The organism is Paenibacillus sp. MBLB1832, from assembly GCF_032271945.1.
Taxonomy (GTDB): domain Bacteria; phylum Bacillota; class Bacilli; order Paenibacillales; family NBRC-103111; genus Paenibacillus_E; species Paenibacillus_E roseopurpureus.
In genome coordinates this window covers 5,114,070-5,229,412 of the sequence record NZ_CP130319.1, presented here as the reverse complement: position 1 = coordinate 5,229,412, position 115,343 = coordinate 5,114,070, and the positions used below count along the sequence as shown (strand labels likewise).

109 protein-coding genes, 2 pseudogenes and 1 riboswitch (2 of these 112 cut by a window edge) are annotated in these 115,343 nt (G+C 48.8%); of the genes and pseudogenes, 83 read left to right on the top strand and 28 right to left on the bottom strand.

The window, feature by feature from the left end:
- The 6 genes in view from MJB10_RS23615 to MJB10_RS23590 are tightly spaced (at most 48 nt apart) and all read left to right on the top strand, a layout consistent with a single transcriptional unit that may run on beyond the window.
- Positions 1-184: the end of a glycosyltransferase family 39 protein gene (locus tag MJB10_RS23615; RefSeq protein ID WP_314799246.1), read on the top strand. Its footprint begins 2,024 nt before the window's first position; the window shows 184 of its 2,208 coding nt (coding positions 2,025-2,208); its start codon lies off the left edge, out of view; the stop codon is at positions 182-184.
- Positions 174-569: a GtrA family protein gene (locus MJB10_RS23610; protein ID WP_314799243.1), complete on the top strand. Its 396-nt coding sequence runs from the start codon at positions 174-176 to the stop codon at positions 567-569. Before MJB10_RS23615 ends, MJB10_RS23610 begins: the two co-directional genes overlap by 11 nt.
- Positions 570-571: 2 nt before the next feature.
- A complete protein-coding gene (gene galU, locus MJB10_RS23605; RefSeq protein WP_314799240.1) occupies positions 572-1,480 on the top strand; it encodes a UTP--glucose-1-phosphate uridylyltransferase GalU in 909 nt (302 codons plus the stop codon).
- Between the two features lie 9 nt (positions 1,481-1,489).
- Positions 1,490-2,164 (top strand): response regulator transcription factor, encoded by a 675-nt coding sequence (locus MJB10_RS23600; protein WP_314799238.1) that lies wholly within the window; start codon positions 1,490-1,492, stop codon positions 2,162-2,164.
- Positions 2,161-3,525: a sensor histidine kinase gene (locus MJB10_RS23595; RefSeq protein ID WP_314799236.1), complete on the top strand. Its 1,365-nt coding sequence runs from the start codon at positions 2,161-2,163 to the stop codon at positions 3,523-3,525. The genes MJB10_RS23600 and MJB10_RS23595 overlap by 4 nt, the downstream gene beginning before the upstream one ends.
- Before the next feature lie 48 nt (positions 3,526-3,573).
- A complete protein-coding gene (locus MJB10_RS23590) occupies positions 3,574-4,527 on the top strand; it encodes a glycosyltransferase family 2 protein (RefSeq protein ID WP_314799234.1) in 954 nt (317 codons plus the stop codon).
- A gap of 89 nt (positions 4,528-4,616) precedes the next feature.
- On the opposite strand, the gene MJB10_RS23585 is transcribed toward MJB10_RS23590, so the two are convergent.
- Positions 4,617-5,402: an AraC family transcriptional regulator gene (locus tag MJB10_RS23585; RefSeq protein WP_314799231.1), complete on the bottom strand. Its 786-nt coding sequence runs from the start codon at positions 5,400-5,402 to the stop codon at positions 4,617-4,619.
- Between the two features lie 136 nt (positions 5,403-5,538).
- On the opposite strand from MJB10_RS23585, the gene MJB10_RS23580 reads away from it, so the two are divergent.
- A complete protein-coding gene (locus MJB10_RS23580) occupies positions 5,539-6,597 on the top strand; it encodes an amidohydrolase family protein (RefSeq protein WP_314799229.1) in 1,059 nt (352 codons plus the stop codon).
- 21 nt (positions 6,598-6,618) lie between these two features.
- Positions 6,619-6,975, top strand: a complete 357-nt coding sequence (locus MJB10_RS23575) for a Rieske (2Fe-2S) protein (RefSeq protein WP_314799227.1) — start codon at positions 6,619-6,621, stop codon at positions 6,973-6,975.
- Positions 6,976-7,010: 35 nt separating this feature from the next.
- Here the strand turns inward: MJB10_RS23575 and MJB10_RS23570 are convergent, their stop codons facing one another.
- Positions 7,011-7,781 (bottom strand): helix-turn-helix domain-containing protein, encoded by a 771-nt coding sequence (locus MJB10_RS23570; RefSeq protein WP_314799225.1) that lies wholly within the window; start codon positions 7,779-7,781, stop codon positions 7,011-7,013.
- Positions 7,782-7,935: 154 nt separating this feature from the next.
- Here MJB10_RS23570 and MJB10_RS23565 point away from each other — a divergent pair, with 154 nt between their 5' ends.
- From MJB10_RS23565 to MJB10_RS23515, 11 genes are all read left to right on the top strand, one after another.
- Positions 7,936-8,709 carry a phytanoyl-CoA dioxygenase family protein gene (locus tag MJB10_RS23565; protein WP_314799223.1) on the top strand — a complete coding sequence of 258 codons (774 nt, stop codon included), beginning with the start codon at positions 7,936-7,938 and terminating at the stop codon, positions 8,707-8,709.
- A gap of 206 nt (positions 8,710-8,915) precedes the next feature.
- Positions 8,916-9,677 (top strand): TSUP family transporter, encoded by a 762-nt coding sequence (locus MJB10_RS23560; protein ID WP_314799221.1) that lies wholly within the window; start codon positions 8,916-8,918, stop codon positions 9,675-9,677.
- Between the two features lie 68 nt (positions 9,678-9,745).
- Complete coding sequence (locus tag MJB10_RS23555) at positions 9,746-9,889, top strand: hypothetical protein (protein ID WP_314799219.1); 144 nt, start codon at positions 9,746-9,748, stop codon at positions 9,887-9,889.
- Between the two features lie 110 nt (positions 9,890-9,999).
- Complete coding sequence (abc-f, locus tag MJB10_RS23550) at positions 10,000-11,934, top strand: ribosomal protection-like ABC-F family protein (RefSeq protein WP_314799217.1); 1,935 nt, start codon at positions 10,000-10,002, stop codon at positions 11,932-11,934.
- Between the two features lie 144 nt (positions 11,935-12,078).
- Positions 12,079-12,777, top strand: coding sequence for a pirin family protein (locus MJB10_RS23545; protein WP_314799215.1), 699 nt, complete (start codon positions 12,079-12,081; stop codon positions 12,775-12,777).
- 17 nt (positions 12,778-12,794) lie between these two features.
- Positions 12,795-13,124, top strand: a complete 330-nt coding sequence (locus MJB10_RS23540; RefSeq protein ID WP_314799214.1) for a hypothetical protein — start codon at positions 12,795-12,797, stop codon at positions 13,122-13,124.
- A gap of 14 nt (positions 13,125-13,138) precedes the next feature.
- Positions 13,139-14,227 carry a nitric oxide synthase oxygenase gene (locus MJB10_RS23535; protein ID WP_314799213.1) on the top strand — a complete coding sequence of 363 codons (1,089 nt, stop codon included), beginning with the start codon at positions 13,139-13,141 and terminating at the stop codon, positions 14,225-14,227.
- A 188-nt stretch (positions 14,228-14,415) separates the two neighbouring features.
- Complete coding sequence (locus MJB10_RS23530) at positions 14,416-14,691, top strand: hypothetical protein (RefSeq protein ID WP_314799211.1); 276 nt, start codon at positions 14,416-14,418, stop codon at positions 14,689-14,691.
- 149 nt (positions 14,692-14,840) lie between these two features.
- Positions 14,841-15,734 (top strand): EamA family transporter RarD, encoded by an 894-nt coding sequence (gene rarD, locus MJB10_RS23525; RefSeq protein ID WP_314799209.1) that lies wholly within the window; start codon positions 14,841-14,843, stop codon positions 15,732-15,734.
- On the top strand, positions 15,731-17,089 hold the full coding sequence (locus MJB10_RS23520) for a Na+/H+ antiporter NhaC family protein (protein ID WP_314799207.1): 1,359 nt from the start codon (positions 15,731-15,733) through the stop codon (positions 17,087-17,089). Before rarD ends, MJB10_RS23520 begins: the two co-directional genes overlap by 4 nt.
- 256 nt (positions 17,090-17,345) lie before the next feature.
- Positions 17,346-17,792, top strand: coding sequence for an SRPBCC family protein (locus MJB10_RS23515; protein ID WP_314799205.1), 447 nt, complete (start codon positions 17,346-17,348; stop codon positions 17,790-17,792).
- A gap of 74 nt (positions 17,793-17,866) precedes the next feature.
- Here MJB10_RS23515 and MJB10_RS23510 read toward each other — a convergent pair whose 3' ends face one another.
- Positions 17,867-18,451, bottom strand: a complete 585-nt coding sequence (locus MJB10_RS23510) for a hypothetical protein (protein ID WP_314799204.1) — start codon at positions 18,449-18,451, stop codon at positions 17,867-17,869.
- Positions 18,452-18,677: 226 nt separating this feature from the next.
- Here MJB10_RS23510 and MJB10_RS23505 point away from each other — a divergent pair, with 226 nt between their 5' ends.
- Both MJB10_RS23505 and MJB10_RS23500 read left to right on the top strand, forming a co-directional pair.
- The gene (locus MJB10_RS23505) at positions 18,678-20,840 is read left to right on the top strand and encodes a GAF domain-containing sensor histidine kinase (protein ID WP_314799202.1); all 2,163 of its coding nucleotides are present in this window, start codon (positions 18,678-18,680) and stop codon (positions 20,838-20,840) included.
- Positions 20,841-20,875: 35 nt separating this feature from the next.
- The gene (locus MJB10_RS23500) at positions 20,876-21,520 is read left to right on the top strand and encodes a response regulator transcription factor (RefSeq protein WP_314799200.1); all 645 of its coding nucleotides are present in this window, start codon (positions 20,876-20,878) and stop codon (positions 21,518-21,520) included.
- A gap of 287 nt (positions 21,521-21,807) precedes the next feature.
- On the opposite strand, the gene MJB10_RS23495 is transcribed toward MJB10_RS23500, so the two are convergent.
- On the bottom strand, positions 21,808-23,505 hold the full coding sequence (locus tag MJB10_RS23495) for an MORN repeat-containing protein (protein ID WP_314799199.1): 1,698 nt from the start codon (positions 23,503-23,505) through the stop codon (positions 21,808-21,810).
- A 27-nt stretch (positions 23,506-23,532) separates the two neighbouring features.
- The gene (locus tag MJB10_RS23490; protein WP_314799197.1) at positions 23,533-23,919 is read right to left on the bottom strand and encodes a DUF4280 domain-containing protein; all 387 of its coding nucleotides are present in this window, start codon (positions 23,917-23,919) and stop codon (positions 23,533-23,535) included.
- Between the two features lie 252 nt (positions 23,920-24,171).
- On the opposite strand from MJB10_RS23490, the gene MJB10_RS23485 reads away from it, so the two are divergent.
- From MJB10_RS23485 to MJB10_RS23445, 9 genes are all read left to right on the top strand, one after another.
- Entirely contained in the window at positions 24,172-27,603 is a 3,432-nt protein-coding gene (locus MJB10_RS23485) for a copper amine oxidase N-terminal domain-containing protein (RefSeq protein ID WP_314799194.1), read from the top strand.
- A 14-nt stretch (positions 27,604-27,617) separates the two neighbouring features.
- Positions 27,618-30,386 (top strand): adenylate/guanylate cyclase domain-containing protein, encoded by a 2,769-nt coding sequence (locus MJB10_RS23480; protein ID WP_314799191.1) that lies wholly within the window; start codon positions 27,618-27,620, stop codon positions 30,384-30,386.
- Positions 30,364-30,909: a GNAT family N-acetyltransferase gene (locus MJB10_RS23475; RefSeq protein ID WP_314799189.1), complete on the top strand. Its 546-nt coding sequence runs from the start codon at positions 30,364-30,366 to the stop codon at positions 30,907-30,909. The genes MJB10_RS23480 and MJB10_RS23475 overlap by 23 nt, the downstream gene beginning before the upstream one ends.
- A 38-nt stretch (positions 30,910-30,947) precedes the next feature.
- Positions 30,948-34,004 (top strand): HEAT repeat domain-containing protein, encoded by a 3,057-nt coding sequence (locus MJB10_RS23470; protein ID WP_314799187.1) that lies wholly within the window; start codon positions 30,948-30,950, stop codon positions 34,002-34,004.
- 53 nt (positions 34,005-34,057) lie between these two features.
- Positions 34,058-34,492: an ATP-binding protein gene (locus MJB10_RS23465; RefSeq protein ID WP_314799185.1), complete on the top strand. Its 435-nt coding sequence runs from the start codon at positions 34,058-34,060 to the stop codon at positions 34,490-34,492.
- Complete coding sequence (locus tag MJB10_RS23460) at positions 34,489-34,824, top strand: STAS domain-containing protein (protein WP_314799183.1); 336 nt, start codon at positions 34,489-34,491, stop codon at positions 34,822-34,824. The genes MJB10_RS23465 and MJB10_RS23460 overlap by 4 nt, the downstream gene beginning before the upstream one ends.
- A gap of 32 nt (positions 34,825-34,856) precedes the next feature.
- Positions 34,857-36,275 (top strand): PP2C family protein-serine/threonine phosphatase, encoded by a 1,419-nt coding sequence (locus MJB10_RS23455; RefSeq protein ID WP_314799181.1) that lies wholly within the window; start codon positions 34,857-34,859, stop codon positions 36,273-36,275.
- A gap of 129 nt (positions 36,276-36,404) precedes the next feature.
- Entirely contained in the window at positions 36,405-37,286 is an 882-nt protein-coding gene (locus MJB10_RS23450; protein ID WP_314799179.1) for an eCIS core domain-containing protein, read from the top strand.
- Positions 37,287-37,322: 36 nt separating this feature from the next.
- Entirely contained in the window at positions 37,323-37,844 is a 522-nt protein-coding gene (locus MJB10_RS23445) for a YbjN domain-containing protein (RefSeq protein ID WP_314799177.1), read from the top strand.
- Between the two features lie 68 nt (positions 37,845-37,912).
- Here the strand turns inward: MJB10_RS23445 and MJB10_RS23440 are convergent, their stop codons facing one another.
- Positions 37,913-38,605 (bottom strand): hypothetical protein, encoded by a 693-nt coding sequence (locus MJB10_RS23440; RefSeq protein ID WP_314799175.1) that lies wholly within the window; start codon positions 38,603-38,605, stop codon positions 37,913-37,915.
- A gap of 143 nt (positions 38,606-38,748) precedes the next feature.
- On the opposite strand from MJB10_RS23440, the gene MJB10_RS23435 reads away from it, so the two are divergent.
- Genes MJB10_RS23435 through MJB10_RS23425 form a run of 3 tightly spaced genes read left to right on the top strand, consistent with a single transcriptional unit; the run spans position 38,749 to position 40,239 of the window.
- Positions 38,749-39,216, top strand: coding sequence for a GNAT family N-acetyltransferase (locus MJB10_RS23435; protein WP_314799173.1), 468 nt, complete (start codon positions 38,749-38,751; stop codon positions 39,214-39,216).
- A 32-nt stretch (positions 39,217-39,248) separates the two neighbouring features.
- A complete protein-coding gene (locus MJB10_RS23430) occupies positions 39,249-39,674 on the top strand; it encodes a GTP pyrophosphokinase (RefSeq protein WP_314799171.1) in 426 nt (141 codons plus the stop codon).
- Positions 39,675-39,684: 10 nt separating this feature from the next.
- Positions 39,685-40,239 carry a GNAT family N-acetyltransferase gene (locus MJB10_RS23425; RefSeq protein WP_314799169.1) on the top strand — a complete coding sequence of 185 codons (555 nt, stop codon included), beginning with the start codon at positions 39,685-39,687 and terminating at the stop codon, positions 40,237-40,239.
- Positions 40,240-40,287: 48 nt separating this feature from the next.
- On the opposite strand, the gene MJB10_RS23420 is transcribed toward MJB10_RS23425, so the two are convergent.
- From MJB10_RS23420 to hflK, 3 genes are all read right to left on the bottom strand, one after another.
- The gene (locus MJB10_RS23420; protein WP_314799168.1) at positions 40,288-41,271 is read right to left on the bottom strand and encodes a bile acid:sodium symporter family protein; all 984 of its coding nucleotides are present in this window, start codon (positions 41,269-41,271) and stop codon (positions 40,288-40,290) included.
- Positions 41,272-41,394: 123 nt separating this feature from the next.
- Positions 41,395-42,267, bottom strand: a complete 873-nt coding sequence (gene hflC, locus MJB10_RS23415; protein ID WP_314799164.1) for a protease modulator HflC — start codon at positions 42,265-42,267, stop codon at positions 41,395-41,397.
- The gene (gene hflK / locus MJB10_RS23410; protein WP_314799160.1) at positions 42,264-43,274 is read right to left on the bottom strand and encodes an FtsH protease activity modulator HflK; all 1,011 of its coding nucleotides are present in this window, start codon (positions 43,272-43,274) and stop codon (positions 42,264-42,266) included. The genes hflC and hflK overlap by 4 nt, the downstream gene beginning before the upstream one ends.
- Positions 43,275-43,428: 154 nt before the next feature.
- Positions 43,429-43,527, top strand: a riboswitch (TPP riboswitch).
- Positions 43,528-43,638: 111 nt separating this feature from the next.
- On the opposite strand from hflK, the gene MJB10_RS23405 reads away from it, so the two are divergent.
- The 9 genes from MJB10_RS23405 (at position 43,639) to MJB10_RS23365 (ending at position 50,518) form a co-directional block, all read left to right on the top strand.
- A complete protein-coding gene (locus tag MJB10_RS23405; protein WP_314799159.1) occupies positions 43,639-44,265 on the top strand; it encodes a thiamine phosphate synthase in 627 nt (208 codons plus the stop codon).
- On the top strand, positions 44,262-45,452 hold the full coding sequence (thiO, locus tag MJB10_RS23400; RefSeq protein ID WP_314799156.1) for a glycine oxidase ThiO: 1,191 nt from the start codon (positions 44,262-44,264) through the stop codon (positions 45,450-45,452). Before MJB10_RS23405 ends, thiO begins: the two co-directional genes overlap by 4 nt.
- A complete protein-coding gene (locus MJB10_RS23395) occupies positions 45,439-45,585 on the top strand; it encodes a hypothetical protein (RefSeq protein ID WP_314799154.1) in 147 nt (48 codons plus the stop codon). The genes thiO and MJB10_RS23395 overlap by 14 nt, the downstream gene beginning before the upstream one ends.
- Before the next feature lie 60 nt (positions 45,586-45,645).
- The gene (gene thiS / locus MJB10_RS23390) at positions 45,646-45,849 is read left to right on the top strand and encodes a sulfur carrier protein ThiS (protein WP_314799152.1); all 204 of its coding nucleotides are present in this window, start codon (positions 45,646-45,648) and stop codon (positions 45,847-45,849) included.
- Between the two features lie 3 nt (positions 45,850-45,852).
- Positions 45,853-46,620 carry a thiazole synthase gene (locus tag MJB10_RS23385; protein ID WP_314799149.1) on the top strand — a complete coding sequence of 256 codons (768 nt, stop codon included), beginning with the start codon at positions 45,853-45,855 and terminating at the stop codon, positions 46,618-46,620.
- Between the two features lie 319 nt (positions 46,621-46,939).
- Positions 46,940-47,797: a bifunctional hydroxymethylpyrimidine kinase/phosphomethylpyrimidine kinase gene (thiD, locus tag MJB10_RS23380; RefSeq protein WP_314799145.1), complete on the top strand. Its 858-nt coding sequence runs from the start codon at positions 46,940-46,942 to the stop codon at positions 47,795-47,797.
- A complete protein-coding gene (gene thiE, locus MJB10_RS23375) occupies positions 47,794-48,456 on the top strand; it encodes a thiamine phosphate synthase (protein ID WP_314799142.1) in 663 nt (220 codons plus the stop codon). The genes thiD and thiE overlap by 4 nt, the downstream gene beginning before the upstream one ends.
- A gap of 316 nt (positions 48,457-48,772) precedes the next feature.
- Positions 48,773-49,399 carry an ArsR/SmtB family transcription factor gene (locus MJB10_RS23370; RefSeq protein ID WP_314799140.1) on the top strand — a complete coding sequence of 209 codons (627 nt, stop codon included), beginning with the start codon at positions 48,773-48,775 and terminating at the stop codon, positions 49,397-49,399.
- Between the two features lie 3 nt (positions 49,400-49,402).
- Positions 49,403-50,518: an aminopeptidase gene (locus tag MJB10_RS23365; RefSeq protein ID WP_314799137.1), complete on the top strand. Its 1,116-nt coding sequence runs from the start codon at positions 49,403-49,405 to the stop codon at positions 50,516-50,518.
- Positions 50,519-50,593: 75 nt separating this feature from the next.
- On the opposite strand, the gene MJB10_RS23360 is transcribed toward MJB10_RS23365, so the two are convergent.
- Both MJB10_RS23360 and MJB10_RS23355 read right to left on the bottom strand, forming a co-directional pair.
- Entirely contained in the window at positions 50,594-50,977 is a 384-nt protein-coding gene (locus MJB10_RS23360; protein ID WP_314799135.1) for an MmcQ/YjbR family DNA-binding protein, read from the bottom strand.
- 36 nt (positions 50,978-51,013) lie between these two features.
- Entirely contained in the window at positions 51,014-51,865 is an 852-nt protein-coding gene (locus MJB10_RS23355) for an AraC family transcriptional regulator (RefSeq protein ID WP_314799133.1), read from the bottom strand.
- A 145-nt stretch (positions 51,866-52,010) separates the two neighbouring features.
- Between MJB10_RS23355 and MJB10_RS23350 the strand changes: the two genes are divergently transcribed.
- Positions 52,011-52,862 (top strand): sugar phosphate isomerase/epimerase family protein, encoded by an 852-nt coding sequence (locus tag MJB10_RS23350; RefSeq protein ID WP_314799130.1) that lies wholly within the window; start codon positions 52,011-52,013, stop codon positions 52,860-52,862.
- Positions 52,863-52,925: 63 nt separating this feature from the next.
- Here the strand turns inward: MJB10_RS23350 and MJB10_RS23345 are convergent, their stop codons facing one another.
- From MJB10_RS23345 to MJB10_RS23335, 3 genes are read right to left on the bottom strand one after another with little or no spacing between them, the layout of a single operon-like run.
- Complete coding sequence (locus tag MJB10_RS23345) at positions 52,926-53,156, bottom strand: hypothetical protein (protein WP_314799127.1); 231 nt, start codon at positions 53,154-53,156, stop codon at positions 52,926-52,928.
- 16 nt (positions 53,157-53,172) lie between these two features.
- The gene (locus tag MJB10_RS23340; protein WP_314799125.1) at positions 53,173-53,718 is read right to left on the bottom strand and encodes an MFS transporter; all 546 of its coding nucleotides are present in this window, start codon (positions 53,716-53,718) and stop codon (positions 53,173-53,175) included.
- Positions 53,719-53,729: 11 nt separating this feature from the next.
- Positions 53,730-55,190 (bottom strand): FAD-binding oxidoreductase, encoded by a 1,461-nt coding sequence (locus tag MJB10_RS23335; RefSeq protein WP_314799124.1) that lies wholly within the window; start codon positions 55,188-55,190, stop codon positions 53,730-53,732.
- 245 nt (positions 55,191-55,435) lie between these two features.
- Here MJB10_RS23335 and MJB10_RS23330 point away from each other — a divergent pair, with 245 nt between their 5' ends.
- The 3 genes from MJB10_RS23330 (at position 55,436) to MJB10_RS23320 (ending at position 58,044) form a co-directional block, all read left to right on the top strand.
- On the top strand, positions 55,436-56,101 hold the full coding sequence (locus MJB10_RS23330; RefSeq protein ID WP_314799123.1) for a TVP38/TMEM64 family protein: 666 nt from the start codon (positions 55,436-55,438) through the stop codon (positions 56,099-56,101).
- 56 nt (positions 56,102-56,157) lie between these two features.
- Positions 56,158-56,865 (top strand): phosphatase PAP2 family protein, encoded by a 708-nt coding sequence (locus MJB10_RS23325; RefSeq protein WP_314799122.1) that lies wholly within the window; start codon positions 56,158-56,160, stop codon positions 56,863-56,865.
- A 147-nt stretch (positions 56,866-57,012) separates the two neighbouring features.
- On the top strand, positions 57,013-58,044 hold the full coding sequence (locus MJB10_RS23320; protein ID WP_314805838.1) for an LLM class flavin-dependent oxidoreductase: 1,032 nt from the start codon (positions 57,013-57,015) through the stop codon (positions 58,042-58,044).
- A 20-nt stretch (positions 58,045-58,064) separates the two neighbouring features.
- Here MJB10_RS23320 and MJB10_RS23315 read toward each other — a convergent pair whose 3' ends face one another.
- Positions 58,065-58,373 (bottom strand): hypothetical protein, encoded by a 309-nt coding sequence (locus MJB10_RS23315; protein ID WP_314799120.1) that lies wholly within the window; start codon positions 58,371-58,373, stop codon positions 58,065-58,067.
- Positions 58,374-58,489: 116 nt separating this feature from the next.
- On the opposite strand from MJB10_RS23315, the gene infC reads away from it, so the two are divergent.
- A complete protein-coding gene (gene infC / locus MJB10_RS23310; protein WP_314799119.1) occupies positions 58,490-58,975 on the top strand; it encodes a translation initiation factor IF-3 in 486 nt (161 codons plus the stop codon).
- Between the two features lie 47 nt (positions 58,976-59,022).
- On the opposite strand, the gene MJB10_RS23305 is transcribed toward infC, so the two are convergent.
- The gene (locus MJB10_RS23305; protein ID WP_314799118.1) at positions 59,023-60,495 is read right to left on the bottom strand and encodes a glycosyltransferase family 39 protein; all 1,473 of its coding nucleotides are present in this window, start codon (positions 60,493-60,495) and stop codon (positions 59,023-59,025) included.
- Between the two features lie 92 nt (positions 60,496-60,587).
- Positions 60,588-61,448, bottom strand: coding sequence for a C39 family peptidase (locus MJB10_RS23300; protein WP_314799116.1), 861 nt, complete (start codon positions 61,446-61,448; stop codon positions 60,588-60,590).
- A 124-nt stretch (positions 61,449-61,572) separates the two neighbouring features.
- Here MJB10_RS23300 and MJB10_RS23295 point away from each other — a divergent pair, with 124 nt between their 5' ends.
- Complete coding sequence (locus tag MJB10_RS23295) at positions 61,573-62,823, top strand: M48 family metallopeptidase (protein WP_314799113.1); 1,251 nt, start codon at positions 61,573-61,575, stop codon at positions 62,821-62,823.
- 9 nt (positions 62,824-62,832) lie between these two features.
- On the opposite strand, the gene MJB10_RS23290 is transcribed toward MJB10_RS23295, so the two are convergent.
- The 4 genes from MJB10_RS23290 to MJB10_RS23275 all read right to left on the bottom strand — a co-directional run bounded on the left by MJB10_RS23290 (position 62,833) and on the right by MJB10_RS23275 (position 67,648).
- Positions 62,833-63,975, bottom strand: coding sequence for a conserved virulence factor C family protein (locus MJB10_RS23290; protein WP_314799111.1), 1,143 nt, complete (start codon positions 63,973-63,975; stop codon positions 62,833-62,835).
- Between the two features lie 234 nt (positions 63,976-64,209).
- On the bottom strand, positions 64,210-64,797 hold the full coding sequence (locus tag MJB10_RS23285) for a guanylate kinase (RefSeq protein WP_314799109.1): 588 nt from the start codon (positions 64,795-64,797) through the stop codon (positions 64,210-64,212).
- 153 nt (positions 64,798-64,950) lie between these two features.
- Positions 64,951-66,804: a DEAD/DEAH box helicase gene (locus MJB10_RS23280; protein ID WP_314799107.1), complete on the bottom strand. Its 1,854-nt coding sequence runs from the start codon at positions 66,802-66,804 to the stop codon at positions 64,951-64,953.
- A gap of 139 nt (positions 66,805-66,943) precedes the next feature.
- Positions 66,944-67,648 carry a hypothetical protein gene (locus tag MJB10_RS23275; protein WP_314799104.1) on the bottom strand — a complete coding sequence of 235 codons (705 nt, stop codon included), beginning with the start codon at positions 67,646-67,648 and terminating at the stop codon, positions 66,944-66,946.
- Positions 67,649-67,927: 279 nt separating this feature from the next.
- Here MJB10_RS23275 and coxB point away from each other — a divergent pair, with 279 nt between their 5' ends.
- The 8 genes and pseudogenes from coxB (at position 67,928) to MJB10_RS23235 (ending at position 75,498) form a co-directional block, all read left to right on the top strand.
- Complete coding sequence (gene coxB / locus MJB10_RS23270) at positions 67,928-68,944, top strand: cytochrome c oxidase subunit II (protein ID WP_314799101.1); 1,017 nt, start codon at positions 67,928-67,930, stop codon at positions 68,942-68,944.
- Positions 68,945-69,010: 66 nt separating this feature from the next.
- Positions 69,011-70,845: pseudogene (gene ctaD, locus MJB10_RS23265) on the top strand (cytochrome c oxidase subunit I).
- Positions 70,842-71,456, top strand: a complete 615-nt coding sequence (locus MJB10_RS23260) for a cytochrome (ubi)quinol oxidase subunit III (protein WP_314799099.1) — start codon at positions 70,842-70,844, stop codon at positions 71,454-71,456. The pseudogene ctaD and the gene MJB10_RS23260 overlap by 4 nt, the downstream one beginning before the upstream one ends.
- Positions 71,457-71,774, top strand: a complete 318-nt coding sequence (locus MJB10_RS23255; RefSeq protein WP_314799096.1) for a cytochrome C oxidase subunit IV family protein — start codon at positions 71,457-71,459, stop codon at positions 71,772-71,774. It begins immediately after the preceding gene.
- 94 nt (positions 71,775-71,868) lie between these two features.
- On the top strand, positions 71,869-72,720 hold the full coding sequence (locus MJB10_RS23250) for a cytochrome c oxidase assembly protein (RefSeq protein ID WP_314799093.1): 852 nt from the start codon (positions 71,869-71,871) through the stop codon (positions 72,718-72,720).
- 16 nt (positions 72,721-72,736) lie between these two features.
- Positions 72,737-73,192 (top strand): DUF420 domain-containing protein, encoded by a 456-nt coding sequence (locus tag MJB10_RS23245; RefSeq protein WP_314799090.1) that lies wholly within the window; start codon positions 72,737-72,739, stop codon positions 73,190-73,192.
- 127 nt (positions 73,193-73,319) lie between these two features.
- Positions 73,320-74,225: an ABC transporter ATP-binding protein gene (locus tag MJB10_RS23240; protein WP_314799088.1), complete on the top strand. Its 906-nt coding sequence runs from the start codon at positions 73,320-73,322 to the stop codon at positions 74,223-74,225.
- Positions 74,218-75,498: an ABC transporter permease gene (locus MJB10_RS23235; RefSeq protein ID WP_314799084.1), complete on the top strand. Its 1,281-nt coding sequence runs from the start codon at positions 74,218-74,220 to the stop codon at positions 75,496-75,498. Before MJB10_RS23240 ends, MJB10_RS23235 begins: the two co-directional genes overlap by 8 nt.
- 178 nt (positions 75,499-75,676) lie before the next feature.
- On the opposite strand, the gene MJB10_RS23230 is transcribed toward MJB10_RS23235, so the two are convergent.
- Complete coding sequence (locus MJB10_RS23230) at positions 75,677-76,477, bottom strand: AraC family transcriptional regulator (protein ID WP_314799081.1); 801 nt, start codon at positions 76,475-76,477, stop codon at positions 75,677-75,679.
- Between the two features lie 160 nt (positions 76,478-76,637).
- Here MJB10_RS23230 and MJB10_RS23225 point away from each other — a divergent pair, with 160 nt between their 5' ends.
- The 10 genes from MJB10_RS23225 (at position 76,638) to MJB10_RS23180 (ending at position 90,995) form a co-directional block, all read left to right on the top strand.
- Complete coding sequence (locus MJB10_RS23225; protein WP_314799080.1) at positions 76,638-78,944, top strand: helix-turn-helix transcriptional regulator; 2,307 nt, start codon at positions 76,638-76,640, stop codon at positions 78,942-78,944.
- Between the two features lie 186 nt (positions 78,945-79,130).
- Complete coding sequence (locus MJB10_RS23220) at positions 79,131-80,045, top strand: ABC transporter permease (protein WP_314799078.1); 915 nt, start codon at positions 79,131-79,133, stop codon at positions 80,043-80,045.
- Between the two features lie 13 nt (positions 80,046-80,058).
- Positions 80,059-80,949, top strand: coding sequence for a carbohydrate ABC transporter permease (locus MJB10_RS23215; RefSeq protein WP_314799076.1), 891 nt, complete (start codon positions 80,059-80,061; stop codon positions 80,947-80,949).
- Positions 80,950-81,039: 90 nt separating this feature from the next.
- The gene (locus tag MJB10_RS23210; RefSeq protein WP_314799073.1) at positions 81,040-82,569 is read left to right on the top strand and encodes an ABC transporter substrate-binding protein; all 1,530 of its coding nucleotides are present in this window, start codon (positions 81,040-81,042) and stop codon (positions 82,567-82,569) included.
- Between the two features lie 196 nt (positions 82,570-82,765).
- On the top strand, positions 82,766-85,018 hold the full coding sequence (locus MJB10_RS23205) for a right-handed parallel beta-helix repeat-containing protein (protein ID WP_314799071.1): 2,253 nt from the start codon (positions 82,766-82,768) through the stop codon (positions 85,016-85,018).
- A gap of 1 nt (position 85,019) precedes the next feature.
- Positions 85,020-86,162 carry a hypothetical protein gene (locus tag MJB10_RS23200; protein ID WP_314799068.1) on the top strand — a complete coding sequence of 381 codons (1,143 nt, stop codon included), beginning with the start codon at positions 85,020-85,022 and terminating at the stop codon, positions 86,160-86,162.
- Between the two features lie 153 nt (positions 86,163-86,315).
- The gene (locus MJB10_RS23195) at positions 86,316-87,488 is read left to right on the top strand and encodes a GDSL-type esterase/lipase family protein (RefSeq protein ID WP_314799066.1); all 1,173 of its coding nucleotides are present in this window, start codon (positions 86,316-86,318) and stop codon (positions 87,486-87,488) included.
- Positions 87,489-87,521: 33 nt separating this feature from the next.
- The gene (locus tag MJB10_RS23190) at positions 87,522-88,712 is read left to right on the top strand and encodes a cellulase-like family protein (RefSeq protein ID WP_314799063.1); all 1,191 of its coding nucleotides are present in this window, start codon (positions 87,522-87,524) and stop codon (positions 88,710-88,712) included.
- A 47-nt stretch (positions 88,713-88,759) separates the two neighbouring features.
- Positions 88,760-90,625 carry a heparinase II/III family protein gene (locus tag MJB10_RS23185; RefSeq protein WP_314799060.1) on the top strand — a complete coding sequence of 622 codons (1,866 nt, stop codon included), beginning with the start codon at positions 88,760-88,762 and terminating at the stop codon, positions 90,623-90,625.
- Positions 90,626-90,827: 202 nt separating this feature from the next.
- On the top strand, positions 90,828-90,995 hold the full coding sequence (locus MJB10_RS23180; protein ID WP_314799058.1) for a hypothetical protein: 168 nt from the start codon (positions 90,828-90,830) through the stop codon (positions 90,993-90,995).
- A 272-nt stretch (positions 90,996-91,267) separates the two neighbouring features.
- On the opposite strand, the gene MJB10_RS23175 is transcribed toward MJB10_RS23180, so the two are convergent.
- The 4 genes and pseudogenes from MJB10_RS23175 to MJB10_RS23160 form a co-directional block, all read right to left on the bottom strand.
- Complete coding sequence (locus tag MJB10_RS23175) at positions 91,268-91,891, bottom strand: acyltransferase family protein (protein ID WP_314805836.1); 624 nt, start codon at positions 91,889-91,891, stop codon at positions 91,268-91,270.
- A 354-nt stretch (positions 91,892-92,245) separates the two neighbouring features.
- Positions 92,246-92,929 (bottom strand): TIGR00266 family protein, encoded by a 684-nt coding sequence (locus MJB10_RS23170; protein WP_314799055.1) that lies wholly within the window; start codon positions 92,927-92,929, stop codon positions 92,246-92,248.
- Between the two features lie 42 nt (positions 92,930-92,971).
- Positions 92,972-94,171: an MFS transporter gene (locus MJB10_RS23165; protein ID WP_314799054.1), complete on the bottom strand. Its 1,200-nt coding sequence runs from the start codon at positions 94,169-94,171 to the stop codon at positions 92,972-92,974.
- 89 nt (positions 94,172-94,260) lie between these two features.
- Positions 94,261-94,599 (bottom strand): annotated as a pseudogene (locus MJB10_RS23160) (helix-turn-helix transcriptional regulator); the annotation flags it as partial.
- Here MJB10_RS23160 and MJB10_RS23155 point away from each other — a divergent pair.
- The gene (locus tag MJB10_RS23155) at positions 94,586-95,668 is read left to right on the top strand and encodes an MATE family efflux transporter (RefSeq protein WP_314805834.1); all 1,083 of its coding nucleotides are present in this window, start codon (positions 94,586-94,588) and stop codon (positions 95,666-95,668) included. The pseudogene MJB10_RS23160 and the gene MJB10_RS23155 sit on opposite strands and share 14 nt — an antisense overlap.
- Before the next feature lie 11 nt (positions 95,669-95,679).
- Here the strand turns inward: MJB10_RS23155 and MJB10_RS23150 are convergent, their stop codons facing one another.
- Positions 95,680-96,585 carry an ArsR/SmtB family transcription factor gene (locus MJB10_RS23150; protein WP_314799052.1) on the bottom strand — a complete coding sequence of 302 codons (906 nt, stop codon included), beginning with the start codon at positions 96,583-96,585 and terminating at the stop codon, positions 95,680-95,682.
- Between the two features lie 177 nt (positions 96,586-96,762).
- Between MJB10_RS23150 and arfA the strand changes: the two genes are divergently transcribed.
- A complete protein-coding gene (gene arfA / locus MJB10_RS23145) occupies positions 96,763-98,274 on the top strand; it encodes an arabinosylfuranosidase ArfA (protein ID WP_314799050.1) in 1,512 nt (503 codons plus the stop codon).
- A gap of 2 nt (positions 98,275-98,276) precedes the next feature.
- Here the strand turns inward: arfA and MJB10_RS23140 are convergent, their stop codons facing one another.
- On the bottom strand, positions 98,277-98,477 hold the full coding sequence (locus MJB10_RS23140) for a hypothetical protein (protein WP_314799048.1): 201 nt from the start codon (positions 98,475-98,477) through the stop codon (positions 98,277-98,279).
- Between MJB10_RS23140 and MJB10_RS23135 the strand changes: the two genes are divergently transcribed.
- From MJB10_RS23135 to MJB10_RS23065, 15 genes are all read left to right on the top strand, one after another.
- On the top strand, positions 98,461-98,775 hold the full coding sequence (locus MJB10_RS23135; RefSeq protein WP_314799046.1) for a c-type cytochrome: 315 nt from the start codon (positions 98,461-98,463) through the stop codon (positions 98,773-98,775). The genes MJB10_RS23140 and MJB10_RS23135 overlap by 17 nt on opposite strands.
- Positions 98,776-98,873: 98 nt before the next feature.
- A complete protein-coding gene (locus MJB10_RS23130; protein WP_314799043.1) occupies positions 98,874-100,874 on the top strand; it encodes an LTA synthase family protein in 2,001 nt (666 codons plus the stop codon).
- Between the two features lie 348 nt (positions 100,875-101,222).
- Positions 101,223-101,999, top strand: a complete 777-nt coding sequence (locus MJB10_RS23125; RefSeq protein ID WP_314799041.1) for an ABC transporter permease — start codon at positions 101,223-101,225, stop codon at positions 101,997-101,999.
- Positions 101,996-102,787, top strand: a complete 792-nt coding sequence (locus tag MJB10_RS23120; protein WP_314799039.1) for an ABC transporter permease — start codon at positions 101,996-101,998, stop codon at positions 102,785-102,787. The genes MJB10_RS23125 and MJB10_RS23120 overlap by 4 nt, the downstream gene beginning before the upstream one ends.
- Positions 102,788-102,824: 37 nt before the next feature.
- Complete coding sequence (locus tag MJB10_RS23115) at positions 102,825-103,796, top strand: ABC transporter ATP-binding protein (RefSeq protein ID WP_314799037.1); 972 nt, start codon at positions 102,825-102,827, stop codon at positions 103,794-103,796.
- Between the two features lie 25 nt (positions 103,797-103,821).
- On the top strand, positions 103,822-106,143 hold the full coding sequence (gene helD, locus MJB10_RS23110) for an RNA polymerase recycling motor HelD (protein WP_314799034.1): 2,322 nt from the start codon (positions 103,822-103,824) through the stop codon (positions 106,141-106,143).
- A 308-nt stretch (positions 106,144-106,451) separates the two neighbouring features.
- A complete protein-coding gene (locus tag MJB10_RS23105) occupies positions 106,452-107,543 on the top strand; it encodes a GerAB/ArcD/ProY family transporter (protein WP_314799031.1) in 1,092 nt (363 codons plus the stop codon).
- Positions 107,544-108,995 (top strand): spore germination protein, encoded by a 1,452-nt coding sequence (locus MJB10_RS23100; protein ID WP_314799028.1) that lies wholly within the window; start codon positions 107,544-107,546, stop codon positions 108,993-108,995. It abuts the gene before it with no gap.
- A complete protein-coding gene (locus MJB10_RS23095; protein WP_314799025.1) occupies positions 108,995-110,152 on the top strand; it encodes a Ger(x)C family spore germination protein in 1,158 nt (385 codons plus the stop codon). Before MJB10_RS23100 ends, MJB10_RS23095 begins: the two co-directional genes overlap by 1 nt.
- A gap of 217 nt (positions 110,153-110,369) precedes the next feature.
- On the top strand, positions 110,370-111,311 hold the full coding sequence (locus tag MJB10_RS23090; protein WP_314799022.1) for a hypothetical protein: 942 nt from the start codon (positions 110,370-110,372) through the stop codon (positions 111,309-111,311).
- Positions 111,308-112,045, top strand: a complete 738-nt coding sequence (locus MJB10_RS23085) for an ABC transporter ATP-binding protein (protein ID WP_314799020.1) — start codon at positions 111,308-111,310, stop codon at positions 112,043-112,045. Before MJB10_RS23090 ends, MJB10_RS23085 begins: the two co-directional genes overlap by 4 nt.
- Entirely contained in the window at positions 112,038-112,799 is a 762-nt protein-coding gene (locus tag MJB10_RS23080; RefSeq protein WP_314799016.1) for an ABC transporter permease, read from the top strand. Before MJB10_RS23085 ends, MJB10_RS23080 begins: the two co-directional genes overlap by 8 nt.
- 4 nt (positions 112,800-112,803) lie before the next feature.
- On the top strand, positions 112,804-114,279 hold the full coding sequence (locus tag MJB10_RS23075; protein ID WP_314799013.1) for a sensor histidine kinase: 1,476 nt from the start codon (positions 112,804-112,806) through the stop codon (positions 114,277-114,279).
- On the top strand, positions 114,276-114,965 hold the full coding sequence (locus MJB10_RS23070; protein WP_314799011.1) for a response regulator transcription factor: 690 nt from the start codon (positions 114,276-114,278) through the stop codon (positions 114,963-114,965). Before MJB10_RS23075 ends, MJB10_RS23070 begins: the two co-directional genes overlap by 4 nt.
- A 165-nt stretch (positions 114,966-115,130) precedes the next feature.
- Positions 115,131-115,343: the 5' portion of an MgtC/SapB family protein gene (locus MJB10_RS23065; protein ID WP_314799008.1), read on the top strand. The gene runs 474 nt beyond the window's last position; only the first 213 of its 687 coding nucleotides appear in the window; it begins with the start codon at positions 115,131-115,133; its stop codon lies off the right edge, out of view.

The following is a 115,343-nucleotide window of genomic DNA, read 5'->3' as shown; positions in this document are numbered from 1 at the left end:
TCGCTTCTTCTTAGTCTCAAGGATGGGATTTGGTGATAATCAAGATATCACGAATTGGATAGTTGAGAATTGCGAGGAAGTACCTGCTTCCGAATGGCAATCCGATGTGAATTGGTCATCAAGCATAGGACTACCCATGACGATGAGCGGCATGAATAAGTTATATGTTTACAATGGAAAATAAGGGGATGTGGTTTCAAGCCGCTAGATTCGCAGTGGTAGGAGTCGCCAACACGGCCATTGACTTCTTGGTATTCTTCCTTCTGACATACGCAAGGCACACTTCGGTTGCAGCTCAGATCATTTCCTATGCTGCTGGCACCTTCAACAGCTTTTTATGCAATCGGAAATGGACTTTTCGCGTAACGAAACGTGCTACAGGTAAGGAAATCATTTCATTCCTCTCTGTAAATGGTCTCTCGCTGCTCGTGTCCATTATATTGCTTGAAGGGATGCAGCAAATCTCTGTGTTTCCTTTAATCATATGCAAGGCAGTAGCAACCGCGGGGAGCTTAATTGTAAATTATCTGGGAACACGCAAATGGGTTTTCCAGACAAGGAGTGAATAAAGATGAGAATAAGAAAAGCGGTTATCCCTGCAGCAGGACTAGGCACAAGGTTTCTTCCCGCCACGAAAGCCCAGCCCAAAGAGATGCTTCCCATTGTCGACAAGCCTGCGATTCAATATATTGTAGAAGAAGCGGTTCAAGCCGGAATTGAGAGTATAATTGTCATTACAGGACGCAATAAGCGGGCGATTGAGGATCACTTTGATAAATCTGTAGAGCTGGAGGACTCTCTTTACGAGAGTGGCAAGGAAGACATGCTTAGAATCATCCAAGATATCTCTCAACTGGCTAACATCCATTATATAAGGCAGAAAGAGCCGCTTGGCCTTGGTCATGCCGTTCTGTGCGCACAACAATTCATTGGAGATGAGCCTTTCGCAGTTCTTCTCGGTGACGATATTATGGTTTCCCCGAAACCGGCGCTCCGACACATGATCGATGTTTTCGAACAAACCAATAAAGAAGTGATTGGCGTACAGCCAGTCGCTCCTGCCGACACGGGGAAATACGGCATCGTGTGTCCTCATATCAGACAATCTAGCCTTCCAAAGGAACCATTCCTCATCAGTGATTTGGTTGAAAAGCCTTCTTCAGACGAAGCTCCTTCTAACCTAGCTATAATGGGGCGATATATACTCAAGCCAACTGTATTTAAAGTGCTTGAGGGGATCAATCCAGGCAAAGGAGGCGAGATTCAATTGACGGATGCCCTCAGCAAACTTTGTAAATCGAATTCTATGATAGCTATGCCACTATTAGGCAGGCGTTATGATGTAGGGAATAAATTTGGATATATCCAAGCCACAATTGAGCTTGCGCTTGACCGTCCCGAGCTAAGGGCCGAACTATGGCCGTATCTAGTTCATCTCGTAGGGGCGAAGGAGAACGTTACCTGGGCAAGTAATGGGTAGGAGGATTCCATGACCAGAATATTAATTGCGGACGATGATCCGAACATCCGCGAACTTGTTCGCGTGTTCCTGAGCAAAGAAGGCTTCGACACGATAGAAGCTGTAGATGGCGTTCATGCCCTAGAACAAATGGAAAACACCAAAATCGACCTAGCCATCGTAGATGTCATGATGCCAAGAATGGATGGCTTCCAATTGTGTGAAGAGCTTCGGGAGAGTTATGACATGCCCATCATTCTCTTGACAGCGAAAGGGGAAACAGCTCATAAAGTTAAGGGCTTTGGACAAGGTGCCGACGATTATATTGTTAAACCGTTTGTAGCGGTAGAACTCATGTTGCGAGTGAAGGCATTGCTGAAGCGTTACCGAATTACCACCTCTCAAACTGTACAGATTGGAGAACTCATCTTGGACAGAAGCACTTACGAGGTTACTTGGAGGGAAGAACGAGTCACGCTGCCTATGAAAGAGTTCGAACTCTTGTTTCGGTTGGGAAGCTATGCTGGCAAATCTTTTACCAGGGGAGCGCTCATCGAGGCGATATGGGGAATGCAATATGAAGGCGATGACAGAACGGTAGACGTGCATATTAAAAGAATTCGCGAAAGGTACCCCGAGCATGAGGTGGGCTTCCGAATTGTGGCGATTCGGGGACTTGGCTATCGCTTGGAAGAAATTAAATGATCAAAACCTTATATGTAAGAATTGTCATGACCTTTACACTAGTCGTAGTAATTAGTCTACTCGTATCCACTTTACTAGCTTCCAAATGGTTTAGTGAAGGAGCCCGTAAAAATGTGTCTGAGGATTTATTTAGAAAAAGTCAGCAAATTCAACAAATCGTGACAGATGCAGGTCCGGTTGGAACGATCCAATTCCTTGATAAACTGGCCATACTTCGGGACTATAAGTTATTTTTATTTGAAAAAGATGGGGGAGCCGTACTTCTCGCGGATCATGCTGATTATACCGATTTTGAGCCTTTTGTTACTCGCGTCTTACATGGAGAAACGGTAAAGGTCTTTCATCCATCTCATGCACCTGGTATCGGAGAGATATCCTTGGGAGTGCCGATTCAGCTGAACGGGGAAGCTTACGCTATGTTCATTCAACCAGATTTGCTGCCCCAGCTTAAAAGTTTTCAAAGCACCACGGCCGTTATTTTACTTAGCGTACTTACCTTTGGCAGCTTGCTCATACTTGTAGCTGCTCGATATCTAGTCAAGCCTATCCAGAGAATGACGGTTGCAACTCGAGGAATTGCCAAAGGAAATTTTGAAGTTGATTTGAAAATTAAAAGCAAAGACGAGCTTGGAGAGCTGGCGCAAAGCATTCAGCATATGGCTAGGGAGCTAGGACAATTGGAGCGGATGAGGCAGGATTTCGTATCCAACGTCTCTCATGAGATGCAGTCTCCCTTGACTTCCATTAGTGGCTTTGCTCAGGTTCTTAGCAGTGAGGTCGTTAGCGAGGAAGATAGGCTCCATTATGCCCATATCATTCACATGGAAAGCCAACGATTATCCCGTCTCAGCGAGAATTTATTAAAACTGACATCACTGGAATCGGAGAACCATCCTTTTCATTCCGTTACTTACCGACTGGATCGGCAGCTTCAAGAAATCGTCCTGGCCGCTGAACCTCTGTGGGTAGGGAAACATATTGATATTGGGCTCGATGTGGTAGAAGCTTCAATTAAAGCTGATAAAGACCAACTCACGCAAGTCTGGAACAACCTGTTATATAACGCCATTAAATTCACACCTGAAGGCGGTCAGATCAACATGGTGCTCTCAAAAGTAGAGAATGCAATCGTTGTGGAGATTAGTGATTCGGGTGTTGGAATCTCAGAAGGGGATATGAAGCGGATATTCGAACGATTCTATAAGGCAGACCCGTCAAGACAATGGAAGGTGGAAGGCAACGGACTGGGACTAGCTATCGTGAAAAAGATTATCGATATTCATCAAGGCATTATCGAGGTGGAGTCCAAGCTGGGTAAGGGAACCACTTTTCGGATTAAGCTGCCTTACGGTTCATTATGAGTTCATCGAAGGGTGGTCATGTAGTTTTATTGAAAGGGGAGATCCTATATGGAAGCTAGAATCGTATATTCCGTCGTCGTGCCTGTATATAATGAGGAAGAGGTTATTCAAAAGAGCTATCGTCGTCTCACCGATGTAATGGAGATGTTAGGAGAGTGCTATGAGCTGATTTTCGTTAATGACGGAAGTCAGGACAAAACATTACAATTGCTTCAAGAAGTGGCTTCATTAGATGCTAATGTGCGAATCTTGGATTTCTCCCGCAACTTCGGGCACCAAATCGCAATTACCGCGGGCATGGATGCCTCCTTAGGGGAAGCTGTCGTCGTCATCGACGCCGATTTGCAGGATCCTCCAGAGCTGATTCCTGTCATGATTGAGAAGTGGAAGCAAGGGTATGAGGTGGTCTATGCCAAGCGCAGGAAGCGTAAAGGGGAAAGCTGGTTTAAACGGGTAACGGCTTTAGCTTTTTATCGTATCTTAAGGGCCATGACAAACGTAGACATCCCCGTGGATACGGGGGATTTTCGGCTTATCGACCGAGTTGTATGCCAAACAATGAGTTCGATCAAGGAAAAAAATAGATTCGTCCGTGGGCTTGTAAGCTGGGTCGGCTTCAAACAGATAGCTGTAGAGTACGATCGGGACGAGCGGGCAGCCGGTGAGACGAAATACCCCTTACGCAAAATGTTAAAGCTATCTGTGGATGCTATGACATCCTTCTCTGAGAAACCGCTTAAGCTAGCCAGCTATGCTGGATTCGCCGTGTCAGCCATCAGTTTCATTGGTTTCATCGTAACAATTTGTATGAAACTATTTACGGATAGCACAGTAGCGGGCTGGGCTTCACTCCTCTGCACAGTCCTATTCATGAACGGAATTCTCTTAATTATCCTTGGAATCATTGGTGAATATATTGGACGAATCTATGATGAATCGAAAGACCGTCCGCTTTACATCGTAAGTAAGAGAATAGGTTATGAGCACAATTCTAGTGTTTAAGGAATAAGCCTTTTTGCACCATTCGTATCCCATCAGAGCGAATGGTGTTTTATTTTTTGTAGGCTCTGGCGGAGCAAGTAGGTTTTACGTTACAGCGGGGTACTCTTCCGTTCTTTTAGGATGGCAGAGGGCGGTGAACCAACGAATTTACGGTACATACGATTAAAATAGGATTGATCACAATAACCGAGATCTTCGGCAATTTGACTTATGCTTTTATGCGAATGGAGCAGCATTTCACGCGCCGCAGATATACGAATTTGGTGAAGATAATCAATTGGCGGTGTTCCCATAATTTCACGAAAGGTGCTTATCACATAATTGGGGGTGCGGTCAACTAAGGAAGCCAGTTCCTCAATTCTTATTTGTTCTGTGTAGTGATCCATAATGTATTGTCGTATGGTAGTAACGAGAGCAAGCTTCTTGTAAGGGTATTTAAATTCATCAAATTCTCTACAAGCGCCAGCAAGTAATTCTTGTAACATACTGTAGCACATTGGCAAATAATAGGGCAGTTTCCCCATCCATTGCTGGGCAAGTAATTGAAAACGCTGCTTGACGTACTCGAATTGCCGTGTTTGCGCAATTGAAACTTGGTTCAGTGGCCGGAAATGCGTCAGACCTAATTCGGTAGGAGTGAAGTGCGCCGAATATTTCTGATGTGAACATCCTTCACGGGGATAAGCCGTCCTCATTACACCTGCAGGAATATAAACGATATCTCCTTTTTTTAACACTAGTTTGTGATTATTAAGTTCATAGGTGACTTCACCTTGCGTGATTAACATCAGGATGTCATACTCGGTCGGTGAGAGTGGCTTCGTCCATGCACGATCAGGTAAGTCATCATAATAGATGGAATGTAAAGAGAGCATACATATTCTCCCTTTCCGTTTTTAATAATTATATCGTAGAATCATACAAAAACAAATAGAATTGTTAATCGCTTTCAACTAGGAGAAGAGCTATTCTTATAATAGAAATAGCGACAAGTAAAAGGGGATGAGATCGATGAATAGTAAAATGAAAATTATTGATTGTGACGTTCATAATGGCTTCGCTAGTCATATGGATTTAGTGCCCTATTTGAAAGAACCATGGAAAAAGATTGTGACTGAATTTGGGTTTCGTCTACCTTTTATGTATAGTTCACCGATAGGAGTCCTGCGTAAGGACGCGTCACCGCCGAATGGAGGACCGCCCGGGTCTGATTCTGCGTATATGTTAGAACATTTAGTCAAGCCGCTGAACATGGAGCATGTGCTTCTAACGGGGGATACGTTCATTCACTTATCCAACTTGCCCGACGCTGACTACGCCGCAGCGCTTGCTTCTGCTTATAATGATTACTTGATTGAAGAATGGTTGAGCAAAAGTCCAGTCTTCCTAGGTGCAATGGTTATTGCTTCACAGGATCCTGCACAAGCAGCTAGAGAAATTGACCGAATTGGTTCACATCCGGATATTAAAGCCGTTGTTATTTGCGGAGCATCACGTATTCCCTATGGGCAAAAACATTATCATCCTATTTATGAAGCTGCTGAGCGAAATGGTTTGACCATGATGATTCATCCAGGATCAGAAGGTTCAGGGATATCAGGTCCGCCAACAGGAGCGGGCTATCTCAGTACTTATTTGCAGTGGCATACGTCGCTGTCATCCGTTTACATGGCTCAGCTTATCAGTATTGTTTGTGAGGGTGTATTCGAAAAGTTTCCTAACCTCAAATTTATTTTCTGCGAGGGCGGGGTAACGTGGCTGCCGCATCTAATGTGGCGTCTGGACAAAAACTTTAAAGGACTGCGATGGACAGCGCCATGGTTAAAGAAAATGCCCAGCCAATACATTCGCGAGCATTGCTTCTTAACCACACAGCCGATTGAAGAGCCTGAGGATTTCAAGCATTTGCAGCAGATCTTCGACATGATCGATGCAGAAAATATGCTTCTCTTCTCGAGTGATTATCCACATTGGGACTTTGATGATCCAACAGCCATCCTAAAAAGATTGCCACAAGAGGCGAAGCACAAAATATTTTACCAAAATGCAAAGAGTCTGTTTCAGCTATAAACGATAGGAGTGAGGAAGATCATGGCACATTATTATGTGGCGGAGGCGTCGTCTATTCCAGAAGGAGATCATCGAATCATAGAAATAGAAGGACGTTCGATCGGCATTTATAATATCAAAGGCGAATATCACGCATTGGCTAATTATTGTCCTCATGAAGGCGCTGAGCTATGTAAAGGACCTGTGTGTGGAACTACAATGCCTTCTAAAGTGAACGAATACATTTATGGACGGGATCAAGAGATCGTACGTTGTCCTTGGCATGGTTGGGAGTTCGATATTAAAACAGGGAAATCTTTGTTTAGCGAGAAAGTGCGGACACGTAAATATGCCTTAGAAATTAAAGATGGCCAAATTCACGTTATCATTGGGGCATAACAACGTGGTAAACAAAGTTTAATTTTATCACAGGATTATACGCGGAAAGTCCTTCGATATGCCGAAGGGCTTATTTGCATGTGTTGGGAAAAGACCCGACTGAAATAAAAAGCATTCTGAAAACCACACTGTTCAGCAATGTCTTCCAGGGTATCGGAGGTTTCAGCAAGCAGTGACCTAGCCTTCGTCAATCGGATTTTCGTTGCATAGCGAATAGGAGATAATCCATAAGCTGCCTGGAATCGCCGCGTAAGTTGGGAAGAGCTAATACCAAGCAGATCGGCGATGTACTGTAGCGACAAGTTGTCTCCGAAAGCTTGTACTTCAATGTTAGCAGCAGCCTGATTCATCAGTGGATCTAGGGATCCTGCACCATGCTTCGGGTTTATATGCTGCTCCCGGTTGGTCATGAATAACAAGTCCTCTAGTAAATGCGCCGCATCCTCATTCTTACGAATATCCAGATCCTCCTCCTGCCATTCTTGCAAATAACGTAAGGTGGAACTGAGCCTCCCGATATCCTTGATGCGAATAAGTTCAGGGAAGCTGGTACCATCGTTTACCGTGAATTCTGCAAAATGAAAAGAAATAGGCTCCACAGCTTGTCTTTTCAGGAGCACACCTGGCGGGCAAAAAACGAGTTCACCGAATGAAGCCATTCGTTCTTCTTGTGAGTCTCCACCCAAACTAAACGTGAATCTGCCTGAATTTGCAGCTAATAAACACCATCCTTGGTACGTATCCTCCGGAAGTGTAAATTGATTTCTTTGTTTGGAAAAGTAGTAGCGTTTAAAGTCAATATTCATCCTGTTTAGTCTCCTATTTAGATGTGCAAAAAAGTATATGAATTAGTATAACCTAGTGCATGGAAAAAGGGAATGAAAGGCATTATGATTGAGGCATAAGGGAGTGAACCACATCAAGTGATAGGCAAAAAAACAAATGAGAGGTGTGTTTTCTATGAGAAAGAAAGCTTTAAACATTCTAACGCATGAGCAGATTAAAACGTATAACGATCAGGGATACTTAGTACTGCGTAATGTATTCTCCGAGAAGGAAGCGAAAGTCATTCAGTCAGAATGCGATCAATTGTTAACATTAGGCGAATATACAGACCCATTTAATATTCGAGCGGGGCACAAGAATTACGCGGATGGAAGTGTAGCCATTGAACGTCTGGATCCTGTACATGACATTTCTGCCGTGTTCGCAGATCTAGTTAAGGACGAGCGCATTTTGTCGCCGCTTAGAGATATTTATTTGGATGAGCCTACACTTTTTAAGGACAAATTGATTTTCAAACTTCCTGGTGCCAATGGGTATTCCATGCATCAAGATGCAGCCTGGTGGCAAGGATTTCCTATTGAGGGTTTGATTTCAGTCATGGTAGCGATTGATGGGGCATCGAAGGTGAATGGCGGTCTTGAATTGTTTCCGGGATATCATGAAAGACTGCGTTCCACGCCGGGTGAGCTTCGTAATATGAATGCGGCAGAAATAGAAGAGATTGATCCGAGTACGGGTGTGATTGTAGAAACGAATCCTGGCGATATGATCATATTTCACTCCTTTACCCCGCATCAAAGTGGAGCAAACCGCTCAGAGGTTAGCCGAAAACAGCTATATTTGACCTATTCCCCAAGTAAAAACGGTGACTTATACAAGGCTCATTACCAGCATTACCAACGTTATAATCTCCTTGGCAAAGATACATCAAGCTACTATTTTCTATAAAATTAAGGGGGCTGCCAGATCGACAGACTCCTAATAGTTGAGTTTGCTAAATGACAAAGATCAGCACAGGAAGATTGGGCTGTTCTTTTTTTGTTATCCTCACTTATTTTTCCACTGGTTAATTGTTGCTTGTCAGGACACATCGTGCGAAAATAGGTTTGGCACAACTAGCAGCAGTCATCAGCATAAAAGGGAGTCTTGGCATCGTGATACATATCAGTTGGGAAATGATGATGTTCGTCATCATCGGCGGCTTTATGGCTGCATTTGTTGATTCGGTTGTCGGCGGCGGCGGGTTGATTTCCGTGCCGGTTCTGCTGGCGACGGGCATGCCTCCAGCGGTAGCGCTGGGGACGAATAAATTGGCGAGCTCCATGGGGTCGCTGACAAGTACGATTTCTTTCTTGCGATCAGGGAATATCGATCTGAAAGCCGTGCGAGGCTTATTCCTTTTATCTTTGTTTGGCGCGGTTTGCGGCACACTGGTACTGAGGCAGATTCCTTCGGACTTCCTGCGGCCGCTTGTCGTTGTGATGCTCATTCTGATCACGATCTACACCATTTTTCGTAAAAATTGGGGCTCCAGCAACACCTTCACGCAATTCTCGCCGAAGACGGCTGCGATTATGGGGCTGGTGGCGTTTGGTTTAGGTTTTTATGACGGATTTTTCGGGCCGGGCACGGGTTCGTTCTTGATTTTCGCTTTTCTGATGCTTGGCTTTGATTTCGTCAAAGCAGCGGGCAATGCCAAAATGCTGAATTTCGGCAGTAATATCGCCAGTTTAGCCACATTCATCGCAGTCGGTTCTGTGCATTATAAAGTCGGCATTCCGATGGGACTCGCCATGGCTTGCGGTTCCTTTTTCGGTTCCCGCATGGCGATTCGCAAGGGTTCGACGTATGTGAGGCCGCTTTTTATCACGGTGTGTGTGCTGTTGGTGGGCAAGCAGATTTGGAGTTTGTTGTAGTATTGCGAATTGACCAAAGGTTATGGTACTATTTTACATGAAAGAAATGAGAAGGAGGTGAAGGTAGGATGAATCGAGAGTTCGTTAACAACCGTGTGAGCCAGTTACCCATCGCGATGGCTGGCATCGTTCATGCAGAAATTAAAGACGGGAGAAGTCTGTCCATTTATGCACATACGGTTTACCAACTCACGAAAAGACGCCTACCTTAACCCTCTACGGAAGCATCCGAAAAGGTCGTGGGAATTTTTTCCTGCGGCCTTTTTGTGTTAGTTACGTTCAGGTCAGGGTCTGTCTTTATAACCAAGGAGGATCCTTTATTATGTTAATTGTTAATGGTCAAAATATAAAAAAATACCACGGTGCCCAGCTGGTGCTCGAGAATGTTACGTTTGAAATTCATCAAGGGGAACGTGTCGGACTTGTGGGTCGTAATGGCAGCGGGAAGTCAACGCTGCTGCGTCTTATTTCTAAAATGGAGAAGCCCGATGAGGGGCAGTTAACGGTGCGAAAAGATACAGGGATCGGGTATTTGGCTCAAATCCCAACAACCTGGGAGAGCTTCACGGTTTATGATGTGCTCGCTGCGAGCTTCCAGAAGCTGCTGGCTTGCCGTTCGACGATGCGCGAGCTTGAAGGAGAAATGGCGAGCCCAGCGGTATTGAACGATGAGAAGCAAATGGATCAGCTGCTGAAGCGGTACGCTCAGCTGCAGGAGCGATTCGAGCGGGAAGGGGGCTATGAGCTGGATGCGCGCATCGATCAAGTCGCGAATGGACTTCGGATCGCGAAGGGAATGTATGAGCGAGACTTTGCCTCGTTGTCTGGGGGAGAGAAGACAAAGATCACGTTAGCGTCCCAGCTAATCGGTAAGCCTGACTTGTTACTGCTCGATGAGCCGACGAATCATTTGGATTTGGCAGGCGTAGAGTGGCTGGAGGAGTACCTCAAGCATTATGACGGCGCCTGTATCATCGTCTCCCATGATCGTTACTTTCTAGACCTTGTCGTCACGAAAATCGTGGAATTGGAAGATGGGGAATCGACAACGTATCACAGCTCTTACTCGGGCTATGTGAAGGAGAAGGAAGTACGTCTTCTTCAGCAGTTTGCGGAGTACCAAGAGCAGCAGAAGGTTATCAAAAAGATGAAAGAGACGATCAAGCAACTGATCGAATGGGGGCGTATTGGCGGGAATGAGAAGTTTTTCCGCCGGGCATTTTCCATGCAGAAAGCGCTGGATCGGATGGAGAAGCTCAAGCGTCCTGTGCTGGATCCGAAAGCCGCTGATTTCGATTTGAAGCCGGAGGACCGCTCTGGTCGAAGAGTGCTGCACTTCGAGAATGTGACGAAGCAGTACGGCGATAAGCTGCTGCTGGGGCAGGCGAACGGTTCGATCGAGTACGGCGAGAAGGTCATGATCGTTGGGCATAACGGCTCAGGGAAAACGACCCTGCTGAAAATGCTGCTCGGCGACGTGCAGCCGGACGGCGGCGAACTCGAGCTAGGTGCTCGCGTCGACATCGGCTATCTGGCGCAGCAGGCGTATCCAGCGGATGATAAGAAATCCGTGCTGGCGTATTTCTGCGAGGAAGCGAAGCTGGAGGAGGGGGAAGCGCGGGGGCGTCTTGCGGCGTATTTATTTTATGGCGCAGATGTGTTCAAATCGGTGAGTTCCCTCTCTGGCGGAGAGTGGACGCGATTGCGGTTAGCGCTGCTCGTCCTGCGCAAGCCGAATTTGCTCATCCTCGATGAGCCGACAAATCACATGGACATCGCTTCACGCGAAGCGTTGGAAGATGCGCTCGAGGAGTTCCCCGGCACGGTGCTGGCGGTGACGCATGATCGGTATTTTATGAATCGGCTCGCACGCAAAATATGGGAGTTAGACAAAGGGAAGATTACCGTGTATTTGGGTAATTTTGATGCTTATAAGGAAAAGAGCGGAGAGCTTCGTGCCAGAGAAGAACTCGAAGCGGAGGAACGCCAGTACGTCGCGGATAAGGCGAAAACGAAAGTGAAACAGCCCGTGGATTCGGGGGCTAAGAGGGGGAAGCCAGCGGCGGCGTCTGGGAAAGTAGCTATGGAGCAGCAAATTGCGAACGCAGAAGCGGCGTTGGCGGAGCTGGATCACCAGCTGCAGCAGGAGGGCGAAACGTTGACGCCAGCGGAGCTCGCGGCGCTTTGGGAGAAGCGGGAAATCGTGCGGAAGCATTTGGATGAGCGATATGAAATGTGGCTTTTGCTTGAGGAATAATTGTGTCTGTCTTGGGCATATTTAGCATTTCGGCACGGTTCCGACATGGAGTCCATCCCCCTGTTGTGATAAGCTAGGATTAATTAAGAAACGAAATGCTTACGAAGCCATTTTTCTATCCAAAACTTTGAGGAGGCGATCACGGTGATCCAAGTTTACCCAGCCAACACCCGCAACTCTACCGATGTGGGGTGGCTCAAGAGCCACAAAAGCTTCTCGTTCGGCGATTATTTTGATGAAAATAATGTGAGCTTTGGCGTTATGCGTGTCTGTAATGACGATGATATCGCGGCAGGTCGGGGGTTCGGACCACATCCCCATAGTGATATGGAGATCGTCAGTATCGTGCTTAGCGGAGCGATCAAGCATGAAGATAGTCTGGGGCATGTCGCTGTAACAGGGTCAAATGGTGTACAGCGGATGTCAGCAGGCAGCGGTGTCATTCATGCCGAGTATAATGCATCAGAGACGGAGCCGCTCAGTCTGTTTCAACTGTGGTTTATGCCTGCGAAGCGGGGAATGGAGCCGTCTTTTGAAAATGTGACCTATGAGCCAGCGGCCATGGTAAACCATCTGCTGCCTGTCGTCACACCAGAGGGGGGGCCGCATATCGCGCAAATTCACCAGGATATGCGCATCTACCTCAGCAAGCTGGATAGCGGCAAAGAGCTTGTTTTCAAGCAAGGCGAGAATCGCCGCATTTTTCTCATGCTCGTCAGCGGGAAATGTTCGGCCAATGATGTTGTACTGGCTTCGAAGGATAGTGCTCGTATGCAAGGAGAGTCGACGTTGACGATTCGAGCATTGGAAGATACGCACCTGATGTTGATTGACTTACCATAAGAGGGGAGGTTGCCGCAATGAAAGAAACGTTTCTAGTCAAGCATGCGGTTGGCGGTCGAGCTTTTATTGATACAGGGAAAGTGCCTGTACCCTATACCTATGAGCAACAGGGGGACGGGTGGTTGTTCCGTGTGAGGATCGACCAGCCAGAGCGGATTAAGGAGCTAATGAAGTGGAAGGATGAGCTGAATGTTTTCGTCTTTCAAGAGTTTGAAACGGAGCCGACTCGGAAATTATGGTTTTATGTCGGTGACGATAGCGTTCAGTTCAATGAAGCCACGGGTGAGTTGACCATTGTCGCAACCTCCCATATCTCGTATATTCCCGAGCAGTTTAGTGTGAAATGATTGGAGCTTACCCCATGAAAGTGCAGGACCCACAACTAGATCAAGCGATCCCTTTTATCCAAGAATGCTACACCGAATTGGGCAAAAGTCAGTCCCAAATCGACGCGCGCATTGTTGAGATTGGGCACGCGATACGCCATCATGGCGAGTATGTGCACACGTTAGAAGAGCTGGAGCATGGTGCGAAAATGGCTTGGCGCAACAGCAACCGCTGTATCGGCCGCCTGTTCTGGGAGTCGCTTCGTATCCACGATGCGCGGCATGTCGAAACCGAAGACGAGATGGCCGAGGCGCTGCTGCGGCATATCGAAGTCGCGACGAACGGGGGCAAAATTCGACCCGTCATCACGGTCTTCCCGCCTGCGCGCGAGGGTAAGCCCCGCGTTCAGATCAAGAACGAGCAGCTGATTCGCTATGCAGGCTATGAGACGGAAGATGGGATCATCGGCGATCCCATCTCGTTGGCGTTCACGCGAGAATGCCAGGCGATGGGCTGGCAAGGTGCCGGCACGCCTTTCGATGTGCTGCCCCTCCTGATTCAGGTGGGGGAGCGTGCGCCGAAGCTATACGAGATTCCGAAGGAGCTCGTTCTGGAAGTGCCGATCAGGCATCCGGAGCTGCCTGCTTTTGAGCAATTGGGGCTGCAATGGTATGCAGTGCCCATGGTCGCGAACATGTACCTCAACATCGGAGGCGTGATCTATCCAGCGGCTCCGTTCAACGGGTGGTACATGGGTACCGAGATCGGCGCGCGGAATTTCGCCGACGAGGCGAGATACAACATGCTGCCGCAGGTCGCGGCCATCATGGGGCTCGACACCTCGCGCGAGTCCACACTGTGGCGGGACAAGGCGCTGGTTGAGCTGAATGTCGCGGTGCTGTCGTCGTTCCAGCAGCATGGCGTCACCATTGTCGATCATCACACCGCGGCGAAGCAGTTCAAGCGGTTTGAGGACAAGGAAGCGAAGAGTGGACGCGACGTGACAGGCGATTGGACGTGGCTGATTCCGCCGATGTCGCCAGCTGCGACGCATATTTTTCACTCGCATTATACGAATGAAGTGAAGCTGCCGAACTTCTTTTATCGGAATAAGAAGCGGTAGGAATCAACACGTAAATGACGCGAATAGAGCCTATTTCCGTCCCCAGTTGTGGTGGCGGGAGGGGCTTTTTTGTTTTACCCTCCCCAATAGTTTAATAGCCAAACTAACTGCTATGTAGGATGATGTGGCATAAACGACAAATGGCCTAACACGAATAGCACGCACCTAAGAGAATGGAGGAACTCCGCTTGTGGCAGAAGGTAGTGAATTGGAATACGTTGCGGAATCAAATGCTGGCGGGATTCATCGCGGTGATGATCAACGTCTTGATTTGTGCGGGTGTGATCACGTTTAACTCCGTGTCGACCCTGCTCAATACGAAGGCCGAAGCGCAGATGAAGCAGATCGCCAGTCAAGCCAACGGCAGGCTAGAGGCGCTCATTACACAAATCGATACATCAAACCTGCAAGCGGTTAATGATGTGTATCTGCAGCAATTATTTCTTTCCTCCGAAGCCGGTTAGGCCCACCTACGGCCCTAACTGCGCTCTTGCTTGCCGTTCGCGGCATAGCGCCCCAAATGGCCTCGACTATGGTATAATGGTTTACGTTATTAACCATAGGTTAAATAATATCACTGTCTGATCCAGAGTTGAAATGAGGATATTTTACAATGAAACAAGGTTTAGGTTATGCCATCATTGCGTATATCGCTTGGGGCTTACTGCCCATTTATTGGAGGCTGTTCGGAACGCTGAAAGCAGGCGAAATCCTGGCTCACCGTGTGATCTGGTCATTCGTGTTTATGCTGCTGCTGATCTTTCTCAGCAAAGGCAAGGGCAAACAGCTTTGGAGCATGCTCACCAATCGGCGAACGATGCTCGTCGTGGGGACAAGTTCCCTGCTAATAAGCGCGAACTGGTTGATTTTCATTTGGGCCGTGAATCATGGCCATGTGATTGAATCCAGCCTGGGTTATTACATTAACCCTTTATTTAATATCATGCTCGCCGTTATCTTCCTGCGAGAGAAACCAACCGGCGCCCAATGGCTTGCGGTTGCGCTGGCGGGTGTTGGTGTTTTGATTGCCACCATCGATTACGGCCGTATTCCATGGGTTTCACTGTCCTTGGCCGCGTCCTTCGGCTTGTACAGCCTCGTGAAGAAAAAAGTCTCCTACGACGCCTCCACGGGACTCGCTGGAGAAACCGCGGTCGTGTTCCCGTTGGCGATCGCGTACATTGTCTATCTCTACGCGTCGCATCAATCGACGGTGGACACGCTGTCCACGCTGCACTTCGTGATGCTGCTGCTCGCCGGCGCTGCGACTGCGATGCCGCTGCTCTGGTTCGCCAAAGCAGCATCACGCTTGCCGCTGTCCATGCTGGGCTTCATCCAGTACATTGGACCTTCGATTCAGCTGATGCTCAGCATCTTTGTCTTTAAAGAACCATTCTCGCCGATGCTGCTTATCAGCTTCGGATTCATCTGGAGCGCGCTCGTCGTGTACGCGTTGGCGTCCATCCGCGTCGCGCGTGTGGTGAAAACGAACAGTGTGACGACATGAGCTTTTCTCCCTTTCATCTGAGCCTCACGATACTTACAACCGTTCTAGGCCTGAGCGCAGCGTATCTGCTACGTGTTCCGCTGGCGATCGGATTTGCAGGGGGGCTAGGCGTATTAGTTGTCATTACATTGCGGCAAGGCGTGCCTGTAAGGATACTTGTTCAAAGCATGGTAACGGGGATGCTGCATACCAAGGAAGTCATGTATATTTTGCTGCTCGTTGGACTGTTAATCCCTGCTTGGACGGCAAGCGGGACGATACCGTTTCTAATTGACACAGGCCTCAAGTTGCTAAATCCTGCGTATTTTGTGAGCTTTTCATTTGTATTCGCAGCGGGCATATCTATGATTTTGGGCACGTCTACAGGTACGCTCAGCGCAGTAGGAATTCCGCTTGTTGGGATGGGCGCACTGCTGCATATTCCACTCCCGCTCGTTGCTGGCGCACTGGTGTCGGGCGCTTTTGTTGGAGACCGAACATCGCCATTTTCCAGTGCAAATCAGCTTGTCGCTGCATCCACGGGGATGACGGTCCCAAGTCAATTTCGCTTTTTGCTGCCGACGACGCTCCTAGCTTTCGCCACCGCACTCACCTTCTTCGTTGTAGCGGATGTGAATGGAAATTGGAAGAACGCTGCATCGCTTGGCCATGCGTCGAACGACTCGCTGCTCCCGGTGGAGTATGCGTCTCAGTTTCATTACAGCCTGTGGCTTTGGTTGCCAGTTGCCGTGCTCTTCGGAACGATCCTGCTGCGATTCAAAACCCGCTATGGGTTTCTTCTGTCCATTGGGATCAGTATCGTGTTGGGCACGCTTATACAAGGTGTTGATGCACACCAATGGCTGCATGGGTTGTGGTATGGATATGCTTCGGAGCAGCTGCCGTCCTTGCACAGCAAGGGGGTGTCCAGCATGATTGGGTTAATTATTTTGATCGCACTTGCGGGGGCTTATAACGGCATATTGGAAGAAACTAGTGCAATGCAACCTTATATGAGTAGACTGTTTGGCAACACAAGCTCTCAAAGATCAGCTACCGTTCGTACCAGTTTATTCGGATTGGCTCTGGCACTTCTGGCTTGTACGCAGACACTGCCGATCATGATGACGGGACGCAATTTGCTGCCGCTCTGGGAGCAAAAGTTCCCGAGAGGTCATCTTTCGCGTGTCGTGGCGGATGCTCCGCTCATTTTCTCAGCGATGGTGCCTTGGAACTTGTTAGCAATTCTGTGTGGGACGATTCTAGGTGTCCCTGTTGAGCGTTATGCTGTCTTTGCGGTATTCCTATGGACGCTTCCGCTATATACATGGATCGTTTCCTATGTCGTGGATATAAACGCGGCAGAAACGATATAACTGTGAGACACAAGAAAGAGGCATTCTTCGTGGAGAAGAGTGCCTCTTTCTTGTCATTCGTCAAATGGACTTCCTGAGGCTGCAGGCCAAAAGGTGAGAAAAACAGTCCGATGAGGATGTAAAAGTGGTATCGCTTCCTAACGGTAAACGAGTATGAATGTCATAAAGAATTCTGGGATATTTACACAACTAAATATTGGAGTTCGATGGTATGATGAAGTGAGTTGAGAAGCTTTCAGTAAAGGCGGGAGAATATATGAAAAGGCTCACATTCCACAACAGCATAACCATTCTGGCGTCTGCCGCAGAAGTGTACGCCTACCTGATCAATCCGATGCATCTGCCCGACCTGCACCCGCTCATTATTGGCGTCAATCCGCTCCCAAGTGAACGTCCTGGGAGTAAACGAGTCGAGATTCAAGACAAGATTATGTTATTTGGACGGCTCCCCTTTTATAAAAAGTACGAAGCTTCGTTCACTCCTGTTGAAGAGAATCGGAAGTTGATCCTGGAGACGTTTACTTCACCTGGCATTCACATTACCAATACGATAGTCCTCGAGGAATTAGGCAATGAGACCTTGGTAGAAGAGCGAGTGAGTATTGAAGTTTCGGCGCTCCTTGCGAAATTCGTGATGAAACAAATCGAATTTTCACACGTTGAAATGCTGCATGCGCTTAAGAAAAAACTGGAATTAGCGTAAATGTTACTGTTGATGAATGAAATAGAACGCCCTTCTCCGATTGGAGAGAGCGGTCTGTTTGCTTTACCCTGACATCAATTCATCCCGATGAGAGATGAGTTGTGATGAACTGACGCAGTGTTTACCAGCTTTTTAGCCCAGACGCAGTAGCCCATGCCTACATACGACAATCCCCAGAAGAAAGCAAAATATTTGTTATCGGCGATAGGCAGGAACATCGAAAGAATCATGATCAACATGAGTGCAGGTACCCAACGAGGGAAAACTTTTGCCAGGAAAGTCAGGATCATGAAAACTAAAGTGCCCCCAAGAAAACCAATCATACCGAACATCCGGGTAATGTTAACGAGCAACCCCTCTGGTTGAACCGCATCAGCGCCGCCGGCGGCAAATTGGGACCACAGCATCGCTGTTGTTAAAACATTTCCGATGATGATAGCAAGTATGGTGATGAAGCCAGTGACTCCTGTTTCTCGGGACTGTACCTGGTAGAAAACGATCGAGCCTACAGACATGAGAATGCATGCAATCAAGCCTGCCGTCAATTCTTGCGTACTATCCGTTCCCCAAATCAATGATGTCGGCGTCATGCCCATTCTTGCAATTCCCGCTAATATACAGATCATGCCAAGCCATTTGATTACTTTTTGTTCCGTCATTGTAATCATCCTCCAATTGTATAAGTGTGTTGCTGATGTATTTAGATTACTGGAAGGGAAATCACACTGAACAGAGCAGAGCGTTCCTGGATTTCGGGAAATTGCAGGTATAGTTCGGGAAATGACGGGATTCGGCGGGAAATTACGATCCATCCATATTCAGCTGTCGGGCCGGCAAGCTATAATAAGAAGAAAGCTTTTACACAAATAGAACGGAAGTGTTTGGATGAATGTGGAAGTTAACAAAGCAAGCAGTTTGGATGCTGTAAACGAGCGGCTCGTGCCTTGGTCCATGCGGATTGCACAGCTTGTTGTGCTCAGCTTCTGCTTATTAACAGCTGTGCTATACATAAGCGCAATCCCAGCGTATTACAAGGTACTTGTGGAATCATGCATCACGCAGGGCTGCAGTAATCTCTTTCCTGCGATGCCACTGCCAGCTAATGGGCTAAGCTTGGAGCAGTTTGCGTTGATTTTCGTCCTTATCGATGTTTCGTTTACCTTCTTTTTTTATATCACTTCAGCGATTGTGCTTTGGAAAGGATTCCGAGAACCAATGGGATTGGTGGCTGCCGTTGCGATGGTATCTTTCGGCTCATCGTTTCCGTCTTTAGTCATGGCGGCATCCGAAGGAACGGTATTTACCCATCAGTGGTTCATGATTGTTTCCACGTTAAGTTGGGTCTCCATGTCCTTGTTTCTTTTGCTATTCCCAAATGGCAAGTTTGTGCCAAAATGGACGCGCTACGTATTTGCGCTCACTGTTATCGTGAACGTGATGTCACTCGTGTATAGCGGGCAGATGTGGGAGGCGTTTCACATTCCGGAGATATTCAAGTTCCTTTGGTATGTCTCATCTACCCTAATTCTAATTTATTCACAAGTGTACCGATTCCGAAATGTGGCTTCTGCTGCTGAACGGCAGCAAACGAAATGGGTCGTATATGGAGCAACCATCGGCATCGCGGGGTTCGTTGGGATGAGTGCGCTTTTTGTTTCTAGCATGAATGATGGGACCGTACTGACGTTTGTCTATCTAAATGCATTAATTAATGCCTCTCTAACAGCCATTCCCATTACATTGATGTTTGCCGTACTGCGGCAAAGACTGTGGAATATTGATCCGTTAGTGAATCGCACGCTGGTCTATGGTTCGTTGTCGGTTTGCATTGTTCTCATCTACACCGTCATCGTTTTCTATTTAAGCCGGGTGTTTCAAACGCGGGATCATTATGTCGTTTCTTTATTGGCGACAGCCGTTGTTGCGGTAGTGTTTGCACCTCTCAAAGAGTGGCTTCAGCGGCAAATCAACCGGCTCATGAAAGGCCGCCACGATGATCCTTACGCCGTTTTGCTGGAATTAGGGAACCAATTGATTCAACCGCAAGCGCCTGATGCGATGTTGAACGCCGTTGTAAGAACGGTGAAGGAGGCGCTGCGGCTTCCGTATACGGCGATATACGCTGGCGTTGGCGGTCAGCAAACTTTGGTGGCTTCTGCTGGCAGCCAACTTCACGAGCAGCATGTTATGCCGATCATTCATCGCGGGGTAGAGCTGGGAACGTTGCACATTGCCAGTCGATCGGCGGGGGAAGTTTTTACGGCGGATGATAATAAATTTCTGGATGTGCTCCTTCGGCAAGCTGGACCGATTGTGGAGAATTGGCATATGACACAAGGGATGAAGCTGCTGGCACAGGATTTGCAGGAGTCGAGGGAGAAGCTGGTATTAGCGCGGGAAGAAGAGCGGCTGCAAATTCGTAAAAATTTGCACGATGATTTGGCGCCGAAATTGGCGGCGCTTGCGCTGAATGCGGCGACGGCCCAGATTTACGTCGAGAAACAGCCGGATGTCGCGATTGAAATGCTGGCTGATCTGCGAAAAGTCATCCGTTCAACGGTAGATGAAATTCGCACGCTGGTTCATGATCTGCGCCCCCCTACGCTGGATGAACTTGGATTGCTTGGTGCCATACAGGAACGGATTGCCCTCCTATCCAAACCAGCGGCCATGCTTGCCGGGGAAAAAGGTGCTGAAGCGCTGGACATTCGGATGCACGCGCCTCAGCCGCTGCCTTCGCTGCCAGCCGCCGTTGAAGTAGCTGTGTATCGGATTGTCACGGAATCTTTAGTTAATGTCGTGAAACACGCGAAAGCGACTACTTGCACAGTAAGGCTGGAAATGAACGAAGCCCGCCAGCTTCAAGTAGAAATTAGAGACAATGGAGCACAGTTTGCCCCATTGTCAATCAATCAAGCTGCCGGGAGTAAAAGTGGGATTGGGCTGGTTTCGATGCGGGAAAGAGCTGCCGAATTGGGAGGTCACTGTCACATTGACCGGCCTGCTGGCGGAGGAACCCGGGTTTTGGCGGTAATCCCCTTGCCTTGAGCGAAAAAACACGGTGTAGAGGAGAATGACAGACGATGAAAATAATGATTGCCGATGACCATCCGATATTTCGAAGTGGTGTCCGAAATTTGCTTCAGACGACGGAAGACTTGAGAGTTGTTGGCGAAGCGGCATCTGGCGATGAAGTGCTGGGGCTTGTGGAACAGTGTCAGCCTGATTTGATTCTAATGGACATACGCATGCCTGGATTGAATGGAATTGAAGCGACGCGACTGGTCAAAGAAAAATACCCACACATTCATGTGCTCATTCTCACCATGTTTCGTGACGACCAATCGGTCTTTACCGCGATGCGCGTTGGCGCCAAAGGCTATCTGCTCAAAGACGCCGACGAAATTGAACTGCTGCAGTCGGTCCGCATAGCTGGCAATGGTGGAGCTGTATTCAGCTCCGATATCGCGGCACGCATGATGCACTTCTTTTCGGAACCAAGAACGGTGAATCTCTCCGAGCATCCAGCACTTTCCGAGCTGTCCAAACGTGAATTGGAGATTTTGGAGCGGATTGCTGAAGGCTATACCAATGCGCAAATCGGCGCACGACTAAATATCAGCGCCAAAACCGTTGCCAACTACGTCTCTATGATTTTGAATAAACTGCAGGTCGTGGACCGCAATGAAGCGAGCAGAATCCTGCAAGAGTTTCGCGAGGGGGGATAGGCGGCGCGGGAGATCCGCGAGTGGGGGAAATGTACGCGGAAGGTGCGGAACTGACGTTGAACGGAACGTAGATACGCTAATCTGGCTAAAATAGATAAAATAGATATCAGGCGGAACGTCAGTGCCTTATTTCCCTGAAAATAGCCGAAAATCGTGAAAATCGGGCAAATAACGTATCCACGTTCCGCTTGGGGCTACATGACGCCTGATTTCGGGGAAATAGCGCATCTAGGTTCCCTCTGACGCGCCCATCTAGTAAGAAAATAAATAGAGGGGCCGCGGCCCCTCTATTTCGTCGAGCTCACCTGCAATAGGTGAGCTTCTTTCACGTTATTGAAATGGGTGAAGGTGAAGAGGAAATCACCCTTATAGTAGCTGTTCGTGTAGGCGCCAGCACCGGCGCCTACTTCCAGTTCCAAGACGCTGTAGCCAGCCTCGTTCGGCTCGCTGCGCTTTTTGAACGTCTCGATGCCTGGCTGCAGCAGCGCCAAAGGCTTCGAGCCCCAAATGCTAAGGGACGTGACCACCGCTTCCTTCGGGTTGGTCTTCGACGGCTCCACCAGCAGCGACAGCTGGTAGGCTGGGTAGCTCAGCAGCAGCTTCACGCCGACCGGCGCTGCTGCACCAGCACCTGCGGCTGCTCCGCCAGCAGCCGTTCCCGCACCGCCAGCAGCGCCAGCGTCAGCGGCTGGAGCGGCTCTGCCGGAGGCGTCCACCGCCGCCTCCTGGCCCGCGAGCATGACGCTGTCATCCTGCAGCGTCACTTCCGCCGGTTTGCCCAGCAAGTCTTCGACTTTCTTGCTGGACAAACCGATAAACCCCTGCAGGCTGACCTGCCCGCCTGCCCAGAAACTCCGCAGCAGCGGCGCGCCGTCTGCGTCAAACATCGTGCCAAGGCCTTCATAAACGCCGGCCTTAAAATCGCCTTTGTAGACGAGTTTGCCCAACTCGTCATACGCTTCGCCGGCGCCAGTCAGGGCGCCGTTCTGGAACGAGCCCTTGAGGCGCGGCACGCCTTGCTCATCAAAGGAGGTACCCTCGCCGTTATACAAGCCGACAAGGAACTGCCCTTTGTATTTCATCATGCCGCTTGCATAAAACGCGGTGCCCTCGCCCGAAAAGCTGCCATTCTTGAAGCCGCCTTCGTACAGCAGCAGCCCTTTGGCATCATACAGCTTCCCAGCGCCGTTATATAGACTAGCGGAGAACTCGCCCTCATATTGTGTGATGCCGCCGGAGAAGAAAAGCTTCCCAGCCCCGTTATACATGCCGCCATTGAAAGCTCCTTCATAAAGCAAATCGCCGTTCGGTGCAAACAATTTGCCTGCGCCGCCGAAGAGCCCATTTTGAAACTCGCCGATGTAAACGATTTTCTTTTTCTCATTGTAGAGCGTCCCTGCGCCATTATACGCATCCGCAGTGAAGGCTCCTTTATACAAGAGATTCCCTTGCTCGTCATAGAGAGAGCCGTTGCCTGACTTCTGGCCTTTTTCAAAGTCGCCCTCATACGCAAGAATTCCGTTATCGTAGTAAAGCTTACCTTTGCCCGCGTACAAGCCATCAACCAGATCGCCGACATAGCGAGCATCTTTCTTGGCCTTGGGATCGGCGACGACTTTGCCGCTGCCAGAAAAGGTAGTCAGTTTCGTAGAATTTTCCTGCAGGACAGGCACACGGTTGAACCATTTGTTGACGATCTTGGGTGGACGGATGAAGATGAAGAAGACGAGCACTAAGATGAGTAAAAGGATGAAAACAAGCAGCCTCTTGGAGATGTAGTAGGAGCCGATCAACACGTAATTCTTCAGGGAAGACTCGCGTGTTTGGAGGAAGGTGCGCAGAAGCTGCTGCAGTTTGGTAATCGCTAACTTTGGCAATTTGCCCGCAGTAGCGATGGCCTTCATGACTTGTCCTATAAAAGGAGCCACGACAGGCTTCAAAAATTTCTCAATGGCTTTAACCGGCTGGAGCTCCAATGCATTCACTCCCTAATCGTAATTAGTGATCATTTGTTACGGCACCTGAATCGTCATTTGACCAGGCTGCTGAACGGAGATAACGCCGCCCCAATTGCACATGCATTTGGAGCTATTATTTAATGCGGGCATATTCGCAACAAGTACAGTAGGAGAACCTGGTGCCCAAGGGGCAGCCGTAACAGGGATACAGGGCATCGGTGTCAACACGCCAAACGCCGCAGCCGTAGCCGCAGCTACCATCGGATTGGCCATCGAATTGCACATCCCGAACGGTAAAATATTCACCATTGGCTTATTGTCCATAATATTCGCGATCGGCATGGCGGTCATGACCATATTCGCAGGAAGCACCATCAACGAGCCAGGCGCAGCACCGAAGGTGCACTGCAGCATTGCGCCGCCGCATACGAGATTTCCCATTGTGGAAGCGCTCCTTTCCCGATTTCGGCATACTTCGACCATTCTATCACTTTTATACTACTAGAAAAGGTTAATTGCTTCAATCCTATCCTTTATTCGATGTCTTTTGCTAATTTTCTCCAAAGAATGGATGCGAGAGTGGGAGAGATATTGTACTATGGAGGGAGAGGTTTGTGAGCGGAGGGGATCATCCTGATCGGGTTCAAAATAGGGAAAGCCAGCTTAGCGCTTGTCGTTGCGACATCCACATTCATGACGCTGGGATATTCGGCGGAAGCCGCGACAGTCAAGGCTTTGACGATGAAAGAAGCCGTGAGTCTGGGCTTAAAGAAAAGTACACAACTGAGAGATGCTAGAACGAATCTGCTGAAGAAACGCATCGAGCTCGGACAAGCGCAGCATACCGTCAATAATGAGGAAGCGAAGGCGTCGGGTCCTTTTGCCAAGCCCCACAATATTAGTCAGGATATTAACACCCGCCTGAAGGTGCCGGATGCGCGTTCGCAGCTGTATCTCGCCCAAGAAACGTTAAGACAGATGGCGACTTCCGAGCGATACGTGATTGAGAAAGCTTATTTAACGGCGTATCAAGACGCGGTAGCGGAGGAGCGGTCTCGCCAGAAGAATGAGGAAGCCAAGACGGCCCTCGATACGGTGAAAAAGAAACGGAAATACGGTCTCGCGGATAGCGCGGAACAAGAAAAGGCAGACAAGGCGCTCGAGAAAACGGCCTCCTTGTATAAACAAGCGCAATTAACGGCGAAATCCAGCCGATTAGCGTTGGGTAAGCTTTTATCCTTAGATATGGAAAATAAAGTCCAGCTTTCCTTCCAGCCTGATTATGCGAATCTCAATCAACGCATGCTTCCTACCTATCTAGCAATGGGGCAGAAGACGACGATTTCACTATTAAGAGATACGGAAACCCGCCGTCTGGCGGATGAAAAATTGAATACTACCCGCAATTTGCTAAGCAGCAAATTCGGTCCAGCCCGCATGAAAGTGATGGATGGGCTATATAAAGATGCGGATATTGATATGGAGCTTTTTCAATCCAGCTATGAAGAAACGTTGCAGCACGTGAAAGAGGATTGGCAGGGAGTGTTCATGCTCTTCGGGTTTATTCCGATTCCGAAATCCTTGCTGCAAGGTGAGTTTGATGGTTTGCGCTACTTGGATGATCTGACGAACGTGCTGCCGCTGGCGACAATGGAGCAGAACAAGGCTGCGCTGCAGGAAAAAGAAAGCCGTACTACCGTGATTGCGGATGTGCGACAGTCCTTTTTGGAAGCAAAGGGCGCGGAAGAAGGGTATGCACAGGCGCTGCGGGATAAGGATAATGCCGTTGCAAATCTCGCCAAGGCGAATCAGAAGCTGAAGCTGAGCTTGATGAAAGCGGATGAGCTCCAAGCCTATAAGGATGCGGTGGATCAAGCGGATGCGGGGATCACAGCGGCACAGATTGGCTACAAGCTAGCCATTGGCAAGCTTGATCAAGCCACGGGGGGAGCGGTGAATCGGACGCTGCGTTCCGGGATTTTGCCTTACCGTGATCTGGATGACGGGTTGTCGCCCGTTAAGCCGCAGAAGCCGAAAGCGCCGCTGGGCACTTGGAAGTTAAAGCCCGCGGTTGGTCAATTGCTGTCTGACTTTAGCGTGCGGGTGAGCAAGAAGCTAGGGGCAACCGATTACGCGGTTTATACGAAGGACGGTAAACGAATCGGCAAACGTACTAAAATCAATAAATCGATTCGGAACTTATCGCTGAAATTTAGCCAAATCGACCAATTGAAGGTCGTGTTATATAAGAGGGGCAAAGTGATTGGCGTTCTCCCTTTAGACGGCAAAGGCAGTACGGGGCAGCTTGTCGACCCAAGTGCGAGCAGCTCGAATGCGAGCGGAGCGGCAGGCGGGGCTACTGGTGACGCAGGGGGCGCGGGAAGTGTAGGAGATCCAGGTGGCAGCGGAGCTGGAAATGCTGAAAGTGCCACAAGTAAAGAAGGCTCTGCCGATGGTTCAGTTGATGGCGGCTCCCAGGACAGTAGCTCCACGGAGGACGGCAGTTCCACAGAAGAGGGCAGCTCCGACGGAGCCTTAAATGTAGCCGACTTAGAAGCAGAAGCGGAATCTACTTCCGATAAGGAAGAAGGCATGGGAACGGTCTTAATCGGTTCCTATCAAATCAACTTAGATGCGCTAACACCAGAGGCTTTCAATGCGGCTTCGGCAACGATAGCGGAATCGGGTCAAGGGATGCTGTTCAAATCCGATGCACCAGACGCATCTTGGATCGGTTTGGATAATGCGATGGATCCTAGTGCACTAACGGATCCTGCAAGTTCGGCGAAGCTCTCCAAAGAACAGGCAGCCGCACTCAAAGTTACCGTGGCGATCATGGAGCCTGGTAAGATTGCTTCAACAGAAACGCCTGCTCAATTGCAGAAGAAAATCGACACGCTCAAGACAGATATCACAAAACTTGAAGCGGACAAAGAAGCGGCCGTTGCCGCTATGAAGCTGAATGACATTGCCGACCTTGCGGTTCAAATCAAGGATGCACAGGCCCAGCTTGGCATGCTGGAAGCGCTGCTCAAGGGAGACAGCCAAGCAGCGCTCAAGCAGATGGCGCTGGTGAACAACCCCGACGCGCTGATCGCCGCGCTCGCCGAAGAGGCATCGCCAGCTGAGCCCGGCGATGGCACGGGTGAAGGCGGCGACGGGAATCCCGCCGCCACGAACATGGCCAGCGAGGACCAGCTGGCCGAACAAGCCGAGCTCCAGCAAGCGAAGCTGGAGCAAGCCCTCGCCGCCGGCGAGCCGGAAGCCGCTGCAGCCGCGCTGCAGCAGCTTCTCGCGACGCAGGCGCAGCTCGCGGATGCGCAAACGGGCGCATCCGAAGGGCAGGCTTCGCTGAACGCAGCGAAGCAGAAGCTCCAGGCTGCGCTGAGCGCAGCGCAGGCGCAGAAGGACACGGAGCGGGTGGCGACGCTGACCCGCTCGCTCGAGGCCGTCGCCGCCGCGAAGCTGGCGATGGCGAAGGACGCGCTGTTCGCGAAGCTGGAAGCCGCCCAACTGCTGCTGGCGGAGCTGCCGCCAGATTCGGTCGTTGGGGCGCAGCTTGAACAGCAAGTGACGAATCTGCTGAGTGAACTTCAGCAGCAGGAGAAGGCCAAGTACGCGCCAGAGGAGCTGCAAGCACTGGCGAGCATCGCGGAATCACTTGCGAATGTGACCTCAATTCCAGGACCTTCGACAAACTCAAGCGGCTCCAACGCTGCCTCTGAATCTAGCACGGCTAGCAGCGGGACCGAAGTCCCAGTAACGATTCAACCTCTTTCGGCAGAAAACGTGCTTTCTTCTACCATGTCTATTAAATTTGACGCGCCGCCTGTTATAATAAATGGAGGAGCCTATCTACCGATTCGATCCGTTTCTGAGTCTTTCGGAGCGGCGGTAGATTGGGATCAAGAGAGTCTCACGGTCACAGTGAGTACGGAATATACAACGATTACAAGCACGATCAACCAAACTACCGCTTATGTGGACGGCCTGCCTACACCGATCGATGGACCCTCACTTCTATTAGAAGGCAGGACGTATGTGCCGTTAAGATTCATTTCCGAATCTTTGGGCTTCGGCGTCGAATGGAACGCTGCTTTGCAAATGATTCAAATTGATAAATGAGGAGAATTCAAGCGATGAAGAAATCGATTGCGGCATTGCTGCTCGTCCTGCTGCTACTAGGCGTTGCGGGGACTTACCTTGGTGAAAATCAGGAGCGCATCGAGCTGTGGCCTTGGAAGAAAAGCATGCCTTTCGATGGATTATCGAAGGCGATCTCGGATGCACAGAACAACCTATTCGTAATCGATAATGCCAAGAAAACGATCCATAAGCTGAACCCAGAGGGGGTTCTACAGTTCTCGATCACGAGCGATACTGGCAAGAATGGGGAAGTGTATCGCTTTAATGATATGGCCGTGGATACGCAGGGTTATTTATACACGATCCGTACGCTGCTCGACCCATACGGCATTGTCGTGAAGTCGGAACAAATTGTTCGCTACAAGCCAGATGGCAAGTTCGATCGCAGCCTCTTCACACAAGAATACAGCGATTCTCAGTCCAAGCGATATCGCATTGGCTCCTTACGTAATATTCAAATTCATGAGGGCATGGTTTACTTTTTCAATGATGAAGTGAGTAAGCTATCCCTATACCAAACACCTGCGGGTGAGGGCTCTACGCAGGAGCCGACCCTGACGAACACCATCATGCTTCCTAGCAACAAATATGTTGCGGAAGCAGATGGTTACAAGCTAGGCGCGATTTACTATTCCACGCGAAGCGGAGAGATTTATCACGCTATGGCCGATGGGCGATCAGAGCAAGTGTATCCGTTGCCTGGCATCGATCGTACGCGCCGCAATTTCCCTGAAAGCATGCATTTGGATGAGCAGGGACGCTTGATTTTTATTGATTTCAACGCTCGCATGATTGCTAGACTGGATCCGAAGCAGCCTTACGTACTAGAGGCACTTGTGGATGATGAGAAGGCGAAAGCCAACCATGTCGAGCTTGCCTTTGATACAACAACGAGCAGTGTTGGATCGGATGGCAGCTTGATTATCGTCGAGTCCGCCCAGATTAATCGCCGTCTTCCTGACGGTACGATTACAGAACCCCTGGTGGAAGCCAAATTTAGTTCAGCAGAACGTAAGGGTACCCTATTCGTTTGGTTCATTGCGGTTGCCAGCTTGCTGCTCGTACTTCTTGCATTTAAATTGATTTACTTCGACCTGCTCAAGCGGCGATTGCCTCTGATGGTGAAGCAAATTTTCATCCTAATCCCTGTCATTGCCTTGTCGATGATTCTTTTGTCTACCGTGATTTACAACAGCTTCTCGCAGAAAATGGAAGAAGAGACGTTCAGTGAGCTGATTTTACTAGCCAAAAACGGTCAAAATCTCGTCGATGGCGATAAATTGGAAGCGATGAGCTCGCCGCTCGACTATAGAGGCAGCGCGTATCAATCGTTCCGCAAGCGAATTCAGGCTGTTTTTGAGAACAATGTGCGCGATGATAATCAGGGCTTCTATAAAGCGGTGTATAAATATGAGGACGGCGTCATCTACCGTATTTTGGAAGATGATGATGGCATGCATATGTTTAATCCGTTCCAGCAAACGCCCGAGAATCAGCAGGTTGTGCTAGAAGGCAAGACGGCCACGGGACAGTGGGAGGATTTCTCGGGTGAGTGGCGGTATGCGATTGCTCCGATTTATAATTCAGGGGGCAAAATTGTCGGTGTCTTCGAGACGAGTAAAAATCTAGACGGACTATTGAAGCATCGCCAAGCGGTCTTGCATTCCATTATTCGGAACATTGCCTACATCTCAGTCGGATTACTGCTTGTCCTTGTCGTGATGACGTACGTCCTTCTATCGTCGATTCGTAAACTTCGCAACAGCGTGGGTGAGATTGCTAAGGGCAACTGGGATACGGTTGTGACCATTCATACGAGGGACGAGGTTTCGGACCTCGGCGATAGTGTTAATCTAATGGCCTCACGGATCCGAGAGTACATCACCAAGGTAGAGAACTTCAGTCAATCCTACTATCGATTCGTTCCGCAGCAGTTCCTGCGCTTCTTGAACAAGGAAACCATTCTGGATGTCGAACTTGGCGATCAAGTGGAACAGCGGATGTCTATTCTCATTTTCAATATTCGGGCATTTTTCCAAATGTCGAAGGGGCTTACGCCGGAAGAAAATTTTAACTTCGTGAATTCATTCTTGAAACGATTTGGACCGTATGTCCGCAAGCATGAAGGATTAATGAATAAGTACCTAGGTGCTGGTTTCATGGCACTATTTCCGAATCAAACCGACGAAGCGCTGATGGCGTGTGTCGAGATGCGCAGGGAGCTGGAGATTTATAACGGACACCGCGCGAATGTTGGTTATAAACCGGTGGACTTCGGAATTGGCTTGCATAAAGGGCCTATGCGTTTAGGCATCATTGGCGAGGAGCAACGTTTGGAAGGTACCGTGATTTCGGATGGTGTGAACTTAGCGACGATGCTGGAAAAAATGACAGAACCGTTAGGGGCATCTATTTTGATTACAGATGCGGTTGTGCAGTCGCTCGAACGTCCTGCCGATTTCCTCTATAGGGATCTTGGGTTGATTCAAATAGATGGCGTGAAGGAGCCTCTGCATTTGTTCGATGTGTATCAAGGAGATCCAGAGACGATTCGTGTCTTGAAAGAAAAGACCAAAGCGCTATTCGAACAAGCGGTAACGTTCTATCAGGTTGGGCGTTTCTACGATGCTCGTGAAGCGTTCCTGATGGTCATTAAGCAGAATCGTCAAGATAAAGCAGCACAATTGTATTTCTATATGTGCGATGAATATTTTGGGCAAGGCACAACAGGGGAATGGAATGGCACTTTATCAGTTTCTTAACGGGAGAGGCGAACGTGACATGCAGGCAAATCAGTTGAAGGTCCATGAATTGACAACCGAAAAGGACGCGTTACGGATCACCGATTTTTATTTGTCGCCAGTGTCCTTCGATGATCAGCGTCATACGCCAGGGGAGTTGGATCACTTCCGCAATGCGCCTATGCTCAGCTTATCGCAGCGCAATCATCGCCATTGGTATATCGAGAACGAGGCGGGCGATATTGTCGCGGTAACTAGCTGCAAGGAGAATGAGCATCAGTCCGGCGGATTTCTATGGGATTACTTAGCTGTTCACCGCGAATATCGGCGACATGGCTTTGCCAAGATCTTATTTCATGAGCTGGAGACGTTTGCCCGTCAGGCGCAGGGGCGTTACATTTTAACGTATACGTGTGATTTGCCCGAATATCAGCCAATTCAGCGGATGTTCCGAGCGAACGGTTTTGAACTGATCGGTACATACCCGAATTATTATTACGAAGGTGAAGCAAGGCTTGCTTTTTACAAAAATATAAGTCTTTAGTTTCATCACAAATGAACTCATAGATTGGACCTGATGAGATGCAAGGAACCTTTAAAAGGTGGATAGGGCTGCGCGCAGAAGACAGTCGTAAGCTATGGATGATGCTGCCGATCTTTTACTTTGGCGGAATTGCAGAATCTTTGAATTACACAGCGTTCATGGCGCTGTTCAATCAGCGCTTTGGCGTGCAATATTTGCCTTATATCTATATGGTGGAAGCAGCGATCATGCCGCTGGAAGGCTGGCTGCTCGCGAAGCTCGCCAATCGTCTGCCGAAGGCGAAGATGATGACGACGCTTTTTATCATGATGATGGGGCTGCTCTTCCTAAACGGGGCTGTGCTGCTCGGTTTCAAGCTTGGCGGCATCGATTATCGTTACTATTATCCGATTCTGTTCCTGACTTCGAATTTCGTCGTGAGACAGCTAACGTTACTCCTGTGGAGTACGGCTTTCGACTTGTGTCCCACCCAGCAAGCGAAACGGCTCATGCCGATGTTCATCGCTTCCACAACGACAGGCGGTATTACCGCAGGGTTGCTCGCACATCAACTGGGTAAGCTGCTGGGGACCGAAGCTGTGTATGCGTTAGCGCCCGTGGGGATGGTGTTCGGCTTTGTATTCTTCCGCAGAGCAATTCTTCGCTACTTAGTGCCGTTAACTTTGAAGGAAGATAAGCGTTTAAGCATGCAAGCTGCGACAGTGGGCGGGGAGGAAAAGGAAGAGACAGCTGGTTACTATGTGAAGCAAATGTTTCGTAATCCGTTTCTCTTATGTGCCGTCGCACTCATGACACTCATGCCTGCTGTGTACTTCATGATGGAGTATCAATATTTCACGGCGGCAGAGATGCGGTTCCCGCAGGAAGGGGAATTAACGTCGTTCTATGGATTAATTACGGCCATACAATTTACTGTCTGTTTGCTATTACAAACCGTATCGACCCGACTCATGAATTGGTTAGGGGCCAGCAACATGCTGTTAGGCATCACGATTCTTTTCTTCGGCGGGTTCGGTCTGACCGCGTTATTTATGAATCAATCGCTGGGCTTGGGAATGGTTTCGGGCTCGTATGCGATTTTTTATATCTTGCTGTATTACATTGCGGAACCGTGTTACCAGCTTTTCTTCAAAATGATGCCGATTTCCAAACGAGACGGCTACCGCTATTTCGCGCAAGGTGTAGCCGCTTCCGGCGGTATTCTAATCGGTTCGTTACTTTCCATGCTGCATTCTTTCGGTCTCCTTCAATTGTCACCGCTTGCATGGGTGGGCGTCATCGTCGCAGGCATACTCGTTGTTGTGGCATGGTTCGGACGGCATCTGTACATTCGTGAACTGGTCAAAAGCGTGCAATCGCTGCATGGCGATTTGTCCGAGATCGCGGGCTCCTTTATTGGGGGCATTCGCAGCTCGAAAGCGCTGTCGGCCATGCTGGGGTACTTGAAGCATCCGAACGATTATGTGCGGGAGCTGGCGCTGGAGATTATCGGTAAAGCCAAGGATTCGGCCTTCCTGCCGCATTTGATCTCCATGATTGGCGAAGAAAGCTCGCGCATTCGAATTGCGGTCCTCCGGGCGATGAATCTACAGGGGGCAGGTATTCAGGAACTTGTGCAGGTCGCGTCTTTCTTGGAAGATGAGGACCCTGAGGTCCGTGCGGAATGCGTGAAGCTGATATCCAAAGCGTCTCATCTGAAAAGCCAGTCGCACTTCTTCATTCGCGTCAAGCTGCTCGACAATCACCCTAAGGTTGTGCACGAGGGGGTCAAAGCCTTGTATGCGTTGGAAAGCGAAGAGAGCTACCCTGCCTGTGATGAGGCGATTATTAAAATGCTGGATACCGGCGGCGAATGGGCCGTGTATGGCTGCCATACGGTCGCTGATCTGAAGCTCAGCTCGTATGCGGATTGGGTCGTTTCGCTGCTCGATGAGCAGCGGCCAGCGGTGAAGGTCGCTGCTGCGCATTGTTTAGGCAAGCTGCGTCATGTTGCGGCCATCCCAATGATGCTTTGCATGGTGCCGATGGCCGACCAAGAGCTCCGGAAGGCGATTCTTCAAGCCTTGGTTGATATGGGGCAAACGGCGCTGCCGACGTTGATGGAGCATCGCGAGGTGCCCAATCCCTTCATCTGGAATGCGGTCGTCAGCACGTTGGCGGAGCTGCTGGAGGACAGCCAGCTGCGCGCCATGCTGGTAGAGCTGTGCATACAGCGGCTGCAAGCATCGACGCAAGAGCGTGCACTTCCAGCTGCGCTAGAGAAGCTCGGGCAGTCGGGACTTGCGGAGCTGGCGAGGGAGCGCTGCAAAGAGCTGCATCGCGCGCTCATTGACGGGGCTTGGTCCATTATGGCGAAGCTTGTGGACGAGCGCATCGTCATGACATTGCGGGAAGTCATCCAAGATGAGAATGAAGAGATACGCGAGAACGGCTTAGAAGTACTGGCGGAAGGGTTGGGCGACCGCCGATTGGCGTATGCCTTGCTCGATCAATTAAAGCAAAAAGACGCGGACGGGTTAACCGACCAACAAGGGCCGCTTGAACTGCTTCAAGAGGCTGCAACATGGGCCGATAGCTGGTTGAAGGAGATCGCCATTTACGCACTAAGCGCATTGGAGCGTGGGGATATGAAAGAAGATCGTAAATTTTTAACGATGTTAGATAAAGTTATCTTTTTAAAACAAGTGAGCTTATTCGCCGATTTATCGGTGGATGAATTAGGCTTGATTGCTGGCATCGCGACCGAAGAAGTTCATGAGGATTTGACGTACCTGTTACGTCGGGGCGAAGCCAACTCTGCGATGTATCTGATCATCGAAGGCCATGTCGAGCTAAGTAATGAAACAGGCGTAGGCGAGACAGCAACGATCGGAGTGCTAGGGGCGAAGCAAGCTGTTGGGGAAACGACAGCCTTAACGGGATCCCCATCCGCCATTACAGCGCAAGTGATTTTCGATGAAGTTCGCGTGCTGACGCTGCAAGGTGAGAGCTTATCGCGATTGGTGAGATTGTATCCAGAGATCGGGATCGGCATGCTGCACGCTTCCAGTGCCCGTGTACGATTGCTTGAGAATATGCTGCTGAAAATGTCATAGAGCTGATGCGTACGAAGCTAGTTTTCTGAAGAAAACTTTGAGGAGTGATCCCCGTGGAATCGGATTCGATCATATTGCGCAACGATTTGCAAGAGCTGGAACGGCTGCATGCTTTCTTCCACGGACTGGCTCCATCGCTAGGTCTCACGGAAAAAGCCTTGTTTCAGATTAATCTGGTCTGCGACGAACTCGTCACGAACATCATTCTCTATGGCTACCCGCAGGAAGAAGTAGGATTGCATGCGATTCATCTTGATATTGGTCTTGTTTCTGGAGGCTGGGAGCTGCGATTAACAGATCGCGGCAAGCCGTTTAACCCGTTGCTGCGCGCTACGCCTCAGACGGATTTGTCTATCGAGGAACGCGGGATCGGCGGTCTTGGCATACATCTCGTCAAGCAAGTGATGGATGAGCTTCACTATGAGCGTTTCAACGAGGAGAATATTCTTATGATGAGAAAGAACCGTACGGAGGAGGAAGTATCATGACGATTACCGAGCAATTGCAAGATGGTATTGTGCTGCTAAGCTTGGAAGGCCGATTGGATGGGAATTCATCCGCTGGTTTGGAGTCTGCGTTTGCCAAGCTCGTAGAGCAGGGGCACGGCAAGTTTGTCTTCAATCTCCAAGGTCTGGATTATGTGAGCAGCGCAGGGCTTAGAAGCTTGTTATCCGCAGCCAAAATGGTCAAGGTGATTCAAGGCAAGCTCGCGCTAGCACGCATGAATGAGCATGTGAAGGAAGTTTTCGATATGTCGGGTTTCAGCGCTATTTTCAAGCTGTATGAGACGGAAGAGGAAGCGGTCCAAGCGATTAAATAAGATTTATTGATACGAGGAAGGAGCTGATCTGGATGAATGTGCTCGTAGGTGTGCTCGTTGTTGTGTGTCTTATGGCTGTCATCCAGTGGCAGCGAAGTCAACGAAAGCGCCTAGATGCAGAGCTTGAGCTACAGCGCACGATGCAGCTTTTTGATGTGAGCTTGGAAGTGAATTCGACGATTAAGAAGCAGGATTTGCTGATCAAAATCATGGAAACCTCCTCCCGCATTATGAACGCGGAGGCTTCGTCCGTCATCTTGGTCGACGAGGACAAGGGAGAGCTTTTCTTCGATCTTGCACTGGGCGAAAAAGGGGATGAGGTGCGAGAAATCCGCCTCCGAATCGGCGAAGGTATCGCAGGCTGGGTCGCGCAGACAGGGAAGTCGGTGAAGATCGACGACGCTGCGCAGGATGAGCGCTGGTCGTCCAAAGTAGCAAAGCGCGTGGAGTATCCGACGCGCAACATGCTCTGTGTCCCTTTGGTCAGCAAAGGGAAAATCATCGGCGTGCTGCAAGTGTTGAATAAACGCGGCGATGCGCCGTTTACAGACCGCGATTTGCAGCTGTTGGAGTCGATCGCGTCTCCGACGGCGGCCGCTCTGGAAAATGCGATGCTCTACGACGCTTTGGAGAAGTCGATTCACGCCTTGAAAATCACGACGGCAGCCAAAGAGCGCATGGAAAGCGAGCTGCGCATCGCGACGGACATTCAGATGGGCTTCCTGCCGAGGAAGAGCTTATGCCTCCGTAGCGCAGACAGCGTGGAAGCGAAGGAAGGTTTGGAGCCAGCACAAGCGGATGCGCATGCGATCATTCGCCCAGCGCGTGAGGTCGGTGGCGATTTCTATGATTATTTTTGCATCGATGCCAATCGCTTGTTCTTCGTACTTGGTGATGTGTCGGATAAAGGGATTCCAGCGGCGCTCTTTATGGCTGTGACCATGACGCTGCTCAAAGGGAAAATGACGGCTGTGATGACGCCAGGTGAGCTGCTAACTGCTGTTAATCAAGAGCTGTACAAAGATGATTCCACGATGTTTGCGACCATATTCTGCGGGGTGTTGGATGTCGCATCTGGGCAGCTTCAGTATAGTGATGGCGGTCATTGCCCGCCGTATGTCGTACGAAATGATGGCAGCGTAGAGCTGTTGAAAGGGAAGAAGGGACTTCCCCTTGGCGTCATGGATGATACATATTATTTGAATAATGAGGCTATGCTGGGAATTGGCGACAGGCTCATTCTGTATACGGATGGAATCACGGAGGCCGAGGATCAACAGCTAGAGCAGTATGGCTTTGAGCGGCTCAAGCAAGTGCTGAATAGGGAGCAAACCAGTGATGCGGAACAGTTGCTAGCGCATATGGTAAAGGATGTGGACGGATTCGCGAATGGTGCCGTGCAGTCTGATGATATTGCCGTCCTCCTTATTGATCGAAATCGGTTGAAATAATCGCTTATCCAACAAATCGTTGTGATATAGTTAACATATAGACGACATACATCACGCACTTAGGGACGGTCATTGAGGAGTGCAATCAGTTCAGCTACGCTAATAAAAGTTCGCTAGGAGGGCTATGCCATGCAAAAATCGCATATTAACCGGCAACCAGATTCTTCTCTGCACACGAATAAAGTGAATAAAATGAACGCACAAGGGACAACTTCAGAGTTGATGAATATTCAACGCGCTATCGGGAATCGCGCTGTGGGCAATATGTTGAATATCCAGACCAAAATGACCGTAGGACCGGCAGGTGACGCCTACGAACAAGAAGCGGATCAGATGGGAAGAGCAGCAGCTGATCATATTGCAGCAGCTTCCCAAGCGGATGTTCAGCGTTCAGAGGGCGGCGAGATCGAGGAAGAAGAGCTGCAGATGAAGGCATCGACGGAGTCGATTCAGCGCTCAGAAGGCGGCGAGATCGAGGAAGAAGAGCTGCAGATGAAGGCATCGACGGAGTCGATTCAGCGCTCAGAAGGCGGCGAGATCGAGGAAGAAGAGCTGCAGATGAAGGCATCGACGGAGTCGATTCAGCGCTCAGAGGGCGGCGAGATCGAGGAAGAAGAGCTGCAAATGAAGCCATCGACAGAGTCGATTCAGCGCTCGGAGGGCGACGAGATCGAAGAAGAGCAATTGCAGATGAAGGCATCGTCGGAAGGCGGATTTGAAGCGGGCGCAGAGGTCGAGTCACAGATCAAAGCGAAGCAGGGCAGCGGCAGCTCCATGGATGCGGGTATTCAAGCGAAGATGGAGTCGGCATTTCATGCGGATTTCAGCAATGTTCGCATTCACAATGATTCGGAGTCATCCCAGATTAATCGCTCAATTGGCGCTGAGGCATTCGCAACGGGCAATGATGTGTTCTTTAGAGAAGGTCGTTACAATCCGGATTCACGTGAGGGGCAGGAATTGCTCGGTCATGAATTGACACATGTGATTCAACAGCGAGGCGGGAAGTAGACGTAGTCGCAAAAGAGAATAGGTGGGTAGATCAAGATGCTAACAGAGCTTGCGCATGGGCGCCATTTGGCGCAATTAGGGCAATTGAAAGAGATTTTGGACGAGGCAGAGCTTGCCACGAATTTATTGGAGAAATCCGAGGCGATTCCGCTTCATGTGCTGATGGCGGCTTTTCAAGAGGATCAGAAGGGGCGGGATCGGTTCCTGCACTTTAGCTTTTTACCGCTGAATGATGAGGATATTACGGCGATTCAATTGCTGCAAATTTATAGCACATTGCCGTTTCACTTAGGGACAGGAGCACGTGCGGAAGTATCCTCGCTTCTCTTGGAGATTAACACGCGCTTACCGATCGGCCACTTCGGCATTAATGAGGACGGCGAGATTCATTATCGCTATGTGTACACGCTATCGGCTTCACGCTCGTTTGAGAGTGATGAGACTTTGGAAATTATCACCTTATTCGTGTATATGTGCGACATGTTTGCACCGTACATCGAGCAGGTTGCCGCTGGTGAGCTACAGGCGGAGCAGGTTATTCAAGCTTTACGAGGATAAAATAAAACGGACGCCCCACGTTAGGAGGCGTCCGTTTTATTTCATTATTACCTAGGAAATAATTCGACTTATTTCAACTTCGTTTGCAGAAGTTCTACGAATGCTTCCGCAATATTGCCCATCTGACCGCCTGCTGGTCGGTTGCCATTGAAACCTCCGCCGCCATTTCCACCGCCATTTTGACGGTTTCCTCCGCCTTGCTGGGCGTTGCCAGCATTCGCGTTAGGCGAAGCAGAAGCTCCAGGAGCCTGTCCTTGACCCTGCCCTTGCCCTTGTCCAGCCGCACCGCCGCCGTTTCCTCTGCCTTGGCCCTCGCCGTTTCGGCCTTGCCCATTCGGGCCTCCACTTCCGTTTCCTCCTGGACCACCGTTGCCACGATTGCTCATCCGCGTTTCAGCATCGGTGATGAACGTTTTCTGAGCATCTGTCAGCGTAGCGAGCAGCTTGGTTTTGTTCTCGTCACTCAACTCTTTCTTCGTGACGACATCCTGCGCGATCGGGAGCATCGCTTGAGCTTGCTCTTTGGTTATCGTTAAGCCATCAGCTCGATCCAACATCATTAACGTTTGAAACGTACTGAAAAGCTTCATTTGTGCAGGATCCATCGCGGGGCGATTCTGCCCCTGTCCATTTGCGGGTTTCGCTGTTTGTTGAGGCTGAGACGTGCCTGCAGCAGCCGTTTGGGTATCTGCTTTACTGCCGCATCCGGTTAGTAAAATCGGGATCAGAAGGCAAACGCCAGCTAATTTTTTCATTTTCATATGTGTATGTATCACTCCTATATTGATATCTTCTATAGACTCATTGTACGATGAAATTATGAAAGAATCGAGAAAACAAGCTGAACCCTACATAAAAGTTAGCTTAAAATTAGCTGAAGATACGACGCGAGGTGAGGCGAACAATGGAATTTCGTGCAATAGATGTCGTGAAAGATCGGGAAACAATCATTGCTTTTCGCAAAGATTCCTATGTGGTGAGCTTTGGGAGCGAGGAGGGCTTCGGGGATGCAGATGTGTATGTGACGCGTTTGGCGAACCGGGCGAAACGATTCCCAGACGGGCTCATGCTGATTGAGGAGAACGGTCAACCTATTGGTCAAATTGAGCTGCAAATTGTCTCCTACGAGGGGACTGACATCGGCTATGTGAATCTGTTTTACCTCATCCCGTCCTATCGAGGGAAGGGGCTTGGGCGGGAACTCGTGGCGTATGCCGAACATTTTTTCGAGCGATATGGGGTAAAATCATACCAGTTGCGCGTGGCACCGACGAATGGACCAGCGCTTCGATTATATGAAAAGATAGGCTTGCGCCTGTTGGCCAAGGAAAATCAACCTTATGCGGTTTGGCTCATGATGAAAGATCTCTAATGACAAAATCCGAATCAGAGGGGGAGCAGAGATTGAGCTCATTGACAAAGGCTATTTTAATCGCGGCCAAAGCGCACGATGGTCAGGTAGACAAAGGCGGACATCCCTACATTTTACATCCGATTCGATTAGCAAGTAAGGCCCAAACCATGGAGCAATCCATCGTTGCTGTGCTGCATGATGTGGTGGAGGACTCGGATATCACCCTATTTGATTTAAAAAGCGCAGGATTTAGCCAATCGATCATTGAAGCGCTGGATTGCCTAACGCGGAGGACGGACGAGTCCTATGAGGCTTTTATTCATCGCATAAAATTAAATTCCTTAGCTGCCGCAGTGAAGTTATTGGATCTGGAGGATAACTGTGATCTTAGAAGAATCGAGCATCCGACACGTCAAGATTGGGAACGGGTAGATCGGTATAAGAAAGCGATAGCCGAAATCAAATTTGCTGAATAGGAGGTTCCCCATGATCATTTCCATCGATTCAGATCTGATTCTCAGACCACTTCAATCCAGGGATGCCGAAGAATTATATCAATTAACGGACAGCTGCCGGGCGTACTTGAGAGAATGGTTACCTTGGGTGGATGGCACCCAGAGCGTGGAACATTCCAGTGGATTTATCCAGCATTGTCTGAATCAGCAGGCGTCTAATAATGGCTTCAATGCGGGCATTTGGTTCAAAGGTGAGCTCGCAGGCTGCATCGGCTTTCACCCGATTAATTGGGCTAATCATTATGCCAGCATTGGGTATTGGCTTGGGGAAGGCTTTCAGGGTCAAGGGATTATGAAGCGTGCCTGCCGTGAGCTTGTTAGCTACTCATTCAACGAACTCGGCCTGAACCGTGTGGAAATCCGCTGCGGGGTTGAGAATTTCAAAAGCAGAGCGATTCCTGAGAAGCTAGGTTTTACGCAGGAAGGCCAGATTCGTGATGCCGCTTGGCTGTATGATCATTACATCGATTTAATTGTGTATGGCATGCTGAAGCGGGAGTGGCGGTATCGGGGTGAAGAGGAATAAAGGTACGGGTTAGCATAATACAGATTCTATCCGAAGTAAAAGTTAACGCTAGGAGTGTTTAACCCCATTAACTTGTAGTCTCGGTTTCTTATCTTTTAACGCATATTTACGGTTCAGCAGAAAGCCGAACAGGGATGCAAGAGACTGCTGAAACAGCATGCCAAGCACGACAGGAATAGCAACAGGTGGCGGGAAATACGCGACAGCGAGTACCGCCCCCGCACTAATATTGCGCATACCGCTGTTAAAAGTAAGGGCAACCACGACATCCTGCTCCCAGCGCAGGAGCCTGGCGACAAGCCAACCGAGCATGTAGCCCAGCGAGGCAAGGACGAGCACAAACCCCGCTAAACCAACGAGCTTCGCGTTGAAATCCCGCAGATAGGGAGCGATCACGGAGGAGTTAATCGCGACCACGATGCCCATGAATATTTTAGAAAAAGGACCGAAACGACCACTCCACTGTTCCTTAATCGCCCCGCGCGTCCACTGATTCAGCCCCATCCCGATGAGGGAAGGGACGACGATCATGAAGAAGAGGCCTTTCATCATAGCAAACGTATCGAGCTGAACCTTGGTGCCAACCAAGAGTGACAGCGTATATGGCACGACAAAAGGTGAGAGGATCGTATCCATCAGGATGATCGAGAGTGTCAGCACATTATTGCCCCGATAAATTGCAACCCAGACGAAGCTCGTAATGCCCGTCGGTATGGCAGCAGCTAAAATAAGACCCGTAATCGTTAACGGTTCATGCCCGTATACCACATGTCCAAGACCGAGCGCGATGAACGGCATCCCGACATGCAGAATTAATAACGTCGTTATAAGCGGAAGCGGCTGCACCACGACCTTGACGAATTCTTTGAAGCTGGAAGAAATGCTTCCTGCAAACGTCATGAAGGCGAACAGCCACGGAGATAGAAACGTAAATCCAGACAAATGGCTCCCAAGCAGCACGCCGATGAGCACGCTGAGGGGAGTAATGAGCGGCATGATTTTTTCTAGGCGACGATTCAGTAGAGAGAGCATCTAGGTGAACATCCTTTCGTGGCTAGTATGTGAAACTACGTATGATGTCAGATATGTATGTCCTAATTGTAGCATACACGCGCATGAAAAAAGCATGCCATCAACGATGACATGTCCATTAACCTATTTTCCAAGTAAAATTTTCGTATACGGTGAATCGATCGGCAGCATGATGACAGGCTCGCCTTTGAATGTGACTAAGTAGCTTTCGAGTGTGCGGTAGAAGTTGTAGAAAACAGGGTCCTTGCCGTACGCGGAGTTATAAATTTGAGCAGCTTCTTGTTCGCCGGCGGCAACGATTTTCTTCGCATCGGCTTGCGCTTGAGCAATCAACTCGCTTGCCTGACGATCCGCTTTGGAGGTAATTTTCTTCGATTCCTCATCCCCCTCGGACAAATACTTCGCTGCTATGGACTGGCGGTCCGAAATCATCCGTTTATACACGCTTTGCTTGTTGGAGTCAGGGAGGTCGGTGCGCTTGATGCGTACATCGACGATTTGAATCCCGTAGTTATCGCGCTCCATCAGCTCAGCAACCTCTTTCGTGATCTCATCGTTCAGATTCCCGCGTTGTGTGTTTTCGCTAATAATATCACTGTAATTGATCTCCGATAATTTCCGTCGGACCGTATTATAGACAGCAGCATCGATGCGCTCTTCCCCGCCTGTCACCGATTGAATCGTACGCAAGAACTGCTGGGCGTCGTCAATCCGCCAAACCGTGTAATTGTCGACTTCGATCGGCTTTTTATCTTTGGTCAGAATGGAAGTGGGCTTACTGTCATAAACCATCTGATATTTAGGAAGCGTACGTACGGATTCGATGAATGGAATTTTAAAATGAATACCTGGATGGGATTGAATCCGCACGGCTTCTCCGAATTTGAGCACGACACGGTACTCTCCCTCTTTAACGATGAAGATGGAAAGCAGGAAGAAAAAGACGAGAACGACGCCTAGTACGGATCTTAGAATCCATTTGCCCTGGATGGTCATTTCGCAGCTCCTCCTTGTGCTTGGCCCGTTGTAGCAGCAGGTGTACGCAGCAGTTCATTGATCGGTAAATATTTGACCGTTTCACCGGTGCTGTCACTGACGAAGATTTTGGCATTCGGCAAAATTTTCTCTAACGTCTCGAGCACGAGACGGCTCTCCGTAACGGATTTATTATTCACATACTCCGCATAGACGGCATTAAACTTCGCAACATCCCCCTGTGCATTCAAAATCCGGGATTTCTTCTGCGCCTCCGCATTCTCCAGCAGCGCTTGCGCGTTGCCTCGTTCACGAGGGAGGATATCATTTTCATATTTCTGAGCCACGTTAATTTTCGTATTTTTCTCTTCGCGCGCGTTCGTGACATCTTTAAAAGCATTCTGCACATCGCCAGCTGGCGGCTCAATATCTTGGAACTTCAAGTCGACGATATGGATGCCAGTTTCATACTTCGTTTGCATCTCGATCAGTCGTTCTTTTACTTTGCCTTGCACTTCGGTTTTCCCTTCTGTAATGGCGAAATCCAGCGCAGTAGAGCCGATAACGGAGCGAATGGCCGCACTTGCAGAGTTACGAAGGAACTGTTCAGCGTTATCAATATTATAGAGATAGTCACGCATATCACTGATATTCCATTCTACGACCGCATCAGCGGATAAAATATTTTCATCCCCCGTAATCATCATCGCTTCTTCCTCAACGGGGGTAATTTTACCATTGGCTTCACGGAAGCCAATTTGGATGCGCTGTGTCTTTTTAGCAGGAAGCACAATCGCTTGTTGAAGCGGATAAGGCAGCTTGAAGTGCAGCCCAGCCTCTTTTTCACCCGTAAATTTGCCTAGTGTAAGAATGGCTGCTTTCTCATGTTCCTGCACGGTATAGAAGGTGGACCACCCAAAAATGAGGACGAGGAGGCCAATCACGCCCGCGATGATTTTGCGGGTTATGCCTGGCGGAACGGAGGATGGTTGTCTGCGATCAGGTTCTTGCAGCACAAAAGGTTCCAAGGAAGAACACTCCTTCTAAGATAAGTTATTGTTGTAATGGTATACGGGAGAGTTTGGAAATGGTTTCAAGGGCAGATGGGCAAGGAGGTTAGGAAATTTCTTATTTCCAAGAGTTGGATGCCGTGCTATGATAATATTTATCAATTGTATAAGAATGAATCCCTAGGGGCGCCGTGAGGCTGAGACAGTGGAAACTGAACCCTTTGAACCTGATCTGGTTTATGCCAGCGGAGGAAAGTGGAATGAGCGTATGACTGGGCGCATTGAACGGTGTATACAGCGGCATATTTCAACCACTTTCCTTGGGAAAGTGGTTTTTGGCGTTCGTCACAGGGGGCTACAGTACGGGAGGAGTCGACCTTTCATGCCAGAGAAAGAACTGCACGTCATATCGAATGGAAAGCTGTCTTGGCCTTCGTTGGCTGCGATCGCTGCGGAGATTCATCCCTATGTGACGTCGATTCATATTCGTGAGAAAACCAAGTCGCCTGATGAGGTATTCCTCGGTGTGCAGCATGTGATTGAGCAAGGGATTCCCCTTGAGAAGATAGTGATAAACAGTTTTCCAGAAGTGGCTGCGGCCCTGCAGACGGGCGGTGTGCAGCTTACAGGAGCAAGCAATTTCAGGGCTTTGCAGCGAGAGCATCGGGATAAGGGACATTCACGAGTAGGCGCTTCGGTACATCACACAGATGAGGCAAAATGGCGCGAGGAAGAGGGCGTTGACTACCTTATTTTCGGTCATGTGTTTGAGACGAATTCGAAGCAGGGTGTGTCGCCTAGAGGTTTGGATGTGCTGCGCGAGGTGGTTAACCATGTTAACATTCCCGTTATTGCGATCGGAGGGATGACACCTGCGAGGGTGAAATCTGTTGTGGAGGCAGGCGCCGCAGGCATCGCAGTGATGAGCGGGATTTGGGATGCAGCTGATCCGTTGGGAGCTGTCAGAGCCTATCAACAGGAGCTTCAACGTATGGAGGTGAGCGGATGAATAAATCAGAAACAGCCGTCATTATCGTAGGCGGAGGGGTCATTGGGGCGTCGATTGCCTACTATTTGGCGAAAAGAGGACAGTCCGTCACCCTGCTGGAACGCGGCCAGCTCGGGATGGAAGCCTCGGCTGCGGCGGCAGGCATGCTTGGCGCGCAGTCCGAGATGGAAGACACGGGCGCCCTGTTCCAGTGGGCGCGCCTGAGTAGATCGATGTTCCCCGAGCTTAGCGGGGAACTGCGAGAACTCACGGGCATCGACATCGGTCTCGTCCGTGAGGGGCTGCTTAACGTCGCGCTCAGCGACGTTCAAGAGGAGGAGCTGCGCGCGCGGGAGACGCTTCAGCGCGCCGCGGGCGAGCGAGCCCAGTGGCTCAGCGCAGCTGAAGCCACTGGGCTGGAGCCCGCGCTTAGCGGTGCGACGCGCGGTGCCCTCTACCTGCCCGAGGATGGGCAGGTAGAGGCGCCACAGCTTGCGGCGGCTTTCGCGCAAGCTGCGCAGGTGCTCGGGGCGAAGGTGCAGCCTTACGCCCAGGTGCAAGGGCTGCTGACCGAGCGGAGCCGCGTCATCGGCGTGATGACCGCCGCCGGGCCGCGCTACAGCGACCACGTTGTCGTCGCCGCCGGGACGTGGAGCGGTCAGCTGCTGGCGGGCATCGGCGTGGAGCTGCCGATGTTTCCTGTGAAGGGCGAGTGCTTCTCCGTCAGGACGCCGAAGCCGTTATTAAAGCGCACACTGTTTACGCCAGGGTGCTATATCGTGCCGAAAGCCGGCGGACGGCTGGTGGTCGGCGCGACGGTGGTGCCGCACAGCTACGACCGCAAGGTGTCGCTGGCGGGGCTCGCTGAGCTGATGGATCGCGCGCGGGGCATGATGCTTTCACTCGGCGATGCCGAGTGGGAGAAGGCTTGGTCGGGGCTGCGCCCGCAGACCGCCGACGGGCTGCCCTACATCGGCAAGGTGACGGCGATGGAGGGGTTGTATACCGCTTGCGGGCATTACCGCAACGGGATTCTATTAAGCCCCATCACCGGCAAGGTGATGGCGGATTGGCTGCTCGGCGCGGACGGCGACGAGCTGGCGTCTTTGGCTCCTTGGCTGGATGCATTCAGCCCAGACGTGTCGGAGACGACCCTGAGGGGGAGTCGGGGGGACTCTGCTTTGACGCTGGCACATGTGCGCCAGTAAGGACCGTGAATGGCCTAACAGTGCCGCGCATCCTGCTGAGGCTAGCGGTACCGGAGGATTAGCGCCCTTCTGGGGCGTTAAAGCAACGAACCTGACGCCCGTGCACGTCAATAAGGCCCGAGAAGAGCCTTAAAGTGCTACCCGCGGCGCCGTGCGGTATCTGGAAGTATTTTAAGAAAGGAGCGGATCGTCATTGAACTTGCACATTAATGGTCAACGCGTCGAAGTACCTGATGCTATTCGCACAATTGATGAGCTGCTGGCCCACTTCGATTTAAGCGACAAAATGCTAGTCGTGGAGCACAACGCCACCATTTTACATAGGGAAGATCACGCTGGGGCGCAAGTCGCCGAAGGGCATCAAATCGAAATCGTTCATTTTGTAGGAGGAGGATAACACATGTTAAAAATCGGTCCATATGAATTTCGTTCACGTTTACTGCTAGGCACGGGGAAATTTCCTGATTTTCATATTCAAAAGCAAGCCGTAGAGGTCTCGGAGTCACAAATTTTGACGTTCGCGGTGCGGCGGATGAATATTTTCGAGGCAAGTCAGCCGAATTTCTTATCGATGCTGGATACGGCCAACTTCACGCTGCTTCCGAATACTGCAGGCGCCAAAACGGCCGAAGAAGCCGTGCGCATTGCCAGATTGGCGAAGGCTTCGGGCTTGTGCGATATGATCAAAGTCGAGGTTATCGGCGATGAAATGACGCTGCTGCCAGATCCCGTAGAGACGCTCAAAGCATCCGAAATGCTGCTCGAGGAAGGCTTCATCGTGCTTCCATACACGTCGGACGATGTGCTGCTTGCCAAACGTCTGCAAGCGCTCGGCGTTCATGCGATCATGCCAGGCGCTTCGCCAATCGGCACAGGACAGGGGATCATCAACCCGTTGAACTTGAGCTTCATCATTGAGCAAGCATCGGTTCCTGTTATCGTAGATGCAGGTATTGGTGCACCTTCTGATGCGGCACTGGCTATGGAAATGGGCGCGGACGGCGTCCTGCTCAATACAGCGGTATCGGGTGCGAAGGACCCTGTAAAAATGGCCTACGCCATGAAACTGGCAATCGAGGCAGGACGTGCAGGTTTCGAAGCGGGACGCATTCCGAAGAAGCGCTACGCTTCGGCGAGCAGCCCGATGGAGGGCTTGAGCAGGGTGTGAGGCGGAGTGTGGGGAGTTGGCGGGCGAGGCTGACTAGTAAATCCTGCGAAAATGCAGTATTTTTCTACTCTTTTTACTGTTTCGGAGCAAATTGCTGCAAAAGTACAGAAATTTGGTCCGAAATCTCTTAAAACAAGCTAAAGCAGCCAAATTTCCTGCAGATTTGCAGCAAATTGAGATATTTGTGTGCGTGATGAGTTAATTGCTGCACATTTGCAGGAACGGTTGCTTAGCAGGCAGGTAGCTTGGTTATTAGTTAAAGTGATGAATTAAAAGGTGCATTCGTATAGATATAGACAAATTAGAGAGGAGGAGCATCGTGGCGATATACAAAGCTTTGACGATTGCAGGCTCGGATAGCGGCGGTGGCGCGGGTATTCAGGCGGATCTGAAGACGTTTCAGGAGCTTGGCGTGTACGGGATGTCGGTGATTACGGCTGTGACGGCGCAGAATACGCTGGGTGTACAGGGTGTCTATCCGATGAGCGCGGAGGCGATTGAACGCCAGTTGGCATCGATTGGGGAGGACTTGCAACCGGATGCCTTAAAAACAGGCATGCTATTCAGCGGCGACATTATTCGTGTGGTGGCTGCGGCCATTCAGCAGTACGGATGGAATCACATCGTCGTCGATCCCGTGATGATTGCCAAAGGGGGCGCATCGCTCCTGCAGCAGGAGGCTATTGAGGCGATGATCAGGCACCTGCTGCCGCTGGCAGACGTGGTCACCCCGAACATCCCAGAGGCGGAGGCGCTGAGCGGGATGGTCATTACGGATCACGAGTCTCGACAGTTAGCAGCTAAACGGATCCATCAGTACGGCTGCAAGAACGTCATGATCAAAGGCGGACACGAACCGAACACGGAGCAAGCAACGGATCTTCTCTATGATGGAACGTCGTTTACGGAGTTTACATCGAACCGTCTCATTACGCCGCATACACATGGAACAGGCTGTACGTTTGCTGCGGCGTTGACGTCAGGGCTCGCGCAGGGCTTGGCGACGAAGGAGTCGCTGGGACTGGCAAAACGCTTCATACACGCGGCGATTGGCGAGCCATTGCACATTGGCGGCGGGCACGGCCCGACGAATCATTGGGCGTACCAGCGCGGTGTTCGCGCAACCGTGGCCGCGGCTGCTCAAGCTGTGACGACGGAGCGAGGTGCGCTCGGATGATCCGCAAGTGGGATGAGGCGCAGCTGCGTGAAGCGCTGCGGTTGTATTTGGTCATGGGCAGCCCCAATTGTAACGGGGCGGACCCGTATGCAGTGCTTGAAGCCGCCATCTATGGCGGCGTTACGATGTTTCAGCTGCGCGAGAAGGGCCCCGGCGCCCTGCAGGGGCCAGAACGGCTCGCGCTAGGTTCGCGGCTGCGCCGCCTGTGCGCGCAGCGCGGGATCCCGTTCATCGTCAACGATGATGAACGGCTGGCTCTAGAGCTTGAGGCCGATGGCATTCACATCGGCCAAGAGGACGAGGCAGCCGCCGCGGTGCGGAAGCGGCTGCCGCAGATGATCGTGGGCGTATCGGCCCACGATCTGGGCGAAGCCCAATCGGCGCTGTCGGATGGCGCCGACTATCTTGGCGTAGGCCCCCAGTACGCTACGCGCACGAAGCTCGATGCGCGTGAGGTCCAGGGGCCTGCCGGTATTGCGCTGCTGCGCGCGGGCGGCATCGCGCTGCCGCTTGTTGGCATCGGCGGGATCGATGCCAGCAACGCTAGTCACGTCATCCGCGCGGGAGCAGATGGTGTGGCGGTGGTGAGCGCCATCGCCGCGGCGAGCTCGCCGCGCGAGGCAGCGGCAGAGCTGCGCGAAAGGATTGTGAATTTATAACGTCTTGAATCGACTACAGCAAAAATCCCCAACCTACATTCTCCCATTCTATTTTTTCATCTACTTTTGCGACGTTTCTACCTTTATTGGTGACAGAAACGTCCCTTTTTGCTACCATAGGAGAAAGCTTAAATTCGGTAACTCGTTAAAGCGGTGAAATGCCGCATGGACAAAGGTCGCGTGCCATGTGACAAGTTGGCTAAAACCGCAATTGACATAGATTCTTTTTGGCATTATGATACGGTTAAAAAGATTTGACCGTTGTTTAATTAATCTATTTAAGAGATTAAAAAGAGAGAGAAAGGTCGGATCTAGGATGAAGAAGCTGCAGCCTGTTTATATCATTGAAGAACTTGAACAACTGAAAACCATCAGTGATCCGCTCCGCGCACGTGTATTGCTTTTATTAATTGAGAAAGCGTATACGGGTCAACAGTTGGCTAAACTATTGGGAATGGCGCGCGCCAAGGTTCATTATCATTTGAATGAGCTGGAGCGTCATGACTTGATTTTTGTTGTTCGTACAGAGCTCAAGAATGGTATTGTGCAAAAGTTTTATCGTGCCGTCGCGCGCGGATTTGTGCCTGGCGAGAATTTGCTCCCGTATGTGGCGGAAGTTGAAAATTACTATCGCGAACGTACGTTGAGCGTACTTGGACATGCTAGAAACAGAGCCATCAATGCACCTGAAGAGGCGTTTCAAATCCCATCACCTGATCGATCTCAATGGCCAATCATCATGACACAAGTCGAAGTGAAAATGAGCCGAGCGAAATATACCGAATGGTTGAGGAAATTTCGTGCCCTGATTTATGAGCTCGATGCCGAGCAAGAAGAGAACGGGGAATGGTTCTATTTGACGACAGTAGGCTTTCAAACGCACGAACGAGGCTTCGACCCCGTCGAGCCCGCTCAAGAAGAGGCCCAAGAAGAGGAGAGTTAATTCATGTTGGATCCTAGACTAACGAAGCTTGCAGATGTATTAGTGAATTACTCCGTAAAGGCGAAGCCAGGCGAAAATATTCTCATCGAAGCGTACGGCATTGATGCCGCGCTAGTGAAAGAGATTGTGAAGAAAGTTCATGCGGCAGGCGCACATCCTTTCGTGAACTTGCGTGATCACGCGGTGATCCGGCAGTTGGTCATGAACGGTACAGAAGCTCAAATGCAAACATGGGCGGATACAGACGCATTCCAAATGAAACAAATGCAAGGCTACATAGGTGTGCGCGGCGGTGCTAACATTTACGAATTGTCCGATATTCCGGCCGATCGTATGAAGTTGTACAACTCCGTGTACTATCAACAGGTTCATTTCGATGTCCGCGTGAAGGATACGAGATGGGTCGTTCTGCGTTACCCGACGTCTTCAATGGCGCAGCTCGCGAGCATGAGCACTGAGGCGTTCGAAGATTTCTACTTCAACGTATGTACGATGGACTACGGCAAAATGTCCAAAGCGATGGACGCGCTGAAAGAGCTTATGGATCGTACTGACAAGGTGCGCTTAGTCGGCCCTGGCACGGATTTGACGTTCTCGATTAAAGGGATCGGCGGCGTGAAATGCGATGGCGAGTTGAACATTCCAGATGGCGAAGTATACTCCGCACCGGTTCGTGATTCGGTTAACGGTGTGATTTCCTATAACACGCCTTCACCGCATGACGGCTTTATTTTCGAGAATGTCGTGCTCCATTTTGAAAATGGTAAAATCGTGAAAGCGACTGCGAATGATACGGATCGCATTAATGAGATCTTTGATATGGATGAGGGCGCGCGTTATGTCGGCGAATTCGCGATCGGCGTAAATCCGTACATTAAGCACCCGATGAAGGATATTCTGTTCGATGAGAAAATCGACGGAAGCTTCCACTTTACACCTGGCAATTGCTATGATGATGCCTACAACGGCAATAAATCCTCGCTGCACTGGGATATGGTGAACATCCAACGTCCAGAGTATGGCGGCGGCGAAATTTGGTTTGATGATGTGTTGATTCGGAAGGACGGCATTTTCGTTCTGCCTGAGCTTCTACAATTGAACCCAGAGAATCTGAAATAGATTAATGGGGTTAATGAAAAAGGTTGTCCAACGTCATGATTTGACGTGGGCAACCTTTTTTGATTTGAGCGGGGCTTATAACCCCTTCAACTGCTGCACAAGCTTCTTCGGCGCCGTGCGCGCATAACCTTCCACGACGAGATCTTGAATCTCGGTCCAAGGCACGAGCTCGACGTTCGACAAGCTGACCCAGCCATGCTGGCCGATGTAGGGCGTTTTGTGAAAAGGCGTGTCGTCCTGCCCTAAGAGAAACTCTTGTGTAGTCAGGTTGGTTTTCAGGGATGTGGAGACTTCACCAGCGGTTTCGCCTAGGAAAATGAAAGGCTTATCTTTGACACGAAAGGTGATGTGGCCAAAGCCGTCTATTTTTTCCACGACTTCCGGCAAGGTCGAGCAAATTTCACGGAATCTGGCAACGAGTGCCAGTCCATGAGCGGAAGTAATTTGACTGTGGGACACAGGTTCAACTCCTCAGATTAGGTTGGTTTCCAGCATTTACACCCGTCGCTGCTGCGACTGGTATTGTCGCGGCGGCAGGCCGACGGCTTTTTTGAACGTGCGAATAAAGTTCGAGTAATCGTTGAAACCTGCCAGCTGGCACGTATCTGTGACGGAGGAACCTTCCCGCAATAGGTGCTTCGCCTTGGCAATCCGTTTGAATAAAATATGCTCATGGATGGTGCTGCCTGTGTGCTTTTTAAATAGTCGGCATAAATAGGAGCGATTCATGAACACGACCTGCTCGAGGACCTCGAGCGATAGGTCTTGATCGAGATTTTCGTCAATGAAGGTGAATAGCGATGAGAGCTTGTCCGGCATCATTATCTGCTCTTCTTGCTTTCCTAGATTAAGGAAAATCCGATTGATGAACACAAGCAGCTCTATAAAGGTGGAGAGGAAAAGGATTTCTGAGCCTGGCTGCGCCTGCGGGCGGCGATGCATCTCCATCCGCTCATAGAGCTTCATGATGTCGTCGATTTGCGGCGGCGTCAGTCTCATCCGATTTTGCTCACCGAAAACACGATTGTTAAAGCAGTTCAGCAAATCAAATTGGGAAGAGTTGAGATGCTGCAGGAGTGCGGGATTGAAATGAATCACAACGTTCTCATAGCGCTGTTTCTTCGCCTGGAAATTAGGGCGGTGCAGCTCGTTGCTGTGCATGATGAGCAGGTCGCCATATTGCAAAGGATACACTTGCTTTTCAATAAAATAATGAACATCGCCGGTTAGGAAGAAGTAGATTTCGTATTGGTCTTGATGCTGGTGGAAATCGAGTGGAACGGGATTATGGGTGACGGCATGGCGAAAATTGATCATCTGGTCAAGATTCGTATATATGTCCTGCATAGGAGGATCTCCTCTAGGTTTATTGGAGTCAATTTAAGCAAACTTTTGCCCAATTAATGCAATGAATACGTTTTTATTATACTGCAAAATAGAGAGGAGTTAAACACTCCACATATCGTGCTTCACATTCCAAGGAGGCTTATATATGAAACTGTCTGTATTTACGGTCGCAACACCAGATTTAACACCTGAAGAGCTTGCGAAAGCGGCTTCTGCTGCTGGTATTAACGGCATCGAATGGCGCTTTAAAGATATTCCTGCGGATGCAGCAGGGGAGAAACCATCTTTTTGGAGAAACAATTTGTGCTCCATTGATCCTGCGGCTACGGATGCTGAGTTGGAACGTTTCCGCCTTGCGGCTGTGAGTGAGAATCTTGTGAACTTGAGCATCACGCCTTACCTGAATAGCTGCGATGTAGCAGAAACAGAGAACGTGTTCAAAGCTGCGCAAAAAGTGGGCGTTCCGTTCATTCGCGTCGGCGTACCTGGCTATGATCGCACGCAAAACTACAATGATCTGTTCGCGAAAGCGGTGGATTACCTTCACCATTGCCAAGAGCTTTCCCAGCAATACGGCGTGAAGGGCTTGGTTGAGATTCATCACAACACGATTACAACCAGTGCGAGCCTTGCACATCGTCTAGTTTCTGGCTTCAAACCAGAGCATATCGGCGTTCTGCATGATGCGGGCAATATGGTTCACGAAGGCTATGAGAACTACCGTATGGGTCTCGAGTTGCTCGGACCTTACCTCGCTCACGTTCATGTGAAGAATGCAGGATGGAAACAAACAGGTGAAACCGAAGATGGGATGAAGCTTTGGAGCAGCAATTGGACACCGATCGACGAGGGCATCGTGAACTGGAAACAGCTCTTCAGCGATTTGAAATCCGTGGGCTACGACGGTTACCTCGGTATTGAAGATTTCAGCGGCCAATACGGCTCGCAGGAAATGCTAACGAACTTCGCTACGAAAGTGAAGCAATGGTTGGCGTAACGTTATAAATGGGAGCACCTTTCTCCGCGTGATGCGGGGGAGGGTGCTTTTTGATAAGTCAGGTTACCCTTCGCAACCATTGGTGGCGAAGGGTTTTTTGTGTACGGAATTGAGGTGGGCGAAGTGTGAATCCACGGAGAACGCTGAGCCCGAATTCCCCTCGACACTCTCGTCCCCCGAAGTGAAGAAAACAACGATCCAGTAGCCAATTTCATCGCCAGAGCCGCTGAAATGATGAAAAATCACGTTCCAGCCGGGTGCCATCCGCCAAAAGCGCAACCATGCTTCTGCCACGAAGGGCGGCACAGCTTCACTCGCTGCGCCCTTCCCCGCGCATTCGCAGCGTCAACCACGCACTCGCGCCATAGATGACCGCGCTCACATAGAACAGCACGTCAATCGTCAGCCAATCGATGATATAGCCGCCGATGAGGATGGCGAAGCCGGAGGAGACGGACGTCCAGAAGTGATAATTGCCCAGCGTGCCGCCGCGCCCTCCAGGTTCGGTGCGATCCGCGAGCAAGCCGCGCTCGCTCATCTTCTGCATGGCGTTGCATACGCCCATGAAAGCTTGCAAAAGCAGCACGAAGCCGAACGAGGGAACCCATGGGAAGATGAGCATCGCGGCCATCATGCCCAGCGAGCTTCCCGCCATCATGGTCACGGAGGAGCGGTCCACGTGCTTCTGCAGCCAGAAGGACGAAGCGGCGGAGCTGACCGTGAAGATCGCAAACGCCAACCCGTAGGCGGAGTAGGTGCTGCCGAGATTTTTTAAGAAAAGCAGGTAGTAGGGATAGATCATGCCAGCGGCTAAGGTTGCTAAGCTTTGGGATCTGATGAGCCATCTTACGGTCATATTATTGCCCCCTATAAGTTTTCGTCAGAAAACTGACTTCGTAAGCGATTGCTATAATCATCGTAAAAATAGTTCATAAACACATGCTGTGGATCCCATTTCTCTTTCGCTCGAAAAAAATCATCCGCTTTCGGATAGATCGCGCGGAACTGTTCCACCGAAGGGAAAGGGGCATAAGGCAAATAATAGGAGCCTTGAACGCGTTCCACTTGATCAATGATGCGGCGGATGCCTTCGGTCATCTTGGCCTGCCCAGCTGCATGGATCGGCGTGTTAAACAAACACACGAGTGCGAACATATCGCTTTTGGCATAGGAAAGCGTTGCTTCCTCGTCGTGATTCACGTAGCGAACCGTAATGTTTAAGAGATTCAGATCTTCTTCCTGAAGAATCGGACGGATGCTCTGAACCAACTCTGCAAAATGCTCGACAGGCACGAAATACTCTTGAAGAAGATCATTTTTGGCATCGGAGCTGTAATCCATGAAATCGGACTCCGAGCGCATTGCGTTGTTGCGCGTCAGGATGGAGCTGTGACCGATGAGAAATTTTCGCTGTAACGCCCATAGCGCATCCTTTCCCCAATCGAAGGAGCGATTAAGTCCGAACAGAAATTTTAACGGAAGCACATAGCTGTCATTTAATTTAAGTTTGTTGTAATCTGCGACGTGAAGCTCGGGCCGCACCCTGTAATTCGTAGCATACATCTCCGTCAGGAACGTACCCGGCGCGACAGAAATGCGAGCAAGGTGCATGTGGATGTCTGGATTTCGCTTAACCTGGTTAATGAAAAAGTCGGTGTAAGCTTCCACAGTGGTGGCTTCACTCTGCATCTCATACACGACATCGTCGGTGAGCGACAGCGTCACCTCCAGAATGACACCGAACAACCCGTATCCGCCAAGTGCAAGCTGGAAAAGCTCCGCATTGTCAGAGCGGCTGACATTACGGATCGTACCATCCGCGCACAGCAGTCGGAAGGAGTCCACCGAGCTAATGAGCGAACCGTTGCGAATGTCGCGACCATGCGCGTTAACGGAGATTGAGCCGCCTATGGTGAAAATATTTTGTGATTGCATCGTCTTCACCGCAAGCCCATAGGGGTTAATAGCCCTCTGCACATCGGCCCAAGTGGCGCCAGACTGCACGATGACAGTTTTGGCCTGTGCATCGATGGCTAGAACCTTGTTGAACGACGTCATGTCCAGCACGATGCTGTCCTTGTAATAGGTATGTCCGCCTTGGCTATGTCGCTGTCCCGCGATAGAGAGGGTGAGCCCTTTTGCTTGGGCTTCCTGGACAATCGCTTGCAGCTGACTGACCTCCTTGCTGGGAATGACGCGCTCGACTTTCACAGGGCGCAGCTTGCTGTAGTCCGATCGCAGGAACGGATCCTCGCCCGCATCCAACGTCCGCACATACTGCCAGAGGCATAATGCAATTAGTATAAGAAGAACCACAATCTTCTTCATGTGCGCATCTCCCAACTTGTTGGATGTAACAACGTTTGCGTGGAAACCCTCCAGTGGCAGTAAGATAGGCAGAGCATGAAAAATGGATAGGTTTGGAGAGAAGATGCGAGCAGTTTATCATATCTCTCTGTCATCATCAATGATTTCCTGAAGTTGATATAGAGTATTAAATTTGTGTAATATGGAGGGTAGAAAAGACCCGTTATCAGAATGAGAAGGAATCGCAGGTGTGAAGGAGGCGAGCCATGGCGCGTTCGAAGCCGCTTTGGTTGCTAGTCAGTTGGTTTGTCGTTGCCGTTCTCGGTATTCTTATTCTCAAATGGACTGGTGTATGGAAACACGTCGATGTGAACTGGATCACGAGATGGCTGCGTGATTTGGGCTTTGTAGGCGGCTTTCTGTACATTTTGGCATATACACTCAGGCCGTTGGTCTTGTTTCCCGCCACGCCATTAACCTTATACGGGGGGTATGTGTTCGGTGCGTTTTGGGGGACGATCTATGATATTATCGGGGCTGGAGCAGGGGCTTTGCTTTCCTTCTACATTACGCGCAAATGGGGCCGTAACAGCTTCCAACGCATTCTAAGAAGTCCTAAGCTGCAAATGTTCGATCAAAAATCAGCAGAAAAAGGCTTCATGGTTGTGCTCTATATGCGCCTGATGCCGTTCTTTCCTTTCGATGGCATCTCCTATGGGGCTGGCTTATCGAAGATCCGGTTCTGGGATTACACCTGGGCAACGATGATCGGGATTATCCCGGGGGCTATCGTCTATAATGTGTTTGGCGCTTCGCTGAATGACATTTGGTCATGGAAATTTCTCGGGGCTGTCGCCATGTATGCCGTGTTTGCGATCGTTCCGCTGATGATTAGGAAGCGACAGTCACGTAAGCAAAAGCAGCTCGCTTAGCGGTGACAAACACAAAGACAAACACAAAGGTACATACTAGCGGGGGGATAAACAGGATGAAGGGCAAGGGACTTGTTAAGGATATGATGTGGAGTATAGGGGCGGCTGGCACGCTGCTCCTCGCATTTATCGTGTTGTCACGGAGTTTAACGGCGAGTTGGCTCGATCAGTTTGATCAACATGTAGGCGTTTTCATTCGAGATCAACGAGCGGATGCATGGACTTCCGTGGCTAAAGTGTTTACCTTTCTAGGAAGCGGATCGACGGAGTTTATTTTATTCTTTCTTGTCGGGGGCATACTCATCTTCAAATTTAAACATAAGTGGGAAACGCTCGTGCTATTCGTGGGTGTGCTTGGTGCTTGGTTGATGAATACTGCACTCAAAGGGATTTTTGAACGTGATCGTCCCGCAGCGGACGGATGGTTAATTGAAGAGGATGGCTTCAGCTTTCCCAGCGGGCATTCGATGGTTTCGATTCTGTTCTATGGACTGCTGGCCTACCTGTTATGGGTCAATATGCGCCGTATTTGGAAAGCCGCATGGTTGGTTCCTGTGATTGGCATAGTCATCATCGTCTGCATTGGACTCAGTCGCATTTACCTGGGGGTGCACTACCCGAGTGATGTGGTTGCTGGGTATTTGGCTGGCGGTATTGGGCTCATCGGATGCACGCACGCGGTTCGCCGCATCCGGCATCGACAAGCAGGGCGCATAGATACAGGACGAGACTATATGGAAAAGGGTCATAAATTTTCCCAGTAATCATACACTGGAGTAAGCAAACGGAACGCGCTATGGGTGAAAAGAAAGAAGGACAACGCCACTTCGGTTTGTCCTTTTTTCATTTGGCCTCATACCGTTGTATAATGAGTAACATCATCGTCAGATGACAGGAAAGAAGGGATGACATTGCTGAAGCTTAGTATTCTTGATCAGTCACCGGTCTCATCCGGCTTTACACATAGCGAAGCGTTGCAACAAACGATAGGGCTCGCGCAACTTGCAGACCGGCTTGGCTACACTCGATTCTGGGTGTCGGAACATCATAACTCCCAAGGGTTGGCGGGCTCCTCGCCTGAGGTGCTGCTGTCCACGCTGGCTGCGCGCACAAGCCGCATCCGGCTTGGCTCCGGCGGCGTACTGCTGCCGCATTACAGCGCCTACAAGGTCGCTGAGAACTTCCGCATGCTCGAGGCGCTCTATCCAGGCCGCATCGATCTGGGCATTGGGCGTGCGCCTGGCGGCACGCCGCATACGGCCAAGGCGCTGCGCGGTGTCAGCGCCGATCTGTTCGAAGGACTAGAGCGGTTCCCAGCGCAAGTCCTAGATCTGCTGCGGTTCCTCACCGATTCGGTGGAACCGGGGCATGTGTTCGAGGGCATCCGCGCCACCCCGTTGGTGAGCTCGATGCCCCAGGTATGGCTGCTCGGCTCCACGGGGCAGAGCGGGGTGTACGCGTCGCAGGCAGGCGCAGCGTTCTGCTTCGCGCACTTCATCAACGGAGCGGGGGGACAGCATGCGGTGCGCAGCTACCGCAGCTCGTTCCAGCCGTCCGCGCTCAATGTCGTGCCGCAGGCGACGGTCTGCATCTATGTGCTGTGCGCCGAGACGACAACCGAGGCGGAGGAGCAAGCAAGCTCCATCGATTTGCGCATTCTGCAAATGGAAAAAGGCGAGTTCACCGGAGTGAAATCGCCGAGGGAAGCTGCGGAATATCCGTATTCCGATTGGGATCAGACGCGTGTGCGCGATAATCGCTCGCGCATGATTGTGGGCAATCCGAACCAAGTCAGGGAGCAGATTCGGGCATTGGCCGCAAGTTATAACGTCGATGAGGTCATGATCGTTGCAGGCGGTTATACCCTGGAAACGCGGTTGCGGACAGTGGAACTGTTGGCGGAAGCTTTTGAGTTAAACCACTCGCATAGTTTTATGATTTAGGGTGAGGACACTTAACCCCATTAACGACTGTGTTTAGGCCGTTTCTCGATTTCTTGCGTCACGACGAACGCCAGCTCCTCGTTGCCGAACAGTGAAAGCACGCCTAGCAACGTATCATCTGGGACCTCGCCTGCTTCATCTTTGGGCACCGTTAAATCCAGCGCTTTCTGTAACGCTTCATTATTTGGCTGGTCAGGATAGGCACTGTGATAGAGCGCAGCGGGATCCAAATCGTGGTTGATGCACCACTGGGCAAACACTAAAATCATCATATGCTCTTCACGCTTATAATTCTCGATCATTTGCTCTTCTAATTGTTTATTATTCATGATGGAACAAACATCTCCTTAATATGGGGCTTCATGGCCACGTATACCGTTCAACCAAGGGCTGCCCTTATACCTGTGGTTGGGTTCATTATAGCGAAAGATCAGGTGGATTCACAATGATTAAGAATGAGAAAATTAAAGCATCTGAAGTTCACGTCACGGGCCTGCAAGGTGAGGACTTGGGCGTGATGGCAACGAAAGAAGCTCTAGCTCTAGCGAAAAAGCTGAAAGTTGACCTCGTCTGCACCTCGCTCATGAGCAGCCCGCCGCCTTGCAAGCTAATTGGTGCTGGCACTGCGAAGCAGGAAATCTTGCATGAGAAGCAGCAAGCGCGGAAACAAGCGCAAGGGCCTAAAGTGAAAGAGCTTCGCTTAACGGCGAATATCGAAGATCATGATTTGGACACGAAGCGCTCGCAAGCGGAGCGCATGCTGAAGAGCGGCGACGCAGTGCTGCTCGTCGTGAAAATCACCGGCAAAGAGGGCGCGCGAGCGAAGGAATTGCTTGAGGGGTTAGTGAAGGAGCTCAGCGCCTTCGGCAAGAAGCACACGGGCATTCAATTGAGCGGCAAACAAGCGGCGGTTCAATTGGACCCGCTTTAATGAGTAAGCATGGACAACCCTTGGAGGGGCAGTTCATGCTTTTTTAATTACAAGGAGCGTGTTCGCGCAAATGGCTTCTTACTTTTCATTTTTACAATGCTCACAATGCGATTGATCTCGTAAAGCCGTAGCTCATGAATCGCATAACCAGACATGATGATGATAAAGGGGTAGACGATAAAGCGGTAGGACGAAAAGGCTTCAATCAACAGATAGACTAGATTATATCCGATGAAAAAAATAACGTAGACATCCATGTCATGCTTTTGTTTCCATAATCGAAATCCTATTAAAGCTAATAGGATGCAGAGCATGTATTGGAACCAGCTGATCATATACAATGCTTTCACTGGATACTGATAGTAGTAATCGGGATCATGATTAAACGTATGCTCAAATTGATAGTCAAACAATCCCCAATACCTGCACATTTTATTGATGACGAAGATGACGGTGCTCACCGGTTGCTCGGTAATCAGACTATTTAGCTGCTCCTTCTGAATCTGATTAAACGTCTCGTAGTCATAGCTGAGCTTAGCCAGTTTGTCAAAGCCCTGATCTCCCCCCAACCCTTTTACATATTTAAAATAGGGCATTTTAGGTTGGCTGACAGGAGCATCCGCATAGTCGATTTTCACGAAAAGCTTATCGAAACCGCTTACTGCTATGAAGAACGTAAGTGCGAGGAGAGCGGAGTGCAGGATCCATTTTTTGAATGCACGATCGCGGAAAAATACGTACAGCCAATAACAAAGTATTGTTAATACGACAACGATGGCGACAGGTCTCAAAATGTTTAAAACAGCCAATAACAGACCCGTCAAGGCGGAAAAGGCAAACTTGTTTTTTTCAATCCAATGAAAGGCAACCAGTAGCAAGAGAAGCGTAAGATGCTGATTTGAAAATTGCGGTACGCTCAGTAAGTAAGGGAGATAGAAAATCGTGATCATATAGGTGATGCAGGCAGCCTCTCGGCCTGTCTTCTTCTTAGCAATCCGATAAATCCCCCAAGAAATGAGATTTAGTATAATAATATTGAGTATTTTGAGCACCCAAAAATGTGAACCGAATATCCGAATGATGATAGATTCAAAAGCAGCGATACCGACCTGCCAATTGTAGTAGTAGAAATAATTTGAAGGATCGTGACCGCCCGTAAATGTGCCTGCTGCCATCTCATTTGCTCCGGTCCAAATATCTTTGTAGTCACTTACGGGGAGGGTGTTGTAGGAGAGATTGAGGATAAGATAACAAATCGTAGCCGCCGTGACAGCGAAAATGACAAGGTGCAACTCACTTTTCCTTTGAAAAAATTTTCCTAGCTGGATGCACAAATAGAATAGAAGGATGGCAGGAAGCACCCAGATCCATTCTAACCATGAAACGATGTTGCTATAGGATTTCATATAGGTCGTGATGGTAACTAGGAAGCCTAATAGTGTAAAAAAGAAGATGGCTAGCACAAAAGTAATCATGACCTTGTCGCTTAGGTTCTTCAAGACAGCAAACGCTTTACTCATCGAAACCGCTCCTCATGACAAATTGTTCTTTATATAGAACAATCGTAATGGAATTGTGCGGTGTAGTCAAGATCGTTGCAATCTCCGAGTTGCTAGCTAATAATCGTAATCGCTTGAGACCCCATCAACTCCCAGACTTTATGGAAGTCTTCCAACGGATAAGCCTCCTGCTCGCCGGTCATAGGGTCGTTCATATAGGCGTAGTCATCGTCCCAACCTGTCAGAAGGAGCGCGTGCTCAGGCTGATACCACTCCACAAGTTCGCCATCCTCGTCTTCCCACTCCAAGTCCCAATATGGCGTGTCCATATGCTCGGTAGCCCAGACCATGGCTGGACTGCCATGTGCCAGGACATCTAGCAAATCCTCGAATGAGGTGCCCGTGAGGTCACGAATATGACCAGGCAGCCATTGATTCATCAGCTTGGCCATAGGTGTATGGTAAATGCCATAACCAGCCTCATACGGATCGCCGACAAAGACATCTTTGGGATTGCTTCCGACGAAGGCGCCGAATTCGTTCTCGTAGGGCATGTCCCCTTTTGGCAGGGCATCCGCAACTTCCTCTTTGGTGATCGGCAGTCCTGCCCAGTTAAGCAGCATAGTCGCAGCGACCGCTTCGCATCCGTTAGGCAGCTCGGGGAGCTGAGAGAGGGCAGGAATGCCCGCGATCTGGACATGATGCTGAGTGGGAGCGGCTGCTGTGGCTGGCGTTTCCGAAGGCGCCGCAGTTGGAGTTGCAGGTACGGTTGCAGTCGCAGCAGATCTAGAAGCAGGTACGCTGGAGGTCGGTTTCTTCGTCCAGCTGGCTGTCGGAGCAGGACTTGTTGCTGCAACTTTCGAAGAATGAAGAGATGTCTCGTGCTTGTCCGCAAGAAACAAGTTCGTTCTAGCTATTACAATAAGCGTGAGACTGGACAGTGCCAGTCCAGCCCAAATGATGACTTTTTTCATATCGCACGTCCGTTCTTAGGTATGTTTTTATTACATCATGAGAGGACTGATAATGCAACTAACCTGCGCATAGATTAAGTATACAAGCCTTGCCAACTCGTACTGAGAAACACGGAGGAATAAGATGAAACGATTTTATTTGTGGTGTTTAGCCGCTTTTGCCTGTTATGCCATTTTCATCGTGGTGTATGTGTTTCAGGGGGATGGGTTCCGCATCCCTGCTGCGATGATTGGCACCGCGGCAGATCCGAACACATTCATGACACATGCCGAAATTGCCAAAGCCGACACGCTGTCTCGCATTCATTCGTTAACCTTTTTTCTAAGCACGCCGTTGCAAATGGGAGTGACCGTTCTACTATTCGGCGTTGCGATCTCCTTCCGCCAACTTGCGGAGAAGCTGTGTCGGGCTTCTTTTCTGCAAGTGATGCTGTTCGTGTTCCTGTTTACGCTCGTATTGGACGTATTCTTCCTGCCGATTGATGTGTTCCTGTTCAAAATCGACCAAGCTTACGGCTTATCCACTGAAACGCCCGCCATGTTCTTAGGGGATCATGGCAAATCGTTTCTTATCGACTGTATCGGCACGATGGTGATGGTCGGACTGTTCAGATGGATCTCGTCAAAGAGTCCAACGAAGTGGTGGGTATGGCTCTGGCTCATTTCGATCCCCTTGATCTTATTCGTTACGTTCATTCAACCCGTCGTACTCGATCCGCTGTATAACGATTTCAAACCTCTCCAGAATCAAGAACTCAAAGCACAAATCCTCGATCTGGCAGCTCGCGCCAATATCCCGACGGATCAGGTTTACGAGGTTAATATGTCGGAGAGGACCAAGGCGATTAACGCCTATGTGAACGGAATTGGAGGGAACGCGCGGATTGTGCTGTGGGATACGATTCTGAACAAGCTGCAGCCAAATGAAATTATGACGGTGATGGCGCATGAAATGGGGCACTATGTGGAGCGGCACATCTATTGGGGGATCGCTTACGGTGTTGCGCTCAGCTTTGTGGGCTTTTGGCTGGCCTTTCACGCTTATCGTTATTTCCTGAAGCGCTGGGGGGCGGTTTGGGGTTTCAGTGGGGAGCGGGATCTTGCGGCTTTGCCGATTTTATTGCTGCTGATCGCGTTGATGAGCTTTCTTTCCGCGCCGGCGCAGAACGCCTTCTCGCGTGTGATTGAACACCGGGCCGATGTGTATGCGATGAAAATGACAGGAGATGGCGATGCCGCTATTCGCGCTTTTCAGCATATCGCGCAAGAAAACCTCAGTCCCGTTACTCAGCCGAAGCTGGTGCAATGGTTCCGAGGTTCTCATCCAACGATTCTAGAAAGAATTCAGTATTTTGAGCAGTTTGCGAAAAAATAACTGAGCGAGCTAGTCATTCCTGCGGGTCATTTGCTGCCAGACCGAACCTTCTGCGGCATGGCCGCCTTCGATCCGCTCAAGCGCGATCTTCACCTGCATGCGCACCTCGAATTCGGGATCATCCGCTGCTTGTCGCAGCGCCTCTAACACCGAGCGGTCCCCGACTTCGTAGAGGAACCGCGCCGCCCGCCAACGGACCAGCTTGTTGCGGTCCGTCAATGCCTTCGCCATCGCCGGCATCGCGGCGGGGTCGCCGAGATCGGACAGCGTATCTCCCGCTGTCCGGCGCACGGAAGGTGAATCGTCCTCGAGGGCACGATACAGATAGGGCAGTACCTCGGGCTCCTTGATGTCCCCGAGGTACACCGTGGCAAGTCGCCGTAGCGACGTGTTCTCGTCCTGCAGGGCATGGACGAGCAGCGGCAGCGTCGTAAGCGACGGCTGGATCTTCTGAAGCGCGGCGTAGCGCAGCTTCCAGTCGCTGTGGCGCAGCTGCTCCGCGGCTGCGCTCATGTCTCCTGTGGCGGCGGAATCCGCCACAGGGAGGTCTTGGGTCTCCCGCATCGCGAGGGAGACCAGCTCTTCGACGCGGGCATCGTCGTAAGAGGCGTCCAGTTCCTGGACGACCTCGCCCGCGATGTCCCCCAGCTCGCCGTAGCGGACGCCGAGCTCCTCGAGCTTCCGCTCTTTGATTAGGTTCGGCGAAGCCGTACCTGCGCGGACGGCGGCTTCCGTGAAGCGCGTTGGCATGCCGACGCGCACTTCTTCTGCGCCTGCGCGCACCCTCACCTGGAGCGGAATACCGCGAAACATCTGCACGAGCACCTGTGCTTCGCCGAAGGCAGCATCTGCCTGGGGCGCGGGAGATGGAGCGCCTTGATCTGCGCTTGGCTGTGCTTCACCGAAGATCGCGCGCGCTTGCGCCAAAATCAACTGCCAATCGCCTTTGGAGCTGCGATCGACCGCAATGAAATCAGCCGCGTGAAATACGCTGATCACACCCGCGACCCCAAGCAATTGCTGTACAGCTGCAGGTGCATCGGCAAGATTGTTTTTCGTATACGTTTCCCGTACACCAGCAGGTAACGACTCATCCATATTGAGCTTCATGGAATTCGGGCTTGGTGTCGGTTCGATTGAAAGGATTTTCATTTGTTTAACTCCTTAAATTATCATCAAAATTAACGATTGCGCCGTCTTTTTATCATTTTCAGCGAGTGGGCACAGCAAGCGCTTGAGTTAGTCGATTATTTGGACTAACTCACCGGTCATGAAGCCCGCTGAGCTTGAGTTAGGTTAGCCTTAAACTTTTACTTTTTTAAATATTGAAAAGACCCAGACGGGGGACCGTCCAGGCCTTTTATCGGCAGCTAGTGCCCTTCGCTCCTAGTCTAAGTCAACGAGGTTACGATTTAAGTATTTATCTAAGGTTTTCGTGAGGTCGAACACCGTATGCGCGAGATCGACATTTTCAAAAACGTGGTCACATTGATCGCGATACGCTAATTCAGCCTCGTAATCGGACAAATATTTAGAGGCGATTTCTTCTGAATCTCCGCTTTCTTTCATCCGCTCTTCGAGTGTATCTCGCTGGGCATAGATGAAGATTTGGACCACATGATCGCCGTACAGCTTCTTGAGTGTTTCGGCGCCAAAACGATTGAGAATCAAGTAGATGCTCCCGCTAAGCTGAAACATGCGCTCGATATCTGCACTTTTGATGCCATAGAGATGGTCGTTCACGGTACTAACTTCGATGAATTCACCGTTAGCTTGTGCTTGAACAAATTGTGCGGGAGAAATGAAGTGATAATCCTGACCATCTTCCTCAGTGGCTTTCGGAGGTCGCGTGGTGTAGGAAATCACTTGCTTCATACCAAGTGTTGAGCCGGACATTTCGGCAACGGTTTTACGGCCTGCCCCGTGTGGGCCTGTGAATACAAAAATCATTTCCTTATCCTTTAATGCGTACATGGAACATACCTCCTTCGATTGGATGGGGGGTAAATCCTACGTGCGAGCACGGGTTGAAACGATTTTTGAAATGTAGGATCCTAAGAAACCATACCTCTAGTGTACAACGTCAGAGCAGCATCGGTAAAGTATTGCGTGAAAACGCTTCGCTTTCTAGCGCTTTCCACGGGTGCCGCGAGGTGCTCCGCTACGTACTCCGCCTTGACCGCCACGAGGCCCGCCAGATCTTTCTCCGCCGCGCGCGCCGCCCTGGCCGCCACGCGCCCCAAAGCTATCGCCGCGCGCGCCGCCTTGGCCGCCGCGAGCGCCGCCAAAACCGCCGCCGCGCTCCGCGCTGTCGCCACGGCCCTTGCCGCCGCGGATTGTGCGCGACGCGCTAGCCGCGTCTTCACGCCCTGCGCCAGCATACTTATTATATGGCGAGTAAGACTTATCGCCATGTGGTGCTGAGCGCTTGCGCTCAGTACCCTCACCGCCGCGTGACGCGCTAGTTACGCGAGCTTTGGCTGCGCCAAAGTTCCCACCACGTGCAGGGGCTGCGTTCGTCGCCTCTGGCTCGCGTACTTCTGCGCGTCCCCATGTGTTGGGATTGCGCTCGGTATTGACTTTCGCTGGGCGTCCCGCTGGACGTGCAACACCAGTTGCCGCGCCGCCGCGAACGCCGAACTTCTCGTTTTTGGCTCCGAAGCCGCCATTGCGCTCGCCATACTGTACGTTCGAACGATCTCCGCGAGCTTCACGTGAACCCGCTCTGCCACCACGGCCTCCGCGTTGCTCTTGCGCGTTGCCGCGATCATTGCGTCTGCCGCCGCGCGCAGCGCTAGCACTGCCTTTTCGACCAGACCCTCTGCCTTCTGTTGCTGCGAATTCTTCAGAGTTTGAACGAACACGTCGCTGCTGTTGGTCAGGACTGCGCAAAGACATCTTAATGCCTCTCTCGATGAGCTCAATCGCCTGCATATCTCTAGGTGTGACGAACGTCACAGCTACACCTGATTCACCCGCACGACCCGTCCGGCCTATACGGTGAATGTAGCTCTCTGCGTCTTGAGGTACATCATAATTGAAAATATGCGTTACCCCTTCAACATCTAGACCGCGAGCAGCGATGTCAGTTGCGACGAGAAGCTCGATGCGGCCTTCTCTGAAGCGTTTCATGACTTGCTCGCGTTTAGCCTGCGACAAATCGCCGTGCAATTCATCCGCCATGAGGCCGTTTTCCTGCAAATATTCATTGACCGCCATAGCCTTTGCTTTCGTCCGGCAAAAAATCATCGCCAGATAAGGACGATACTGCTTAATCGCTGCCAGTAATGCGTCTGGTTTCTCACGATCAGTTGTAGAGACAAGGACTTGTTGAATTTCGGATAACGTCACTTGTTTACTTTGAATTTTAATTTCTTTGGCTTCTTTCATATAAGCCTTGGACAGGTTAATGACCTGCTCAGGCATTGTAGCGGAGAAAAGCAGTGTTTGTCGGTAAGGTGACGTCTGAGCAATGATATCCTTTACTTCGTGCAGAAAGCCCATGTGCAGCATTTGATCCGCTTCATCTAATACGAGGATTTTCAATTTGTAGAAATTGATGGACCCGCGACGCAGATGATCAAGCAGTCTTCCAGGTGTTCCTACTACTATATGTATGTTACCTTGAAGCTTTCTAAGCTGTTTTTCTACATCTTGCCCGCCATAAGCAGCGAGAACCTTGGCACCCGTCACAGGGACTAGCGTTTTGAGTTCGTTACTGATCTGAATCGCTAACTCACGGGTTGGTGTAAGAATAAGAGCTTGAACATCAGGGCTTTCTACATCAATGCTTTCTAATATAGGAAGTACGAAGGCAAGGGTTTTACCTGTACCTGTTTGCGCTTGTGCAATAACGTCCGACCCTTTTAATAGAACAGGAATGGCTTCACGTTGAATTGGCGTCGGTTCTACGACACCTTGATTTTGCAAAACTTGAACGATCGATTCTTTAATTCCTAATGAGGCAAATCCATTTGACATGGGTAATTGGCCAGCTCCCTTTTTCCTTCTTAGTAAAGACGATTCCCTCATTGTACAGGAATGCCCGACAAATGAAAACAGGAGCCGACCCCGAAGCAGAAATAAACATCTTTATTAATAGAAGATATCCGTCTTGGATCTAATTCTGTGGCAATGCCTGCGCCGTTCCGAAAATGCGCGTTACCGTCTGATTAAAATCAGTTAATAACGGCATGAGGGAGTGGCCTTTCCAACTTTCCTGCGCATAGTTGTTCATTTTATTCAAAAAGTCACGATTAGCTGAGATGTAAACATCCATGAGATCGGGTTGAAGCACGCGAATCTTCTCAGCGATGGCTTGTTTGAAGCGATGCGATAATAAATCGTGATGCACAGCTGTTTCATAACTATTGTAACCTTTATTCAAATCGTTAGACGGCAATGAATCATCGTAGGGATTGTGATCGTTATAAAACCCTTTTTGTGTCCCTTGATTATTAGTTTCTTGGGTTGTGCTCTTTGTCCCGACTGCGCTGCTGTCCATCATCAAAGCTACATAAGCATTTTGATTTGTTATCATAACCAGGGCAGTATTCACACCATCCATATTGTTCACTTGATCAGATAGGTATTGACTATATTCGATTTTTGTATTGTTGTGAGTGACTGGACCTGAAAGTTGCTGGACTTGATAGGCACGATCTTTTTCCTGACCTTTTTCGACAGGATCCCTGAAATTCATCGTGGTGGTATTATGCTTATCGCCTCTATACTCCTTCCCACCATTACCACCATAACCACAAGCAGATAAAATAAGCAGAAGGAATATCATTCCACAAATCGGAAAACCTAACTTCCTGAACATATCGAACAGACCTCCTAATGCGTTGTAATGTCTATAGGATGGGATGTTTCGGGTGAATTATACGTGTTCACAAATAAAGGCTTTTATGCATAAAGAGGTGGGTGTATGGAAATAACCATGGAGGGAAATATATCGCTACAGAGCGCTGTTTAAGAACAATTTGTGAACTCTCCTACAGCGATTGACAAAAAGTTTTCACGAATTTATAGTTATTAAAGTGAATTGACATGGGCATGGCCTTCGTGGTAAAAATATTGTTTTAAAAGTGGGGTTGATACAATGAGTCAAGTAAAAAAGTTCTGGCGTCTGCTACCCCTTTTAGCGGTGATGACGCTCATGCTAACCGGGTGTGGAGACCCAACCTTATCCGCTTTAGTGCCTAAAGGTCCAGTGGCATCAGAGCAGCTTTTTTTAATGAAGTTAAGTCTCTTTATCATGATTTTTGTCGTAATTGTCGTATTTGCGATTTATGTGTATGTTCTTGTACGTTTTCGCAAGCGTAAAGGCGACGAAAGCATTCCGAAACAAGTCGAAGGCAGTCATGTTTTGGAGATTATCTGGACAGTTATTCCGATTCTCTTGCTGTTAGTACTTGCGGTGCCAACAGTATCCTACACGTTCAAGCATTCCGAGAATTACAACAAAAACAAAGACGCTATCCATGTGAAAGTCACTGCTCATCAGTTCTGGTGGCAGTTTGAATATCCTGATCTTGGTATCGCAACAGCGCAACAGCTTGTGATTCCGAAGGACAAAATCATTGCCTTTGATGTCGTCTCTGCTGACGTATCGCATGCGTTCTGGGTACCTTCCCTCGGCGGTAAAGTCGATACGAACCCAGGAATTCGCAATACGCTTTATTTGCAAGCAGATGAAATCGCAACGTTCCAAGGTAGATGTACTGAGCTTTGCGGAGCTTCCCATGCTTTGATGAACTTCACGGTAGCGGCGAAGTCAGATGCTGACTTTAATGCTTGGGTTGCGAAAATGAAAGCACCTTCTGTCGTGCCTGCGAATGCACAAAAAGGTGAAGAATTGTTCAAAGAAAACTGTATGTCTTGTCATGCTGTGAATGCAGCTGGCCCAGGGGTTGCACCTAACCTAAAAGGCTTTGCAGATCGCGATACACTTGCAGGTATCTTGGAACATACTCCTGAGAACATCGCTTCGTGGATACATAATCCGCAAGAGCTTAAACCAGGTAACAAAATGCCAGCATTCGGTAAAGAAGCAGGCGGTAAGTTAGACGATGCTCAAATTAAAGAAATTGTTACGTACTTACAAACATTGAAATAAACTCTTGATGTAAAGGAGGTTCATACGTTGGCTCACTCTCATCCAGTAAAAAAACACACCGGCCTTATGGATTGGCTTACAACCGTCGATCATAAGAAAATCGGTATCTTGTATTTACTAGCGGGTGGCTTCTTCTTCCTTGTCGGAGGACTTGAAGCGATCTTGATCCGGATTCAACTTGCTTATCCAGATCAACACATTTTTGTTGGCGATTCCTTTAACCAATTAACAACGATGCATGGAACAACGATGATTTTCTTTGCGGCCATGCCGGTTATCTTCGCTTTCATGAATGCAATCGTTCCGTTACAAATTGGGGCAAGGGACGTTGCATTCCCTTTCGTGAACTCACTCGGTTTCTGGTTATTCTTTGCCGGCGGCGTGCTGATGAACACAAGTTGGTTCTTAGGCGGCGCACCTGATGCAGGTTGGACGGGATATGCACCACTTTCCTCGATTACCGATTCAGGTTGGGGCGAAACTCTGCAAAACAATTTGCAAGGTACCGACTTCTATGTACTCGGCTTGCAAATTGCAGGTATTGGTACACTTATCGGGGGATTAACTTCCTCGTAACGATTATTAACATGCGTGCTCCTGGTCTTACATACATGCGTTTGCCCATGTTTACGTGGTCTGCTTTTGTAACTTCAGGTTTGATTGTTCTTGCTTTCCCTGCAATCACGGTTGCATTGGTGGAGCTTATGTTTGACCGTGTCTTCGGTGGTGCGTTCTTCGATGCAGCCCGTGGCGGTAACAACGTACTGTGGGAGCATCTATTCTGGATTTTCGGGCACCCCGAAGTTTACATTTTGATCCTTCCAGCATTCGGTATTATCTCTGAAATTGTTTCTACTTTCTCGAAAAAACGCTTGTTCGGATACAGCTCCATGGTATTCGCGACAGTTCTGATTGGTTTTCTAGGCTTCATGGTTTGGGTCCACCATATGTTCACATCAGGTCTTGGCCCAGTAGCTAACTCGATCTTCTCGATTGCAACGATGGCGATTGCTGTTCCAACGGGTGTGAAAATCTTTAACTGGTTGTTCACACTATGGGGTGGTCAAATCCGTTTCACAACTGCGAATGTTTTCGCAACAGCGTTCATTCCAACGTTCGTTATGGGTGGAACAACAGGGGTTATGCTTGCGATTCCAGCGGCTGACTTCCAATATCACGATACGTATTTCGTAGTCGCGCATTTCCACTACGTCATCGTTGGTGGTCTTGTACTTGGTTTGTTCGCAGGTCTTTACTATTGGTGGCCGAAAATGTTCGGTCGCATGTTAAGCGAAGGCTTAGGAAAATTACATTTCTGGTTGTTCTTCATTGGTTTCCATTTAACATTCTTCCCGCAGCATTTCTTGGGTCTAATGGGGATGCCACGACGCGTCTTTACGTATCAACCAGGGTATGATCTTGAAGTTGGTAACTTTGTTTCAACGGTTGGTGCGTTCTTGATGGGTATCGGTACGTTGGTGTTTCTTATCAACATCATCGTTACAGCAAGAAAACCGGTTACAGCTCCTGCAGATCCATGGGATGGTCGCTCCTTGGAGTGGACAATTTCGTCACCTGCACCTGAGTATAACTTCAAACAAACTCCGCTTGTTCGCGGATTAGATGCTTTCTGGAAAGAAAAAATGGCAGGTAATAAACAAATGACGCCGGCTGAGCCGATCGGTTCGATCCATATGCCGTCCGCATCGATTTTGCCTCTCATGATGTCAGTTGGTTTGTTTATTGCAGGTTTCGGCTTCATGTACAAAAACTACTATGTAGCTGCAGCAGGCATTGTTGTTACTCTAATTTGCATGTTCTTACGTTCCGTTTATGACGACCACGGTTGGCATATTGAGCCAGAAGAACTTGAAGATGATCATAAGGGGGTAAAGGCATGAGTAGTCATCACACGGGCGCACTGCCTGCTAATCCGGAAACGGCTACCCTCGAAGGGAAAAATAAAGTTCTTGGCTTTTGGCTTTTCCTTGGCGCAGAGGTTGTTTTGTTCGGTTGCTTATTCGCAACTTACATTGCCCTTCGGAACTCTGTTCCGGACGGCCCTACAGCTGATGAGCTATTCAAACTCAAAACAGTTGGTTGGTCAACATTCATTCTCTTGACAAGTAGTTTAACAAGCGTATTCGCCATTATTGCGATGCACCGTCAAAAACTCGGTCAACTCTTAGGCTGGTTAGCGATCACTGTATTGTTTGGTCTTACGTTCTTAGGTCTTGAAATTTACGAATTTACTGAATACGTTCACGAAGGTCATAAATTCGTAACAAGTGCATTCTCCACTTCGTTCTATACGCTAGTTGGATTCCACGGAGCTCACGTTGCATTCGGGGTTTGCTGGATTACGCTGTTGATTATCCAAGGGCTTAAGAAAGGTCTTACAGTGGTTACTGCACCTAAGTTCTACGTAGCTTCCCTGTACTGGCACTTTATTGACTTAGTCTGGGTGTTTATCTTCACAGTTGTTTATCTAATGGGGAAGGTGGGTCACTAAATGGGTAGCAATTCTCATGATACACACGCACCTAGTAAACGAGTGAAACACGAATCACCTTTGAATCACTACTTGACTTACATTATCTCGATTCTTCTCACGATGTTGGCATTCGCTGTCGTACTTTACGGAGATTTGGATCGTTCATTTATCTTGATTTTCATCGTGTCCTTAGGGATTGTGCAAGCGATCGTACAGTTATTCTTCTGGATGCATGCGAAAGAGAGAGGTCATTTATTCCCTCTTATCTTTCTCGGTGGAGGCGCGCTTGTTGCTCTCACTGGTGTAATCACAGCTGTATATTGGGTTTGGTGGTAAAAAAGCAAGAAGAGGCAACTTTGTCTAGACAAAGTGCCTCCTCTTTTTTTAGTTGAAGCCTATGAAAGAAGCTGAAAGGAGAAAAGATGCAGGTATGAGTCAAATTGGTGGATTTTTCGATTTGTGGAATCCTGTTTTATTGTTGATCGTCATCGTGATCGGATATTGTTATGGTCGATTTGTCGTGAATGGGAGCGCCGCCAAATCGGAGCCAGTTTCGATCTCAGGGCAGCTGCTTTTCTACACAGGGCTCGTCTTATTTTATATTGGGCAAGGCAGTCCGATTAATTATATCGGTCATCACTATTTGTTCAGTATGCACATGTTGTCGCAGACGATTCTGTACTTGATTGTTCCGATACTAATCTGGCTAGGAACGCCAGCCTGGATCCTCCGTGCATGCATGAAAAACATCGTGTTCCGCGGCATGTTTTCCTTTTTCACACGGCCGTTAATTGCACTATTTATGTTTAACATGCTATTCTCTATCTACCATATGCCTTATATTATGGATAACTTAATGAAGAATGATGTATGGCTTCTGCTCTATCATACCGTGCTGTTGGTAACGGCTTTCATGATGTGGTTCCCTGTATTCTGTCCACTTCCTGAGCTAAATCGTTTGACGGATTTGAAAAAAATGGCGTATATCTTCGGGAACGGCATATTACTGACACCCGCTTGTGCGCTCATCATTTTTGCGGATTCGATCATTTATGATATGTATGCCAACGTCACTGTTCCTTTTACGCATCTGTCACCGATCGATGATCAGCAGTTGGGTGGTGTCATTATGAAAATCCTGCAGGAGATCATTTATGGCGCTACGCTAGCTTTTATTTTCTTCCGTTGGTATCGCAGAGAGCGTAAAGAGGAAGATGAGTTGGATCCGATTGAATCCCAAGAGGGTACGAATAATCAAGGCGGGAATTGGAACCGCGCTTAGAGAGAGGATTAGAAAGATGCACATTTTGCCTACGATTTCAACGATGTTTATCGTGATTAGTGCTATATTTGTAGGGTTTGGCTGGTACCATATCGTCAAGGGGAACCGAGAAACTCATGAAAAGCTGATGGTGCTTGGAGCGATTTTTGCGCTCGCTTTTTTCCTTATTTATATGTCCCGTACGTTATTCGAAGGGAACACAGCTTTTGGGGGACCGGAAAGCTTGAAGCTGCCGTACCACCTGTTCCTATTTTTCCATATTGCATTGGCAACGCTTGGAGGCGTACTTGGGCTGATCACCTTATGGTTCGCTTACAAAAAGAAATTCTTGAAACATAAGAAAATCGGCAGGGTTGCCGCGATTATCTGGCTGTTAACAGCGCCGACTGGCGTGATCGTCTATGTATTGCTATACGTGTTATATCCAGGTGGAACGACGAAGCCTGTGATTGATGCCATTTTCGGATTGTAATTAAAGGCGCTGATCTTGTGGTAAGCACAGGAGACAGCGTTTTTTTGTGCAAAGAAATTCATTTATTTTCCAAATTCATGTAATATAGGTTGGTAAGCATCTTCGCAAAGGAAGGCAGGCTTCATTCATGACATATCCCTTAGTAGTAGAAAATGTGTCCAAGCAATACGGCGACAAGACAGCTGTGAATAGCATCCGTCTGCAAGTGAAGCAGGGCGAGATCTACGGATTATTAGGCGCCAATGGGGCAGGTAAAACAACGACGATGCGCATGGTACTCGGTCTTATTTATCCCGATCAAGGTACGATAACGTGGAAGGGGCAGGGGTATCGGGACGAGTTACGCAGTCTGATGGGGTATTTGCCAGAGGAGCGAGGCTTGTATCCGAAGGTGAAAATATCGGAGCAGATTACGTATTTAGCCGAGCTTAGGGGGATGAAGCGCAGCGCGGCAGATCGCAGCTTAAAGGAATGGTTGGAGCGGTTCGAGGTTTCGGACTACTACAATCGCAAAGTAGAAGAGTTGTCGAAAGGGAATCAGCAGAAGATTCAATTCATTGCGGCGGTCATACATAATCCTGAGATTCTGATTCTGGATGAAGCGTTTAGCGGGCTGGATCCTGTGAATGTAGAATTGCTGAAGAAAACGGTAAAAAGCCTGCGAGATGCAGGGAAAACGATTTTATTTTCCAGCCATCGGATGGATCATGTGGAAGAGCTGTGTGAGAATATTTGCATACTGCATCGCTCGAATACGATTCTGCAAGGCAGCTTGAAGGAAATTAAAGCGAGCTTTCCAAGGGAGCGTATTGTTCTGGAGACGGAAACCCGCGTGCATGGCTTGGAACAAATTCCTGGCGTTAGCTCTGTAAATGAGGGCCTTAACGGGTACGAGATCCGAATCGAGCGTTCGGAAGCTGCGCAGTCCGTTTTGCAAGTGGCCATAGAGCAATCGGTGATTACGCGGTTTCAAGTGATGGAGCCAACGTTGAACGAGATTTTTATCCAGAAGGTGGGTGGCCAGCATGAATAGCATCCTGACGGTCATTAAATTTACGTTTTTAACTCGGATTCGGACGAAATCTTTTCGCGTGATGAGCCTGATTCTCATCATTCTGATGTCAGCCTTGATACATCTGCCTGCCATTATTAATTATTTCTCTTCGGATTCACCGACGAAAATTGGCGTATTTGGTTCACAACAAGCGGCTGTGACGAATAAGCTAGCGGCCTTTTACAATAGTCAGCCAAAACCGGAGATACAGATTATAACGATGCCCGACGCTGGAAGCGTGGAAGCGAACGAAGCGTACGGGAAGCAACAAATTGCAGATGGCAAGATTAAGGGGTATTTGGAGTTTGAGAATGCGAAGCAGGGCGTTTTTCCGAAAATGGTCTATAAATCCACGGGGACGATGGAGTTTTCGTTGAAAAGCAAGCTCCAGACGACGCTTCAGTTAATTAAAACGGACATGGTCCTTCAAGGATCAGGATTACCAGATAACTTGAAAACGGACATCCAAAGGCCAGTGTCCTTAGAGACCGTGCAAATATCCACATCCGATGAAGCGGCAACAGGCAAAACAGAGTCTCAAATGGTATTGTCGTATGCACTGGTGTATGTGATGTTGTTCATGCTTTACATGGGTGCGATTGGGTTCGGGAACGTTGTTGCAACGGAGATCACCTCGGAGAAAAGCTCGCGCGTCATGGAATTGCTTATTACTAGCGTTTCGCCGCTCAAGCAAATGTTCGGTAAAATTATTGGGATTTGCTTGCTAGCGGTATCACAAATTGCGGTATTACTAGTCGTATCGTTTCTAAATATTCGATTCAGCGATGCATCGGTTCTTAAAGAAATGAACCTCAATTGGAGTGATTTAGAGCTCTCGCTTATCGCATATTTCTTGATTTTTTACTTGCTGGGCTTCTTCATCTATGCAACGATCTTCGCTGCAGTAGGCTCGTTAGTCAGCCGAACTGAAGATGTGGGCCCAGCGATTATGCCAGTTACTTACGTCATCGTGGCAGCCTTCATGATTGCGGTTTTCGGCTTGAATCATCCGAATGCATCGTTCGTGGTCACGATGTCGTTCGTGCCATTCTTCTCGCCGTTGATTATGTTCCTGCGTATCGGCATGAGCTCTCCGCCATTTTGGCAGATCGCTGTTTCGATCGTCATCCAGCTCATTTCGATCGGGGCTATGGCATGGCTCGCGGCTAAAATCTACCGCACTGGCGTACTCATGTACGGCAAGCGGCCGTCTTTGAAAGAGCTGCGGAAGGCGATGCGGGCGTATCGGTAGGGGTTTAGAAGGAAGCATTATGTGTAATGGTTATAGTTGAGACTGATTTGGTCGATAAACGAGACAAATATGGGTACATGTTTGAGACTAAATAATGAAGATAGATGAATCAATCCGTTGATTTATCTATCTTTTTTCTTATTTAATCAGAAGGGACTGGAAATTATATCTATCCAACTTAGACATGCCGCTCCCAAGATAACTGACGGATTTCCGAAGCAGTTTTGCCTTTATATTGCTTGATCAACCTGGCAAAATGAGCAGGTGTCTTAAATCCACAGCATTCAGAAATCTCAGAAATTGTCAATCCTGTACTCATGAGCAGTTCTATCGCTCGTGTAACTCGATATTTCCATAAATACTGTATAGGAGTCGTGCCTTCGTGTTGTTTAAACAAACGGATCAAATGTTCAGGTGACACGTTTGTTTGAATGACAATATCGTTTAGAGAGATGTCTTCCGCGAAATGCACATTCATCCATGATAGAGCGGAGAGGATAGCTGGATGTTTCTCGCTCTGTTGTTGTAGTCTTTTCAATTCGGTGGGGTATAAATGAAGCGCGGCAAGTCCAAGATTGAGAACTGCAGTATCACTTCTAGACAAATATCGCTGAAAGTTAAGCATAAGTTCTGTTAGTGCATTCATTTCATCCGAGAGAGGAAGAATTTCAGGAAGCTGATCAAGAATATGGATAATCTCTTCCGATAACGGGGAGACACGCACACTGATCCAACAGTGCCAGGTTTCTTCGGTCTTGGAGAAAGTAAACATTTCTTTGTGTCTCGGTTTTAAAAGCACCATTTGACCAGGAAGTACATGAAGATTTCGGCCATCAATGGTGATATCCATCTCTCCAGTGTACAACATAACGAGTTGGATATCTTTTTGAATTCTAGGTCCATAATGGCTGCCTGGTGGATACACAATCGTACCTGCAGAGGCAAATTGTACATTTTCAAAAGGAATATTCAATGTCATGCTTTCTCACCCTATTACATTCTAATATGTATTACCTTAAATATCAAAAAAATATCAATATCAGATAAGTGAATATAAATCACAGATATTGTTGTAACTTAGGAGACCAAGTATGTTATAAATATAGAATAAGTAGACAACTTAGAAAAGGTGGACTTCGATGAATATTATTCGTTTGTACAAATCAAGAAAATATTTGTTAAAGCTGCTGCTCTCCATAACGGTTCTTATGGTTGTGTTTTTATCTGTCAGCACGACACTTCTGTATTACAACTCCGATAAAACGATGCTTCAAATGCAGCAACAAGCGGAATTAAAGGTGATGTCACAAATCAAATACAATATTGACTACATGCACGAAACATTAAAAAACATTACGCTTTCCACGTCTTTTGACAATGATGTCGTTTATTTATCGAATATCGATGTGATGGATGGAGGTGAGCTCGCACAAAAATTAAACAGATTAGAGAAAACGGTTTCAAAATCATCTTTTTTGCAAAGTATAACGATTTACAACGCCAAAACAGGCTGCTATTACTCAACCTTGAGCAGTTTGAATTGTAAGGATGATGGATTGAACGGTGTCATTGATCAGTATATCCAATCACAAAAAAGTATACCTATGCTAACCTTTGTTCCTCTACCTTCTGATAAAATGCTCTCTCCAGCATTAGCGATGTTCTTGTACGACAACATGTCCGGGAGTAAGCTGATCGTCACGATCAAGCCGAGCTGGCTGTTTGATAACTTAACGAATATGAATAAGATGACAGATGAATCGAGAAGCTCTATTTTTATTACAGATAAATCAGGCATCCCGCTCATGGCACAACAGCAGGGCAAGGATACTTTAACGGACACAATTCAATCCATCATCCGTGAGAAAGTGAGCTCCGGTGTAAACCAGGATTATCTCGTGCATGGATCAGGTGAGAACAAGTCGATTCTGAGCTTTATGTCGTCCAACAAAAGCGGCTGGATCATTGCAAGCGTTCAGCCCTATGAGGTTGTGTGGGGAAAACTAAGCAAGATGCGGATTATTTCCTTCTTCATTATTATTGGTTTTTTATTCCTTTCCATTGCGAGCTCGCTGTTGATTGCCTACCGCCTGTATCGTCCGATTGAAAATTTGTTAAATCAAGTGACGTCAAACCGTCGTAAAGGCGTAGACGACAAGACTGATGTGGATGAATTGAACTTCATTTCCACAGCGTATCAAGATGCTATACATCAATTAGTCAAGCATGAGTCAGACGAGCATTCAAAACGTGATGCACTGAAAACATTCGCTTTGCGGAGACTGATATCTGATGCGAGCCTGCCTACTCCAGAAGAAATTGAACAAGTCGATTGGGATATTAATTTTAATCAAGAACTCCAGGTGTGTGTGCTGTTGATCGATGATTTTGCTGAATTTGAATCGAACACGAGTGATGTCGAGAAGAGAATGTATAAGTTTGCGATCACCAATATTGCCAAGGAACTTGTGTCAAAATACGTTAATTGCGAAGTGGTTCCTATGCTTAATGATCACTTTGTCTTACTCGTTGGTGATGCGAAAGAGGCTCAAGGCGATCATATGAGCTCGCTGACGCACGCTTTGAAAGAGCTTCAGCAAACTCTTCTTCAGTATTACCGTCTCTCGATAACCGTTTCGACTGGGGAGAGGGTTGACCGATACCAACAAGTATCGCAGCAATACGGTCTTGCTATTGAAAATGCGTCCTATCGGATTATTTTCGGTAAAGGAAGTATCATTACACCAGATCTCGTTAGGCATAATAATGAAAATATTACGTTCCAATTTTCCACGGATACAGAAAAGAAAATGACGGAAGCCATAAAGTCCGGGCAAGAGAAGGATTTTCAGGAGCAATTGGTGCAATTGTTCCAACAAATGAAAGTCATGCATTATAATAATATCCTGTACGCTATTCTTCACTTGCTTGCGTTAGTAGAAAATATCGTGCGTGAAATGAATAGCCGAACCGTCAGACAAGTTAGCTTGGACTTTAAGCGGCAGGTGCAGCTCGTGATGAAGCAAGAAACGTTAGAACCTATTTATGATTTGATATTGGGCATTTACCAAGACATTCAGAAGCAGCGAACGCAGGATGTCAAAGATCAGTCGAATCAGATCTTAACGGATACCGTGAAAGAAATGATTGAAGAGCAGTATTGGGATTTAAATTTAAGCCTGCAAAGCATAGCGGCTGCAATGAAACTATCTTCGGCCCATGTGAGCAAGCAATTTAGACTGCATGAATCGATGTCCATTAGCGAGTATATCAATGATGTTCGCTTGCGAAAGGCACTGGAGTTGCTTGAAACCAAAGATTACAGCATCAATCGCATCATGGAGTTGGTTGGTTATAACAATGAAGGCTATTTTTTCAAGCTTTTCAAGAAGAAATTCGGTATCACGCCGAAAGAATATCGCTTCAAGATAGTCGTTCAAGAGTAAGCTTTTTGGGTACGATCGTGCCCGAAAAGCTTTTCTTTTTTCAAAAATAGCTAAAAATAGAGTGTATTTGAGATTGTGTGGGAGAAAAGTGTAGTGTTTTTTATTTATTGTAGTAGTTATTTGTGCAGATTTCCCCCAATAATAAGTGCATACAACGACGGTTACACACCGCAGGGAGGGAAACAAATGCTACAACGGGAGTGGAAGCACTTCAAACGTAATCGGGAATTGTTCGTTATGTCATTGCCAGCAATCCTGTATAAATTGATTTTCAACTATTTGCCCTTGATCGGTCTTGTCCTTGCATTTAAACAATACCGATTCGATTTGGGGATTTGGGGAAGCAAATGGATCGGATTAAAAAATTTTGAATTCTTTTTTAAATCAGACAAAGCTTTCACTGTAACACGCAACACGATTCTATATAATCTTACTTTTATTATCTTAACCTTAGTGCTTGCGCTTACATTAGCCATTCTGCTAAATGAGATTTCTCGAAGATGGATTAAAGTGCATCAGACGATCTTGTTTTTACCTTATTTCTTATCATGGGTGGTTGTCGGATATGTCGTCTTCGGGTTTATGGATCATAAAAACGGGTTCATGAATGTCATGCTGCAAGCGTTCGGCGAACAGCCGATCAGATGGTATGAACAAGCCCAATTCTGGCCGTTTATAATCGTACTTACACAGTTATGGAAAGGCGTAGGCTTCTCAACGCTCATCTATTACGCGGGTATTCTTTCCATCGATTCGAGCTACTATGAAGCCGCCAAGATTGATGGCGCATCCAAATGGCAAATGATCCGCAAGATTACAATACCGTTACTGACACCACTTATCGTCATCTTGTTGATTGTCGCTATCGGCGGTATTTTTCGTGCTGATTTCGGATTATTCTACTTCATTCCTAATGATACGAGCTTCTTGTATAACGCGACTGATGTTATCGATACGTACGTATATAGGTCATTGCGAATCGTTGGAGATTTCGGGATGTCAACCGCGATTGGACTCTATCAGTCTGTCGTTGGATTCATTCTGGTGCTGCTGTCCAACTGGGTTGTCAAAAAAATTAACGAAGATAATTCGCTTTGGTAGGAGGGATATATGTATGCAAACGGAAAGCAACAGAATGAACTGGACAGGCAAAATGATTAACCTGTTCTTCTGTATACTGTCATTGGCGCTGTTAGTGCCTCTTGTTCTCGTCATATCAATTTCGTTGACGGATGAGAAATCATTATTGACACATGGCTATCATCTGATTCCTTTGCAATTCAGTACGAAAGCTTACGATATCATTTTGGATGCTCCCAAGGCGCTGTTTCGTGCATACGGGGTTACCATATTCGTTACACTCGTTGGGACATTTTTCGGTTTACTCTTTACGAGTTTGACGGCTTATACGATCTCAAGACGCGATTATCGTTACCGCAAAATGATGACGTTATACGTTTTCTTTACAAGCTTGTTCAGTGGAGGACTTGTTCCGTTTTACATTCTGATATCGCAGTATTTGCATTTGAAAGATACGATTTGGGCGCTTATCGTTCCGTATTTACTAAGTCCTTTCTTTATTCTCATCATGAAGGGCTTTATGGATAAACTTCCATTTGAAATCATCGAGTCGACGAAAATTGACGGCGCGAATGAGTGGCGCATTTTTTTCACAATGGTGATTCCCTTATCAGTACCTGCGCTTGTCACAATCGGGCTGTTCATTTCCTTCCAATATTGGAATGATTGGTGGCTAGGATTATTGTTTATCAATAACCAGAAGCTAATTCCGCTTCAACTGCTGCTTTACCGCATCATGAGCACCATTGAATTTTTATCGAACAACATCTCAACGGTGAATGTCCAATTTAATCTCGCCGACTTCCCAAGCTTATCGGCTAGAATGGCTATGGCTGTACTTGCAGCGGGACCGATGATGGTTATTTTTCCGATGTTCCAAAGGTTTTTCATCAGCGGTCTTACCGTTGGCGCCATCAAAGGTTAACCGGACTTTCGTTATCGAACTGCAGCTTATCATGTAGCTGCAGTTGATATATAAGTAATTAAAAACTAAATTCTCGCAGGGGGTAATTGCATGAAAAAGCAAATGTTTAAAGTTGTAACGGGAGCAGTGAGTCTCGCTGTCTTATTGTCGGCATGCGGAAGTAAAGGATCTGAAAGCACTTCCACAGCTAGTCCAGCAGCTAGCGCGGCGGCTACCGCCAAGGTTGAGCAACTGGCGCCCGTAGAATTGATCTGGAACTTCCCGCTAGCCGCGATTCCGGCAGATATCGCAACTGTTCAGGAAGCTATTAACAAAATCACAAAAGCTAAAATTAATGCGACAGTTAAATTGCAACCGCAAGCATTCGCTGACTACACACAAAAGATGAACACAACAGTTGCAGCTGGCGAAAATTACGACATCGCATGGACGTCTAACTGGAACTTTGACTATGTAACTAACCAGTCAAAGGGAGCATTCCTTCCACTGGACGATTTGATTACGAAGTATGCGCCATCAGTGACGAAGTCCATGCCTGGATTTGTGTGGGATGCAACTAAAATTAGTGGCAAAATTTACGGTGTTCCGAACTATCAAACGGTAACGAACAAAGAAGGCTTCATTATCCAAAAGAAATATGCTGACAAATACAATCTGGACGTTAACTCTATCAAAAAGGTTGCAGATATCGAGCCGTTCTTGGCAAAAGTAAAAGCAGGAGAATCCAAAGATGTAGTTCCGTTCTTGGTGGATCGCAATGGAAGATTCAATAGTATGTTGCGCTCTAACGGATTGGAATCAATTGTAAACGCTGGTGGTGCGAATGTTATTGGTGTAGATCTTTCAAATCCGGACAAAGTCATCAATTTTGTTGATACTCCACAGTTTGGAAAATATTTGGATTTAATCAAAAGCTGGCATGATAAAGGCTTAATCAACGATAACGCGGCTACATTGAAAAACAAAGCGGACATTGAGAAAACAGGCAACGCAGTTGTTCAATTCCACAACGTATTGAATCCAGCCGGTCCCGCTTCGTATAAGACTGCAAATGGCGGTAATGATGTGATTGTTGTACCGATTACAGAAACATGGGCAGGTACAGGCTCCATCATTACAACGATGCAAGCCATTAGCAAAACGTCCAAAAACCCTGAGCGAGCAATGATGTTCATTAACTTGCTGAACACGGACAAAGAGCTGTATAACACAATCAGCTATGGTGTTGAAGGTAAGCATTACACGAAAGTATCCGATAATGTAGTCAAAATTAACAAGGATGCTGGTTATGTACCTAACGCAAGCTGGGTATTCGGTAACACATTCAACGCTTTCCTGGTTGAAGGTACAGATCCAAATGTAGTAGCTGATACGAAGAAAGAAAACGAAACGGCTAAACCGTCTCCGCTTATGGGCTTTAAGTTTGTGCCGGCGCCAGTTGTCGCGGAAATTGCAAACATTGGGACTGTTGTTGATCAATATAACCCAGGTCTTGTAACAGGTACAGTAGCTGCAAGTGAGAAACTGAAAGAATTCCAAGAGAAGTTGAAGCAAGCTGGCATTGATAAAGTCATTGCAGAAGTTCAAAAGCAACTTGACGAGTGGAAAAAAACGAAGTAATGTAAGCTCCTCTCAGTGAACAAAGCAATGGCAGTCATCAGGTGGGAATCCTTCCAAATAGGATTCCCACAATGTTTAAATGCAGGGGTCGTAAGCCAGTTTCAGTAAACTAGAAAAGGAGGGGATTTATAATACTGAATGCGGCATAAACGCATGACAAGTTTTATCGTCTTTTCGAAGGAGTTCATTCTTGTAGATGATAGTAAAAGTAAAGGGAGTGAGTAATGTGACTACGTATTCCGATAAGTTGAAAAGCAATTTAAGCAAGTTATTGATTGCATCGCTGTTGATCGTACCCTTTGCTGTTGCAGCACCTTTTGAAACAAGTGTGAAAGCGGCTGGAACTACCTATTACGTAGATCTAAATGGAAGCGATTCCAATGACGGAACTTCCCTTTCTACACCATTCCAGACGATTCAGAAAGCTGCATCCGTAGCCTCAGCAGGCGACACTGTAAATATTCGTGGAGGTACATACCGTGAAACGGTCACTCCTGCTAATTCAGGAACCTCGGGCAATCCGATCACGTATCAGAACTATAATGGTGAGACGGCTATAGTTAGCGGTGCTGATCTTGTTACCGGTTGGACGTTGGATTCCGGAAGTATTTATAAAGCACCGATGAACTGGACTTTGGGAGCTGGAAATCAGGTGTTTGTGAATGGCACGATGATCGATGAAGCAAGGTGGCCGAATCAAACGGGTACGCTGCTGAATCCGACGGTCTCGATAGCGGATTCAGGCACGAATTCTAGCCAGGTTATCGACACAGCCCTTCCTGGAGGGGATGGATACTGGAATGGCGCAACGATGTGGATTGAATCTGGATGGGACTGGATTGTACAGACGCCTACGGTAACAGCTTACGATTCTGTTAATAAAAAGCTCACGATCACAGGTTTAAGAGCGACCGGCGGTTACAGTCCAGAGTCAGGAGACAAGTTTTATTTAACCGGAATCAAAGCAGCCTTAGACACAGCGAATGAATGGTGGTACGATTCCACCAATTCGGAGTTGTACGTTTGGGTACCTGGCGGCGGCGATCCTTCCGCCCAAACGGTAGACGTTAAGCGACGGGATGCCTCATTTGATCTATCCGGCAAGGCTTATATAACGTTAAACGGGATTCAAACGACTGCCTCTAGGGTTGTGACAAACAGTTCGTCAAACCACCTTACGTTTCAAGGAATCGTGGCGAAATATTTGTCCCATAACAAGTTGAATACGTTGGCCCAGGAGCAGACCAACACTGGTTTACTGCTGAACGGCAGCTATAACGTGCTCAGGGACAGCGAATTTGCATACAGCTCCGGCAGTCTGGTTACGGTCGGCGGTTCGTATAATAACGTAATCAACTCCTACATTCACGACGGGGGATATGTCCCTGATTGGGAAGGTCTTCTGAACCTAAAGGGCGCTAACAGCTTGATCAGCCATAATACGGTGGCGGATGCGGGGCGAGTAACTGTTTATTTCACCAGCCCGATGAGAGCAAACGAGATACAGTATAACGATATCTACAACGCCGGATGGCTTACAGATGATTTGGGTATGTTGTACGGACCGAATGTCGATGGACAGAACACGGAAATTCATCACAACTATGTCCATGATAATAAAGCACCTGCCACGAAGCCGGGCATCTACTTGGATTCATACACGAATAATTTCATCATTCATCATAACGTGACGTGGAATAACGCTGGTCTTCAGCTTAATATTCCTTCAAATTATAACCTGGCCTACAACAACACGGCTTGGACGAATGCGTGGGCCATTCAATCAGCAGCTTCTAATGCGTTTACAACGGATATGTATGGAACTCGAATATTCAACAACATCATCACAGGATATGATGCGGAGTCAAATGCCTATACTGTGCATGGCAGCCAAGTAACGAGTTCACCTGGATTCGTTAATGAAGCCAGTCGGAACTATCAATTACTGTCTACCTCGCCAGCAAAAGACACAGGAATTGTGATTCCAGGTATTACGGACGGCTATGTTGGAAGTGCACCTGATATTGGGGCATTTGAATACGGAAGCACAGGCTGGACTGCCGGTCACAACTTTGCAAGCCCTCCTAATCCAACATATACAACACCGTCGACACCTAATATGAACTTAGCCGTTAATGGCGGATTCGAAAATGGGGACTTGTCGAACTGGAATACAACGGATGCGGGCAATGCTGTTGTTGTCAGTGACAATCACTGGGGCAAAGCAGCTAATGCAGGAATGTCCAGATCACATCTCTATGGGACGAAGCTAAGTGGAGGTGTTGATGGAATTGCACAGGTAATTTCAGGGCTGCAGCCAAATACGAATTATGTCGCTGGAGGTTGGCTAAGAAACGCCAGCAGGGGAAACTGCTGCACTTGGTGTAAAGGACTTTGGCGGCACAGAAAAATCAGTTTCTTCATCCAGCTCTACATGGACGTTTGTTAAGGTGTCCTTTAAGACTGGGTCGACAAATACTAGCGCTACGATCTATTTTAAGAAAACGTCCGCAACGGGAGAAGCCTATTGTGATGATGCAGGGCTCGTATTAGATTCGACAGTGTACCAGTCTATATATACATCAGACGGCTTTGATTCCGGGCTTAGCAACTGGGCGACGGCTGCTGGAACGCCATCGCTGAGCTCCGCCCAAACGCATTCTGGCTCCAATAGCTACCTAATCGATCAAGACCAGGATGCGATACTGCAAAGTTTTGACACTTCATACAATAAAATCGTTTCGATCTGGTTCTACGACACAGCTACCGCAACGAATATGCAGAATGGTGCTGTGGTAGACGACAGTGTTAATACAAGAGGTATCTTTGTCAATACACCGACGTCAACAACCAAATATTCATATCGTGTCGGGGGTACCTATGCAGCCTCCAATGTAACCCGCACTACCGGCTGGCATGAATTCAAATTTGATTACTCGTCAGGCACAAAGCTCGATATGTATATTGACGGCGTGCTAATTGCTTCACCTACGGGGGTCACGAACTTTAATCGTATTCAGATTGGCGATCTATGGGCGGGCAGTACGAATACGGCTTATTTTGATGATATCACGATTTCAGATCCGCCGATATTCGACGGATTTGAGAGTGGATTAGCTAACTGGACTACGACGAACGGTACAGCGTCAACGAGCACAGCACAAGCCCATTCCGGCAGCAATAGCTACTTAGTTAATGAAGATTTTGATTCGATTCAGCGAATCTTCGGGACGTCGTACAACAAAATAGCTACTGTGTGGTTCTATGATAACGCCTCATCAACAAATATGGTAACGGCAGCCTTTGTAGATGATGGAATCAGCACCCGAGGAATTGAAGTCTACACAGGTATTTCTACAACGAAATATGCTTACCGTGTCGGAGGAACCCACACGGCAACGAATATTACCCGAACGACTGGCTGGCATGAGTTCAAGTGGGATTATACGTCTGGTACGAAAGTAGATATGTATATCGACGGGGTCCTCATCGCGTCGCCAACAGGATTAACGAATTTCAACAAGATTGAATTGGGGGATAAATGGGTTGGAAATACCAACACCGTGTATTTCGATGATATTAATATTCAATAATGACATTACAGACAATCAAATAATTCAGTAGAAGAAGATTTTAGAATTTTATAAGAAGAGTGCAGCAATAGCTGTACTCTTCAATTTTGAGAAAGAGTATAATGCTTCATTTTTGGCATTGGATTTTTAATGACAATGTTGGGGGCGCTTAGTTTGATATCAAAGCGGAAAACTGAAATTAATTTTGCCGAATTGTATTTGGATCATATTGGTTTTACACGTGATGGCCTAAAGCATATTGCCAATAAATTAACAAACGACAATAAAGCGACTGTCGCTTTCATAGGTGGATCGGTTACAGAGGGAGAAGGTGCTTCTGATTCAGAAGCCACAAGCTACCGAGCGCTGACATATCGGTATTTAGAACGTCGCTTTCCTGAAACGGCGTTCAAGTTCATCAACGCAGCCATTGGAGGAACGAATTCTACTTACGGGGCGTTTCGGTTAGAAGAGCATGTGTTTGATCAGGGAGATGTCGATCTCCTTTTTGTCGAGTTTGCTGTTAATGATGCTGGAAATCTCACCGAGTCCATTCGGGCTATGGAAGGCATCGTTCGTCATGCCAAGCGAAGTAACCCGCAAATAGACATTTGTTTTATTTATACGGCACGCCGATCGGGCTCCGAAAGCTATTCGGCGAATCGCAGGCTGCAGGACAATATTTACAACCACGAAGAAGTCGCTGAATATTATCGGATTCCTTCCGTAAACATTGCCAGTGTCATTTATAACAAGGTCATCTCGGGGGAGCTAAAATGGGAAGATATTAGCGGTGATGATGTGCATCCGAATGATTTCGGTTATGCTTTGTATGCAAGCGTACTGGAAGTTTTCTTGGAAAATGAGTTAATCGTATCCAATGAGAAGTCCGAAGATCCTCTTGCACTCCCTTCGCCAATTGATTCGGTCTGTTATGAGAATGGGAGGCAACTGTCACCTTTATTAGCAGAGACGAGTTTCAATTGGCGAATGATTGAGGGCTGGACAACCGAGCAGTTCTTCAACTGGGCTCCGCCTGCCGACATCTACTTGGGGGAGTCGCCCGGGGCTGAATTCCAATTCAGCTTTACCGGAACGGCAGTCGGCATCTCCTTGCTGGCTGGAAAGGATACCGGAAACATTGAGGTTTCCATTGATGGAGGAGCTTTTCGAACCATACCGCTTTTTGATCGATACTGCTCAATGTTTTATCGACCAATCATTGTCATGTTTTCCGACCATCTTGAGCGTCGCTCACATACCGTAAATATTCGCATATCCAGCGAAAAGCACGAAATGAGCAGAGGACACGAGGTTCATATTTTGAAACTGTTAGTAAATGAATAGAGCACACTATCATCTGAAAAGGACGTGAGAAATTTGATTTCATATTTTACAAAAGGCGAACCGTTGACGATATCCATGTGGGACTTTTCTTGGCTGAAGGGAAACCATCCTGGCGGAGCTTATGAGGATTTGGCCAGACGAGTAGAAGAAGCCAAAATTCGTGGTTATAACACTTTACGGGTTGATTGCTTTCCAAACCTAATTCTGCAGGATACTGTTAACTTTAAGAAGAACTGGGATCCGAAGACGGAACTGCCACAATGGGGTCAGACGGAGATCGACTTTTCGTGCAACGTACTAGAGCGGCTTTCAACACTTGCGGAATTATGCCGTAAAAATGGCATCTGGTTAGGTTTGGATGCATGGGATAAAGCGAGCATGATCGGTCATTACAATATTATTGAACCGCAGGATGAAGAGAGAACATTTGTGAGTTATTCCGAAACCTGGGTAAAGGCCCTGCGCCTAATGAGGGAAGAAGGCATATTGGAACGGGCCGTATGGGTCGCCCCGATGAACGAAGTACCTCATTATTGCTGTGGAAAAGTTAGATCCATTATGGATTTGGAGCAGCGAATTAGAACGGAAGGCGAGGTTATTCTTGAAATCAATGCAGATTTGGATCAAGCATACCAGCGTGTCAACCATTGGATGGGTGAAGCAATCAAGAATGAAATTGGGCGCGACGGTATTTCTTTGTGCTACTCCTCATTAGGGGCCGAGCCGTATGCCAACAGATTAACGGATATTTACGACGTAGCGGATGTTCATTATATGCCGTCTGTGGTTATGGACGATAGCGATGTGGAAGCCTTCGAACAGACCGGAAAGGGAGCCTCCCGTTTCTCCAATTTCCTACAATTAATCACATATGACTTGAAAAGATATTCGGAAGTTTGGGATACAGCTTGTCAAAAGAATTATGGTAAAATGCTGGAAGGCGTGCGTACGTATCATGAAAATGCGTTGAAGCACTTGACTCTTGCTTCTGGCAAACAATTATGCCCGATCATTACAGAATCATTTGGCCCATGTTATTTCCCAGATCATCCGGATGTTAACTGGGACTGGTATAAAAGGTATAACGCAGATGCGGCAAAGTTAATTGCGAAGCTTCCTTTTGCGGGGACTAGCCTTTCCAATTTCGCTGAACCGCAGTACCGTTTATGGAAAGACGAGGAATGGCATAGGACGACTAACCTCTTTCTCCAAAACTCGTATTAAGCCTGCCGATATGATCCGCACACTCAAAAAAGCAAAGGATTGATGATATGCTCAGCACATTAACGCTCCGCGAGTTGAAGTATGCACTGGAGCAAGCACACCCGGAAGAGCACCAGCTGTTCCCAGAAGCTGCATCCACCGAACGGTGGATGCAAATTAGAAAGGATGAACGCTATTCGGCGTTTTGGGAAGAGCTTGAGGAACAGGCAGTACGCATTCAGGAAAATCCAGCTCATCTACCTCAATTTTCCGATTATATCGTATTCGGTGAGACAGGTGACAACATTAATTTTGAGAATATACGTACTCAGCTATATGCGGGGCTGCATACGTTCAGCTTGCTAGCTATGACGGACGACGGTTCCGAATGGAAGACAGGGCTTGAGAACGCGATTTGGTCCGTTTGCAATGAATATTCCTGGGTACCGCCCGTACATGCTGGGCTGTATGTGAATGAATATCCGAAGGGCATTTGGGATCAACCGATCCCGCCCCGTGAAACAATCGATCTACAGGCAGCTGCTATCGGATTTACACTGGCTGAAATCATCTACCATCTCGGTCACAGACTGCATCCTTGGGTAGTCTTCCGCGCCAAAGAGGAGATTGAGCGCCGCATCTTTCAGGTTTACTTCTATGATCCTGTTCCGCAAAACTGGGAGTTGAAAACGAATAACTGGCCGGCGGTTTGCTCAAGCAACATCGGCGCTGCAGCGATTTATTTAACGCAAGACAGCGAACGGTTGGCGGGTATGTTATGGCGGGTAATCGGCGCTTTGCGCCAATATGTATCAGGTTTTGATGAGGAGGGAGCGACACCTGAAGGTCCGGTATACTGGCAGTACGGTTTTTCGAACCTTGTATTCTTTGCCGAATTACTGAAGGAGCGTACGGGCGGACGCATCAACCTACTTGCTGAACCGAAGATTGAGAAAATTGCGAAATTCCCGCATTACTGCATGCTGTCGAACGGCAAGGTAGTCAATTTCTCCGACGCTGCGGAAGAACTTCGTTTTCATACCGGTCTTTTCCATCGTTTGCGCCAAACATTCCCTTCCCTTTCTTTACCGCCGGAAGGATACCAATCGAACCAAGCCAGCAAACCTTCTGTTCTTTGGATCGAAGCGATAAGACTAATGCTTTGGACGTCGGATCAACCGGCTGCTGAAGCAACTGGCACTTCCGATACGCAAGAAGGGGTAGAAGAGCGGATTTTCGCTGGAAATCAGTGGGTGATCTCGAAGGTTCGGCAGCCGGATGACAGCGTGGCCGCATTTGCCGCGAAGGGCGGCCATAACCAAGAACCGCACAATCATAACGATTTGGGGCATTTCATCCTGCATGCAGGCGGAGTTAACGTACTCGCTGATATTGGAATTGGCGTGTATACCAGGCAGTATTTTCAGCCTGAACATCGGTATGAAATGATTCAACCAGGTTCACATGGACATTCTGTGCCGATTATTAACGGTTGCAGACAAGGCTTTGGCCACATGTACCGGGCAGAAATCGTGAATCAAGACATAACCGAAGACGAGCTGTTATTTGAGCTGGATTTATCGAAAGCGTACGAGTGCCCCTCGTTACAGCGATTTACTCGCCAGTTCCTATGGCGTCGCCCGGTGAATGAGAACTCGCAGCTTATTCTGACCGATCAAGTGACGATGCATGAACCAGGTTCCTCTTTCCAGGAAGTATTCATATGCGGTGTTGAGCCGCAGCAGAAGGGGCCGGGACAAGTCGCGATTGGCGCAGTTCTGATGACGTTTGAAGCAAACCAGTGGCAGGTTGAAGTGGAAACACAATTGACGGTTGCGCATCCTGCCATCGAAAGAACGTTTTATCGTCTGCTGCTAACGCGTAAAGAAATGAGCGAATCCTTTACGAGTCAGTTCCGTTTTGAGATTACTTGAAAATGTGCCTAAAACGCCAGTTAAAAGAAGCTGGATTAAGATGTAGCTTCTTTTTTTTGAATATGAAATAGAACACACGAAATCAGTGAATTGGATACAACTGTTAATCATATAGAATGAGTTACCCCCATTTGAGACACACTACTTCGTATGCCTAGGCGATGAGCCTGGTACTAACTACGAATACGAAGAGGTGTATCCAGTGGCGGGAAGAAACAATAAGCCCGATAATGACGGGCCTGCAGGGAAACCAGGCAGACTTGATCAGTATGGCGACAAGCTAGGTTCGAGCAATGAGGAAGAGTTCGCGGCGGCAGCCAATCAGGCGTGTGAAGTGTCCTCCGCGGACGATTCCAATGATCAAATGTGAATAGTTAAATGAGGAAAGAGTGTTCCACGAATGGCCGAATGTAGGGCTCGTGGAAGCACTCTTTTTTCTTGATTTGGCTGCAAAAAATCGACAAATTATCTGTGTTGGCCGCTGCGGCATGGCGCAAACGAAGACCATACGGTTCACACGTTCATTGCACTATTTGCCGAACAAAAAAACAGCTGCCTAGAATCCTTAATTAGGTTAAATATCACCCGTGTGGAGTAAAGGAAAAGCGATCAAGGACAGTCCTTGACCGCTTTTTCTAAGCTTTATGGAGTCGGATTTGATATCTTCTGCGTGTATAAAACTGATTTTAGAATTTTTTTATAATTACCAAAACGCAAAAGTTTCCGTAATGGCTCCTCATAGAATGCGTACACCAGCGAACTAAGCAGCAGTGATACGAGGAAGCAGACAATTGTGTGAATAGTATTATTTAAATGTAAATAAGTGAAATATCGAATGACTAACAGATGTGTCATATAAAATGAAAAGCTAATTTCTCCTAGGTAAACAAATGACTTGTGAGATAGGATTTTCGATACTTTTCCAGCCTGATACGCAAATGTATAAATCAATAAGCACCAAATCGGTACATAATACATGCTTCTAACGATCGCAGCATGCAAGTGTACGGAAAAGCCTACAGCCAAGATAAAAGCAACTAGACCGATGACTTCTAAACTTGTTAACCAAGTGCTGTTCACGGTGTGATGCTTTGATTTTTCGATGAAAATTAAGCCTACAAACATACCTGTCGTGAACTCCAACAATCTGGCGACTCGCAAGATATGCAGCATCCAAATGTAAAATGAGCCATCGGCACCTAATCTAGCATTGAGAACAGCGAGAGTACCGAAGACAGCTAGGAATAGTAATGTAAATTTAAATATGTTCTTATGTGAATTGAAGGACCGATTTAACCGTTAACGTTATTAATTTGTTATGGTAATTGAAGGCTAGGATAAAGCCTGATAATACGAAAAAGAACTGCACCCCTGCCGAACCTAATTCATATTGATTTAGGAAGCCGATATGAAATATGAAAACTAAAAATGCTGCAAAAAACCTAAACGAGGTTAACGATTTTAACACAGATAGGCCATCTCCCTTTTCCCTTTTTAAAAGTATATCAATATTCTCAATAAAGAACAAACGAATATTCGCAATGTGTCATTCGTTCTTTTTGGTGAACTTTTTAACGAAAAAAAACAGGCAAGGACACCATCGTCCCTGCCTGTTTTAAATTAGCCCCTGCCAGGCAGGAGCTGACGAATCCAACCGCCGAAACTTTTCGGGTTTCGCGTTTGTACGAGCACGACGCCTTCGCCGCGGAAACGGCAAACGACGCCCTCGCCGCTCGTCAGACTGGAAATCCAGCCGCGAGAAGCGGCTCTTTCGATTGTATACGGCGTATAGTCCGGCCAAGCGACCAGATGCCCGTTGTCAATCAGCACTTCTTGACCTGGGGCCAAGTTGATCGCATGAATCGCACCGTAGGAGGAGAGGAAAACAGTGCCGCGTCCGCTAATTTCCACAATGAAAAAGCCTTCGCCAGACATGAAACCGGCTGCTAGATTTTGCATTTTGGTATCGACCTGAATGCCTGATGTGCCGGCAAGGAAGCCGTCCTTTTGGACATATAGCTTGTACGAGCCATCCAGCTCTACAGCTTCAATATCACCGATAACCGCTGGTGCAAGCAGCACTTCGCCCGTACCACGGGAGGAGGTCAGCTCCTGGAAGAAAAATTTTTCCCCGCTCAGCATCCGTCCGAGCCCCTTCATAATTCCGCCATCCATCGTGCCTTTCAGTTCGATATTGGGGGACATCGAGACCATTGCGCCAGATTCGGCTTTGATGTTTTCGCCTGGATCGAGTTGAACGCGGAGCATCGGGAATGCGCCTTTATATAAGATTTCGTGTTTCATCGTCATCCTCCATTTTTCATTAGTAAGTCTACCCTAGTACTACTACGCAGCTTTGGGCTTATACGTTGCATCCAAACCGCGATTGATATATACGAATCCCGCACAAATCAGCAGAATGCTCATCGTCACATAGAAGACAGAGGTAAATCCGTAAGCGGCGGCCAAATGACTGCCAAGTAAAGGGCCGATCAGATTGCCCAGGAACAGTGACGAGGTGTTAAAACCATAAGCGGTGCCCTGGATTTCCGTAGGTGCAAGCTTCATTACGAGTGCATTTAACGATGGAATCATGCCGCCGATGAAGAGTCCGAGCATGAATCTGCCGACGAGCAGCATCCCGATATGGTTGGCAAAAGCCTGCGGCACAAACGCAACGGCCGCCAACGTAAGGGCGATAGCCAAAGTCAATCGCTGCCCGATGCGGTCGCCTAGCCGACCTAACGTCGGAGCTCCGATGAGATTGGCGATGCCCGTAATCGCCACGATTAATCCAGCGAAGAAGGCTAAGTGTTTGCCGAGGTATAAGGTTTTGGCATACACGGTCACGATCGGCTCGATACTCATCATCCCGATCTGGGTGATTAGCGAAGCGGCGAAAACAGGCAGCAACGGGCGGAATAAGCGCCATTGCGTTTTTTGTCGTGTTTTTTTGGCGGCGGCAGGCTTGCGTTCCTCTCGGATGAACACCATGACGATGATGCTAGCGCAGAGCATGAGCCCGCCTGTGAAGAAAAACACATGATGATACCCGAGCAAGCTGGCCAGCACCCCGCCGACTAACGGCCCGATCAATGTGCCTGCGATGGCTCCTGTTTGTAAGGTGCCCAGCGACTTGCCTGAGTGTTCGCGAGGGGTAAGCGAAGCCTGCAGGGAAACGGCCATCGAGATGAAGCCAGAGAAGAAACCGTTTAACAGCCGCAGCGATAGGAGCTGCCAAGGAGAGGTGACGATGCCCATGAGGGCAGTTACGATAGCCATGCCGAAGCCTGCGCGAAGCAGCATGATTTTGCGTCCGCGTCGATCCGCGATAGCGCCCCAAAGCGGCTGCGTTAGGAACGACGTGATGAATTGAGCGGCAACAATCCAGCCTGTCCACCGCACGACATCCGCCAACTCGTGGACCCCGAGCTCTCCGATGTACAAAGGCAAGAAGGGCAGCACCAAATTCATGCCGCACGTGATGGAGAAGTTCGCACCCCACAGTATCCATAGTGACTTTTTCCAATGTAAGGGGGTTGCCATGTGCAGATCTCCTTCTCTTTTTTTCTCAGTATAGCATAAAAGGGGAGATCCCCAAGAATGCTGCAAGGGGCCCCTTCCCGTCAACGGGATTAAGTTCGTCGAGAAAACTGCTGGCGGTAGGAACGTGGGGATATGCCTTCGAGCTTGGTAAAGCTGGAGGCGAAATAGGCCGCTTGCTCGAAACCAACCTCTTGAGCGATGTACGCAATCGCAAGCTCGGTTTGCATGAGCAGCAGCTTCGCGTGCCCAATTCTGACTTTGAGCAGATAGGTCATAGGCGAGCAGCCGTACTCCTTCTGCATGCAGCGTGCGATGTAGACGGGGTGGAAGTTCAGCACTTCGCCGAGCTGTTTGGCCGTAACGGCTTCGCGATAATGTTGACGTAAATAGGAGGCTGCTTTCTCTGCGCAAGCTCTGGAGCATGCAGAGGCCGTCCTCTTAGCAAGGCTCTTTCAACTGGAGGAGCGGTTAATACCGCTTGCCCATACGTATATTTCGATCGTCGGCAGCGGCATGGTGTTGACAGCTTTGGTCGCTACCCTCAGCACGACGATTCGCAATACGGGAAACACCAAGGGGCCGATGATTACGGCCATTGGCATGAATGTGATCCACGTTGTGCTGAACTACGGTTGGATCAATGGGGCGTTCGGTTTTCCGCAGCTGGGCTTGACGGGGGTTGCGATTTCAACCTTAGTGAGCCGCGTGCTAGGCACGTGCTTGCTGCTATACATGTTCGTCTCGGCTTTCGAGCGGAAAATCGGCTGGCGGGATCTCACCATTTTTAACCGTAAACTGTTCAAAGAAATCATTCGTATTGGCTGGCCGCTAGGCGTCAACATGTCGTCGTGGGTGCTGTCTCAGCTAGCGATTTACAGCTTTCTAGCAACGATGGGGGCGACCGCATTAGCAGCTAGAACCTACTTGAACACCCTAGAATCCATCTGTTTCATGCTGGGTTACTCGATTGCGTTATCGGCTCAAATTCAGATTGCCCATTTGTTCGGTTCGGGGCAGACGAAAGAAGCTTACAAAGCGGGGTATCGGGGGACGTGGATTGGTCTTGGCTTAGTGGGGTGCAATAGCATCATTCTTTTTCTCATCGGACAAAGATTTCTCGGACTCTTCACCTCGGACACGGCGATTATTCAGCTTGCCCTCTCTTGTTTAGTGCTTACCGCGGTGCTTCAGCCTGGCCGGATGATTAATATGGGTTTCGGCAATGCGCTCAGTGCGATTGGGGATACCCGTTTCAATATGGTGATTTCCTTGTTCTCAATGTGGGGCGTTGCTGCAGGGCTTTCGTATGTGCTGGGCCTGCATCTTGGTTGGGGGTTGGCAGGCATTTATATCGCGATGATGAGCGATGAGTACTTGAGGGGCATCCTCGTAGTCATCCGCTGGCGCAAGCAGAAAGATTTGCGCCTCGCGGAAGCGAAGAGACCAGTGAGCAGTGTCAGCGTTATGACTACGCACAACGAAGTGCATAGCGCCTAACCCAACGCCATCTATCTACGATAAGTACGAAAACGGATGTCCTGATTATAGTTGCCGAACCCTTCGCCATATAGCGTTAAACCGCCGACATGCTCGGCTTGTTCAGGCACTTCAAGACGCAAGGTCCACTCGTTGCGGGACATGGGAATATCACGGATGGTCGTAGCTGAGAGCTGCTGACCATCTAGAAACGTACCTGTTTCGGTCACGCGGAGCACCTTCAACCACCCGTATTGGTTCGTAGCATCCGACCACCAAGAGGGTGTAAGTTTGCCACGACCCTGACCCGAATCTCCAGGGCTTGTCCAGTAGCCAAGGAGCGTATCATTCACATAGAAGTGAATGTCAGAAGGCCAATTTATCGCAATGCCAGGCGCTTCAGAGCCGATTTCCATCGTCACTTCAATCTCTTCCAAGGTCTGACCTTGCAGCATATAGTTCGGTACCTGGTACTCAACGAAACCTTTGGCAAACCAGAGAATTCGGGCATGCATGCGTTCAGGCTCAAGGAAAAAACGCGGATCATCAAACTGACCGATCACATGATCTCCCGTAGCTAAACCGCACGTTGGATGGACTTCGTAGCGCGTGTAATGTCCAACAGGGATAGACACCTCGGTGAATAATCGCTGCTGCTCTGTGGACTGTGGGAGCTGGATGTCGATGCGCGAGAGGGCGAGCGAGCATATTTTATGCGTGCCGCCTTGTTTGCGCACCAGCTTGGTCGTGATCAGTCCGCCTGCTTCGAGCTTCTTGACGTGCATCGTCACGATCGCACTGCTCAGCGCGAGCCGCTGCGCCAGATCTTTCACGTTCATTTCTTCATCCGCTAATAATTCTAATATATGCAACCGCACATCGCTTGCCAGCGCTTCATACAATGGCAGCCATTTGCGGTCTGTTGTCGTTTGGATCATCGTAAGCAGCTCCTTCATTCCTTGTTCCATACAAGTTAGATTAACATAAATGTGAATGCAAGAAAATCACCGTCTAGGGCTTGATTTTCGCGTAAGCCTGTTGTTTAATAGAGTCATTAAATAACAATATTATTAACTTATTTATATTTATATTAATTATAAGACGAGGTGTCTAAAATGTCTATGAAAGCGAAGATGATTATTGATAAGGATTTTACGGTTGGGAAAGTCGACGATCGATTGTATGGATCCTTCATTGAGCACTTGGGGCGCGCTGTCTACGGCGGGATCTATGAACCTGGCCATCCTGAGGCCGATGAGCAGGGATTCCGGGGAGATGTGCTTGAGCTTGTAAAAGCTTTGCAAGTACCGATCGTACGTTATCCTGGGGGTAATTTCGTTTCTGGTTACAACTGGGAGGACGGCATTGGCCCTGTGGAGCAGCGAAAAAAAAGGCTTGATCTTGCATGGCGCACCATTGAACCGAATCTGATTGGTCTGAATGAGTTTATGGACTGGTGCCGCAAAGCGAACACCGAAGCCATGATGGCTGTGAACCTGGGAACACGAGGGCCTGATGAGGCGAGGGACATCATGGAATACTCGAACATCAAAGGCGGAACGTATTGGAGCGACTTGCGTATTTCGCATGGCTACCGCGAGCCGCACAACATTAAAACCTGGTGCCTAGGCAACGAGATGGATGGCCCTTGGCAAACGGGAAGCAAAACTGCCCATGAGTATGGGCGGGTCGCTTGTGAAACGGCGAAAGTGATGAAATGGGTCGATCCATCGATCGAACTCGTTGCCTGCGGAAGCTCAAGCTTAACGATGGCGACGTTCCCCGATTGGGAAGCGACCGTATTAGAGCATACGTATGATCATGTGGACTACATTTCACTTCATCAATATTATGGCAATCGCGATAAAAATTCGGCCAATTTCTTGGCGCAATCCATGGGTATGGATCGCTTCATTAATACCGTCATCTCGACGGCTGACTATGTGCAAGCGAAGAAGCGCGGCAAGAAGAAAATCAATCTTTCCTTCGATGAATGGAATGTCTGGTATCACTCGAATGAGGCGGACAGCCGCATCGAGCCATGGTCCATCGCGCCGCCGCAGCTTGAAGATATTTATAACCATGAAGACGCGCTGCTCGTAGGCTGTATGTTAATTTCCATGCTGAAGCGTGCGGATCGTGTCAAAATGGCGTGCCTCGCGCAGCTCGTGAATGTGATCGCGCCAATCATGACAGCGAATGGCGGGGCCGCTTGGAAGCAAACGATTTACTACCCGTACCTCCATGCGAGTGTGTTTGGCCGCGGAACCGTGCTCGTACCGCTGGTCACGTCTCCGAAGTACGATACCAAAGATTACACAGATGTGCCGTACCTGGAGTCGGTTGCTGTACACAATGAAGAGAAGTCCGAAGTCACTGTGTTTGCAGTGAACCGTCATTTGGAGGAGTCACTGCTACTCGAATTGGATCTTCGCAGTTTCGGGGCGATCCAACTCATCGAGCATATCGTCATGGCACATGACGACCTCAAAGCTTCGAACACACTCGAAGTACCAGACCGCGTAAAGCCGCACCACGGAGGCAGCGCGAAAGTCACTTCCAATGGTTCGATTGAAGCTCAGCTAGGCAAAGCGTCATGGAACGTGATTCGTGTTAAACTTGTATAGAATTAACTGATAAAAAGCCGCATTTTGCCCCATACTAATGGAAACAGCTTCTCCTGAAGAGGGAGTCCGAAGCGTCCGTTCGTGTGGTGCAGCGGCTTTTCTTTCTTTTTCAATCCAGGCTCTGGTATGATGAGAGAAAGAGAAACGAAGGAGATTCGTGTGATGATGAGAAAGAGAATCGGCTGGATGAGCGTGATGCTCATTATGATGTTAAGCATAGCTGCTTGCGGAAACAAACCACACGAAACGCCAAATGAGAGTGCAGGCGCTTCCGTTAAAGTAGATGTAGCCAAGCTGTATCAAAACTATTGTCTCTCTTGTCATGGTAATCAATTACAAGGCGGGCAAGGTCCGAACATTCAAAAGATCGGCGAACGGCTCGATGAAGCTTCCATTATTAAACAAATTCAAAAAGGCGGAGGCGGGATGCCGCCGTTCCAAGTTACCATGAAAGACGAGGAGTTGAAGGCGCTCGCAGCATGGTTGGCCGGATTGAAGTAATGGAATAATTTGGAATAGTTAAGGTTCCCTTAAGGTAAGCTACATAATTCCTTCACATTTAGCATTTACAATAGGGGGCATGAGGAGAGTGATTTAGTATGCACTTGAATTTGAAGCCCCGAAGGCGTCGCCCGAAACTAAGTTCGAGCCGACTAGGAGCATCGATTTCACTACTTGTGTTTACGATCGGGTTGCCGATTTTATCTGTATTAGGTATTGAATTTCTGGAGCGCGGTAACTTTCACGACACCATGCAATGGATCACAGGGAATCAACCCTTATTTCTACTGAATGTCGGGTTGACCTTTAGTCTATTAGCTTTCTTATATGCGATTGTCGGGTCTTTAGCGATTGCAGGTTCGTTGTCCACCTTGATTCTTGGACTCATGGCGATTATTTCGTATATGAAAGTGAAAATGATTGGGGAGCCGTTCTTCCCATGGGATATTTTGCTGAATAAAGAAAGTATGGATATCGCATCGCTTGTTACAGGGAAAGCGGCGCTTATTCGCATTATTGCTGTGGCTGTCGCCATTATTGCTGTTTTACTCCTAAGATGGGTCATTCCAAAAGTGAGAGTACCGATGATTGCCCGAGTTGGTGTAGGGCTTTTTGCTGTCTATGCCCTTTATGCTTTCGGGATTAAGACCCCGTTGGCTGGCAAAATCCTCGACCACGCGGGTGTGAACGAAATCGTTTGGGATCAACAAGAGAACTACGTCAATAATGGGCTTGCGCTAGCCTTCACGCTGAACGTGAAGAATTCGATCGTGAAGAAGCCCGATACGTATAGCGAGCAGTCCATTGCTGCAGCCGCAGCTTCTATTCAAGAAGCGAATACGCAAGGCGCTGACGTGAAGTCGGCAAAGCTTGCCAAGGGGAAGCAGCCGAACGTTATTTTCATCATGAGTGAAGCGTTCTGGGACCCAACTCTGTTGACCAATGTGTCATTCAGTGCAGATCCACTGCCTACCATTCACCGTTTACAAAAGGAATCCAGCTCTGGCTATCTGCTCTCACCGCAGTTCGGCGGGGGAACGAGTAACGTAGAGTTTGAGGTTCTAACGGGGAATTCCATGAGCTTCTTGCCTGGCGGATCCATTCCGTATCAGCAGTATGTGTCGAAACCGATGCCGAGTTTGGCCAGCTATTTTGCCGATCAAGGGTATAAAAGCATGGGGATCCACTCCTACGAAGGCTGGTTCTGGGATCGGAACACCGTCTATAAGGAGCTTGGCTTTGAATCGTTTAAGAGCAGTGAGCATTTTGTAAATCCTGAAACAAAGGGTTACTTTATTTCCGATGCAGAAGTTGCCCGAAATGTCATTGACGAAGTGGACAAAACGGATAATCCGATGTTCATCTACACCGTCACGATGCAGAATCACGGACCTTACGATGATCCTCGTTATGGGGAAAATCAGTTTAAAGCCACAGGCAACCTTTCCGCTCAGGCCAAAAGTATTCTAGAAACGTACACGCAAGGCGCGCACGACGCGGATCAAAGCTTGCAAATGTTGATCGATCATTTCAAAGATTCCGATGAACCGACGATGATCGTCTTCTATGGTGACCATTTGCCAATGCTGGGATTGGATTATCAAGTGTATAAAGAAGCAGGTTTCATCTCAACAAGCGATGCGAATAAGTGGTCGTTAGATGAAATTAAGAAAATGCACAGCATTCCGCTCGTCACGTGGTCGAACTTCGATATGCCGAAGCAAGATATTCCGCTGCTCAGCGATTCCTTCCTAGGCGCACACGTGCTGGATATGCTGCATTTGGAGAAGCCAGCAAACTTCGCGCTGGACGCTGAGTTGGCCCAGCAAGTGCCAGGTCTGCTCAACAATCTCATTGTGGATCCCAATGGGCAGTTGCATAAGGCCGCGCCAGAGACGGCAGCTTCGCTGATCACGGAATATCGCAACGTGCAGTATGACCTGATGTTCGGCAAGCAGTATCTCGCCGATTATGTGGATCACGACTACCTGACGAAGGGGACGCAAGCGGACTACAACGCCGAGTTTGGCGATGCTCAAGCCGCATCAGCCAAATCCGAGGCGGATGGTAATGATGAGAAACCAGCTAGTGCGCAGTAGAGGAGCTGGCGGTTAGAAGTACTTGATTTCAAATGAATTAACTGCTAATATCTGTATATATTATTTATTGAGCCTTCAGAAAGTTTGTTGGCACCTGAGTCTCACAGGCTTTTCATTGAGAAGGAAGAGGGGATACGATGCCCCTCTTTTTTCATTTGAAATTTAATTATAAGCGAGGTCACTCAGCCAAAACCGAGTGGCTTTTTTATTATGTAAATTTCCCCCTCCAAAAATAACTGTTGCCAACGGCAGGGGTATTTTGGTAAGATGAAACTCCGTCTCTACGCGGCGACTGCACGAACCAACCACGTTTTATTGGCTTCTGAACCAGCAAACAGGAGGTGTTTTATGCTTTTCGCCGTTTTGGCGCGCAAGGCGTACGCAAGAAACTTGCCCTATCGCGGTTCGCATTTGCTGCATAATGCGGTAAGCGCCGTGTTCGGCTTCATTTATGCCAGCATTTGGACAGGGCTCGGCAGCTCCACCTCGCTAGGCGAGTATGGCGCGAACGGCATCGTGGGCTACATCGCCTTTAACCAAGCCATTCTCTGGGTGACACAGTTCACGACGAATGGACTCGGGCTTGAGCAAGCCGTGCGCACAGGGCAAATTGCCCTCGACCTCATGCGGCCGGTGCATTTATTTTATCAAGCGATGAGTCGCGAGTGGGGCCAAGTGTGGTACCAATTCCTGTACAAAAGCATTCCGATTTACATCCTCTACGTATTTATCTTCTCTTTACGCCTTCCCCACGACGCTTCACTTATTGGGTGGACGGCGCTTTCACTTAGTATGGCCTCTTATCTTTCCATCTGTATGAACTATTTGATCGGAGTCGCAGCACTATGGACGACAGAGTCGCGGTGGCTGTATTGGCTCAACTACGCATTTGCTATGCTGCTTTCAGGCTTCTTCATCCCAATTGAATGGCTGCCAGACTGGCTCAGAACGATTAGCATGTTTACGCCCTATCCGTATCAACTTTATTACCCAACCCGCATCTACTTAGGTCTCGAAAATGGAACTGCTGGACTCGGCGCGCTCATCTGGGCGATCGGGTTTACTTGTGTCTGCGGGCTGGCGACAGCTGCTGTGCGCAGGAAACTGGAGGTGCAGGGCGGATGACAGCGATCCGATTATTCCTCCTTCTCATTAAGGCTAGCTTGAAGAGCCGCATGCAATATAAGTTTAATTTTATATTTTCAACACTCATGGCCGCATGCATTCAACTCTCCGAATTTCTGATGGTGGCGCTTGTGATGATGCGCTTCGGCGAGATCAAGGGTTGGTCCCTCTATGAAGTGAGCTACTTGTACGGCGTCATGATGTTGGCCAAAGCCATCTACCGCACACTCGCCTCGGACGTACATCATCTGGAGAAGTACCTCGTTTCCGGAGATCTAGATGCGATTCTCATTCGACCCGTGCCGGTGTTGCTCGCCCTAATGACTCAGAACTCTCGGCTGCTAATCGCGGAAATAGCCCAAGGACTCCTTCTGCTCGTCGTCTCGATGAGAGCACTGCTACAATCCGGTCAGATCGGTTGGTCCGCAATTCCCTACACAGTCTTCATTATCCTGACGGGCGCGGTCATTTTATTCGCCGTTGGTTTGGCTACGGCTGCTGCGGGCTTTTGGCTTACCCGAATTGAAGCGCTTCAAAATATGACCGAAGATGCCTCACAAACTGCGGTTCGCTATCCACTCAGCTTGTATCCGAAGTGGCTGCAGGGGGCGCTGCTTGTCGTGGTTCCAGTTGCTTTCGTCAACTACATCCCGTCGCTTTTCATTCTGAGGCATCAAGGGGGCGCTGGTATGCTGCTTGGCACGATGGGGGTCGCGGTTGCAGCCCTTTGGCTAGCTATGCGCATCTGGCAGATCGGACTATCTCGCTACCAAAGCACGGGCAGTTAACATCCACCTATAACAACGAGGGGAGTACCTAAACCAGATGATCACGGTCAACCATTTACGCAAAACGTTTCAAACCCCGCGCGTCCAAGAAGGCAAATTCGCGGGCATTCGCACCTTATTCTCAAGAGCGTACACCGAGAAAGAAGCGGTTCGCGACATCAGCTTCAAGATTGAAACTGGCGAGTTCGTCGGGTATATTGGACCTAATGGCGCAGGGAAGTCGACGACGATCAAAATGCTCACAGGCATCCTGCATCCCACCTCAGGCGAGGTGCTGATTCATGGACAAAGTCCGCAGAAGCAGAGGAAGCGGGTTGTTGGGCAGCTAGGCGTCGTGTTCGGACAACGAAGTCAGCTCTGGTGGGATTTGCCCGTGAAGGATTCCTATGAAATCCTGATCGCGATGTATCGGGTGGAGGCAGCGACAGCTCGCCGCAGATTAGGAGAACTATCGGAGCTGCTAGAGTTAAAAGAGTTCCTGGACACTCCCGTGCGGAAGCTGTCACTAGGTCAGCGGATGCGTGCGGATTTGGCAGCGGCGATGCTGCATGATCCTGCGATTCTGTTCCTGGACGAACCGACGATCGGACTCGATGTCGTGGCCAAGCGGAACATACGCGGCTTCCTCAAGACGTTGAACCAGGAATTCGGAAAGACGATCCTGCTAACGACACACGATATGGACGACATCGAGCAGCTATGCTCCAGAGTGATTGTCATCAATCACGGACAAATTGGCTATGATGGTTCCATAGACGAGCTGCGCGAACGCATTGGCTTGCCGACGATGATGAAAGTGAGCTTTCGCGGCAATATTCGAGTGCCAGCGCAGTGGGAACTTCCTTTTCGCGTGGTCGCAAAGGAAGGGAACTTGCTTACACTTGCTTGTAACCGCCAAGAGTTGAAGGCGATGGAGGTACTTCGCGTAGTCAGCGATTGGGGCGATATGGAGGATGTCCATATGGAAGAGCCGGACTTTGAAGAAGTCATTCAAACGGTTTATAAATAGAGCAGAATGGGAGTGGGTTGAAATCATGGCGATTGGTAAGGAAGAACGCGAAAAGGAAGCGCAGCGCGTCACGGCAGTGCGCGGCCTCATTCAGGGGCGGATCGAAGAGCTGCGCACGACGGTGGATGAACGCCGCGCCGAAGCGACGGCTATCGGCCGCAGCTTCTGGGACGATATTTCCGTCAATGCGGATAATGCTGATGACATTATCGAAACGGCAGCGAGTATGGCCCAACAGGAGCATGTGCTCCAAGGGCAGGAGCGCAGCTATCGACACGCGCAGGATGCGCTGCGCAAGCTGCAGCGGGTCGTGGATGCGCCGTACTTCTCGCGCATCGATTTCCAGGAGCGGGGCGAACAAGAGCGCGAGAAGATCTACATCGGGTTAACCTCGTTCATCGATAACACAACCGATGAGATTCTCATCTATGACTGGCGCGCACCGATCGCCAGCTTGTTCTACGATTATCCGCCAGGTCCAGCGACGTATCGGACACCTGAGATGGATGTAAGCGGCGAGCTGCTGCTAAAGCGCCAATACATTATTAAAGCGGGAGCGCTTCAGGATCTGTTCGACACGGGCTTATCCATCGGCGACGAAATGCTCCAGATGATGCTCAGCCGCAGCGCAGACGAGAAGATGAGCTCCATCGTCACGACGATTCAGCGCGAGCAGAATGGGATCATTCGCGATGATCGGCACAAAGTGCTTGTCGTGCAAGGCGCAGCGGGCAGCGGCAAGACGTCTGTAGCCTTGCAGCGCATCGCGTATCTGCTGTATAAATATCGGACGACACTGAGCGCCGATAATATGATTCTTTTCTCGCCGAACTCCCTGTTCAGCGATTATGTCTCTCGCGTACTGCCCGAGCTGGGCGAAGCGACGATGCAGCAGACGACGTTTCAGGATTATTTGACACATAAGCTGACAGATACGGGGCTGAGGCTGGAAGATCCGTATGATCAGCTGGAATTTATTTTGACAGGGACGGATACTGATCCAGGCTATACGACACGCATCCAAAGCATTACGTACAAGACGTCAGAAGCTTTCCTAGCCCTCATCGAAGCGTATGGGGAAAAACTGAAAGGCGGCGGGATCCGCTTCCTTGATCTTGCTGTGGGGAAAAAGGTCTTAATTACAGGGGACGAGCTGAGCGAACGCTTCTATAGCAAAACATCGATTCTCGCGATCGGCGAACGGATGGAGCAGCTATCAGAGTGGATTTTGGAACAGCTCGAGGTGTTCCAGGCCGATGTGCAGAAGCGGTTCTATCGCAAGCTTGTCCGTGAACCGAAATATATGGGCACCGAGCCGGAAATGAAGAAAATGAGCCGGATCAAGGCGCATAAAGCGATTGCTCCGCTCAAGGAAAAAGCGCAAAAGCTGGCATACATCGATGTGCTGGGAATGTATCAGGGGATTTTCGCGGACGGGGGCTTGCAGCAGGAACTCGCCGAATTGACGGGTCAGCCGCTGCCAGAAGGCTGGGCAGCGATTAGCGCCTTCACGGTGAAGGCGCTGGAGCAAGGCGACTTACTCTACGAGGATGCGACACCGCTCGTCTATCTCAAAGGGCTCCTCGAAGGACAACTGCGGATCGGCACGATCCGCTACTGTCTCGTCGATGAAGCGCAGGATTACTCGCCGTTTCACTATGCGTACTTGAAGAAGCTATTCCCTCGCGCAAGGTTCACGCTCTTAGGCGATTGGAACCAAGGCATCTTCACGCACGCGAACGCGAGCGTAACGGCCAACGTAACGGCCGGCAACGCCGCCGCGCCGTCCGACACACACGGCTACAGCTCGATCAGCGAGCTGATGGGGGAAGACGAGACGGAAACGATCCGTCTCGTCAAGAGCTACCGCTCCACACGCGAAATCACCGAATTCGCGTGTCAGGTACTGCCCGGCGGCGAACCGGTGGAACCGTTCAGCCGCAGCGGCGAGGCGCCGCGCCTGCTGCGCGCGGCTGACGAGCATGAGCTGGATCGCCTCGTCGAGGAGGCGGTCCAACATCGGCGCGAGGGAGGCGCAGGCACCATCGCGATCATTTGCAAGACCGAGCGCGAGACAGCGTCTGCGCACGCACGCTTGAAGCCGCGGCTGCCGGAGCTCGCGTGGATCCGCAAGGACACGCTGCACTACGAGGCAGGCGTGATGATTCTGCCGGCGTACCTCGCCAAAGGGCTCGAGTTCGACGCGGTCATCATTTATAACGCTGGGGCGGCTGTCTATGCAGAAGCGAAGGAACGCAAGCTGTTCTATACAGCGTGTACAAGACCGCTCCATCACCTTGATGTCTGTTATCTAGGTGAATTAACTCCTTTTCTTCAAGGGGAGTAGTCATTCGTCCATACTCATTCGCCCTGCCCGACATAAGATATAAGGAACAACCAAGATAAGGATCGCAGCAGGCGGAGGAGGGAAATAACCATGTCACACGTTGGCTCTAGCACAGCTGTTGTACTGGTATTGTACATTTTGTTGGTTATCATATTGGCAACATTCTAAATATAGCAATGGTTTGTAGAGAGGGGTGTCCGGCGACGGACACCCCTCTTCCTGTGTATTACGAATAATTTACCAGAAGAGGGAGAACTTAACGATACCGATTTCTGATTTTCCACGTCATACCTAAGTTGGAGATTTCTATGTCTGGGAAAAAGCAGATCACTTCCCTGCAATTGTATATGATTTTGATGATGTCGATTGGAATTTCGAATCATGTGCTGCTCATCCCTGTATTGCTTCACTATGGCAAGAGGGATTCTTGGTTTGGTGCCGTACTTGCCATAATGCCAATGCTGATCTGGGCTTGTCTGATTTATTTCATCGTTAGACGATCTAAGCAGGAAGAGTTAATGGGCTGGATTCAAATGAGATTAGGGAAATGGGTTATGCACGCGATGCAAGGTCTTGTTGCGCTAATCTGCTTGGTCCACGCTGTTGTCACGATCAGGGACGTCACAATGTGGACGCACGTTACGTATCTGCCAAGAACGCCCCTATTTTTTATTACAGGGGTGTTTGTGATATTTTGTTTTTTTGCCGCCAGAGAAGGGATTAAGGCGATTGCCATTTCCTCAGGTCTCCTATTGCCAGCCGTTATTGCGCTTGGTTACTTCGTAATGGGAGCCAACTTTCAATACAAGGATTACACCATGCTCACACCGCTTTTCACTCACGGATATGGACCTACATTCATCTCCGTCTTACTTACCTGCAGTGCTTCCTTCGAAATCATGAGTATTCTCGTGATGCAGCATCATGTGCGAACGCGCATTCGTTTGCGAGGGCTGCTCATTCTGACCGTGTGTATCATTGGTCTTACGATCGGCCCCTTAACTGGAGCTATCGCGATATTTGGTCCATTCGAGTCAGCGGACTTACGATATCCAGCCTTTGAGCAATGGCGGATGGTGACGCTTGGGAAATATATTTCCCACCTAGATTTCTTATCTATTTTCCAATGGATTTCAGGTTCAAGCATGCGAACTTCTATCTTGTTGTTTATCAGTGTCGATGTCCTGAAGATTCAGAAGAAATCAACGCGGTCGCACGTCCTGATCTGGATCTGCCTTGGTATTTTCGCATTATGTCTATATCCCGTTTCGGATAACCAGATGGTGAAGTGGCTGCAAAACGACTACTACACGTACATGTTCGCAGCAGGCATTGTACTAACGTTGTTCTTACTGATTGTTGCCATGCTGCCTATCAGGGGAAAGGAGACGAAGGCCTAAGTGAATGAGCATGATTTCCGCGAATGGTTCGCACTCTCTGAAGATGTTGTACTAAAAACGTACCCTGTGACGCAGGGGAGCGTAGTTGAACGTGTGACGATGCTCTATTGTGAGGGCATGGTCCGAACGGATCTCATTGACGGTCTCGTGCTCCCTAAGCTTCAGACTTTCATTGAAAGCAACTACTATCGCAATCAAGAGGGTCTTGATTTGAGCTTGCTGCTGCAATTAAGACAACTCACAGGTCGGCAGGTCATTGAAGATATGAAGCTATCGGTCTATGGGGGACAGCTCATCCTTTTTTTCGAAAGGACACAGCAAATCTATACGTTGGATATAGCATCACCTCCGAATCGTTCGCCCGAAGAATCAAGTACGGAAACTTCGATTAAAGGACCTCGTGACGGCTTCACGGAAGATGCCGTCACGAATATCGCCTTAGTTCGCAAACGATTGGCGACGCCTAGTTTATGCTGTGAGAAGATTTCATTGGGACGAAGAAGCAACACGACGGTCGCTTTACTATATCTTGGAGATGTGTTGAATGAGTCGATCTTGCAAGAAGCAAGGGATCGTTTGCAATCGGTGGATGTCGACGCTGTAATCAGCAGCGTTCAACTTGAAGAAGTGTTGTCGGGAAGAAAATATGCCCTATTTCCGCTGCTAAATTACACGGGGCGGCCAGACTTTGTCGCGGATAGCTTGCTGCGAGGCCGATTCGCCATCATCGTGGATGGATCACCGATGGTGCTGCTAGCGCCTGCCAACTTGACCTATATTTTAAACTCACCAGAAGATATCCATAATCCCTATTATTACGTCACGTTTGAGCGTTTACTGCGATTGATTGGCCTGCTCGTTTCGGTCTTATTGCCAGGCCTCTGGATCTCGGTGTCCAGCTTTAATTTGGACCAAATTCCGTATCAACTCGTTGCCACGATCTCCTCGTCACGGCTAGGATTACCACTATCAGGCCCGATGGATTTTATCATCATGCTGGTGTTATTTGAGCTGTTTCGAGAAGCTGGCGCCAGGTTGCCCAAAGTCGTTGGTCAAACAGTCACGGTAGTCGGCGGTCTGATTGTGGGAGATGCGGCCATTCGTTCGGGTATTACAAGCCCAACAACCTTGGTCGTGACTTCCTTGTCTACAATCTCCATGTATACCCTCGTGAATCAATCTCTCGCGGGATCGATTACGATTCTGCGAATCGTGATCCTTTTATTTTCCACGATGTTTGGTATTTATGGTTTCATGATTTCTCTGATGGGACTTGTGCTGTTCATGTCGACGCTTGAGTCGTTCGGCGTGCCGTATCTCTCCCCGCTTTCGCCTCCTCAATTGGGAGAAATATGGACTTCTCTTGTGGCCAAGCCGTGGAAGAAGCTTTCGCGAAGGCCCCATGATCTTAGCCCGAAGGATGATACCCGACAAGGCGGTGAACGTGGCTAATGAGAAATATTTTAGTCAAGTGTGTAATAGGGATCTTCTTACTAGGCAGTCTGACGGGTTGTTGGGATATGAAAACGATTCAAGATACGAATTACATGACAGCCGTCGGCTTCGATTATAAAGATGGGAAGTTTATCGTCTATGGGCAAATGCTGGATTTCGCAAGCGTGGCGAAGCAAGAGGGAGGTCAATCTACACAGCCGCCGTTAATCTGGGTAGGTAAAGAAGAAGGTGCAACACCTAGCGAAGCGTTTAATAAGCTCTATAAGACGTCGCAGCAGCGCGTTTTCTGGGGACACATCGGTGCTTATTTATTTACCAAACGAGCGTTAGGTCAAGGGATTGGCAAGTATACTGACGGTTCGATCCGTTACAGCGAAACGAGATTTACCCAATGGGTGTATAGTACAGACCAGCCGATTGAGTCGGTGTTCTCGATCGTCCCGTTTTTTAACGTCTCACCGATGAGCTCTATCTTGATGCAACCCACCGATAATTATCGGCAAAGTTCTTATATTGTTCCACGCCGTTTATTCGGTGTGGTCTCTCATATTAGAGAGCCTGGTCAGATGATTATGCTGCCTTCCTTGGACATCGTGAAAGATGTATGGTTGAAAAATGAAAAGCCAGACCCCAAATTAATGGTGAACGGGGCTTATACGCTCAATTTGCACCACCAGTTGGAATGGTTTTCTTTGACCGAGTTACTTGGTTTAAGATGGTTGAATGAGCATACAAAGCGTACACCTTTGTTGATCTATAAAGAGGGCAAGCCTATTCAAAATGTCCTTATTAAACCAAAGTCACACATCAAGGTACGCGTGGATGGCGACCTGCCTGTATTTGATCTCGAGATTGCAGCCGCCACGGCCGTTGCGGAAGTGTTTGAGTTGGTGGATGAGGATACGTTGGAACAGTTAGTTTCCAAAGAAGTTACCGAGGAAGTGGAACGGACCTTTCAACACGGTCAAAATCGAGGAGCCGATGTATACGGACTGGAGCATGTCTTGTATCGACAGAATTCAGCCGCTTGGGGCAAACTGACGAACTACGGTACCAATCCGTTGACCGACTACAAGCTCGGGAACATCATCGTGAAAGTGAAGATTACGAATACGGGTATGCTCAAGATGAAGGAAAAAAATCAACAATATTAACGCATTAAGCTCTCTTTCAGGCGATTCTTCGTCTTGAAGGGAGCTTTTTTCATGGACCGTCTATATATTTGCTCTCCCAGTTTAGAAAAATTTAAGAATTGTTTTAGGCGGTGTTAATAGCTGGTTTAGTGGCAATTAAGTGCCGAGGGCTAAGATAGGTCTATGGAAGCGCGAGCAGCGCAGCCAAATGGATCTGGAATGTGGAGGCTAGTTGAAAATGAATAAAAAATTGGCGATGTTGGGTGTAGGTGTAGCGGTGGGCAGCATGATGCTAGTTACTTCTGTGTATGCAGGTGTGGGCGATGCGCCCGGATATGAAACGTTCAAATCAGCCGTGAAACAAACAGCAGCCGTGAAAAATGTCACGCGTCAAGTGAATGTATCTGTACAAGACAACGGAGCATCCTTGCTGCAGGTTAATACAACAATTAAGAACTCAGGAGAGGAACATGCAGGCAGCGCGGAATTGAAGGTTGTCAGCGGTACAGATGTGCAAACGATTCAGTTCTACAGTCAAGATGGCAAACAGATTGTCAAAACAGCGAATTCAGACGTCTACAAAATTTTGCAAACCAAGGAATCCCGCGCGAAGTTCAAAAAGCATGATATGAGCGAGGGGGGCGCCAACCCGCAAATCGCTAGCGAAGTGGAGCATGTGGTCGACGCTTTGGTAGGTAATCTGAAGAACAATATCACGATGGTCGATGCCCCTGGGGATGGAAAGGAAATTCATTTCAAGCTCTCTGGCAGTCAAATCCCGCCTGTCGTGAAAACGGTCGGATCCCTTGTCTTGAAGCACGGTGCAGCGAATGGAAAAATCCAACAGCCGGCAGCTAATCCTGCAAGTGCGCTTGGCATCGACCTGAACACGCTTCGTAACAGCTTCCCGCAGCTCGCTTCCGACATCTCCCTGGATGAAGTTGAAGTGAACGCGAACGTAGATGGGGATCAGCATATTACGAGCCAAATGGCGCAAATCCACGTTTCGGGCAAAGATACCCAAGGTGTGGAGCATGACATCGTTCTTCGCGTAGGAATGACCCTGTCGAGCTTGAATGCGACGACGCCAGATACGATTGATTTAAACGGCAAGCAAGTAGAGACGGTAAACCTTGAGGAGCTGTCTAAGCAAAAAGGTTGGGGCGGTAAGCATGAATGAACCCTGTCGTTGAAATCAATCATGTGACCAAAATATTTCCGAACCTTCGCGGTATCCACGACGTGAGTATGAAGGTGCAGCGCGGTGATATTTACGGCTTCTTCGGGCCGAATGGCGCGGGCAAAACAACGGTCATGAAAATCATGACCGGCTTAGCTCGCGCCCAGCAAGGCGAGGTGAAGCTATTCGGCTTCGATGTCAGCACCCAGCACGAGCAGGCGATGGCGAAGGTGGGTGCCTTGATTGAGACTGCAGAAGCCTACACCTATATGAGTGGGCGCCGAAATCTCGAGCTCGCCGCTCGCCTCTATCCAGGCGTAGGGAAGGAGCGGGTCGACGAGGTGATCGAGCTCGTAGGATTGACCCCTTTTCAGCATGAGAAAGTGGCGCGGTACTCCCTGGGGATGAAACAGCGACTCGGGCTGGCCGCGGCGATTCTGTCAAAGCCCGAGCTGCTCATTCTCGATGAGCCAACGAACGGGCTGGATATCGAAGGCATGGTGCACATTCGCGAAATTATTCTGAAGCTGGCGCGCGAGGAGCGCATTACGTTCTTCATCTCGAGCCATCTCATTCATGAAATGGAGTTGATGTGCAACCGCTTGGGCATCATCCATCACGGAAAGCTCATTCGGGAGGGGCGCATCACCGATATTATGGCTGGCAGTCCATCCTTGGAAGCCGCCTACTTGCGTGAAATTCAAGGAAACAGGGGGCTGGCCGCACATGCTTAACACGTCGAACCTGCTTATGGCTAACGTTTGGAACGAGCTGCTTAAAATGACGATGAAAAAAAAGACGATTTTCTTCCTCGCCGTAACGCTGCTCTTACCGCTTCTAGCTGGCATGTTGCTGTCGAAATTCCAGAATGGCATCGGGGTCGGTGCGATCTCGACGGATGATTTCCCAATCATTATGCTCGGCATGTTTACGAGTATTTTCCTGCCCCTGTTCGTGTTCATGGGAGCGGCGGATGTGTTCTCTGGGGAAATGGGCGAGCGTACGATGAAAAATATGCTGCTCAGACCCCTCTCCAGGTTCAAGGTGTTTGCCTCCAAACAGCTGGCGCTCGGTATCTTTATCGCACTTTACCTAGTCGTGGCGTTGATCGCGTCGATTGTGGCGGCTATGTTTTTCGACCATTTCGGCGGCTTGCGCTCCGTGGGCAATTGGTTTCTCGCGTATGGCGCTGCCTTCCTCCCTCTGCTAGTACTTAGCATCGCGGCGGTATGTCTGGCGCAGTTTTTCTCTAGAAGCTCCTCGGCCCTGACGGTGAGCATCCTGCTATATTTGACATTCAAGGTAGCAGCCTTCTTTCTTCCGCAGATCGCGACCTATTCGCCAACAGCCTATACCGACTGGCATACGCTCTGGGTGAGCGGTTCGATGGTAACCGGCAAGATCGCATCGATCTTTATGTTTTTGAGTGCGTGCAGTATACTATTTTTTACAGCTGGTTATTATTTGTTTGATAAAAAGGAGCTCTAAACCGATGTCCATCCGTGTACGGCTAGTCTTGTCCTATATTGCCATGCTGCTTGTTCCGCTTGTGCTTTTTGGGCTGGCTGTCATACTCATTACCATTGCGACGTTGGGAAGCTTGAAATCGGGGTTTGATGTGGATTTCTCCCATGGCAACCCGATCAAACGCGTGATCGACCAGGAAGCCGAGAATGTCGCTTATATGAAGGCCAGAACAGAGACCGATCCAGATGCTTTTCTGGATGAAGCCTTTGTGAAGGATTTGAATGAGCGATTCCATAAAATCAACATGGGTGTCATTGTTCGTAGGGATCACGCGATTACGTATGTTTCATCCTATTTGAAAGAAGGGGAGGCGGGGGATACCTCGAAGCTCCCCGTTTATGGGACACCAACGGGTAAATACCAACGGAATCAAGGCTCCGTATGGATTACGCGCCAGCAGGACTTTACATTTTCAGATGGGAGCAAAGGGACTGCCTTTGTGTTCCTGGATGGCGGTCCATTCCAGAAATATTTATATCGATTCTCCAAAACCGTGATGTGGACCCTTCTGCTGATCCTCATCGGAACCAATGGCGTGCTGACGTATTTCGTATCGCGCAGCATCATTCGGCCATTACGGGGGCTGAAGCGGGCAGCCGAACAGATTAAGGAGGGCAACCTCGACTTCGAGATTAAGCCGCATCGCAATGACGAGCTCGGCGAGCTCAGTGTCGCATTTGAAGAAATGCGCCGCAAGCTCAAGCAATCGGTTGACCTTCAGCTCCAGTATGAAGAGAATCGCAAAGAGCTCATGTCGAATATTTCCCATGATTTGAAAACACCCGTTACCGCCATCAAAGGCTATGTGGAAGGCATTATGGATGGGGTCACGAATTCACCAGATAAATTGGATAAATACATTCGGACGATTTACAACAAAGCGGTCGATATGGACCGTATGATTGATGAACTCTTCCTATTTTCCAAGCTCGATTTGGGCAAAGTCCCGTTTCAGTTTGAAACCGTCGAAATTGGGGACTACGTACAGGATTGCGCGCAAGAGCTGCAGTTGGATATGGAGAAAAAAGGGGTACAGTTCACACTTGCCGATCTCCCACAGGAGCCTGTGTTCGTAACGGCTGACCGTGACAAATTGAGACGCGTCCTCTTGAATATTATCGACAATGCGATGAAATACAGCGAGGCAGGACATTGCCAGATTAATCTTAGCGTCCTTGAACAGGGCGGCTTTGCTGTCATTCAGATTCAAGACAATGGGCAGGGCATATCGGAAGAAGCGCTTCCTCATATTTTCGATCGCTTCTATCGAGCGGATCCCTCTAGGAACACCACCACTGGGGGGAGTGGGCTCGGGCTTGCGATTGCCAAACAAATTATAGAAGAGCATGGCGGGCAGATTGGTGCCAGAAGCCAGTTAGGCGAAGGAACCACGGTGTATGTAGCCTTACCAGTGCTTAGGGGGGAGGAAAGCGAAGCGTGAGTCGGATTTTGATCGTGGAAGATGAGATGAGTATTGCCGAGCTGGAACGGGACTACTTGGAAATTAGCGGCTACGAGGTCGATATCGAAAACAGCGGGGATCGCGGCTTGGAGCGGGCGTTAGCGCACAATTACGATCTGATCATCCTGGATCTCATGCTGCCGAACATGGATGGTTTCGAAATTTGCCGGCGCATTCGCAGTGAGAAGGATATTCCGATCGTCATGGTGTCTGCGAAAAAGGAAGACATCGATAAGATTCGCGGCCTTGGCCTCGGCGCCGATGATTATATGATTAAGCCTTTCAGCCCCAGTGAGCTGGTGGCGCGTGTGAAAGCCCATCTAACCCGCTATGAACGGTTGATGGGGCGGCGGGAGTCGAAGAACGACGAGGTTCGCATTCGAGGATTGATGATCGATAAAACGGCACGGCGAGTGTTCGTGAATGATAAAGAGGTCGTATTCACGACCAAAGAATTCGATTTGCTCACCCATCTGGCGATGAATCCCAATCGGGTGTACAGCAAGGAGCAATTGTTCGATGGGATCTGGGGCATGGATGCCATGGGGGAGATTGCGACAGTGACCGTACACATCCGCAAGCTGCGGGAGAAAATCGAGCAGGATCCGTCGAATCCGCAATACATCGAGACGATTTGGGGAGCGGGTTATCGGTTTCGTATATAGTAGAGAGGCTTGGGAGGGCGAGATTATGCCTCCTGAGCTTTTTTGATTTCGGGATGCTCCTCCCGAAATAGCGGTCTCAGTACCTCGCGTATAAACCGATGGTTATTTACAACCTTGAATTGTTAAGCTAATGTAAAGGTACCTTTACTAGAGGAGTCAATCACCATGGAATTTACAGTCGATGTACACATTTTAATGAAATTAGGAATTTCAGCTATTTTTGGACTAATTATCGGCTTGGAAAGAGAAATCAGAAACAAACCGCTCGGCCTGAAAACCTCGCTAGTCATCTGCTTGAGCAGCTGCTTATTGACGATCGTATCGATCGAATCCGCCAATAAATACGCAGTCGCTGGGCTGCATGTGATGGATCCTATG

Excerpts from the sequence above, each read along its gene's own strand:
- MJB10_RS23490 (WP_314799197.1), bottom strand. The coding sequence starts at position 23,919 with ATGGGAAATCTCGTATGCGGCGGCGCAATGCTGCAGTGCACCTTCGGT.
- MJB10_RS23275 (WP_314799104.1), bottom strand. The coding sequence starts at position 67,648 with ATGTTCAGGAAGTTAGGTTTTCCGATTTGTGGAATGATATTCCTTCTG.
- MJB10_RS23385 (WP_314799149.1), top strand. The coding sequence starts at position 45,853 with ATGTTAAAAATCGGTCCATATGAATTTCGTTCACGTTTACTGCTAGGC.
- MJB10_RS23340 (WP_314799125.1), bottom strand. The coding sequence starts at position 53,718 with ATGACCGTAAGATGGCTCATCAGATCCCAAAGCTTAGCAACCTTAGCC.
- MJB10_RS23580 (WP_314799229.1), top strand. The coding sequence starts at position 5,539 with ATGAATAGTAAAATGAAAATTATTGATTGTGACGTTCATAATGGCTTC.
- MJB10_RS23485 (WP_314799194.1), top strand. The coding sequence starts at position 24,172 with ATGACGCTGGGATATTCGGCGGAAGCCGCGACAGTCAAGGCTTTGACG.
- MJB10_RS23260 (WP_314799099.1), top strand. The coding sequence starts at position 70,842 with ATGAGTAGTCATCACACGGGCGCACTGCCTGCTAATCCGGAAACGGCT.
- MJB10_RS23150 (WP_314799052.1), bottom strand. The coding sequence starts at position 96,585 with ATGATCCAAACGACAACAGACCGCAAATGGCTGCCATTGTATGAAGCG.
- MJB10_RS23405 (WP_314799159.1), top strand. The coding sequence starts at position 43,639 with ATGCCAGAGAAAGAACTGCACGTCATATCGAATGGAAAGCTGTCTTGG.
- MJB10_RS23520 (WP_314799207.1), top strand. The coding sequence starts at position 15,731 with ATGAGCTTTTCTCCCTTTCATCTGAGCCTCACGATACTTACAACCGTT.
- MJB10_RS23290 (WP_314799111.1), bottom strand. The coding sequence starts at position 63,975 with ATGAAAATCCTTTCAATCGAACCGACACCAAGCCCGAATTCCATGAAG.
- MJB10_RS23315 (WP_314799120.1), bottom strand. The coding sequence starts at position 58,373 with ATGAATAATAAACAATTAGAAGAGCAAATGATCGAGAATTATAAGCGT.
- MJB10_RS23230 (WP_314799081.1), bottom strand. The coding sequence starts at position 76,477 with ATGACATTGAATATTCCTTTTGAAAATGTACAATTTGCCTCTGCAGGT.
- MJB10_RS23080 (WP_314799016.1), top strand. The coding sequence starts at position 112,038 with ATGCTTAACACGTCGAACCTGCTTATGGCTAACGTTTGGAACGAGCTG.
- MJB10_RS23210 (WP_314799073.1), top strand. The coding sequence starts at position 81,040 with ATGAAAAAGCAAATGTTTAAAGTTGTAACGGGAGCAGTGAGTCTCGCT.
- MJB10_RS23165 (WP_314799054.1), bottom strand. The coding sequence starts at position 94,171 with ATGGCAACCCCCTTACATTGGAAAAAGTCACTATGGATACTGTGGGGT.
- MJB10_RS23225 (WP_314799080.1), top strand. The coding sequence starts at position 76,638 with ATGAATATTATTCGTTTGTACAAATCAAGAAAATATTTGTTAAAGCTG.
- MJB10_RS23470 (WP_314799187.1), top strand. The coding sequence starts at position 30,948 with ATGCAAGGAACCTTTAAAAGGTGGATAGGGCTGCGCGCAGAAGACAGT.
- MJB10_RS23395 (WP_314799154.1), top strand. The coding sequence starts at position 45,439 with ATGTGCGCCAGTAAGGACCGTGAATGGCCTAACAGTGCCGCGCATCCT.
- MJB10_RS23095 (WP_314799025.1), top strand. The coding sequence starts at position 108,995 with ATGAGAAATATTTTAGTCAAGTGTGTAATAGGGATCTTCTTACTAGGC.
- MJB10_RS23455 (WP_314799181.1), top strand. The coding sequence starts at position 34,857 with ATGAATGTGCTCGTAGGTGTGCTCGTTGTTGTGTGTCTTATGGCTGTC.
- MJB10_RS23505 (WP_314799202.1), top strand. The coding sequence starts at position 18,678 with ATGAATGTGGAAGTTAACAAAGCAAGCAGTTTGGATGCTGTAAACGAG.
- MJB10_RS23140 (WP_314799048.1), bottom strand. The coding sequence starts at position 98,477 with ATGAGCATCACGCTCATCCAGCCGATTCTCTTTCTCATCATCACACGA.
- MJB10_RS23240 (WP_314799088.1), top strand. The coding sequence starts at position 73,320 with ATGACATATCCCTTAGTAGTAGAAAATGTGTCCAAGCAATACGGCGAC.
- rarD (WP_314799209.1), top strand. The coding sequence starts at position 14,841 with ATGAAACAAGGTTTAGGTTATGCCATCATTGCGTATATCGCTTGGGGC.
- MJB10_RS23515 (WP_314799205.1), top strand. The coding sequence starts at position 17,346 with ATGAAAAGGCTCACATTCCACAACAGCATAACCATTCTGGCGTCTGCC.
- MJB10_RS23555 (WP_314799219.1), top strand. The coding sequence starts at position 9,746 with ATGAATCGAGAGTTCGTTAACAACCGTGTGAGCCAGTTACCCATCGCG.
- MJB10_RS23255 (WP_314799096.1), top strand. The coding sequence starts at position 71,457 with ATGGGTAGCAATTCTCATGATACACACGCACCTAGTAAACGAGTGAAA.
- MJB10_RS23535 (WP_314799213.1), top strand. The coding sequence starts at position 13,139 with ATGAAAGTGCAGGACCCACAACTAGATCAAGCGATCCCTTTTATCCAA.
- MJB10_RS23435 (WP_314799173.1), top strand. The coding sequence starts at position 38,749 with ATGGAATTTCGTGCAATAGATGTCGTGAAAGATCGGGAAACAATCATT.
- thiO (WP_314799156.1), top strand. The coding sequence starts at position 44,262 with ATGAATAAATCAGAAACAGCCGTCATTATCGTAGGCGGAGGGGTCATT.
- MJB10_RS23565 (WP_314799223.1), top strand. The coding sequence starts at position 7,936 with ATGAGAAAGAAAGCTTTAAACATTCTAACGCATGAGCAGATTAAAACG.
- MJB10_RS23440 (WP_314799175.1), bottom strand. The coding sequence starts at position 38,605 with ATGAAAATGAAAAAATTAGCTGGCGTTTGCCTTCTGATCCCGATTTTA.
- MJB10_RS23330 (WP_314799123.1), top strand. The coding sequence starts at position 55,436 with ATGGCGCGTTCGAAGCCGCTTTGGTTGCTAGTCAGTTGGTTTGTCGTT.
- MJB10_RS23295 (WP_314799113.1), top strand. The coding sequence starts at position 61,573 with ATGAAACGATTTTATTTGTGGTGTTTAGCCGCTTTTGCCTGTTATGCC.
- MJB10_RS23130 (WP_314799043.1), top strand. The coding sequence starts at position 98,874 with ATGCACTTGAATTTGAAGCCCCGAAGGCGTCGCCCGAAACTAAGTTCG.
- MJB10_RS23215 (WP_314799076.1), top strand. The coding sequence starts at position 80,059 with ATGCAAACGGAAAGCAACAGAATGAACTGGACAGGCAAAATGATTAAC.
- MJB10_RS23280 (WP_314799107.1), bottom strand. The coding sequence starts at position 66,804 with ATGTCAAATGGATTTGCCTCATTAGGAATTAAAGAATCGATCGTTCAA.
- MJB10_RS23500 (WP_314799200.1), top strand. The coding sequence starts at position 20,876 with ATGAAAATAATGATTGCCGATGACCATCCGATATTTCGAAGTGGTGTC.
- MJB10_RS23250 (WP_314799093.1), top strand. The coding sequence starts at position 71,869 with ATGAGTCAAATTGGTGGATTTTTCGATTTGTGGAATCCTGTTTTATTG.
- MJB10_RS23305 (WP_314799118.1), bottom strand. The coding sequence starts at position 60,495 with ATGAGTAAAGCGTTTGCTGTCTTGAAGAACCTAAGCGACAAGGTCATG.
- infC (WP_314799119.1), top strand. The coding sequence starts at position 58,490 with ATGATTAAGAATGAGAAAATTAAAGCATCTGAAGTTCACGTCACGGGC.
- MJB10_RS23335 (WP_314799124.1), bottom strand. The coding sequence starts at position 55,190 with ATGAAGAAGATTGTGGTTCTTCTTATACTAATTGCATTATGCCTCTGG.
- arfA (WP_314799050.1), top strand. The coding sequence starts at position 96,763 with ATGTCTATGAAAGCGAAGATGATTATTGATAAGGATTTTACGGTTGGG.
- hflC (WP_314799164.1), bottom strand. The coding sequence starts at position 42,267 with ATGACCATCCAGGGCAAATGGATTCTAAGATCCGTACTAGGCGTCGTT.
- MJB10_RS23135 (WP_314799046.1), top strand. The coding sequence starts at position 98,461 with ATGAGCGTGATGCTCATTATGATGTTAAGCATAGCTGCTTGCGGAAAC.
- coxB (WP_314799101.1), top strand. The coding sequence starts at position 67,928 with ATGAGTCAAGTAAAAAAGTTCTGGCGTCTGCTACCCCTTTTAGCGGTG.
- MJB10_RS23125 (WP_314799041.1), top strand. The coding sequence starts at position 101,223 with ATGCTTTTCGCCGTTTTGGCGCGCAAGGCGTACGCAAGAAACTTGCCC.
- MJB10_RS23480 (WP_314799191.1), top strand. The coding sequence starts at position 27,618 with ATGAAGAAATCGATTGCGGCATTGCTGCTCGTCCTGCTGCTACTAGGC.
- MJB10_RS23120 (WP_314799039.1), top strand. The coding sequence starts at position 101,996 with ATGACAGCGATCCGATTATTCCTCCTTCTCATTAAGGCTAGCTTGAAG.
- MJB10_RS23445 (WP_314799177.1), top strand. The coding sequence starts at position 37,323 with ATGCTAACAGAGCTTGCGCATGGGCGCCATTTGGCGCAATTAGGGCAA.
- MJB10_RS23170 (WP_314799055.1), bottom strand. The coding sequence starts at position 92,929 with ATGAAACACGAAATCTTATATAAAGGCGCATTCCCGATGCTCCGCGTT.
- MJB10_RS23245 (WP_314799090.1), top strand. The coding sequence starts at position 72,737 with ATGCACATTTTGCCTACGATTTCAACGATGTTTATCGTGATTAGTGCT.
- thiE (WP_314799142.1), top strand. The coding sequence starts at position 47,794 with ATGATCCGCAAGTGGGATGAGGCGCAGCTGCGTGAAGCGCTGCGGTTG.
- MJB10_RS23105 (WP_314799031.1), top strand. The coding sequence starts at position 106,452 with ATGTCTGGGAAAAAGCAGATCACTTCCCTGCAATTGTATATGATTTTG.
- MJB10_RS23185 (WP_314799060.1), top strand. The coding sequence starts at position 88,760 with ATGCTCAGCACATTAACGCTCCGCGAGTTGAAGTATGCACTGGAGCAA.
- MJB10_RS23075 (WP_314799013.1), top strand. The coding sequence starts at position 112,804 with ATGTCCATCCGTGTACGGCTAGTCTTGTCCTATATTGCCATGCTGCTT.
- MJB10_RS23350 (WP_314799130.1), top strand. The coding sequence starts at position 52,011 with ATGAAACTGTCTGTATTTACGGTCGCAACACCAGATTTAACACCTGAA.
- MJB10_RS23285 (WP_314799109.1), bottom strand. The coding sequence starts at position 64,797 with ATGTACGCATTAAAGGATAAGGAAATGATTTTTGTATTCACAGGCCCA.
- MJB10_RS23590 (WP_314799234.1), top strand. The coding sequence starts at position 3,574 with ATGGAAGCTAGAATCGTATATTCCGTCGTCGTGCCTGTATATAATGAG.
- MJB10_RS23420 (WP_314799168.1), bottom strand. The coding sequence starts at position 41,271 with ATGCTCTCTCTACTGAATCGTCGCCTAGAAAAAATCATGCCGCTCATT.
- abc-f (WP_314799217.1), top strand. The coding sequence starts at position 10,000 with ATGTTAATTGTTAATGGTCAAAATATAAAAAAATACCACGGTGCCCAG.
- MJB10_RS23355 (WP_314799133.1), bottom strand. The coding sequence starts at position 51,865 with ATGCAGGACATATATACGAATCTTGACCAGATGATCAATTTTCGCCAT.
- MJB10_RS23450 (WP_314799179.1), top strand. The coding sequence starts at position 36,405 with ATGCAAAAATCGCATATTAACCGGCAACCAGATTCTTCTCTGCACACG.
- MJB10_RS23600 (WP_314799238.1), top strand. The coding sequence starts at position 1,490 with ATGACCAGAATATTAATTGCGGACGATGATCCGAACATCCGCGAACTT.
- MJB10_RS23585 (WP_314799231.1), bottom strand. The coding sequence starts at position 5,402 with ATGCTCTCTTTACATTCCATCTATTATGATGACTTACCTGATCGTGCA.
- MJB10_RS23475 (WP_314799189.1), top strand. The coding sequence starts at position 30,364 with ATGGCACTTTATCAGTTTCTTAACGGGAGAGGCGAACGTGACATGCAG.
- MJB10_RS23090 (WP_314799022.1), top strand. The coding sequence starts at position 110,370 with ATGAATAAAAAATTGGCGATGTTGGGTGTAGGTGTAGCGGTGGGCAGC.
- MJB10_RS23220 (WP_314799078.1), top strand. The coding sequence starts at position 79,131 with ATGCTACAACGGGAGTGGAAGCACTTCAAACGTAATCGGGAATTGTTC.
- MJB10_RS23300 (WP_314799116.1), bottom strand. The coding sequence starts at position 61,448 with ATGAAAAAAGTCATCATTTGGGCTGGACTGGCACTGTCCAGTCTCACG.
- MJB10_RS23085 (WP_314799020.1), top strand. The coding sequence starts at position 111,308 with ATGAACCCTGTCGTTGAAATCAATCATGTGACCAAAATATTTCCGAAC.
- MJB10_RS23325 (WP_314799122.1), top strand. The coding sequence starts at position 56,158 with ATGAAGGGCAAGGGACTTGTTAAGGATATGATGTGGAGTATAGGGGCG.
- MJB10_RS23205 (WP_314799071.1), top strand. The coding sequence starts at position 82,766 with ATGATAGTAAAAGTAAAGGGAGTGAGTAATGTGACTACGTATTCCGAT.
- MJB10_RS23510 (WP_314799204.1), bottom strand. The coding sequence starts at position 18,451 with ATGACGGAACAAAAAGTAATCAAATGGCTTGGCATGATCTGTATATTA.
- MJB10_RS23570 (WP_314799225.1), bottom strand. The coding sequence starts at position 7,781 with ATGAATATTGACTTTAAACGCTACTACTTTTCCAAACAAAGAAATCAA.
- MJB10_RS23540 (WP_314799214.1), top strand. The coding sequence starts at position 12,795 with ATGAAAGAAACGTTTCTAGTCAAGCATGCGGTTGGCGGTCGAGCTTTT.
- MJB10_RS23575 (WP_314799227.1), top strand. The coding sequence starts at position 6,619 with ATGGCACATTATTATGTGGCGGAGGCGTCGTCTATTCCAGAAGGAGAT.
- MJB10_RS23595 (WP_314799236.1), top strand. The coding sequence starts at position 2,161 with ATGATCAAAACCTTATATGTAAGAATTGTCATGACCTTTACACTAGTC.
- MJB10_RS23235 (WP_314799084.1), top strand. The coding sequence starts at position 74,218 with ATGAATAGCATCCTGACGGTCATTAAATTTACGTTTTTAACTCGGATT.
- helD (WP_314799034.1), top strand. The coding sequence starts at position 103,822 with ATGGCGATTGGTAAGGAAGAACGCGAAAAGGAAGCGCAGCGCGTCACG.
- MJB10_RS23115 (WP_314799037.1), top strand. The coding sequence starts at position 102,825 with ATGATCACGGTCAACCATTTACGCAAAACGTTTCAAACCCCGCGCGTC.
- MJB10_RS23425 (WP_314799169.1), top strand. The coding sequence starts at position 39,685 with ATGATCATTTCCATCGATTCAGATCTGATTCTCAGACCACTTCAATCC.
- MJB10_RS23460 (WP_314799183.1), top strand. The coding sequence starts at position 34,489 with ATGACGATTACCGAGCAATTGCAAGATGGTATTGTGCTGCTAAGCTTG.
- MJB10_RS23610 (WP_314799243.1), top strand. The coding sequence starts at position 174 with ATGGAAAATAAGGGGATGTGGTTTCAAGCCGCTAGATTCGCAGTGGTA.
- MJB10_RS23365 (WP_314799137.1), top strand. The coding sequence starts at position 49,403 with ATGTTGGATCCTAGACTAACGAAGCTTGCAGATGTATTAGTGAATTAC.
- MJB10_RS23370 (WP_314799140.1), top strand. The coding sequence starts at position 48,773 with ATGAAGAAGCTGCAGCCTGTTTATATCATTGAAGAACTTGAACAACTG.
- galU (WP_314799240.1), top strand. The coding sequence starts at position 572 with ATGAGAATAAGAAAAGCGGTTATCCCTGCAGCAGGACTAGGCACAAGG.